Raw genomic sequence first — 80,971 nt, 5'->3', positions numbered from 1 at the left:
ATTGTATTGCTTCCAGTTAGTTGTTTTATAGCGAGGTTTTGACACGATTGATGGGTGAGTTGATAGGCTATGCCGATCAGATCACCAGCTATGGTTTTAGTTCAACTGATTTAGGAAACAAAGCCCTTGATATGCGCAAAAATCTGCGCATTCCGTTAGAAAAAAGATTTTTCTTTTCAAAAGAATCATTTATAGCATTGATTTAGTTTGTTAAATTTAGATTTTTTCGACACTGGTTATCCCGAGTTCAGGTTAACTAGAAGGTGTAGCTAACAGAAAGCATGGGGCCGATAAAACTGTAGTAAATATTGTAATCGGCAATTTGAGTCTCTTTATTTGGGGACTTTTGTGCGATATCGACGTCAACTTTGTAATAGTTATAGGCAACACTCATACGCCAATTGGGAGTAATTTGCGCATCTATGCCTAATTTAATATCAACCAACTCGCCTTTGACATCATTGAGGTTGATATAGAAATACTGGGCGTGAGTGGTTAAATCCCATCCAGAAATAAATTCGTAATTAGCATAGACGCCAAAGTCCGGCAGTGGTGCAGTGATATTCTCATCGACAATTTGCGGTATTGCCTGGCTCGCACAGACATTATTCAGTAACTCAGAGGCTTTACAGACGCCGATAATGCCTTCAAATCCTGTCTTGATAAACATTGTGTGTAAACCAAGAGACAAACCAACATCATAGTTACTGCCTTGAATTGCATCAAAACCGTAACCAACACGTAGAATATCGATATTTAAGGTGGAGCTGAGTTTTCCGCCTGCTTTAATATCGTAAATTGTATCGTTAATTTCAATTTGGAAGGGTTTGGAAAGGGCTTGGGTTTCGGCTGTGCGGTGTAGTTGTTTCCAGTCGAGGTAAAGATGATGGCGTTCGTTGAAGTGATAATTTAGCTCAACAAAGGGCAAAAATTCGTTTTCGGCCAGTTGCAGATCGGACTCATAGTTTAAGGTGAAGTTACTCGCGGTATTCGGGTTAGTCACTTCCATATTGGTATCTGACTGCGAATAAAATCCCCCTAGCTCCAAGCTGAATTCGCCCGCCAGCACAGGAGTGCAAGTGAGAAGGGCGATCACTAAGGGGGTTAGACGAGTGGAAATCAACGCTACTCCAGTATTCTTCTTATTATATCCAGCGATAACATCAGACTTAAGTGCCATAAGTTATGACCATTTGGAGTGTATCAGTAAATCTTTAAATGTGAATAAAATGTTTTGAAAAGTGTGGATTTTCGTGATTTAAAACAAAAGTTGTATGGTTAATCGCTTTGGTATCGCAGGCTTGAGGGAGGGATCACAGTAATTTACATCTTGGTGATTAGGGCGTGTTGAGGTTTCTGCTGCGTTATCGTCCATTTATGTAGAATAACTACACTGTACGGACTTTGCCTTGCATAAAAGCCAGCCACATTACTGCAAAAATAACCCTGAAACGTCAACACGCCCTAGTGACGGGAATATGTCGTAAAGCCTAAAAAAACGGCCCAGTAGAGACTGAGCCGCCGATAAGAGCTTAACGAGACCGCATCAATTGTTATGCGTGTTAGCGGCCGATGTTGGCTCGCTGCTTTTCTCGTCCTTGTTAAACATGCCTAAACGGATGCGGATAAAGTGCAAAATTTGCGCAGCAATATCCACATTTAAGCACGATTCTAATCCTTCAAACCCAGGTGATGAGTTGGCTTCGCAGATTTTGTAATGGCCGTTATCGAACAATAAATCGATACCTGCCACATCTAAATCGAGAATATTGGCGGTTTGCGTCGCGAGCCATTCGATTTCAGGGGTGATTTCAAAGGGCCTCGCCGAGCCACCCGCGCTGACATTAGCTTTAAAGCTATCTTCTTGCCCACGTCGCTCGTAGCAGCCTGCAACGCGTCCGCCAATAGTAAAGACTCGCAAGTCGCGGCCATGACTATTGGCGATGAACTCTTGCAAAATAATGTTGGCGTTTTTATTAGTCGCTTCAATTAGTTGCATTAAGTCATCAAACTCACGGGCTTTGTGTGATAAGAATACACCACTGCCTTGAGAGCCTGAGAGCGTTTTAATCACTACGGGAAAACCTAAATGTCGCTCAACCAGATCAATATCAACCGGGAATTTGACCAACATGGTTTTTGGTGTCGGTAAATTCTTCTCGGCCAACAATTGCTGGGAGAAGAGCTTATCTTTAACAATCTCAATGGCTTTTGAAGGATTTAAACAATAGACCCCTAAGCGTTCTAAATGGCGAATGATTGCCAACGCAAAGTAGGTGGTGCCAGAACCCATGCGCGGAATGATAAAATCCGGCAATTCAACGGGTTGTCCATTTAACAAAATACTTTTGTTATCTTCTCTCGTCACGGTGAGATCAAACTCATCCGGCGCATAAACGGCTAATTCAATATTGTCGGCCTTAGCTGCCGCCAACAGACGTTCGATTTCATACCATTCAGGTTTTAGCTGAGTCGCGGTTTCTTTATATAAAATCCAACCACGCATTTAATCGCAAACCTTCATTTTCATGCTTTGTCCTCGGGTTCAGCTTCATCCTGAACATCATCTTCAATTTCAACATCCACATCTACATCGAATGCCGCTTCTGGCTCAACCTCAGGTTTGGTTGCTGGTAAATGAACCGTGCCAACCACTGCATAAAAGGGCTTACCCCGGGCGAGTTTGCGGTACTTTAACCAGATCTGCTCTAACAAGCTACTCGGAGCGATGTTTCCTTTGATGACTTCGACAAATTGTGCTTCGTCGGCGGTCACTGGGAGTGTTTTGCCTTCAGCAAGGTTTTTCATGGCATGACCATGTAATTCGAGCAGTTCGGCTTCTTTACTTGTGAAGTCGCCACTGCGCTTAAAACCTTTGGGGAAATTAGTATCGTCGTAAAAGCGTTTGTGAGATACAAAACTGGCAGCTGAGCCGTTCAGCGTCTCAGAACCCCTGTTAGCGTTTGAAAAAGACTGTTCAGACATGGCTGTTACCTTCTAGATTTTGGTATACAAAGATTTGCAAGTGGAGTATTGGCTAGTATTATTGATTTATAAATCAAAAAAATTTGCCTATGTTGGTCAAGAATTTTTATGGATACCGATTTACTAAAGACCTTTCTGGAAGTCTCTCGTACCCGCCATTTTGGTAAGGCAGCGGAAAACCTCTACCTTACCCGTAGTGCGGTAAGTTTTAGAGTTAAACAGCTTGAGAGCATTCTTGGTGTTGCCTTGTTTGAGCGCCAACGAAATAATATTCAGCCGACCCCTGCTGGGGAACGGATGTTGGGCCATGCGGAAGCGGTATTGACAGCATGGGAGCGCGCCAAGCAGGATGTTTCGCTTAGTCAGTTACAATCGACTCAATTAGCGATTGGTGCGGGCCCCAATATTTGGGATGCCTATTTACAGCGGTATTTACAGCATCTGCATGTGGGACTTCCTGGGGTTGCATTGCGGACCGAGGTTTTGCCACTCACCGTAATGACACGGCAATTGATGGATAGGACTCTCGATCTGGCGATCTCTTTTGATCCACCCAAACTTGACCAATTTGAATTAATCCAATTAGGCCAAATCAATTTGCTGCTGGTATCTAAATCCCGGGATGTGTCCGTTAATGAGGTGCAAGCTGGACAATATGTCAAAGTCGATTGGGGGACGGCCTTTAATATTATTCATGCGCAGGAATATGCGGCTTTACCTGTGCCAACTTTACATACCAGTTCGGCTCGAATCGCCTTAGATTTTATCTTAAATAACGGCGGCTGCGCATTTTTACCCGAGCATTTGGTGCAGCCTTTGCTTCAAAGAGGCGAACTGAATTTGGTCGCGGGGGCGAGTGCGATTTCACGCAGTGTGTATGTCGCCTATTGGGCTGAAAATGACAGACTAGAGCAAATTAAGCAGGCGATAAGTTTTTTAGCGGATAAGCTCGTAATTGAAGATAACTAAATTTGTTGAGTTGGATAAAAAAACGCCTTTGGGATAATTCCTAAAGGCGTTTTTTATCAGCGAATTTAATGACCTAAATCAGTGTTAATGCGCACAAAGGATTATATCAAGCGCGGTAATAACACCACGAGCCAAGTGATCCCGCAGAGCGCTAAACTCATGAACACCGCAGCAGAGGCGATATCCTTTGCTTGACCACTCAGGGGATGGATCTCACTGCCAACACGGTCAACAACTGCTTCAATAGCAGAATTTAATAGCTCTACAATTAACACGATAAACAGCGTTAAGATCAGCATTAAGCGTTCCATGGTGCTGATATCGACCAATAGGGCGATGGGGAGCATCACCACCGCAAGCATCAATTCTTGTCTAAACGCAGCTTCATGGACCCACGCCGCTTTTAAGCCCTTCATTGAAAATCCCGTCGCTCTAAAGATGCGTTTTATACCGTGGTTATTTGCTGGTTTCATAATTATTCCATCGACTTGGGCGGTTGTTCGTGAGCATTTTCGTTCAAACTGAATGCGACATGTGTGCCGGCTTTTGAACGAGCTTAAAAAAGAGGCCGCAGTATAGCCCGATAATTTATGTGTATAAATAGTTAACTATACAAATTGCTCGCTCTGTTAGGGGGATCATATTGCGGCCGGATTAGCGGCAATCAAGGCTAAATACTAAGCTTGCAGTGGGATGACTTACAGAGAGACAAAGGAATGACTCTGACAATTCGCGTACTTTTTTTAAGAAATGCACTTGCCAAGTGCTTTGGGCTTCTCATTGGTCTTTGCAGCTTATTTATTGCGGTTAGCTATGCAAGTCCTGCACCGAATATTCAATTAGCAACGGAATATGCACTCGACGATCATACTCAAATCGGCGCGTTTCTGGTCAGTGAAAAACTTGATGGTGTGCGTGGTTACTGGGATGGGCAACGTTTGTTTACCCGTCAGGGGAATCCCATTCTGGCCCCAAGTTGGTTTACCGCCGAGTTTCCCACTATCGCAATGGAAGGTGAGTTATGGATCGGGCGAGGGCAGTTTGAGGCGATTTCAGGATTAATACGTCAAACATCGCCAAAGGATACGGACTGGCAAAAGGTACGCTTTATGGTATTTGATTTACCGACAACCAAGGGGAGCTTTGAAGACCGTTATCTGCAAATGCAAACTCTGATCGTGGGAAAATCGGCTTATCTTCAAGTTATTGAGCAATTTAGTGTCGGCAGTGTCGAGGCCCTCTATGACACTTTAAATACCTTAGTTGCCCTTGGCGCTGAAGGATTAATTTTACATCGACGCACTGCGGTATATACGCCGGGACGTAATCCTAATGTAATGAAGTTAAAGCCCTATTTAGATGCTGAAGCGACGGTGATTGGTTATGTTGCTGGCAAAGGGCAATTTGCCGGGAAAATGGGTGCCTTAAGAGTGCAAACACCAGAGGGGCGAATTTTTAGTATTGGCACAGGTTTTAACCTTGCAGAGCGTCAGCATCCCCCTGCTATCGGTACACTTATCACTTACAAGTATCTAGGATTAACGGTGAATGGCTTGCCGCGATTTGCTAGTTATTTACGGATCAGGACAGACATTGTGCCTGAAGATAAAGAAGTTAAAGAATAAGTTGCGAAATTGTTGGATATTGATAAAAATCGAACGCTATCAATAAGGGTTTTGCCGAGTATCATACTGATTATTAATAGGCAATAACACCAAGGAGTAGGTTTTGGTTAATATTCAATTTAGTGAACATTCTTTGAAGCAACGCTTGGCTAAAATCTTAACGGTCCCCAAATGGACTAAGCAGCCCATTGTCACCGCTAAAGCGTTTTTGCAAAGTTTAACCATTGCCCAGCGCTGTTATCTATTAGCATTAATTGCATTATTGCTATTTCAGTCAGATATTTGGCTGGCCGCTATTATCACTGCGGTTGCGTTAATCATTGAATTTTGGCCAAAATTTGCAATAGCGTGGCATTCATTGGCTGGAAAAGCCATTTTCCTACTCTTTTATGCCGTTATTGCCAACTTTGCCTTGGCCGCCAGTGGTAGTGTGGTTAATGAAATCACAGGTGTTTCAGCTTCACATTTGTCTTACACCCACAACTTTGCCATTTTGCTGTATTTACCCATTTGGTTCGTGTGTATTTCTATTCTCGCGTTACTGCTTCTGCAAATTGTGATCCCTTGTTATTTATTGTTCCATATCGGTTTACGGATTTTAGGGTTAGAGACCAACCAACAGGACAATAAAAAACGCTTTGTGGTAACAACGGCATTTTTACGTATGGTGTTATCTGTGGTGTTATTAATGAATCTTGTTGCCATCTCCGATGGTGAAACTTTATTGGAGAACGTTGCGAACAAAATACAAAAAAATGAAAAAGTGAGTCTTGCAAACACTGTTGTTGAAGTCAAAATAACCGAAAAAGCCCAGACTGAAGCAGAGAAAGCGGCTAATGATCTCACCATGCAATCTGCTGATGGCACTATCGAATCCTTAAGAACTTTTGGGCACACATATTACAAGGGGATCCGAGAATTAATCGCGTTATTTGCCTATAAGTTTGAGGCCAATGGCCGTAGTCGTTGTGAAAAATTAGCCAATTCAGTGGTGGTTGAGTTAAACGATTACGAAATACTGGAAATCACCGAGTCTGCTAACGAGAAATACGGTTATCATTTTGAAGTGAAAAAATGTATTTCTCCCGCCTTTGGGCAAATCGCATATCCCCCTAAATAGCGCTGCCAGAGGATGCTAAGTTGTTAGAAGATAAAGCGTTAAAAGCAAAAAATATAAGACGAATTTTAATGGTCTGTATGGGGAATATTTGTCGTTCGCCCACGGCAGAGGCCATTTGCCGTGCAAAAATTCGTGAACGTCGCCTCAATATTGAAGTCGATTCTGCTGGCACCATTGGTTATCACCAAGGAGATAAACCTGACAATCGCGCCATGGCTGCGGGTATAAAACGCGGGTTAAGTTTCGATGGAATGCACGCAAGACAAATTGTTGATGCCGATTTTGAGTATTTTGATCTTATTTTAGCGGCCGATAATCGTAATTTAGTGGATTTACGTAGTCGTTGTCCGCTTGAGTATCAATACAAACTTCAGCTAATGTTGTCTTACGGAAATAGTCAAATTGATGAGGTCCCCGATCCCTATTATGGCGGTACTCAAGGATTTGAATTAGTCCTTGATTTGCTCGAACAGAGTATCGATAGCTTGTTAGATCAATTAGCAAGAAAAACGAATGACACAGATTAATGATTAAGGCGGAGTAGGTGCCTTAGAACCTCGATGAGTCAAAGTATCAACCCCTGCTTACCTATGCAATAGAACGTAAAATCATTGGATTAATTTCATTAAGCGCTAACTAAGCTTTTTTCGGGATACTAAATCTATCTCAAACAGTTCTTACCGCTATAACCTTAAAACGTCAACATGCCCTAGGCGTCAGATAAGCTCAATCGATATTAATTGCTTAACTCTTGCGAGATTTTGACTAGACTCAAAGCTCAGGTAAGTGAGTTTGTTACAGGTAAGTTTGGGGAGATTGCTATGGATTCAATCAAAATACGCGACCATATGGACCGTCAGCCTGTGTTGCTCAGTGCAAATATGTCACTGGCTACTGCGGTTGAGAAACTGTTAGATAATAACAAGATGGGTGCAGCTGTCGTGGATGACAGTGGTAATTTAGTGGGGTTTTTATCCCAGCAAGACTGCTTAGCTGTCATGTTAAAGAGCAGCTATCACTGTGACTTAACCTCAGTGGTGAAGGATTGTATGCGCACTGAAGTCCTGTATGTCGGTCCTGATGAGAGTATTTTACAACTTGCGGAGCAGATGCTGGGCGCTAAACCAAAGACCTATCCGGTGGTGGATAATGGCAAAGTCATCGGCACAATCAATCGCACCAATGTGTTGAAGGCGATGAATGTATACATGCAACAATGTTATCTTGCACCCGCTTAAGCCGTTATTTGGGTGGCTAATTTCCCGCGGTTTACGGTGTGTTTTGAACAATTAGCCATACCAATAAACCAGGTTCCTTGCTAGGATCGCCTTTTTCGATGCTAGCAATGGAATTTGGTTTTGAACTCTGACAAACATCCGCTATCGAGCGCTTTTCTACAGCAGTGCTTTCAAAGTGATGCCTCGCGGATCCGCCGCCGTTTATTTAAGCTCCATAAAGAAGCCGATTCTGACAAAAAAACACAAGAATTAGCCAAACTTGCTGAGCAGGCGCAAGCAGCGTTCGAGAAAGTAGAGCAGCGCCTGAAGGCTCGCCCTAAGATCAATTATCCTGACAATCTGCCCGTCAGTAGCATGCGCGAAGACATCGCCAAAGCCATCAGTGAAAACCAAGTGGTGATCATTGCGGGTGAAACCGGTTCGGGTAAAACCACTCAGTTACCTAAAATCTGTTTAGAACTGGGCTTAGGCAGCCGTGGTTTTATTGGTCATACCCAGCCGCGGCGGTTGGCAGCGCGCAGTGTCGCGTCAAGAGTGGCTGAAGAATTACAAAGCCCGCTCGGCGAAGTGGTGGGCTTTAAGGTGCGTTTTGCCGATGCCTTAAAGAGTGAATCCTATATCAAGCTGATGACTGACGGGATTTTACTGGCGGAGCTCACCTCGGACCGCTATTTAGATCAATACGATACAATCATCATCGACGAGGCGCACGAGCGCAGCCTCAACATCGATTTTATTTTGGGTTACCTCAAGCAAATTCTGAAAAAACGCCCCGATCTCAAGATTATCATCACCTCGGCGACTATCGATGTTGAGCGTTTTTCTAAGCATTTCAATAATGCGCCTATTATCGAAGTCTCTGGCCGGACGTATCCGGTGGAAACCCGTTATCGCCCGCTGGTGCAAGATACCGAAGCGGATCTCGACCAAATCGAAGGGATTTTTGCTGCCGTTGACGAATTAGTTGCCGAAGGCTTGGGCGATATTCTGATCTTTATGAACGGCGAGCGCGAAATTCGTGATACCGCCGAGCAGCTAAATCGTCGCAATTACCGCGATACCGAGATTTTACCGTTATATGCGCGCCTGTCCTACGGCGAGCAGTCCAAGGTATTCAGCAGCCATACTGGGCGTCGCATCGTGCTTGCCACTAACGTGGCGGAAACGTCGCTCACCGTCCCTGGTATTCGTTATGTAATTGACCCAGGCACTGCGCGGATCAGCCGTTACAGTTATCGGACTAAGGTGCAGCGCCTGCCCATCGAGCCCATTTCACAGGCCAGTGCCAATCAGCGGCAAGGCCGCTGCGGCCGTGTTGGCCCAGGTATTTGTATCCGTTTATACGATGAGGCGGATTTTAACAGTCGTCCCGCGTTTACCGATCCCGAAATCCTACGTACAAACTTAGCCTCGGTGATTTTGCAGATGCTCGCTATCGGCCTTGGCGATATCGCTGCTTTCCCGTTTATTGAGCCACCCGATCCGCGCCATATTCGCGATGGCTTCTTACTGCTTGAGGAATTACAAGCCGTTAAGCAGCAGAAGGGCAATATTGTGTTAACGCCGCTTGGGCGTCAGCTATCGCAGATCCCGGTGGATCCGCGTTTAGCGCGTATGGTGGTGGAGAGTCATCAGCTGGGCTGCTTGCAGGAAGTGTTAGTGATTGCTGCGGGCCTGTCGATTCAAGATCCCCGCGAGCGTCCCATGGATAAAAAGCAGGCGTCCGATGAGGCCCATCGCCGTTTTGCCGACCCCCATTCAGATTTTGTCAGTTGGGTGAACCTATGGCAGCACTTAAAAGAGCAGCAAAAGGAGTTATCCGCCAGCCAGTTCCGTAAAAAATGCCGCGACGAGTACTTAGCCTACCTGCGGGTGCGTGAATGGCAGGATTTATATACTCAGTTAAAACAAGCGGTTCACGATTTAAAGTGGCGCTTAAACGAGACGCCTGCGAACTACGATGCGCTGCACCGTGCGCTGTTATCGGGTCTGCTCAGCCATATTGGCTTCAAGGACAATAACAACGAATACTTAGGCGCGCGCAATCGTAAGTTTTTTGTGTTCCCTGGTTCACCGCTGGCGAAAAAAGGCCCGAAATGGATCATGGCGGCGGAGCTGACCGAAACCTCTAAGCTGTTTGCCCGCTGCTGCGCCAAAATTGAGCCTGAGTGGCTCGAGCCGTTAGCGGCGCATCTGATTAAAAAGAATCACTTAGAGCCGCATTTTGAGGCGAAACAGGGCAGTGTAATTGCCTTTGAAAACCAAGTGCTTTACGGTTTGACCGTGGTGCATCGCCGCCGCGTGCAATACGGGCCGATTAATCCTGTTGAAGCGCGGGAGATCTTTATCCGTAGCGCGCTCGCCGAAGGGCAGTTACAGACCAAAGAAGCCTTCTTTATCGCTAACCAAAAGTTATTGGAAGACGTCGAAGCGCTCGAGCACAAGTCCCGTCGCCGCGATATTTTGGTCGATGAACAAGTGTTGATGGACTTTTACGAGCCGCGTATTCCCGAAGGCATCTATAACGCGCCTAAGTTCTTTAGCTGGTGGAAGGAAGCGCGCCGTACTCAGCCCGATTTACTCGATTTTAATAAGTCACTATTGATGCAGCGCAGTGCCGATCACATATCGGCGCTCGATTTCCCCGACACTTGGCACAAGGGCAATATTCGCTTGCAACTGAGTTATCACTTTGATCCTGCGGCGAGTGATGATGGCGTTTCTGTGCATATCCCAGTGGCGCTACTTAATCAAATCGATGATACAGATTTCGATTGGCTCGTGGCGGGGATGCGTGAGGAGAAATGCGTCGCTCTGATTAAGTCTTTGCCGAAGGGGCTAAGACGTAACTTTGTCCCAGCGCCCGATTATGCCCGTGCCTGCGTACAGGCGATGCAGCCCTTTAGCGCCAGTTTACTCGACGCCATGTGCAAACAGCTTTTGCGTATGAGTGGTACGCGCGTCAATCCCGAAGATTTTGATGTCACGCAGATGCCAGCGCACTTGCAGATGAACTTTAAGATTGAGGACGACAAGGGCAAGTTAGTGGCACAGGGGCGGGTACTCGATACCTTAAAGGCCGAGTTACAGGGCGTGGTCGCTAAGGCGATTCGTCAAGTAGCGGATAAGGGCATTGAGAAAGAAGCGCTCACCGAGTGGTCCTTTGGCGACTTACCAAAACAATTTGAGCAGCGTAAGGGCAACTATCAAGTACGGGCTTTCCCCGCGCTGATTGACAATAAAGACTCGGTTGCCATCAAATTATTTGATGATGAATTTGAGGCACAGGCGGCGCATCGTCAAGGTCTTCGTCGTCTGCTGTTACTCAATATTCCATCGCCAGTAAAACACCTGCAACAGGCACTGCCGAACAAGGCAAAACTGGCGATGTATTTCAATCCGTTTGGCCAAGTGCAAATTCTGATTGATGACATCATTGCCGCAGCCGTGCAGCAATTGCTTGATGAAAAGGCGCTGGATGTGCGCGATGCTGCTCAGTTCGAACAGGCCAAGGATTGGGTGCGCCAAGAGCTGAATCCAACGGCTGAGCAAATTGCGCTTAAGGTGGAACAAATCCTGACACTCTACCAAGGCATTAAAAAGCGGACTAAAGGCAAAATCAGCTTAGATATCGCTTTTGCGATGAGTGATATTCAAAGCCAATTGGACCAATTAGTGTTCAAGGGATTCGTCGAAGCCTGTGGTTGGAATCGCTTAACGGATGTGGCGCGTTACTTAAAGGCGATTGAAACCCGTATCGATAAGTTGCCTGTGGATCCGACCCGTGACCGTTTGCATATGCAGAGTATCACGAAAGTGCAGGAGGCTTTAGCGGCGCAACTTGCTAAGGTGCCGCGCGCTCAGCCCGTGCCAGCGGCACTGATTGAAGCCCGTTGGATGATTGAAGAGTACCGGGTGTCTTGCTTTGCACAGGCGCTGGGAACGGCTTATCCGATCTCGGAAAAGCGTATCTTAAACCATATCCTGCTGAGTTAGTGATGTTGATACATTACGGATTGAATCTGTAGATTCAGTGAGTTGAGCGTAACGCGTCATCTTTAGCATTAAAAGCCGAACCTTAGGGTTCGGCTTTTTTATTGCTCATTTTCGCCTAACTACCATTAGCCACGACAGACTTGCCCCTTACTGTATAGATTTTTGCTATTGGATATTACAAGCCACTAACTCCAAAGGGCAAAGTCGGTGGCGAATAAATTGGCCCTAATGGCGATAATAAGAACCTCAAATTTGCGTGGTCAGTTAGCCAATACGGTAGGGGATTTGGCTGTTTCTTGAGTGAGTTAACGCGTTGACGAAGATATTAAGCCGATTTCGCCGTGGATAATCGGTAATTTGAGCCTTCCTTTACCATCCCCTAATACTCCTTAAGGAATATTTTGTTTAAATCTTGTGCGCTTTACTTGCTGAGCGCCTATCTTTTTTCCATGCTTTAGCAATTGGTTAATAAAAAAACATAACCAATCAATCTATTTACAATCTAAAAAAACGCTTAAAAACCATGATCTAACTAAATTTATCGCCAAATTGATGATCTGGATCAAGCATCAAAGGGTTTACCGATTTGGAGGTATACAGTTTGTTAACACCTTAACGCTATGATCATTTCGTGGATCAAAGATGCAATTGAGATACCTATAAATCCTGCATTGGTCAGAGCAATCCATCACAGGAACGAACCTCTTGGAGGACGCATGAGTGCTAACAGCGCAGCAGAAAAATCCTTAGAACTGAAAATTTTTATCTTTTTAACCGTATTTCTCGCCCCCCTCTTATCCGTGTTGTTGGTAAGTGGATTGGGATTTGCCATATGGTTTAGCCAAATCTTCACCGGCCCACCGGGTGCAGGTTGAGTCAATACAAAATAATAACAACAGAATTAAAGCGGAGTGTCGGATGAGCAAAGAGCTGCATATCACAAGTCTCGTGGTGCAAGTCATGCCAAATAAGATGGCGGATGTTAGGCAACACATTATGGCGATTGAGAATGCCGAACTCTCTGTCAATAACGAAGTAAAACTCGTCGTTGTACTTGAAGGTAACTCCCAACGTGCCTTGATGGACGGTATCGAACAGATTAATGCCATTCCTGGCGTCTTGTCCGCCACTATGGTTTACCACCAGAGTGAACAGCTCGAAGAGGGGGAAGAATGAACATGAATAGACGTGACTTTATTAAAGCCAATGCGGTGATTGCAGCAGCGGGCGCCGCAGGCTTAGCGCTGCCGGCATCAGCCAGCAATTTAATTACTAGCTCAGAGCAAACCAAATTAGAGTGGAACAAAGCGCCTTGCCGTTTCTGTGGTACGGGCTGCTCTGTGATTGTTGCGACACGTGATGGCAAAGTGGTTGCGACCCACGGCGATGCAAACAGCGAAGTGAACCGCGGCCTTAACTGTATTAAAGGTTACTTCCTGTCGAAAATTATGTATGGCAGCGATCGTTTGACCACGCCAATGCTCAGAATGACCGATGGCAAGTACGACAAGCACGGTGAATTTACTCCCATTAGCTGGGACAGCGCTTTTGATATCATGGCGCAAAAATGGAAAGAAACCCTCAAGGCCAAAGGCCCTACCGCAGTTGGAATGTTTGGCTCGGGCCAGTGGACCGTCTGGGAAGGCTATGCCGCGGTTAAACTGATGAAGGCGGGCTTTGGCTCTAACAACATTGATCCGAATGCGCGTCACTGTATGGCGTCAGCCGTGGTCGGCTTTATGCGTACCTTCGGTATCGATGAGCCTATGGGCTGTTACGATGATATGGAAGCGGCCGATGCCTTTGTGCTGTGGGGCTCCAACATGGCTGAAATGCACCCGATCCTATGGACTCGAGTGACTGACCGCCGTTTAAGCGCATCCCATGTGAAGGTTGCGGTACTCTCGACGTTTGAGCATCGCTCCTTCGACTTGGCGGATTTACCGATTGTATTTACGCCGCAAACTGACTTAGCCATCCTGAACTTTATCGCCAACTACATCATTCAAAACGATAAAGTAAACTGGGACTTTGTGAAGAAGCACGTTAACTTCCGCCAAGGTACCACGGATATCGGCTATGGTTTACGTCCAACCCATCCGCTGGAGCAGAAAGCCAAAAACGTGAAAACGGCAGGGGATTCGACTCCGATTGATTTCGATACCTTTAAGGCCTTTGTCGCCGAATATACGGTGGAGAAGGTCAGCAAGATGTCGGGCGTGCCTGAGGCTAAACTTATTGAATTGGCGAAGCTTTATGCCGATCCCGATACCAAGGTCACCTCGTTCTGGACCATGGGCTTTAACCAACATACCCGTGGTGTGTGGTGTAACAACCTGATTTATAACATCCACTTACTGACAGGTAAGATTTCGACTCCCGGTAACAGCCCGTTCTCGTTAACCGGTCAGCCTTCTGCCTGTGGTACGGCTCGCGAAGTGGGAACCTTCTCCCACCGTTTACCTGCCGACATGGTGGTAACAAACCCTGAGCATCGAAAACACGCCGAAGAAATTTGGAAAATCCCCAGTGGCATTATTCCGCCAAAACCCGGTTATCACGCCGTAGAGCAAAACCGCCGCTTAAAAGATGGCGACTTGAACTGCTACTGGGTGCAAGTGAACAACAATATGCAGGCGGGGCCTAACATCAACGAGGAAGGCTTACCTGGCTATCGCAATCCGGCCAACTTTATTGTGGTGTCCGATGCGTATCCCACAGTCACGACCCAAGCTGCGGATTTAATTCTGCCAACCGCGATGTGGGTTGAGAAAGAGGGTGCTTATGGTAATGCTGAGCGTCGCACTCAATTTTGGCATCAAATGGTGCAGGCGCCGGGCGAATCACACTCAGATCTGTGGCAGTTGATGGAGTTTTCTAAACGCTTCACCACCGACGAAGTCTGGCCGAAGGAAGTCTTAGCCGCAAACCCGCAATTTAAAGGCAAAACCCTCTTTGAAGTGCTTTACCAAAACGGCAATGTTGATAAGTTCCCGTTGGCAGATACTGATCCTAAGTATCTGAACAATGAAGCGAAACATTTCGGCTTCTATGTTCAAAAAGGGTTGTTTGAAGAATATGCCACCTTTGGTCGTGGTCATGGTCACGATTTGGCCCCGTTTGATGCTTATCACGAAGCCCATGGCCTTCGCTGGCCAGTTGTTAATGGCAAAGAAACCCAATGGCGTTTCCGTGAGGGAACGGATCCCTATGTTAAACCGGGTAAAGGCTTTGAGTTTTATGGACATCCTGATGGCCGTGCGGTGATTTTTGCGCTGCCCTATGAGCCACCAGCAGAGTCTCCTGATGAAGAGTTCGATATTTGGTTATCCACGGGTCGTGTACTTGAACACTGGCATTCGGGCTCGATGACACAACGTGTGCCTGAGCTTTACCGTGCCTTCCCCGATGCTGTGTGTTTTATGCATCCAGAAGATGCCAAAAAACGTGGCTTACGCCGTGGTGATGAAGTTCGAGTCGTGTCTCGCCGTGGTGAAATCAAAACCCGTGTCGAAACCCGTGGTCGTAACAAGCCGCCAGTGGGTCTGGTGTTTGTACCTTGGTTTGATGCCAGTCAGCTCATTAATAAAGTCACCTTGGATGCGACAGATCCGCTGTCGAAACAAACCGACTTTAAGAAATGCGCCGTGAAAATCGTCAAGGTATAAGGAGTACAGGATGAAAACATTCAAATTAGCTTCAGCATTTAGTGCGCTTGTCTTTTCAGCCCTGATGATGACCAGTGTGACTGCAGCCAGTATTCCTGAGGATAAGATCGATACCTTACGTCAGGCGCCGATTAACGTTGAGCCAACACCGCCCGCGATGCAGGCGGTGCTGAATAAAGATATCAAAGAGGTGCGTAACTACCCAATGCAGCCACCGGTGATCCCACATAAGATCGATGGCTATCAGCTCGATCTTAAGGTCAATAAATGTATGGCGTGCCATGCAAGACAACGCACTGGAGATTCGCAAGCACCCATGGTGAGCGTGACCCATTATATGGATAGGGATAACAACTTTTTAGCTGAGCTTTCACCAAGGCGTTATTTCTGTACTCAGTGCCATGTGCCGCAACTGGATGCCAAATTACTGGTCGAGAACGACTTTGTGGATATGGATCATCTGATTAAAGCGAACACTGAGCAGAAAAAACACTAGGAGTCAGCATGTTAGATAAACTTAAAAAGATCTGGCAAGTGCTCAATCGTCCGAGTGTGCACTACAGTTTAGGGTTTTTAACCTTAGGTGGCTTTGTGGCAGGGGTGATCTTTTGGGGGGGCTTTAACACTGCGCTTGAAGCTACGAACAGAGAAGCCTTTTGTATTGGTTGTCATGAAATGGAAAATAACGTCTACCAAGAGTTACAGTCGACTATCCATTTCACTAACCGTAGTGGGGTGCGTGCAACTTGCCCTGACTGCCATGTGCCGCACAACTGGACCGATAAAATTGCCCGTAAGATGCAGGCATCGAAAGAAGTGTGGGGTAAAGTGTTTGGTACCATCAATACCCGCGAAAAGTTTGAGAGTAAACGTCGCGAGCTGGCTGAACATGAATGGGCAAGGTTAAAGGCAAATGACTCGCTCGAGTGTCGAAATTGCCATAACTTTACCTATATGGACTTTACTAGGCAGTCACCACGCGCCGCGCAGATGCACTCCACATCGCTGGCCAGTGGTGAGAAGACCTGTATTGATTGCCACAAAGGTATTGCCCATCATCTTCCCGATATGGCGGGCGTTGAAGGTTTCTAATCGCGTGTAATATTTCATCTCCAGTCAAAGGCCAAGTGCTCTCCACACTTGGCCTTTTATTTTTAGATTGCAATCTATGATTTATCTATCTGAAAAATATATACTATTCAGCATTAAAGATAACGACAATGAGTTGTGATGAACAATACCAAATGGCGTGAATGCATTAGTCTTTTAGCGTCACACTGTGTTTACCTACAATTACGGCTGGTAGGCGAGGCTGATTTTCCATTGGATTATGAAGTATCAAATGAAGTGATATCTCAAATACAGGCAAAAGACTGCGTATTTGTAAGACGGGTGATTGACTATAAGTCCATCGCGGCTATACGGATTGTTAAAATACATTTACCGCCTTCAGCTAAACAGATGGATATGATGAGTAAACTCAAACAAGAATTATCACGCTTAGGCCAATTACCTATTACCGAAAATACTGAATTTATCACTATTAATGGATATTAGGTCGATTAGCTGTCTGAGGTGCTGCTGTTTTTGCTTAGGTTAATGCTGCGAATGTGACCACTGGCAGTGTCAGCAAACTACCAGCGGTATGATTAACGGAGAAACGGGGATTAGCTAAGGTATGGATCTTAAATGGACTGCTAATTAACACTGGATTAATTGTTAAAGTTGCACCGTAAAAATAGGATCTTTGCCCGCAGTGACACTCCCCTGAGCTTTGTCTAAATACTTCACATCTTCCATATTGGCAAGCACCACGGGCGTGAGTAAGCTGTCTACTTGGTCTTTAAGATACTCGATATCAAATGACAAAATCGGATCGCCTACTTTGACCTCTTGACCTTCTTCGGCTAAACGACTAAAACCACGCCCTCTTAGCTCGACAGTGCCAACACCAAAGTGAACAAATAGTTCTAATCCTTGAGGTGATTCAATACTAAAGGCATGATTAGTTTCGAATATTTTACCGATAGTACCATCAATCGGTGCAACAATCGTGTCGCCCTTAGGCGCGATAGCAATGCCATCACCGACAATCTTTTCTGCAAAAACGACATCGGGGACTTTTTCAATCGCGACTATTTCCCCATTGACGGGGGCGTAGACCATAATGCCACCTGCAAGTTGTGGCTGTCCTGATACCAATCGCCTTATGCGGCTTAAAAATCCCATAATGTGGTGCCCCTTTGCTTGTTTTTGTTGTTCTGTGTTGGTCTGTAAAGCAGCATAACCAATTAAATGTACTATTTACAGTTTGTTATACACTGTTGCAGATCTGAAATTCTATTTTGCTGCATCGCAGTGTGCGCTAACGCAGAAAATTTCGCCAGTTCACCTTGGCAAATGGCTGCTTTCACTTCTAGTAATGAGCTTAAGTTAACGCTGAGTTCATCCAGCCCCATTCCCACGAGTAGCGGAGCGATGTGTGGCGAGCTGGCTAATTCACCACAGAGTGATACTGTGACCTCGGCTGCTTTGGCTTGAATGATTGTCATGTTTATCAAGCTTAAAATCGCAGGTGAAAGGGAAGGGTAATCCCGTGTCAGTTGTGGGTTGGTGCGGTCTGCTGCCATGGCATATTGTGTTAAATCATTGGTGCCTATGCTAACAAAATCCAGCCTTGGTAGCATAGAGGCTAAATTCAACACCGCCGCGGGCGTTTCTACCACTATGCCATAACTCACTTCACCATAGCCTTTTTCTTCGTCTTCGAGGGCATCCTGGCATTCGGCGATAAGCGTAAATATCTCATCTAACTCTTCGACTTGATTGACCATAGGAAACATTAAGCGAATCGGACCGTGATTTGCTGCCCGTAAAATGGCACGAAGTTGGGTCTTAAATAATTCTGGGTGCGCTAAGGTGTATCTCACCCCACGTTGTCCTAAGGCGGGATTATCTTCTATGTCTTGGCATAAACACGGGAGTTCTTTATCGGCGCCAATATCTAAGGTTCTGATCGTAAACGTTTTACCACCTAGAGCATGCAGAGCCTCGCAGTAAAGATTGTACTGGGCTTTTTCATCCGGCAGGGTGCTGGTATGCATTAACATAAATTCAGTGCGGAATAAGCCTATTCCATCGGCCCCTTCATCTTTGACATGGGTGATCTCATTCAAATTGCCGACGTTTGCCAGCAGGCGAACCTGATGTCCGTCCTGTGTTTGAGCCGGAACATCGCGATAAGCTTGAAGTGCCTGACGTCTTGCTTGTTCATGGTGCAGGGTCACGGTTAAACGAGCTTGTTGCTCAGGCTCCGGATTGACATAAAGCGCTCCACTTATTGCATCGAGCACTAATGGGGTGCCATTAGGGATGAGCTCTGCATCGAACTGACAACTTAAAATAGCGGGTATACCTGCTGCACGGGCCAAAATAGCGGTATGACTGGTGAGTCCACCGGTTTTAAGCACAATACCGCTGATGTGCTCTTTAGGGAGCAAGGCAAATTCTGCTGGGGTGAGATCCTGTGCTAGCAGTATCGTCGGTTCGCTCAGGTGAGTTAAACCTTGGTCCAAACGGCCATTAATCGCGGTGACTATGCGCTGGCCAAGGCATCGAACGTCTTGGGCACGATTGGCTAAATAGGGATCGTCTAGGGACTCGAGTTCATTGGCTTGATGGGCAAATATTCGCTCAACGGCAACACTGGCGGAAAGTTGTAAGGTGCGAATGGCTTCTTTGACTTGTTCTATCAGTTCTTCATCATCAAGGAGTAATAAATCGGCTTCAATCAGTTGGTAGTTTTCACTGTCAGGATCGAGCTTAGTTTGGCTTAGACTGAGCTGTTGTTTCAGTGTTTGTAACGCCTTAAGAAACTTACTTTGTTGCTGCGGGATCCTAGAGAGCGGAATTGGGCGATAGTCGAGGTGGTTTTCGCAATGATTAAGGTGTAAAGCCTTACCGAAGGCTATACCCGATGACACAATAATCCCCGTTATCGACATAGTCATTCCTAATGATGTTGGGCGGTTCGCTAACTTAAGGTGATTAACAAGGCCGAGACTTTTTCGACGGCTTCCTGCGCCTGCTCTCCCTCGGCGAAAACCCTGACAGTGACACCATGGTATAAACCTAATGTTTGTAGCTTAAATAAGCTCTTAGCACTGGCTTGCTTGCCGTTACATTCAACCAAAACGTCGCAATCGAAGGTCTTTGCTTCTTTCACCAATAGTGCCGCAGGGCGGGTATGAATACCATGTTTTGCGGTGATAGTGACAGATTTTTCGTACATAGTGGTTTAACTCTTTATGGATATTATGGCGCTTCGTTCGACTCTATAATCTTATAACCGGCCTTTTTTAAGGCAGCAATGGCGCCTTGGAGGCAATTTTTCTTCACGAGAATATAGTCAGTATCAAAGGTTGAAAGGGCGAAAATACTGATTTGCACATCGGCTAAGGTGCTGGCAATTTTCGATAAAATACCCGTTAATGAAAATCCTAGAGGGCCTAACACTTCTAGACAGCTCCAGTTAGTTTCTTGCTCTAAGCTATCAAGCGAAAGCTCACTAGGCACAACCAAGGTCAAACCTTCTTCTGTTTTGCAGATAAAATACACTTCTTCAGCAAAAACTTCGGTAGGAATTTGCGCCTTAGGGCTAAAACTGTGAATGGTATATTGCCGGGTATGTACGGCTAAGGTCATACGCATAGGCGGTTCTCCTTTGGCGAGGTGAATGCAAGTTAGGAGTTTACCTTATAACATGGATTCCTGTTTAAAGGACATGGTTCTCAACTTCATCCTCAATCCGCCTGCATTTCGTATGTTCGGGTTGATTGTGTCGTTTCATTAGCTAATTTTAAAGGAAGAGAGGACGTTTTAATACGTCCTCTTGTTTGCTATTGAAAACATCCGCTAGGTTAGATTTTAAATTGTCCTAAGGTATGGGACATATCCTGGCTAATATCCTGTAATGATTGTGCTGCTCGGCTATTACTGTCATTGGCTTTTACAGACACTTCGGTTAGCTCTGAAATATTACAGATATTACGGTTAATTTCCTCTGTCACGAGGGATTGCTCTTCTGTCGCACTCGCTAACTGAGTGTTCATATCGCTGATGTGGGCAATTAGCCCCAGAATTGCGGCCATGGCTTGCCCAGCCTCTTGAGCCTTAGCTTGCAATTCTTCTGATTGATGTTGGGTTTGGCTATTGCTTTGCATCACTGAGCCCACACCGGTTTGAATTTCTGAGATAATTTTTTGGATCTCATTGGTCGAGTCTTGGGTGCGATTGGCTAAGGCTCTTACTTCATCTGCGACAACGGCAAATCCTCGGCCATGACTACCCGCACGAGCAGCTTCAATGGCGGCATTAAGTGCCAACAAATTGGTTTGTTCAGCAATGCCCCGAATCACATCCAAAATACTGCCAATTTGACCAGAGGCTTGTCCCAATTTTTGAGTGATTGCTTCTGATGCTTTCAGCTCTTGGACCAACTTCTCGGTATCGCGCACCGTATTGTCAATCACAGCTTTACTTTGCTGTGCCTGATTTTTCACACTGGTGGCGGCATCGGCGGCCTGCTGGGTATTGCTCGCCATCTCATGGGTCGTAGACAGCATTTGATTAACTGCCGTTGCTACGCTACCGGTTTCACGGTGGATATGTTCCGCACTTTGGTTCGACTCCTCAACGGCAAGCATTAACTGTTTAGCATCGTTGTCGAGCGATTTTCCCAGGGGTTGCAAATGTCCCACCATATCGCCAATTTTTTGGGCGAAAAGGTTAAAGGCTTGGGCGAGATGAGCAACTTCATCTTTGCCTTGAGTGCTTAAACGCTGGCTTAAGTCGCCTTCGCCTTGAGCGATATCTTCAAGGGCTTCAATAGCATCATTCAATGGTGAGGTAATCGAATGATTAAGAACAAGGAAAAATGCAAAAATAGGTACAGAAATCAAAAACATGATAATCAGATAGTCGATCATCACATTATACAGACTCTCTTTGACGTCACTGAGATAAGCCCCTGTGATCACAGTCCAGCCCCATTGTGGGTAGTAGCGGGCTTCGGCCAATTTGTCCTCAACAATTTTTGAAACAGGATTAGCAATCGGATATTCCAGCATGGCTTTGTCATGTTGCCGAGCTTGAGACAGCATCGTAGTCAGCGGATTAGTGCCATCGGGGAGTGTGAAATTTTGTGCAGAGGTACCGATTAGGCTGGCATTTTCACCATGGGCTAGGATTTGGTTGTTGTCATCAATCAGAATAAAGTAACCAACCCCGGCATAACGGGTTTGGTTAATGAGGTTCGCAGCAGCTTTTTGAGCCTCTTGCTCGCTCATTTTTCCGTTAACAGCATCTTGGCGATAAACGTCTATCACACTGAGGATACTGCCAAGTTGACCATCGATTTGTAACCATTTTTGTTCGATCAAATTACTGTATTGTTCTTTAATCGAAAAACTTGCAAAACAAACAGTTCCAATGGCCGCCATCACTAACATCATCATTAGACGTTTTAAAATGGTGAATTGGCGCAAAAAAGTGATCATCTGGAGTCCTCGGGCGCAAAAATAATGTTCAACAATATACCTGCGAATGTTTTTTAATAGAATATTAGCGGGTTAAATTTCATATAAACTGGTAAACAATATGGGGTTTCTTTGATCTTAAGCAGGATCTTTGCAGGCCTTCTCCTGAGTGATGATTTTATGGCTTATTTTGAGGATATTTCATCAGTCTAATCGCATGTGATGAAGTATTTATTAAATTCAACAACTTACCATTTATTAACAAATTCACTCATGATAACTATATCTAATTAGTTGTTTTAATTTTGATTTTTTACCGTTTTACGCGCAAGATTAATCAACTGTTATGTTTGAGAATCAATTATGACTACAAATACGATTGTGACTTCTGACGATATATTGTTGAAGTTATGCCACTCTGTTGCCCATGTATTATCGAGTACCAGCGCAAGCCATGTGAGCCATGCTGGTATGGTACAAAGTATTGCTCGTACCCGCTTAAAACCCGACTTAGGATGTTTTTCGATTTTTGATGGGGGATTTTCAGGGCTTGTTGTTATTAACTTTTCCGCTGCTGCGGCTATCGAAATCTACCGTCGCTATATGCTCAATATGGGCATGCCTGAAGAGGAATTAGCCTTTTCCCATACTTCTGATGAAGTGGGTAATGTGATGGGGGAGTTAATGAACCAAATCTTAGGTGACTTTATTAATAAAGTCTCTAAGGAACTACAAACTTCCATCAGCCAAAGTCAGCCAAAAATGTTAACGATAAACAAAGAGTTGACTATCTCTATTGATGCAAACTTGGATGATGCCGTAGCAAGGCGAGTGTCCTTTAAAACCGAAAATAATCACATTTTCTACCTTGAATTTGCGATGGATAAGACCGAGTTTATCAAACTGGATGAGTTTGAATATGATGAGGAGTTTGACCCTGATAGCTTACTCGAACAGCACGGCGTGAGTGGGACGCAAGCTTCAAATGTTGAAAGCACTCCTTGGAGCCGAATGGCGGACAAGCCCGCGATAAGTCAACATCATACCAATGTGGACGCCGATGATTTACTCGATGAATTAGGGATTTAACTTCTATCTGGTTAAGAGAAAATAAATGCGACTCAGCTAATTATTAGTGAATGCAAAGCTGTGAATAGCGTTAGCGGTTTTTTTGAAGCATTTATTTTCTCTAGTCTGTGTTTTTAGTCACACAATCATAAGTCGCATTATCGTGGTTAAACACCCAGCGTTAAGGTGTGCGGTTAAGTTAGTTTAGCTTTCAATAGGTTAAAGCAGATTAACTCGGTTAACTTGTTAGACAGTTGTAAACCCTTCGGCTATACAAGTCATTAGAACTGTTTTAGTATCCCCCAAAATAATAATTATGGTGACCTCCGTTATGGCATCGAAAGCGACCTCAATTGATATTGCTTATCGTGCTGGTGTATCCCAGTCTACGGTTTCCCGAGCCCTCAGAAATAGCCCGCTTGTCAACTTAGAGACCCGTCAGCGGATCCAAGCAATTGCAAAGGAACTTAACTACAAGGTTGATAAAAACGCCAGTAATTTGCGTACCCAAAATAGCCATACTCTGGCGCTGTTATTGTGTGAAGACCCGACTAATGATGATTCCCTTATCAACCCATTTTTTCTGTCGATGTTAGGCTCAATAACACGGGCAACTGCGCAACAGGGGTATGATTTACTCGTTTCATTTCAACAGCTTTCTAGCGATTGGCATGCCGACTACGAAGACAGTAATAAAGCTGATGGCATTATTTTGCTGGGCTACGGCGATTATATGGATTACGAGCAGAAGCTTGAAAAGTTACTCGCTCAGCATACTCATTTTGTGATTTGGGGCGCCGAGCATAACAATAAATCCGTATTATCCATTGGTTGTGATAATCACCAAGGTGGCCTGATAGCCACTGAACATTTGATTTCCCTTGGCCGTAGCGCTTTTGCCTTCTTAGGTGACGCCTCTAGTCATAGCCCAGAATTTAGGGACAGATATTTAGGTCATGTCAAAGCCTTACAAACCGCAGGATTACCAGTGGTGGCTGAGCGGCAAATTTCAGCCATTAGCACCGAAAGTGCTGGTTATGATGCGGCGATGGCATTAATAGAAAAAAGGCTTACGTTTGATGCGATTTTTGCCGCTAGTGATTTGATTGCTATTGGTGCCATTCGTGCCTTAAAAGAGAAGGGGATATTAGTGCCAGAGCAAGTGGCTGTGGTGGGCTATGATGATATTCCTGTGGCAAGTTTTGCTAATCCACCACTGACGACCATCAAACAAAATACTCAGTTAGCGGGTGAGATTTTAGTCGAGAGTTTGCTCAAGCTTATTCGCGGTCAGGCGGTAGGCCCTCAATTGATCCCAACCACCTTAGTCGTTCGCAGTTCCTGCGGGATTGACCACGCATTGCTAGGCTAAGCTGTCTCTGTCTTGATTTACGCGATTAAGCCAAGTGTTTGCTAGCACTTGGCTTTTTTATGACAAGTTTGGCTGGTGTATGGTGTAAAACTGGTCAACGCTGAGTGGATTAACCTCTGGCATATTGACGCAGAAACTTAGGCACCTCAGCTTTACTCTTGCTCATCACTTTTTGCATTAGACTGAAGGGTGGTTCGGCTATTGCAAAGTCCTGTTTCAGATCCGCTAACATTCGTAGCCATAAGTGTCCCGTCATTTCCGCATCAGCAAGCGCGCGGTGAAAAGTCCCCTCGGTCGGCAGTTGTTTATAGCGTACTAATGTTGCCAGTTGATGATTAATGGCCTCTGGGTACAAGCGCCTTGCCAACAGGAGAGAACAGCCAAACTGGCCGGAATATTGGTGACCAATTTGAGCAAATTCAGCATCAAGAAACCGCTGATCGAATGCGGCATTATGGGCAACCAAATGGTGCTTGCCGATAAACTTGGCAAATCGTGACATTACCTCGGCGCAGGGCGCTGCACGTGACAGCATTTGATTGCTGATCCCGGTGTAATCTTCAATAAAGGTGTTTATCCGAAAACCTGGATTCATTAATTCTGAAAAACGCGCAGTGATTTGGCCTTGTTCAATCAATACCGCGCCAACCTCAATAGCTCGAGCGCCTTGACTGGGCGAAAGACCCGAGGTTTCAAAATCGAGGACCACAAGGGTATTAGCGGGCGAGTGGGCGGGTGTTTTAGGCATAAAAGTGACTACTTATTGGTATGGCAATGTTTGTAATATGCGTTTGTTGCATGGCCTATTTCACAGTTGGTGGCATATTAGACTAAACAAAAGTGGCTATCCATCAGATTGTCAAATTGCGATGCAATTTTTACTGGCATAAAGGGCGCGATAAGCGCATTTAGCACATCAATAACCCTTGCATAACAGGATGCTGCATTGATGGACGTCGACTTATACTCCTGTTGATTTTATTCAAGAAAAGAGACGCAAGTTCGCATCTGTGTATCTAAATCAACATGTAACCACTGAGTGGTAACGCTTCACGAATAGACCTGCTGCTAAGGGTTATTATCGACGATGTTATTTACGGCTTGGTTATGACGTCATTACTTGATGACTTGGGTTTAGAAACATTCAACACGCCCTAGCAACTTCGCATAAAAATACTGGTGAACATTAAGATTGCTGCTATTACTTTATAGGTAATGTATAGGACAAATGTGACACTCGCCTGTTAGCTCGACTTGGTCACCCCATGAGGTGTGTATGAAAGGAATTATTTTTAATGTGCTTGAAGATATGGTCGTGGCTCAGTGCGGTATGTCAGTGTGGAACGATTTGTTGGAAAAACATGCTCCTAAGGATCGCGTGTATGTGTCTGCCAAAAGTTATGCTGAGTCCGAGTTATTTAGCATTGTTCAGGACGTGGCTCAGCGGCTTAATATGCCGATACAGGACGTGGTAAAAGCATTTGGGCAGTTTCTTTTTAATGGGCTAGCCTCCCGTCATGTCGGTGTTGTTGACAAGTTTGACGATTTTACCTCCCTAGTCATGGGGATCCATGATGTGATCCATTTAGAGGTGAATAAGCTATACCATGAGCCTTCATTGCCGCACATTAATGGACAGTTATTACCGAACAATCAAATTGCGTTAAGGTATTCATCCCCCCGTCGGTTATGTTTTTGCGCGGAAGGCTTGTTGTTTGGCGCTGCCGAGCATTTTAAACAAAAGATCCAGATCACCCACGATACTTGCATGCACACTGGTGCCGATCATTGTATGTTAATCATCGAGTTACAAAATGACTGACAGCGAAAATCCTTATTATGTAGCCTATCAGCGGGAAAAAAAGGCTCGGCAAGAGGTTGAGCAACTACTCGAAGACAGTACCCGCCAACTCTATGAAAAAAATGTGTTGTTGCAACAACAAATCGATCTGATTAAGCAGCAACAGCAATCAATGATCCAGCAGGAAAAATTGGCTTCCCTTGGGACTGTTGCTGCTGGTGTTGCCCATGAAATTAACAATCCACTTGCGTATATTCTCTCCAACATCAATAGCTTAACTAACTACGCCCAGGATTTATTGGCGAGTATAGAGGGTGGCGATACACAGCAGATTGACCAGGCTAAGCTGCAATTTATCAAAGAGGATTTGCCTGAACTGGCAAGTGATACTTGCCAAGGCTTAATGCGTATAAAAGATATCGTTAATCATTTGCTCTTTTTTGCACGAACAGACTCGACGGGAAAATCTGTCATTCAATTAGCCGACGCTCTGGATTTCACTCTTAAATTACTGCGGCCAATGTTTAACAATGTATTGATAAAAAAAGAGATTTCGCATGTGCCTATGATTTTGTTTAATGTAGGTGAGCTCAATCAGGTGTTAATGAACATTATCGTAAATGCTTATCAGGCTTGCGATGTGGTGAGCGATAGGTCTTCAGAAATACGGCTTAAGCTGACTCAATCCAATACAAACATTTGCTTAACGGTTGTCGATAATGGTTGCGGAATGGATGAGTATACCTTGGGTAGAATGTTTGATGCTTTCTACACCACTAAGCCTGTTGGGACTGGGACGGGAGTCGGTATGTCGATTGTGTTACAAATTTTGCGCCAGCACGATTGCACGATCGACGTCATATCTGAGTTGGGTAAGGGGACTGCGATAAAGATATTTTTTCCAATCGATTCTCAAGCGATTTCGATGCCGTCTAGCACCAACCCCTAAACGGGATAGCATAGATTAAGATTGATCCTCAGCCCTAATTGATAGGCATGATCTTGCATAAGATGAGTCATTAACTCGATATCCCGCAACTGAGGTAATAATAGTGGCCGGGCTTCCCATCTTGGTGCGTGACCAGCATCATTTAAATGAGCAAGGTACACACGTTGCTGGCTTTGATGCAGGGTAAAAAAACGCATGTTACAGCGTTCAGCAATTGATAAATAAGGCTCAAAATCAAGCTCATACACTTGCATTGCCTCAAATTCAGACCAACGAATATAGCGTGTGCAGTCATAGTATTGCGCGGGTAACTGCGCCTCAGGCTTGATGCTATCAAATAAATTGATGACATCTTGCATCTGTTGCAGTTTTATCATTGTTTGCTCCATCAACTCCTTGCTCCTTTTTTTGCTATTTTTATTTATTAATCAATTTGTTAAATTTTAGCTGATTATCGACTTATCGCGCCAAAGTCTATCCGCTAAACCTGAGGCGCGCTGGGTAGCTTGCAAGCTAGCACGCTCGAAGACTTGCTGTGTGCCTAAACAGCTAAAGTGTTGTTTTGCACGGGTAATAGCAGTGTAAATCAGCTCTTTGGTGAGCAATTGCCACTGAACGAGACTAGGATTTGGCGGGAGCACTAGGGCGACTCGATTAAATTCACTGCCCTGACTTTTATGTACCGTCATGGCGTAACAGGTTTCGTGGCTAGGTAGCCTTGCGGGTAGTACTTTTAGCAGTTTGCCATCGGCTTTGATAAAGTGGGCCATCAGTCGGTCAGCTCTCTCTTCATCCTGCAAAATCAAACCAATATCGCCGTTAAACAGACCTAAGTTATAGTCGTTGCTTTGGATGATAATCGGGCGCCCGAGGTAAAACTCCTGCTGCGGCTGAATAAGTTTGGCCTGTGCTAACGCCTTCGTCACCGCAAGATTAATCCCTTCGACACCATAATCGCCGGTTCGCATGGCGCACAAAATGCGATATTGATTAAATTTGGCAATCGCCTCCATGGCGCTTGGCGGGCAAAATGGCTCACTCGTGTGTATTGTGGTGGCGTGCGTTGGTTGTAATAGGCGCAAATAGTCACCGTATTGCTCACAGGCCTGTGCAAGTAGCGCTTTAAGTCCGGTATTACTGCTAGGTTCACTGATTTTTGCTTGAGTTTGGCTGTGATCTACGCTGTGTTCTAGCCAGGTTAATTCGGCTAGCCCTCTTTGCCATACCGCTAAAATGCCCGCGATATCGGCACGATTGACTGCGCTGGCCAGCAAGCCAATCCCGGCATCGCCTTTAAATCGATGGCTGTGGGTTAACATACACAGGCTATCGCCAATTTTAGGCTCAGCGTGGATAAAGGGGGTTAAATTAAAGCCCGTGAGCGCGGTTAATTGTTCGGCCTGTGCTTGGCTATAACGCATTTTCCATTCGGTATGTTGCATCGAGGCTTGCTTAAGTCCGGCGCAAATATCGGCAAGTACGGCGCCTGCCTCAACTGAAGCGAGTTGGTCCTGATCCCCTAGCAATATTAAGCCTGCGTGTTCCGGCAATGCGCTAAGCAGCTTGTACATCATAGGTAAATCGACCATGGAGGCTTCATCCACAATCAAAAGATCGAGCCGTAATGGGTTGCCTTGATGATGGCGAAAATGTGCTGAGTTGGGGATGACACCCAGCAGGCGATGTAAGGTTGATGCCTCTTCCGGTACTTGCTTAAGCGCGGCTAACAGGGCTTGGGTTTCGTGGTTTTGCGCCAGTTCGTTTGTCGCTTGAGCCTGCTTAAGTTCCTGCTCGAGTCTCGCTTTAGATGCCTTAATGGATTCGCTTAAACGGGCGGCCGCTTTGCCTGTCGGGGCGACAAGTCTTATCTGCTTTGGTGTACCTAATTGTTGTAACAACAGCAATTTAGTCACCGTGGTGGTTTTACCTGTACCGGGGCCACCGGTTATCACCGCTAGCTTTCTACCGAGCGCAGTAGCGGTGGCGACCTTTTGCCAATCGATATTTGCTTCAACGGTTTGGGTTGCGCTTGGAAATAAGCAATCCAGTTGCCTGCGTAGTTGTAAAAGTGACTGATTATCCGATGCTAAAGGCTGCGAGGGCGTTAACGAAAGCGCCGTCGCTGATAACCTTGTTAAGGCGCTGGCGACTTGGGTTTCAAAATGATGATAACGCTCAAGATAGAGTCTACCATCCTCAAAAATCAGTGGTTTATTGCTATTTGGTGCTCCAATGGTGTCAAAGTGTTGCAGTGCGTCAATCAGTTCAGTAAGGCTTAAACGGATTTGACAGCGGTTTATCGATTCCGCCATCGGATTGGTTGGCACTATATATTCGAGCACTAGACAAGTATGTTGGGCCGACAGTTGCTGACTCAACAGGGCGCACAGCAGCATAAACAGTGGCTCTTGGGCGTCATTGGGATGAAGACGGGCCATCTCAAGGGCAAAATGGCGATCAAGTGCAGTGATAAGCCGCTCTTTTTCCCAATATTTGAGCAACTCAGCCAGTGGTGCTTTAAGTCTGAGTGCACCTGCATTGTACCAATTGGCTGCAAGGGCTGTGGCGTTATTCATATCGGTGCTATTCATATCGGTGCTGTGGTTCATGCCATCGCTTCCGTATTATGTTGACTCATATGGCTTTCATCTTGGCTGCGGTTAAACAGCGCATCTAAGGCGAGAATGAGCGCCTTAGGTGGCTTATCGTAGTAAACACCAAAACCGGGATACTGAACCGACATTCCCCGTAAAAACAAGTAATAACAGCCGCCGATATGGGTATCGTAGTCATAGTTTGGCAGTCGCATCGCCAAATAACGATGCAGGGCGAGGGAGTAGAGAATATATTGCAAATCGTACCTATGATCGCTAATCGCCTGCTTAAGCGCACCATAATGGTAAGCCTGAATCGTGTCGCCTAAATGGTTTGATTTATAGTCGGCGATATAAAACTGACCTTGATATTCAAAGGTTAAGTCGATAAAGCCCTTGAGCATGCCCTGTAATTCATCAAAATGCAGCGCGGTATCGTAACCAAATTGCCCGAGGAGTTGATTAAGCTCTGCATCTTTTAATTGATTTAAAGGCAGGTAAAACTCCATCTCCACTAAGGTGTGTTGCGGCGCGAGCGCGGCTAAACACAGCTCGGGATTGATGAGCTGATTATCCTGCGCCATTAATGCCAGCGGAGCCTGCAATATTTCCATATACCAGTCTTGCAATACGGTTTGCCATTCGGGGGCGATACCATATTGCAACATGGCCTTAGGTAGCTCTCGCGGTAAGTCGGTTTTAGCTTGGGTAAAATCAATTAACTCAAGCACTAAGTGCATAAAACTCCCCGCATTGGCACCGCGCTCAAAGCTAAAGCGATTGAGTAGCGGCAGTTGTGGCATATCAGCGGTATCTTGCCATGAGGATTCACTTAGGCTATTGGCTGATTCTGCGCCAAATACCGCGCTAACTTCATCATCAGCGCCCGGGCTGGCTTTGGCGTGGGGTGCATTTTTGACTAAGCCTGAATAACTGCCTACTCGCCATGGGGTGCGATACTGACGGGTGACATTACGGGCAGTTAAGGTGTGGGATTGCATTTCACCCGTGTGCAGCTTGCTATCAGCAATGTTGTCAGCCACACACTCAACGCTGATCGCTTGTGCATTCGACTCGACACCATTAAGCAGCGCCTGCGCCGCATTGTGCAGACGAGCAAAATCACAGTCGGCATCGGTAATGCCTAAAAGGTAACCGATAGCGGTTTCATGCAATTGGCTTTTGATCCCGGCTTTTAACATCCGGCTATGGTTAGCGATGTACAAATAACACAGGTATACGGGGCGGGTGAGCGCCACATAAAGTAGGCGAAGATCTTCGGCTAAGGTTTCTTGCTTTGCCTGCTCCCAGCCTTCGTCTGTGCCTTCAATATCCCATACCAGCTCTTGTGCCCCATCCGCATCGGTTCTGTGATAGAGCATGGGTGTCGGGCGGCGGCGATTATCCCGCGCAAGGCTAACAAAGGGGATAAAACACACTGGGTATTCCAGTCCCTTACTCTTATGGATCGTCACGATTTGCACCAGATTTTGCTCACTCTCAAGGCGAAGCTGCTGCTCATCTGCCCCTGTATTATCAATTAGTTGTTGCTCATACCAATTGAGTAGGGCACTGATGCCATCAATCTCAGTGGCCTTTTGCTGCAACAGCTCGGCTAAGTGGCGAAAATCTGTTAGTCGCCTCTCGCCATTGCTCGCCTCATCGGGCTCTTCGCTATCTTGGCTGGCAGTGGCGGTAACGCTGGGTGTTTGCAGTAGGCGTGCCACCATATGGGTAGCGTTGGCTAAACTCAGCAGCGCCGGCATAATGCCGCGCTTTTGCCAGATCTGATGTAGCGCAAAAAACTGTTCGAGCAGCATTTGGCGCTGCTCTTCATCTTGGTTAAAGGCATGAATTTGCTTGGCGCTATAGCCAAGTAGCGCGGTGGCGAGAGCGCTGCGAAGGGCGCGCTCATCCTTGGGACTGGCTAATGCGCGCAGAATGAGCGCCATTTCCCGCGCTTCCACTGTATCAAATACGCTGTCGCGACTTAAAAAGACCGCGCCAATTTGGCGTTTACTGAGCGCCGTTTTCATGACCGCAGCTTCGTTTCTATCCCGCACTAAGATGGCGATATCTTTGGCAATTAACGGCCCTTTTGGCGTATGGCATTGGCCATTAGCGGCCTCGGTGAGTAAACGGGTGATCTCGGCGGCGGTATCTTCGGCCAAGGTTTGTCTGGCGCTGGCTTTATTCAGCCCCGTTTCGCCCTCGCGTAACAGTTTTAACCGCAGTGCGGCACTATTGGCTGTACTTTCGACTAACTGTTTTGCCGCCGCACTGGCGGGTGTTTTGACCGGATCGAAGGGAATCGATTGGCTAATAAAAGGATTGGGATGCTGGGCAAATAGGTGATTCACTCCCGTCACCAGATTACGACTCGAGCGATAGTTAGTGTCGAGAAAATAGTGTGCTTGGGTTTGCCTGCGCGCCTCGATATAGGTGTAAATATCGGCGCCGCGAAAGGCATAAATCGCCTGTTTGGGGTCACCAATCATCAGCAGGCTTAATTTGCTATCCGTGCGAGCCTTAGGTTCGACAGCCGTCGAATTTTGCGCTTCAATCCCCAAACGGGTTTGATAAATCCCCGAGAAAATCGCAAATTGCAAAGGATCGGTATCTTGGAATTCATCGATTAAGGCCACAGGGAAGCGACTTGCCACCGCTTTTGGCAAAGTATCAGGATTGGCCTGCATCGCTGCGGCTAAGGTGGTCAGCAAATCATCCGGTGTCAGCACATTTTTAAGCTGTTTTTGCTTAGCAAACCGCTCGCTGATCCCTTGCTTAGCACTGAATAAAAACGCGGGTTTAATGGCGTTAATTAGCGTGGCTAATTGCTCCATATGGTCAAGCAGTGGTGCTTCACTGGCACTTGGGAGTACACCGCCTTTATTGAGCTTAAGCTCTGAGAGTGACAAGGCCTCAAGCACTTTGAGCGGCGGTAAGCCATGACCAAAGGCGATAAAGTTGTCCAGTTGGTCGAACATTTCCGCGAGTTTAGGGTAATTGTCGCTCGCCTTACCAAAACGTTGGCCGTTAAGTGGCAGGCTATGTAGTAGCTCTAACAGCGCGTCGCGGCCACGCGGCCAGGCGAGTTTAAAGCGTTGCACACTCTGGCTTAAGGATTCTGCCAAACGAGCAAAGGGCTGCACGGGTTTAAGCGGTTTTGCTTCACTGGCACCGAGCAAGGCCCGAAGCTGCTTGACTAAGCCATCGGGATCGCCAAATTCGCTGGCAATAATCTGGGCTAAATATTCCGGCAGCGGATAGCAGGCTTCACGCCAAAAGTCCCGCACCGCATGGTGCAAAAACTCGCTGTCGTCTAAGGTAAAATCTGACTCGAACAGTAAAGAGGATTCGAAGGCGAGATCGGCTAAGATCCGTTGGCAAAAACCGTGAATGGTAAAAATCGCCGCTTCGTCGAGGGATTTGAGCGCTAAGTCGAAGCGTCTTAGGGCGATAGCGCGCTCGGCTTCAGGGGTCTTATCGTACAGCGCCTGTACAAAGGGATCGTTAATTTCAAGCCCTAAGAAACACTTAAAAGCCACTTGTATACGGCGGCGAATTCTGTCCCGCAGCTCCTCGGTGGCGGCATTGGTGAAGGTTACTACCAGAATTTGTTCGCAACTCAGTGGTTCGCTTAAGCCATCCCCAAGCAGTAGTCGCAGATACAAGCCCGAAATCGTATAGGTTTTACCTGTGCCCGCACTGGCCTCTATCAATCGGCTACCACCAAATGGCAGAGTGAGCGGATCTAATGGCAGCGCCTGTGATGTAGTCGCAAGTATCATATTGTTTGATAGTTCACTCATTGCTGCGCTCCCTCTGATATTGCGGCTTGTGGTTCTACATTGAGTACAAACTCCTCAAGTTGGGCGAGGGTGTCTTTATGGTACAAGCTCAGCATGGGTCGATAGATCTCGTTGGCCAGTTTGCCAAAATTTGCTTCGGTAAAATCCTGCGGAAACCGAAATAGCCGCTGGTAATGGGGATCGGTGCCTTCGCCAAGCTCACCTTGTTCGTCCAGCCATTCGCTTTGCGCCGCCTCTAGCCGCACACTGTGTTGACTATCGTGCTGGCCATCAAGTTGACTGGTTTCATCCTGATTGATCTCTGCACTGGCGTAGGCAAGGGAGGTTTTGGGCATAAAACACAGTGGATGCAACTGTCCCTGATAAAAATGTTGTAACAAGTGAGCCAGTTGAGCATGGGCCTGCTTTGGTGCAATGGGCGAGAGAGCGTGAAAATGCCCCATATCGAGTAGATAGCTAGGTTGTAGATGATCGCTAGGTTGAGTTAGACCAGCGGCCATTAAACATAAATGGCGCAGATACAGCGCTAAAATATCCCGCCCATGGGCACTGCCGGGCCGACAACTGACCAAGCCTTTTGGACTGATATCATCAATGCGACCTTCGAGGATCACGCGCTTGGTTTTTACCTGATTCCCTGCGTTCTGATGAGGTAACTCAAAGGCGAGCCGAATATCCGCATGGCACGGGGGGACATCGCCACGCATAAATAAGGTTCTGCCGACAAGCGGCGCGATATCATGGCTATATTGGCGCAGCAGCAGATCATCAAAGGGCTGCATGGGTAAATTACCACTGGCTTTTAAGCGTTGTAATAGTTCGCTACTGGGCTGCGCCTGTCCTTGTTCGAGAGCTCCTTGCTCGAGCGCATCATCGAGCAACCTTGCCTGTAACAGATAACGCTCAAGCGCATTGAGGCTAAAAGGCTCATCATTATCATCCGCTTGAATATTCAGGTTTAAATCAACCTTTAGTGTGCGGTTAAAGAAATATTGCGCGGGATTACGAAAGAATCGGATAAAAGCGGAGATATCGACATGTTCTTCTTCGCTTAGTGGCTCAACATCTTGTTGAATATCACTATCCCCAATCGTGTCATCTTCGAGCACGATCAGCGTGTTGGCATCAATAAAACGACACTGGAGTGATTGCGTGCTGATGTCCGGTGGGCACCATTGCTGGCTGTAACTTTGTTTTATCGCCTGCGCTTGCGGCTCTGTTGACTGATACAGTTTAGGATCAAAAGGTTGTAGCGGCTGGTGGCTTATGATGGTCTCAAGCAATGCCTGTTGGGCGGCTTCATTACCCACGGCTGGAGTTTCTGCTGTAAGCGATTCTGGCACATAACAGAGCTGGCAATATTCAATCAGCTCGGAGACTAGCATAGAGGGAATGCGCTCCGAGTTATCCCGCTCACTGCGGCCAATATAGCTGATGTAAAGCTGTTCCCGTGCCGAGAGTAGTGCTTCTAAAAACAAGTACCTATCGTCTAATCTGCGGGAGCGATCGCCTTTGCGAGCACCAAAATGTGCCATCAGATCAAAGCCCACAGGATGTTGCATGCGCGGATATATGCCATCATTCATGCCGAGCAGGCACACCACCTTAAATGGAATCGAGCGCATCGGCATTAAGGTACAAAAATTTACACTGCCCGCAAGATAACGCTGGCCAACCCGTGACTCGGTTAAGCGCTGATTAAACCATTGTGCGAGTACTTCGATGCTTAAGTTCAAGGCGTTTGAGTGTAAGCCGCTTTGGTCTAAAAAATTGGGGTTAACGTCGTATGCCGTTGTATAGCTGTCAGCAGGGCTGGCGGCCAGTAACTCTTGCTCTAAGGTGGCAATGGCGTCGCGGATTTCCTGTAACTGCTCACGCTCATCCTCATCGGGGGCGTAAAAAGCATTTAACAGTTCAGTCAGTTCCAATAAACGCTGGCAAGGCACTTGAGGCTGGGCTAATTGCAGTGTGGTTTCATCGAGGACTTCAATAAAGTTCAACAGTTTGCCAAGGGCCTGTGCCGATTGGCCTTCTACCCCTGAAACCACTAAATAGCTTGGTGCCTGTGGGCTTGCTTGATACAAGGGGGCATCGTCCCTTAAGGCATAGCCCAAGATTAACCGTTTGATGCCAAAGGCCCAAGAATTTTGCTCAAAGGCAGGCACGCCCTGTTTAACACGGCTTTGCTCATCGCGCCCCCAACGCACACCGGCTTCATCTAACCAACGGCGGATCAGTGGTAGCTCGTCTTCTTCGAGTTGAAAACGCCGTAAAATCGCTGGCACTTCTAAAATGCTTAAAATATCGGTCAGTCCGAAGCGACTCTGATTAATATTGAGTAAATTCAAAAAGCTATTAATGAGTGGCGATTCCTGCGCCGCGCCGCGGTCGGCAATGGCGTAGGGGATATATTCGAGCCCCTGTTTGGCGGCAAACACCGCATCGATATAGGGCGCGTAGGCGGCGACATCTGGCATCATTACCACAATATCTTTGGGCGTGAGTTGGTTGTCGCGATCCAGCAGGTCGAGTAAATGATCGTGTAAGGTTTCGACTTCGCGCAGTGGGCTGTGACAGCTCTTGATTTGAATCGAATGGTCGCTGTTTTTTAACACTCTTCGATTAGCAACATCTTGATATAGCTCGGCATCTGGCCCGAGTACGCGGTCGAGGGTCTGCATTTCTAAGATATCGTATTGCACCCCGGCCAGCATGTTGGCATTGCTATGCGGATCGTTAGGATCGCCGCAGGGCTCGCAGTACACATCGTCGCCAAAATCGCAGTATTCGGGCGGGAGTTCGAGCAGCATATCGAGTAATTCGCGTCCCATTTTGCCATTGTTGGCAAGCAGCGGATTGCCGACCTCGAGTTTATCCTCCCATTGCTCGGCCAATTGGCGTTTACCAGCATATTGCAGTGCCATTCGCGCTCGATGCCGAGGATCGATAATATCGCCCCAATAATGCTGGCAGGGGCTGAGGTTAAGGATGATGACATCAATTCGGCCCGCGAGCTGGTGGAGCACGTCAATGGTTTGTGGGGCCATAGACGAAATGCCAAACACAAATAAACGCTCAGGCAATTTGGCAATGGAATGGGTGCTATCAGCCAGCGCGGCAATTAAATCCTGATGTAAATTGGCCCTGTGGTAATGGCTTTGACGCAGTTCGTCACGGTTGAAGGCAATCAGCGCCCGCCAAAGAATAGGTTGCCAGCGTTGTTCCTCATTTAATTTGAGTGCATCGAGTGGTTCATTGGCTTCCCATGCGGCAATCCAGTCGGGGCGGTAAACTAAATATTGGTCGAAGATATCGGCGATACGGCCGCAGAGCTGATAAAGCTTAATATTATCGGCGGCGATTGAGTTTGACGCTTCAAGTTGATTATTTGTTGTGCTCGAGTCGGGGCTGCTTGACTCCATATGACCTAAATAATGCCGCAGTGGCCCAAAGGATTCCTCCTCAAGTAGGCGAGGCAGTAGTTGCATTAATTTCCAGGTCATTGCCGCTTTAGTAAAGGCGTTTTCCTTGGGGACATTGGGCAGTAAATCGTGGCACAGTTGCCAAATAAAACTGGAGGGCAAAGGGAACTCAAGCGCGGCGGCAATGCCATTTTGTTTTGCAATTTCAAGGCGTAACCAAGTCGACATCCCAGGGCTTTGCACCAAAATGTGCTCGTTTTGCAATAACGCCGTGCCGGGTAGTGGTTGGCGCAAATACGCAGCGAGATGAGCACAGAGCACTTCCATTTGGTTGGATTGGATTAACTTCAGCATATTCGACTCACGATTTGGGATTGCTGTTATGCATAGCAAAGTGGCTTGGCAATTCTATGTGTTTGATTTATAAGATTCAACAATCTTGTCTGTCCGCGGTCTATCCTATCTATTTTAACTGTTTACTTGGGCCAAATAGCAGCCAGTTGAGGGCTTTGGCCGCGGCATTAAAGCGCTTTAGCGCCACTTGATAGTCGTTATCCGCCAAGTTTTGGTATTTCAATGCGACGTAGCTTTGGGTGAACGTGTCAAACTCACGACAAAACAGAGGGGATTGCTGCTGGTGCGTGTCAATAAGCTGTGCGGCAAAGTCGTTAGGACCTAGATGCTCAGGGCGTGAAATCCCAAATTTACTGAGTCGCTGGCAAATGCGTTGGTACTTAGCGCTGATGGGATCTTGTTCCCTTTTAAAGCGAAATAGCCCTACGCTGTAGGCGATATAGAGGCCAATAAGCCCAATACACATACTCATAAACATCGCGACTTTGGCCTTAGTGACTTCTCCTAAAATACCGCTTAGCACTTTGTTTTGTCGTTCTTGATTAAAACCGAGCACCCACAAACTCCAGTAATAATCAACGCTAGCAAAGCGTTGCCTCAACTCGTTGAGCCAAGGCATAGATTTAAACCGTAAACTGCTAAAAGGGCTTTCTTGCAGGTAACTTTGCTCAGGGGAAAACTCGGCATCAAAGCCTTGTTCAATCCGATTAGGTGCCACCATGGCGGTCGGATCAAAACGCACCCAGCCTTCATTCTCGAGCCATACCTCGGCCCAGGCGTGGGCCATGTATTGATACACGCTGAGGTAATTGGCCTGTGGGTTGTATTCTCCTCCTTGATAGCCTGTCACCATCCGTGCTGGTATGCCGCTGGCGCGCGCCATAAAAATAAAGGCAGAGGCATAATGGGCGCAAAAGCCTGCTTTGTTTTCAAACAGAAAGTCATCGACTTGTTGGCGGCCAATCGGTGGGGGCGTGAGGGTATAGAAGAACGGCTGTTGATTAAAATAGCCCATCATGGCCCAAAGTCGCTTATGGGGTTCTGGATATTTAGCCTTAAATTCAGCGGCGAGTTGGCGCGCTCGGGGATTGCTGTCCGCTGGCAGATTGAGGTTTATTTGTCGCTGTTTGCCACTTAAGGTGAGATCCATTTTCGCCTGAGGCCACGAACTGGCATTGTAGCCCATTCGTTGATCGACATTACGCAGCGCATAGAGCCGATAGTCGGGCAAATTCACCAGCTTATCATCTTGGCTGTAGGCCACATCAAGGCCAAATAGCCAAGGTTGATGACTGGGTTCGGCAATCACTTGGTAACGGTAAACCTTTGGTTGGCTATTGCTGGTACTGTTTTGTGTTTTTGGTGTTAACGAGGGCAACTGCCGCGCAGGGTCTGGCCTTGAGGGCGGAAAGAAAAACGCATCCTTTTGAATTTGTTTGATACCCGCATCTTGGCGCCATGTTAAGCCGTCATAATCTTCCAGCACTAGGGCGCGCCAGTAGAGTTCGGCTTGCGTGGGGCTGGCATCGGTAAAACTCACCCTAAATGCCAAGGCCGATGAGCGAGTGAGTTTACTGATATCGCCCACGGCAAGGGAGTCCGACAGCCCGGTTTGGGCTTCCTTCATATTGGGCACAAGCCAAAGCGGTGCAAAACGGGGCAGCACCAAAAAAAGTAATAACGCTAAGGGCAAACTTTGCAGCAATAACTTAGCGCCAATCCATGCCGTGTGTTGCCAGCGATATTGGTTTTGGTAGAGGGTGACCAGTACGCAGGTATTGATAATCGTGACGCCAATAAGGTGCACAGTATTGAGCATGGATTGGTGGTCAATAAAGGTGAGGGCAATTAAAAAATAGCCGACAATCACGACGGCTCTTACATCCCTAACACTTCGCATCTCAATGTATTTTAATGCATAACCTAAAATGAGCAGGTTGACTAAAGCGTTTAATAGCCCAATTGTGCCCGAGACCAGTGCCAGCGTGATTGCCGCGCCAACAGCAAGGCTTGTGACCAGATAACGGGGAGGTTTAGCGACTTTGCCGACATAGATACCAATGCGCCACAGCAAGCAAATAGCGCAGATCCCAAGGGTCCAAGGGGTGGTTTTATCAAATAACGGGCTGAGCACCGCTAAATTGGTGAGCAATAGCCAAAACAGGGTTTGACGACTGATATTATCCCCAGTTTGAGGTCCATTAGCGCGATAGGCATTTAGCTGAGCTGCACTTTCAGTGGCGATTGCATTGGTCATTGATTTGAGGCTCATCGGCGATCCTCAACATGTGATGCTGTTTGAGTGCTATGCCTGTGGGGAGGAATATGTGGCTTATGACTAAATCCATGATTAACCGATAATTTATCGCTTGTATCGTGCGTTTGTGCATGAGTTCCATAAAGCGCCAGCGCCCTTTGGCAGGCGATTCGGTGCGAGTTACCGAGGGCGGGCGCTAGAATAATATCTTCCCCATTAGGCTGTTGCAGCCAAAGGCCAAAATATTGCTCAAGCTGACTTAAGCGGTTCACCTGCCAGCTTAATTGACTGAGCTGCTGTTCGAGGCGCGTAGGATCAGGGGCTAATTTTAACCAGACCGGATCACCTTGGGGCTGTTCAAACTCCTTGGTTAACATGCCACGCCCTTGGGCCCATTGTTTCCATGCCACTTGCTTTAATGACTCACCGAGCACATGGGGTTTAAGGCCTTTATATTCATCAATGCCAACAATATATTTGCCTGCCCGCTCAAGCGGTTCGTCCTGTCCGGATTCCGTTGCGGCTTCAAGCTGTAAGGGGCTTTCAAGTGGCTGGGCATAGACAATATGGGCGTTATCAAGGTCGATATGCGACCAAGCACGGCAGAGTCCTAAAGGGTAGGTGGATTCAATCTTTAGCCGTCCAGCGGAGACTATTCCACGCTGCTGATTTGCAAACGACACTAGCGCTTGCTCGTCCTGCGTGCCAACGTGTTTGACTAAATAACCTAAATTATTCGGATAATTTAGGCTGATATGATGACTGCTGTGGTTTGAGTTAAGCAAAATAGGAAAAGTGATCGTCTCGCCCGCATACACCTCCGGCGGCGTCAGTGTCCGTAGTCGTAGCCCTGCTAAGTTTTTGTAACTATAGATAATGCAGGTATTGAATAAGCTGAGCAGCAAAATACTCAGGCCAATCACGAGATTGTTCTGATAGTTAGTACCAAACAAGTACAGTAGCAATACCAGCCCCAGCCAAACAAACCCAAAGCCACTGGGCAGAATAAAGATACTGCGGTGGCTTAAGGTGAACTCAGAACTGGGTGGCATGCGCCTTGCCAACCAGCGTTGCCAAAAAGCAGAAAACACGCGTTTCACACTGTCCTCATCTTCTTATCAATATTCACATTTAATGGCTGATTGAGCCGTTACATGATCGGATTCACACCTGCGAGGATCCGCTCCGAGAGCGCTTCTCCCTGTAATTGACTGCTGGTGCGCAGTCGATGTTCTGCCACGCTGCAAAACACCGCCTGCACATCTTCGGGCACTAAATAGTGTCTACCTTCTAAAAATGCCCAAGCCTTGGCTGCTTGTAACAGGGCTTTGGTTGCCCGTGGCGACAGGCCAATGGCGTCCGTTTGGCTGCGAGAATCATGGATTAAGGCCAAAATATAATTAAGCAGCGCATCGGATGCAGTGACCTTATCGCATTGCTCCTGCAATTGGGTTAACGCCAAAGGGGTTAAACATTGCGGCAGATTATCCAGGGTTTGCGGCGTTTGCACTGTTTTGAGCATTGCAAGCTCGGCATCGTGGCTCGGATAACCAATGGAAATCCGCATCATAAAGCGGTCGAGCTGGGATTCGGGCAGTGGGAAGGTGCCTGATTGTTCAGTCGGGTTTTGCGTAGCAATCACAAAAAATGGATTGGGCAATCTGTGGGTTATACCATCGACAGAAATTTGTTGCTCGGCCATGGCCTCGAGTAGTGCGCTTTGCGTCTTAGGACTGGCGCGGTTAATCTCATCGGCCAGCACCATCTGCTTAAAAATCGGGCCGGGATGAAACACAAATTGCGCTTGGTGTTTATCAAAAATCGATACCCCGAGAATATCGGCGGGCAGCATATCACTGGTAAATTGAATGCGTTGATAACTTAAGCCTAGGCTCTGGGCGAGGGCATGGGACAAGCTGGTTTTGCCCATACCGGGTAAATCTTCAATTAATAGGTGGCCACGGGCGAGAATACAGGCGAGGGCTAAGCGAATTTGCCGTGGCTTGCCCAATAATACCTGTTCAAGTTGTTGTAATAGTTGGCTTAAACCAGAATGTGCCACGGGAGACTCCTTGTGCATGGATGAGGTCATTCGCTCTACCACTATGGCGGAATATGTTGCGCTTAGCCAGTCGCTTTTACTGTAAAATCAAACGGCTTAGTGAGATTCCTATTGTCCATAGAGGGGTGAGCCGAAGCATTCGATTATCTGCACACTGTATGATTTGAGGCTGAAAAGCGTTAATAGAGTAGATAAAACTGCCAATTAGATGTTGGGTTTATTCGCTGTTTAATTTCTTTTTTGCTCAGGGCTATCGGCGACCCATGGCATTGACTCGACGACGCGGTGAATCGAAACCTTAGGTTTCTAAGCTTATGAACGAGAGCTATGGTCGTTCTCATGCGTCCCTGCATTGCACGACATTCAGGCGTCCTGCCTATCAGATGGCGAACTGGCCGTTAAACAGGGATGTTGATCAAGTCCATCCGTGGATGCAGGGCCGCCCGTCTGATGTGAATGGGTTCACGAATGCCTCGATGGCATTCCATTATCCATATCCTACTCGGTATTAGTACTTCCTGTATGTATTCCTGGACTTTCGCAACCGCAGTTTGCCCTAACTAAACCCACCAACTAAATATACCAACGGCTTAACGTTGTTGGCAGTCCACGCAAATGATTCTGCACTGTGGTAAACATATCGATCATTCGATGGTGATAAGTGTGATTTTCCATCAGCGTAGCCAAACCGTGTGCTGCAACAGCTTGTCTTTCGGCATCGTGTTCAAGGTAATACTCACATATTTCCATCAAATCTTGCGTATCTCGAAAAATCACTAAGTCCTTACCATTTGAGAACAGTTGATGCAGATCTTGCTTTTCATTGGTGAGCAGAAAACCACCACAACTTATGACATCAAACACTCGCAGTGGCAAGCCGTATTCCACAAAAGAGCGAGCTAAATTGATATTGATTTTGGCATGTTTGAATATTTTTGGCATCAGGCTGTAGTGGTCAGCGTAACCCGCATATCCCTTCGCAAATGCTTGCCATTCGTTGTTACCATAAACTCGAATTGGTAAGCGCTGTTCTAGGGTATGAATTAATTCAATTCGTTCTCGCCACGAATGCTCTCGTCCCAATAAGTAGGCCAACTTTTCTGCGGTCGTGAGATGGTGATCACCAACTAAATGGTAGCCCGATTCCTGTCTAATCGAGGCTATCAAGTCTTCACTAATCTGTTCGGCTAGCTCGAAAGTGTCACTGGGAGTATTCAAGCTTTCAATCAAGCTGTTACAGCTAGCTAATGTCGCTGTGGTTAACTTGGGCATAATGAATGAGTGATATTCAGTTTTGGTTAGATTGCCTACTAGGACAATATCATTGGCCAGAGACGTATCGTCTTCATGTTGCAAAACTTGGTTTATCCGCGCTAAGTTAGCGGCGACTGGCAGGTGATATACCTGCTTCACACCTTGGTCTCTCAGTCGTTGAGCAACGGCAACATCGTACATAAAAGTGAAACTGCAGGAATTATTAATCGCTTTATCGTAAACGGAGTAACAGGGCGTATCGATTACCCAAGCGAGATAAGGAATTTTGAGCAGTTCACACGCTTCAGAAACATACTGGTTAAAGTTGATAGTAAAAACATAATCGGGCCTATCCGTCATGATCCTCATGACGTTTTCTTTTATTGGCATATAACTGACTAAAAAGCCAAGATTGACCAACGCATCGACACAATCCTGTGCCACCACAGGATGCTCAAATACTATGATTCTGGCAGCATTAGTATTGCTTGATGTGTCATCCATGATGTGGTCTCCTGATATTAATCGTTGTTCACCGAAGCGAAATTTACAGCGTTATTCAAGCTAAATCATTCGGTTATTGCGAAGTCACTATACGATTAATTTAGCTATTTTTAAACCGCATTCATCAACTTTCAAACAAACTGCCATTTTAAATCAACAACATAATGCACTTTCGGTTTATCTACAACTTGTGCGAGTTAAAATAGTTTAAACAAGAACCATAAATCGCCGCATGGACAGCATAGAGGCAATAAGTGCGTTAATCCCTTCAAAATGTTGTATTTCAGACGAGGAATATCGTCCCATAATGATTGGGAGGTGTTAGACAATGATTGCTGCCGAAGAGATATTGTCACTGAGTAAATCTAGCCGCCCATTTTAAATCAACAACATAATGCACTTTCTGTTTGCCTACAACCTGCTCGGGCTCAAATGGTTTGAGCGAGAGCTATCAAACGTCGCGAGAACTGAACCTGAGGCAATAAGTTGAACTAATTTATTCAAAAATGGTGTATTTAAGACGTGGCAAGTGAGCCCATAGTGCATGAAAGGTACTAGGCGATAATTATTTTCGAAGTGATATAGATCAGTTGCAATGAAAGTGCTGGCAGCTTGCCGCAAAGTGCCGTCGTCGCTTTTCGAGATGTTCGCAATAATCGGTTAGTGCTTGCAAGGTGCCCACTGGACCATGAAATAGCTTGCCAAACTCGGTGGTCAGCTTGAGCCAATTGTCATGGGGGATATTTAATCTGTTCAGTATCTTGGTACTACTTTCACTGATGTATCCACGTTTATCATTGCGAATAATTCGGCCCGTATCATCTACCAATTGAACGTAATCCATTAATGAAAACGCAATGCCATTGGGTTGGTTGTCGCACTCGCTACCAATAAAAGGCAGGAGATTGCTCGGCTGCTCACCTTTTAATGCGGCCCGAATACGCAATTGAATACTGGTATGGTCGGATTGTTCTGGTGTATCAGCCAGTTGTGCTCTGATGGGACTTCCTTTTAATAAAAAGTAATCAACGTAAGTCATACAGGCTAATACCGCGGCTTCATCGAGTGGGGCTTGAGTCTCCATAAAATAAATAGATAAACCGCCCTTCCCAGAAGCGACCTGTACAGTTATCTTCTTGATTTGCTTGCCTTGCAATCGGTTCGTTGAGGCAGCGCATAAACCAGCTAATGTCGCATAATCGACTGCGATAAAGGGCGATTGAATGCTTTAATCGATTGACCTGATGCGCCTCAACCAACTCACCTTTAACGAATTTTTGCGTTAATTCATCGCCTTTAAACAACTTATGCCATTGTTCAAGCACTTCGCGGTCAGTCCAACGATTTGCCGTCTCGATATCGACTCGCAGCACCAGATGCAGATGATTAGACATCACGGCAAAGGCTGCGATATCAATAGCAAAAACCGCTTCAAGTTCAAACATTAGCGATTCTACCCAATCACGGCGATGGTCATAGTTTTTACCCGAGTAACTATCATCGCCACATAAAAAAGCCCGCCGAACAACGCGGCTACAGCAATGGTAATAGGGAATGATGTTAAGGTGAGAGTTCAAGGCTTATCTGGGTTCTACGAGGGCGCGGCATACAAACCTCCTTGTTCAATGCTTAACCAAAGCATAGTAGGAGTTTTACTACCGCGCGATTGAGGCTGGGTGTCCAGTTTTATTCTGGGTGTCCAGTTTTATTCTTTACCAGAGGTCAAGCGTGCCTTAGCCGTGCGCTATTGCCCTTGTTGCCATCAAGCTATGCATTTTATGGGCGTTCATGTGCGTCATCGACCGACAGGCGCTAACATCACCGCCTAAGGCGAGAAGTATAAGGATAACGGGCTAACCAAACAGAATGAGGACTTGATAACGGCTTGATGAACAAGTGATAAAAATATTAGCTCGTTCGCTAAGGGCGGGTCATGTCTGCATAAAAGTCTCTTTCAAAATAAGACCTTCGCCAGTACAAATTCTCAATCCGCTATTTGCATAATAAAGTGTCAACAACCAGCATCGGGCTTGTTCAACACTTGGGATAAGGTCGCGGCTACGCGCGGCCTATCCTTATTTGTTATGTGCGAATTTCACTCCTCACTCAATCCCTTCTAGCTTAGGAATTACTTCCTCAAAGAAGTGCGCTGTATCGATAATGATTGATAGGTTTCTTGGTAATAAATCAGGACTTGAGTAACCATACCTGGCAGCTTCAAACAACCCGTTTAGATCCCTGAGTAGGCCACCTATCTTAGGGTACTTTTTAGCCATTGAAGTCTTTTGGTACTCTTTCTTAATGATTTTCGATCTTTCTTGAGATAGCTTGCTAAATAAATCAGCTAAATCATGTGTTTTATCTCTATCATCAACATCAGACTTTATATACATAAACCCCGTAGCTAACTCACTTGGGCTATCACTTACTCCAAACTTAAATTCATTATATTCGTCTTCAGCTAAACATGATTTTAGAAATATCTCTATTGAAAACGAAGCATTGGCAATAAATGGATACACCCAATCGAAGTCTTGGGGATTTTCACTAAACAACATTTCTGCTGTTTTCTTGAAACCTACACCAACTCTATAAACGCTGACCGATGGTGATGGTACTTTACTATTCAATTCTCGACTCCCTTCTTTTGCACATAACATTTTATTAGTGCGCATGCGCGTTTACCTCATTAGACCAGTAAAAACGCGCATCATTAACTGTTTGTATTGCAAAGAACTTATCAGCTTTTTATCTAATACACCATTCGGAAAAACGCGCATGCGCGTTTTCCAAACCTATTAACTAATTGGGGAAAAGTTTATGTGTATGATTTTTAAAAGTTTTATAGATTTTAGGCTGGATAAACGCGCAAACTAATGAGTGTAAAAACACTCAAAAGCATCTAAATTTAAATACGACTGTATACCCATACATTGTTAGTCGCTGTGCGGTAGGGCCATACATTAGGTAAATAGATAAGATTTTGTAGGGCAATTCATTCGTCAGTTTGCGACTCACCAAATGAATGCTAGCAAGCTTTGGGGCATTAGCTTTTTTGCCAAATGAACAGTGCAATGGTCGTCAAAATTGCTATTGTTGCAACTGTGACCGTTGGCGGCATGGCCGCTCTTTCACATCCATGTGAACGCGGCATTTACACTTCCATGTGTTGCAGATACCGCCGTCGAGCCTATAGGGACACTGCTTTTTAAACAAAGAGCACGGCGTGTCACTGGGGAAACAATGACAATTCATCCTACACACCTGACGACAAACTTATCTCGTTTTGGGGCAAAAGCCTTTAGCCAGATGAATAGTTCAATGATCGTTAAGAATGGCATTGTTGCAACAGTGTCCGTTGGCAGCATTGCCGCTCTTTCACATCTGACCCATAGGGATATGGGAAATGCCACTATGATGTTGGGAACATCATCGGCCATGTGAACGCGGTATTTACACTTCAATGTGTTGAAGATGCCGCCGTCGAGCCTATAGGGATACTTCTTGTTAAATAAATAGGCGGCGTGTCACTGGGGAAGTAGTGGCAATGTATTAATGCCATATTCGATTCAGCTTTGGCAGCGTTGCTGGAAAAACAATGACAATCAATATCTGCACTATGTGACTATAAAATTCGAAGAACCATTAACATTATTAATGGCGGCAAACCAATATGCACTCTGCCATTTTTGTATAACACTTTATTCTTCCTAACAAATTAACTTTTCGCTTTGCTCTGGGCGGATAAACCAAGGTTTAAATAAAAATCCCTGTACTAGATCGACATTTAGTTCACGGGCTAGCTGGAACTGGGCTTCGGTTTCTATGCCTTCGAGGATGCATTGTTTGCCAGTGCGTTTTCCAAATTCAATCAATGCACTGAGCAGTGCGATACCGTGAGGTTCGGCAACTAAATTTAGCCAGTGACGATCAAACTTCAGATAATCCACATTCATCATTAAATCGACCGACAGCATGGAGTGGGGCGCACCGATATCATCAAGTGCCACGTTAATATTGGCTGCTTTAAATTGATGAAACAGTTGATTGGCAAGCTCTGCGTCATTAATGCAGGTATTTTCAATAATCTCTACTGTTAGTTGCGGGTGACTGGAGAGTAGGTCGAGTAACTTTTGGGTATGCACGCCGTTTGCTGCATGGGGATCGACATTCACAAATAAGCTTTGTTCAGCAGGAGCGTGTTTAAGCTGAAAGGCTTTGGCCTGAAACTCGATCGAAGCAAGTGCATCGCTGTTCTCGTGTAAGTGCTCAAACACCAAATTAGGGGCGATGGCTTGACCTTGCTCAAGGTAGAAACGGGCGAGTGCTTCATAACCATAAATGTGTTTAGTGTGAGGGCAAACGAAGGGTTGGTATTCGCAACTTAAGGATAAACCGCTGAGTTTGAGCATGTAGCAACGCGTGGATAATGACTAATTGCTAATTATTCGCATTTAATAGTGCTAAGTGCAAATAAGTTTGCCTGAGTGATGTGCGTTTGCTGATTTTATATACATAGCTTAACGGTATGAATTTGAAACGGTATTATGTTAGTGAATGCGATAAAGGTGGCCTTGGCCACCTTTATTACATTTAGTCTTGTCCTTAGTAATGGAATTTCAGCTCAGCGTCGTTAAATAAAGGCTGTGGCTGTTGTTTTTGCGCTTCGTAAATCAAGCGATAACTTAACACGGCTTGTACATATTCACGGGTTTCGGTGAAGGGAATAGACTCGATAAAACTCATCGCATCGAGTTGACCATTTGATTCCGATAACCAGCGGCGAACCCTTGATGGGCCTGCGTTATAAGCGGCTGTGGCTAATACGCGGTTTTGATTGAACTCCTTCAATAATTGGGCGTAATAGGCGCTGCCTAAGTTTAAGTTAAGTTCGGCACTGTAGAGATCCTTTGGATCGTTGTACTTAGCACCGTGTTTTTTTGCTGTGGCCTTGGCGGTCGCGGGCATAATCTGCATTAAACCGCGGGCACCAACGCCAGACGTTGCATAGAGGAAAAACGCACTTTCGCGGCGGCTAATGGCGCGGATTTCATCGATATTGACCTTGTGCTTTTTACTGGCGTGTTCGAAGCCTGACTGATGTGCCATCGGGAAGCGCAGGGGAATATCGTCCCAGAGCTTGCCTTGAATACTGGCCTCCACGCCAAAGTCATACCAGCCTTGATCGTGGGCATAACGACCATAGCGGGCGCGCATCTCATTATTGCTGCGCTTTAGTAGGGCGACCCATTCATAACGGGCATCGAAGTAACGATCCAGCGCCATCAACTCCGATACGCGCACAAAACCCAAATCATCTTCGAGTTTTGGACTGTTCCCATTGATAACCGGCTCAGGACTTTGATTTAGCGATACGGGCTTATTCAATAATTGTGAGGCGGCAAAACCGTAAAAACCGCGCTCATTGCTAACGGCCGCTAGGGCTTTGGTGGCGCTTTCTGGGGCATGTTTGGCATTGGTGCGATACAGCCAATATTGCCAGCGTTCTTTGGCTTGAGCTTCAGGTGATAATAAATCTAAGTAGCGAGCAATATGGGTGCTGTCCTGCTCGCGAATCGCCCAACGTAAACGACGTTCGAACATATCGTCGCTTTTCATCTCTGGCAGCAGATTATCGGCCCAGTCTTTAAAATTATCATCCTGCTCAATCAATACTCGGCGCACCAGATACTTTTGCAGCTGTTGATCTTGCGCGGGGCTAAAACGTTTGGCTTTTTGATACCGAGTATATAAATCGATGGCTTGGTCGAGATCCTTACGGGCAAGGCGTTTTAACCCGGCAGCAACGATATCGCCAACAATAGGATTTTTGTCTTTAAATTTTTCAGTATGGCGCAGGCTATTGGGATCTTTAAATACGGCGACTAAGCGCTTGGCTTCGGCGCTATGGACCGTAATTTTTTGCGATAGAAAGCTCAAAAGACTGGTTTGGCCTTCATCGAAGCTCACTAACATCCGTGCCCAAATCACCTCTTGAGTGCGCTTGCCCGCTTTGGTCCAAGCATTGAACAAAGGGTCACATTCTTTCGGACGGGAATCACCATAGACCCATAGCGACTGCGCGGCGGTATAGGCGGTTTGGGTTTCACCTTTAGCAAGTTTAGCCTCATAAAAATAACACTGTAGCCTGACATCGGTTGGCGCATCTTGAGCCAGCGTCAGAAAGTCGTTCCAGCGCTTTTGGCTACCAGCATTCAATAAATATTTCGAACGCAGTCTTTGGTACATTGGTGTTGTTTGATATTTATCTATCAAAAACTTAGCGTCATTACCGCGTAAATCATTGAGCCGACCTATATCGATATCATGGTCTAAGTAGATCGCCAGCGGATATTCACCTAACTTAGCACGCAGGGGCTTATAGGTTGCATAGTCTTGTTTCTTCAAGGCTTTTTCAGCCTCAAGAAAAGTCTTTTGGGTCGACGTTAAAGCAAAAGCCGCAGAGGCATTAAATGCACCTGCGATAATAATTGCGCTGGATAACACCATCTTTGTGAATGGGTTGCACATGCAGAACTTGCCTCCGGGCATCAAGGTTACAATCGATTTTTCCTTATCGATTCAGGATTAATAGTGATTTAGGCGTTTTGCTGCGTTTGGGTGTTGAGTTGTTCGAGTGCGGTGGCATCCTCAATTTTTGTTACCCTGGTTTGGTGTTCAGTTGTTTTAGCTGAGCTATCGTTTTCGAACTCGCTGGTTTCATCAATATCACTGTCGTCTAAGGCTTCATTGAGCGCCTTCTCAAGTAACATCTTATCGAGTTGTTTGCTGGTATCAACACCCAGTTGCTGCATTAAATGCGCTTGACGCACCAAATTGCCTTTGCCTGAGGATAATTTATTCATGGCACTGTGATAGGTTTTCTCGGCGTTATCTAAAGCGCGGCCAAGTTTTTCCATATCGTCGAGGTAGCCGCAGAGTTTGTCGTAGATCCGGCCTGCTTGTTTGGCAATGGTTTGGGCGTGTTGGTTCTGATACTCGTAACGCCAGATATTATTGATGGTACGCAGCGCAACCAAGAGGTTGGTTGGGCTGACCAGCATAATATTTTGCTCAAGGGCAAAGTTAACAAGGCTTGGGTCATGCTCTAAAGCCAGCAAAAATGCGGGTTCAATCGGGATAAACATCAGCACATAATCTAAGCTTTTAAGCCCGTGTAAACGCTGATAATCTTTTTGGCTCAAGCCTTTAATGTGGTTGCGTATGGATAGCACATGCTCATTGATGGCTTGCTCACGCACCAGCGGATCTTCACTGTTAAAATAACGCTCGTAGCTGACAAGCGACATTTTAGCATCGATCACCACGTCTTTATTTTCAGGCAAATGCACGATGACATCGGGCTTAAAGCGTTTGCCGCTGTCATCTTTGAGATCCTGCTGGGTGTGGTACTCGTGGCCTTCGCGCAGGCCACTTTCTTGCAGCACGCGGTCTAAAATCACTTCGCCCCAGTTGCCTTGCTGCTTATTATCGCCTTTTAGGGCTTTTGTCAGGTTAATGGCATCTTGGCTCATTTTTAAGTTGAGCTCACGCAAGTGCTCTAATTGATGTTTGAGTGCACTACGCTCGGATTGCTCATGGTTATAGGATTCGCGGATTTGCTGCCTAAAACCTTCTAACTGTTGCTTTAACGGCCCAAGTACGCCTTCTAATTGATTGGCGTTTTGGTGTTTAAAGTTTTCGCTGCGCTCTTCGAAAATACGGTTGGCAAGATTTTCAAATTGGGTTTGCAGACGTACTTCGGCACTTTCTAGGGTGGCGATCTTTTCCCGCAGTGATTCTTGCTGGGCATCCGCTTTGGCCTGAATGGTTTGTTGTAGGGCATTGGATTTAGACAACGCCAGTTGTAATTCGAGTTGACGGCGATGACTATCGTTTAATTGCTGCTCTAAACTCGGCACGCGCTCGGCTAAGGCCTCGGCTTTGCCTAGATGTTCGATTTTTTGCTCTAGGCGCTGCTGGCATTGACGGAGTTGGCTATCTTTATCGTCCACTAAGATTTGCTGCTGCGCGAGGGAAAGCTCTGCATCTTCGTTCACTTGGCGCATTTCTTGTTCTAACTCGTCCTTAAACTGTTGCCAGCGAGAACGGGTGAGACGTTGATTGAGTAGGGCACCGATTAACAGTCCTAAAAAGGCCACGGCGATTAGGCCGATGATCTGGGCGAGGGAAAAAGATTGAGAAAATGGCATCTTACTAGCACTCCTTTTGCGATGGCGCTTAGGGTCGCATGCCCCTAGAAAGGCTTCAAGTGCTTTAATAAACAATCTGTTTAGCTGATGACTCAAATGAGCAAGACTTAGTCGCTTAGGTTGATATAGTGTGAGGGATGAAATTTTTTTTCGGTTTTCTGTGTCTATATCCCTAAGCTTATCAACACAGGTTAATTTACCTGAGCTTTATGGGTGAGCGCTTAGCGTTAGCAAAAGCCGGTACATAACATTTTATTTCTGCAGAGGTGTCAATTGGCTAATCAATCACGTTTTACACCGGGTATTTTGAAAAAAGCACGCTGGCATATACAAGACAATCAAGTTACTCCTGAGTCGGTCTTTAAGGCACGCCGCCACATAGTGAAAGCCATGGGGTTAGGTGCGATTGGTGCCAGTATCCCAGGTTATGTGCAGGCGGGATTATTCGATCTGTTTGGTGATCAGCCCAAAACCAGCTTTATCACCACGCCACTGACTTTTGAGGCCAATGCGCGCTTTGGTCAGGGTGAGGTGCTTACACCATTTGATAAGGTCACAACCCATAATAACTTTTATGAGTTTGGAACCAGCAAACAAGACCCGTCTGATAATGCTCAGCAGTATAAAGTCGACCCTTGGCAATTGCGTATTGAAGGCGAAGTTGAGCGCCCCATGACGCTTGATTATCAGGATCTGACTAAGCTGTTTCCGCTTGAAGAGCGTACTTATCGACTGCGCTGTGTTGAAGCTTGGTCGATGGTGATCCCTTGGGTTGGGTTTCCTCTTGCGGCGTTATTGAAAAAAGTGGGCGTAACCAGCAAGGGAAAATATGTCGCTTTTGAGACCGCCTTCGATCCCGAGCAAATGCCAGGACAAAAAAGCCGTTTAATGGGCGGTGGCATTCATTATCCCTATGTGGAAGGCTTAACCATTGCCGAGGCGATGAATGAACTGACGCTGATGTCAGTCGGGCTGTATGGTAAAACCCTGCCGCCGCAAAACGGTGCGCCGATCCGCTTAGTGGTGCCGTGGAAATATGGTTTTAAGAGCATTAAATCGATTGTGCGTATTCGGGTGATGGACAAGCAGCCACCCACCAGCTGGAATCAACTCGCACCCCATGAGTATGGGTTTTATGCCAATGTGAACCCAGCTGTCGATCATCCCCGGTGGTCACAGGCGAGTGAGCGGCGCATCGGTGAAGGTGGGTTATTCTCGGCGCAGCGCATCGATACATTGCCTTTTAATGGCTATGGCGAGTTTGTGGCCTCTTTATATGACGGCATGGATTTGAGGCAGTTTTATTAACCCATTCGGCGACCGTATTCTAGGCGCAATCGATTGCGCCAGTTGCAATATCTGTCTAGCGAGATAGTGGTTAGCGCCATTAAAGGGGAAAAGAGTAGGAGTCTTATGTTCAACATCACGGCGTTAAGAGTCACACCAAAACAACTGCTCTGGGTAAAGTTAGTTTTTCATTTGATTGGGCTTATCCCGATTACTTGGTTGGTTTTTACTGTGCTGTCGGGGCGTGCGGGCGGCGACCCTGTGCAGCATATTATCCACTTTACTGGAATTGGCGCACTCAATGCGCTACTGGCAACACTACTGATTTCACCTATTGCCAAGAGATTTAAGTCAGGTTGGTTAATGCAGACTCGCAGGCTTGTCGGCCTGTATGTGTTTGCCTATGCCACACTGCATATTGTGGCGTTTTTCAGTTTAGATCTGCTGTTTGCCTGGGAGTTATTCTTCAGCGAGGTGGCGAAACGGCCTTATATTTTAGTTGGTGCTGTGGCTTATGCGATTGTGAGCGTCTTAGCGATTACCTCATTTAAGGTCTTAATGCGAAAAATGGGCCGCCGTTGGCAAACGCTGCACAATGGGGTGTATGTCGTGGCGATACTAGCACCGATCCATTTTTATTGGTCGGTCAAATCCGAAATCATCGAACCGAGTCTGTATATCCTCGGCTTTGGTTTGTTGCTCGCGTGGCGCTTACCCATTTGGCAGAAGAAGCGTAGCAGTCGTATCGCGATGGCCGCCGAGGGCAAGCGATAATCTGTAGTGTTGGCATTTATCAACGAGCAAAGAAAACGGCGTTTGCATACACTGCAAGCGCCGTTTTTATATCAGACGTTGGAAGAGAAAGGTTTAACCTAAACCTTGGGTTGCCGATTTCATTTGAATAAATTCAATCTTATAGCCGTCAGGGTCTTCCACAAAGGCGATTTCGGTGGTGCCACCCGCAACAGGGCCAGGCGCGCGTGTCACTTTACCGCCTGCGGCGGCAATGGCTTCACAACGAGCATAAATGTCTTCATCACCAATGGCGATATGGCCAAAGCCTGTGCCGAGATCGTATTTTTCAGTGCCCCAGTTATAGGTCAATTCAATCACCGCTTGCCCTGTTGACTCTTCACCGTAGCCCACGAAGGCTAAAGAATATTTGTATTCTGGGTTTTCTGAGGTGCGAAGTAGCTTCATGCCAAGTATTTGAGTGTAAAAATTAATACTGCGCTCTAAGTTACCAACGCGGATCATTGTGTGTAACAGTTGTGACATAGGATTATCTCGGTCAATGAATTATGCCGGCATTATAACAAAAATCACTGTTAATCGAGTCTTAATGTTAATCGAATAAGCGAATTGCTATGCCTTGATTTTTGAATTGATGTGCGCTAGGTGAGGTTGCGTGGTGTGAGCTGTATCACGTCACCATTAAATGCAATGTGAAAAGTACAGGATAATTTAGGTCTTGCTCACAAAATAACTATCTCAATATAGGCATTTATCGCAGGCTTGATAATAATGGGTTCATACCCACTAGGAGAGTGAATATGAACACCGAACTTAAAATGGCGCTAGGTACTACAGTTGTAATTGCTTTATTTTTCAGTGCATTCTTCGTATCTATGTTCTGATACCGCATTCTAATCAAATCCTGTGTTAAGGCGCTTAAATCGGTTGATTTAAGCGCCTTTGTGTTTCTAGACTCCGCCATTTTCCGTATCTGTCCGTTTTAACATCTCGTGATTGTCGGCAATATTTCTGCAAATAGTTTGAAAAATGATTATTTTGATATTTATATATTTTGATTTTCAAACTAAAATGTTGGCAGACATCATCAAACACCACAGGTACTTTTGTCCAAATCGGTCAGATAAGGGCAGGGAACGTAGGAAAGAATAATGAAAATAACCCCTTCAACAATGTCGCAGCCAAGTCATGGCGTTGGACACTCCATTGCCCAATGGCAACATCCCCATGGATTCTCTACACAAAATACTGCTGGCGAAAAAAATACCCGTTATGTGCTGTATTTAACGGTTATCACTATGGTGGCCGAGATTGTGGCGGGCACGATATACGGCTCTATGGCATTGCTGGCCGATGGTTGGCATATGGGCACTCATGCCGCCGCCTTTATGATTACGCTGTTTGCCTATTCCTATGCCCGTAAGCATGCCAATGATCCAACCTTTGCCTTTGGTACCGGTAAAGTGAGTGTCCTTGGCGGTTATACCAGCGCCATCGCCTTAGGACTGGTTGCACTTATCATGCTTATCGAATCAGGGATGCGTTTGATAAACCCTGAGAATATTCACTTTAATGAGGCCATTTTCGTGGCCTTGATTGGATTAAGTGTGAACGTATTAAGCGTGTTTTTGTTGAAAGACCATCACTCCCACGACCATGGACATTCACATGGGCATTCACACGGTCACTCTCATGGCAACACTCACGCACATGATCATGATGATGAGAACGATGACCATAAGGCTCATCAAGATAATCATTGCTGCCATGGGCACGATCATCATGCTGCTGACCATGACCATGACCATGACCATGACCATGACCATGACCATGACCATGACCATGACCATGACCATGACCATGACCATGACCATGACCATGACCATGATAACCATTCACACAACCACGCACATGGACATTCCCATGGGCATTCAGGGCATGATCACAACCTGAGAGCGGCTTATTTTCACGTATTAGCCGATGCATTAACCTCTGTGCTGGCGATTGCCGCACTCTTATTCGGTAAATATATGGGCTTAACCTGGCTCGACCCGATTATGGGGATTGTAGGGGCAATTATTATCAGCCGCTGGTCATGGGGATTGATTCAGCAAACGAGTCCAATTTTGCTCGACGGCGGGGTAAATATCTCGCTACAACGTAAAGTGCGCGAAACCATTGAAGCGGTGCCTGATCACCAAGTCGCCGATTTACATATTTGGCGCGTGAGTGCCGATCACCATGCTATTATGTTATCCATAGTGTCCCACTCACCGAAAGAAGCCAGTTATTTTAATCAGTTACTGACTAAGTTCCCTGAGTTATCCCATATTACTATTGAGCTGCATACTTGTCGTCAACGTGAGTGTGTCGCTAAGGAAGCCTAATGACAGTTGCACCGCAGCATGATGCTCTATCAGCCTCGGCCGTCCATTCCACGGATCAGGCGTTAAACCATGTGATTATTGAGTTTTATGAAAAATTATCATCTTGGGAGCATGCTATCGTGCGTGATAAGGGTTTTAGCCTATCACAGGTTCACACCATTGAATTATTGGGAGTGCACGGCGCGATGCGGATGAAGGAACTTGCTGATAAAATTGGGGTAACGACTGGCACGCTTACGGTGCAAATCGATAAGATGGTCGAATCCCAATGGGTTGTGCGCCGCCCGCACGAAACCGATAGGCGCTCGATTCTGGTCGAGCTTACCGAGAAAGGTCAGGCGCTGTTCCTCGAACATGATGCGCTGCATTTGCAATTAACGACCGATCTCACGGCTAAGATGAGTGCAGAGGAGCGAAGCTTACTGTTGAGTCTGCTGACGCGGATGAACCAAGAGTTTTAATTGCACATTTATGTAGCTCATTAAGTCACGATTAAAGCGCCCCGATGGGCGCTTTTTTTTATGACACAACATCTTGAATATTTTCGATTCATTCTCGATTAATCATCCGTGATTACAATACCTTATCTTTTGTTACATTCTTGTTGGATTAAAAGTTGAACTGAAAATCAATTAAGGTAATGTAGAGCAGAAATTAAGATGGAATCAATTTAAGGGCTCTGTTTAAGGACTATGTTTAAGGGCTCTGTTTAAAAAGGAATAACATGAATCGTAAATTACTGCCTTGGTGCATCGCATGTGTGCTCACTATGACTGCTCAAGTTCACGCGCAAGAAGACCCGTATATGTGGCTTGAAGAGGTTGAAGGCGCCAAGCCTATGGAATGGGTTAAGACCCAAAATGCCGCCTCAGCCGCCGAAATTAAAGCCTTCAAAGGGTTTGATACCTTAGTTGCAAATAGCCTCGCTATCCTCAATGACAAAGAGCGTATTCCTTACGCCACACACATCGGCGACAAGCTGTATAACTTTTGGAAGGACGATACCCATGTCCGGGGTATTTATCGCCGCACGACCATGGAAGAATACACAAAGGCGCAACCCAAGTGGGAAACCGTGCTTGATGTCGATGCTTTAGGTAAGTCGGAATCGGTTAACTGGGTATTTAAGAGCATTGATTGCCAATATCCCGATAATCAACGTTGTTTTGTGTCTTTATCCCGTGGCGGCGCCGATGCGGTGGAAGTGCGTGAATTTGATTTAACCACCAAAGATTTTGTGCCAGCAAAAGATAAGCCATTCTTTTTAAAAGAAGCGAAATCTAGCCTAAGTTGGATAGATAAAGACCAAGCATTTGTCGGCACCGATTTTGGCGATGGCCAAAGTATGACTGACTCAGGTTACCCCCGTGTCGTTAAGTTATGGCAACGTGGTACGCCGCTCGAGCAAGCAAAAACCATTTTCAGTGGCGATAAAACCTCTGTCGCGGTATCGGGTTGGGTGATGTTTGATGATAAAACCCCGCTCAGCCTTGTCACAGAAGCACATACTTTTTATACCGCGACGCAGTATGTTTACCAAGACGGCAAACTGATTAAGCTACCCATCCCACAAGATGCTGAGATTAAAGGTTATTTCCAAGGTAAGTTGTTTCTTGAGCTAAAGAGTGACTTAGCAACGCCTGCAGCGACATTCAGCCAAGGCGCTGTCGTGTACGCTAATGTGGCCGATTTAATTGCCCAAAAAGCCTCCTTCACTGAATTTGTGAGCCCAACCCCAACAGCATCTATTGCACAGCTAAGTTTCAGTAAGAGCGCGATTTTTGTTAATTGGCTCGATAACGTGAAGAGCAAGCTGGTTCGCTACGAGCAAGATGAAAAAGGCGCATGGCAAAGCACGCCAGTTCCCTTTGAGGCCAATGGTGCGCTAACCGTGATGGATATGGAGCGCGACAGTGATGATTTCTTTGTTAATTACACTAGCTTCCTTGAGCCATCGAGCCTGTATACCGTTAATGCTAAGGTGCTTAAACCTCAAAAAATCAAAGGTATGCCTCAGCAGTTTGCGGCGGATAAATTTAAAACCGAGCAATATTTTGCCACCTCAAAGGATGGTACCAAAGTGCCTTATTTTGTGGTGATGGCAAAAAATCTTAAGCTCGATGGCAGCAATCCAACACTGCTTTATGGTTATGGCGGATTTGAAGTGTCTCTTCGCCCAGCGTATTCAGCTACCATTGGTAAAAACTGGTTAGAGCAGGGCGGTGTGTATGTACTGGCCAATATCCGAGGTGGCGGCGAGTATGGTCCTGCGTGGCATCAAGCGGCACTTAAGCAGAATCGTCATAAGGCCTACGAGGACTTTGAGGCCATCGCTGAGGATTTGATCGCCCGTAAGATCACCTCGAGCAAGCATTTAGGTATTCAAGGCGGCAGTAATGGTGGTTTGTTGATGGGCGCCGCCTTTACCCGTCGTCCCGATCTCTACAATGCTGTGGTCTGCCAAGTGCCTTTACTCGACATGTACCGTTTCAATAAGTTACTCGCTGGTGCAAGTTGGATGGGGGAGTACGGTAATCCTGATGTTCCAGAGGAATGGGCCTACATAAAAACTTACTCGCCATACCATAACCTACATAAAGACGTGCATTATCCTAAGGTGTTTTTTACCACCTCAACCCGTGACGACAGGGTACATCCAGGGCACGCCCGTAAGATGGTGGCTAAGATGAAGGATATGGGGATTGATGTGCTTTACTATGAAAATATCGAAGGTGGGCATGCTGGGGCTGCAGATAATAATCAAGCTGCGGAACTAAATTCAATGGCGTTTGCCTACTTATTACAGCAGTTAAAATAATCGCACTTGTTACCGCAGTAAATTAACAAGCTGGGGTTAGTTCCGAGCAAGTCCCTATAGGTTGGGGAGTCAAAAACGGTCGAATGCCTTCAGATTCGGCCGTTTTTTTAATCCGCATTATAACTTGTTAATTATAAAGATTATTTAATTGAGGAGAATCTGACGACTTGCTAAGATGACGCAAATTGTAGGGCATAAGATTGCCTTAAGAAAACTAAGTTAGCTTCGGCCCACTATTGATTTGAGAGACCATAACCAGTGCTGACGAGATTTAAAACCCTAACCGTGAATCGTTTTACTTTTATCACCGCAGTATTTTACGTTTGCGTTTTTAATATCCCACTGTTTGAAATCATCAAAAAAGGCATTGAAAAACAACCTGATGTCGATCCGGTTTTTATCGCCAGTATGCCGTTATTTTTGATCTTTGCGCTGAGTTTTGTGTTTTCGCTGTTTACAGTGAAGTATCTGCTAAAGCCCTTTTTTATCATTCTCACTTTATTATCATCTAGCGTGTTTTTTGCGGCCTTAAAATACAATATCGTGTTTGATTACGGCATGATTGAAAACACCTTTCAAACCAACAGCGCTGAAGCGCTGATGTATGTCAATTTTGCTTCCATACTCAATATGCTGCTTACGGGGATTTTGCCAGCCTATTTGATTTACAAAGCTGATATTCAATACAAGCCATTTTTCAAAGAGTTGCTACATAAAGTTTTGTTTATGCTGGCGATGTTAGCAGGGCTTGGGATTATCGCTTTCTTCTATTTCCAAGACTACGCTTCCTTTGGCCGCAATAATGATGAGATTAAGCGTTATATCGTGCCGACCTATTTTATTGGTGCGGCGGCTAAGTACATCAATGTGCATTACCTACAAACACCAATCAAATATGAACAGCTTGGCTTGGATGCAAAAAATGTCAGTCCCAATGCCAACGGTAAGCCCAATTTATTAGTGCTGGTGGTTGGGGAAACGGCTCGTTCGATGAACTATCAATACTATGGTTATGATAAACCGACTAACACCCATACTCAGGGGCAAGGATTACTGGTCTTTAAGGATACCCATTCTTGTGGTACGGCAACCGCAGTATCGCTGCCTTGCATGTTCTCCCGCATGGGACGTGAGGATTACGATTCTCGCCGTGCCTATGCCCAAGACACGGCCGTTGATGTACTGAATCATGGCGGGATTAAGGTGCAATGGTTTGATAATGACTCGGGTTGTAAAGGCGTGTGCGATCAGGTTGAGAACATCACTATCGATTTAAAGAGCGATCCTGAGTTGTGCTCCGGTCAATATTGCTTTGATCAAGTTTTGTTGAACAAACTTGATGAAGCATTAGCTAACGCCGAGCAAAAAGATACCGTGATTGCGTTACATATTATTGGCAGTCACGGGCCGACCTATTATCTACGTTATCCGCCAGAGCACCGTAAATTTACGCCGGATTGCCCACGTAGTGATATTCAAAATTGCAGTGCTGAAGCGTTAATGAATACCTACGACAACACTATCTTATATACCGATTACATTCTTAGTCAGGTTGTCAATAAACTTAAACAGCAGCAAGAAAAATTTGATACCGCCATGTTTTATCTCTCCGATCATGGCGAGTCTTTGGGTGAGAAAGGCATGTACTTGCATGGCGCCCCTTATAGCATTGCGCCTATTGAGCAAACGAGTATTCCTATGCTGGCTTGGTTTTCTGAGGACTTTAGTCAAGATAATCACTTGAATATGGCTTGTCTTGCTAAAGAAGCTGAAAAGGGGGGATTTTCCCATGACAATTTGTTCGATAGCCTATTGGGATTAATGAATGTTCAAACTCAGGTTTATCAGCCTGAATTGGATATTTTTGCCCGCTGCCGAGGTTGAGCCGCTTTTGGCATAACATAAAAAATTAAAGGAGGATGGCAACATCCTCTTTTTGTTTTTGCGCGCCATCATAATAATCATTTTACCCAGTATCTAAAATGAAGCAGTTGAGTTAACTTAAGTTATACAAAATTATAACAACTCATGGATGCATGATTCATGTCTTTTCCTGCAGCAAATAAAGAGCTCGATTCAGCGGCTCAAATTTTACGTTTAGCTGTACCGCAAATGTCTGCGCTCGATATACCTGTTACGCCAGAAAACTACACCGTTTGGTATGAGTATTTTGCTCAGTCAAACTTAGATCTAAATCGTGCTATTGATGGTTTTCTTGCTAACAATGTCGTATTTACCAAAGAAGTGAATACCAGTCTGTACAAGAATTTTATTCAAGAGAAGTCCCCTGAAGTCATTGAGAATGTCCAGATAGAAACTCAGATACTGATTAACTCTCTCATCAGTAAAATTACTCAGTTAACTCAAGGGACGGAAGCATTTACAAGCACCTTGGCGGATTTTGGATTGCAACTGCAATCAACGCCCGATGTGAATACGTTAAATCAATTAGTCGATGGGGTGCTTGATGAAATGCAGAGCCTATTGGTTAATAACCAAGCCATGGAGCAGAGCCTCAATGCCATGGGACAAGAAGTACAAAACTTAAAAGCTGAAATGGAAAATTTAAGTCTGGCAGCAATGACAGATCAATTGACTTCGTTACATAACCGCCGAGCTTACGAAATTGCCATTCAAGACCATATCCACCGCGCGGAAGAACAACAAACCCGTTGTAGTTTATTACTTGTGGATATTGACAGATTTAAGATATTTAACGACACCTATGGGCATCAAATCGGCGACAAAGTCTTGGCTTATGTTGCGCTGGCTTTAAAACAATGTGTGCGTGGTGATGACTTTGTCGCCCGTTACGGCGGTGAGGAATTTGTGGTGTTGCTGCCTAATACCCATTTTCATGATGCGCTGCAAGTGGCCGAGACTTTGAGGGAGCGGATTTCCGAGCGGCGCCTAGCCATAGGCAAAGATAAAAAACTCTCATTGGGCGCCATTACGGTGTCGATTGGCTTAGCCTCTTTGCAAAAGGGCGATGATGCAGAAACTTTGTTTAGCAGAGCGGATAAAGCCCTGTATGAAGCTAAATCCGATGGCCGTAATTGCGTGCGGGGCTGAGTTGTTGCTTATTATCAGTATAGTTTGAGGGCGTATGTATAATGGTTTAAGTGTTAGTAGTCACAGCATCCTTATGCTTCACTGATGCGAATCTTGGGTTCAGGATTGAGCGCCTTACGCCAATAAATGTTTAAAATGCAGTAAGCGATTGTTGGCGGGCATGGCGATATCTTCGACTAAGGTTAAGTTTTGGGCTTGGGCAAGGGTGACAATCCATTCAACATCTCGAATGCCGCTTTCACTATCTCTTTGTTTTAATAAGTCATCAAATCGCCGATTGCTGTCGCTGGTAAAGTGACCTTGATAGTTAAAAGGCCCGTACAGGCATAGGGTGTTGAGCTGTGGTAAATACTCTCCTAAGCCATTAAAAAATGCTTCCACCTTGGGTTTACTCATAATATGTAAGGTATTGGCGCTGAATACTGCATCGATATGGGGGCCGTTGATAGACCAAGGTAGTGATACATCAAGTGTAATAGGTAAGCCAAGATTATGAACGCCAAGTTGATGACCTTGTTGTAAACATCTTGCACTAATGCCCTCAAGATATTGCGCTTGATCGCTCGTTTGCCAAAAAAGCTGATGGAGATTCGCCGCAAAATAAACGGCGTGTTGTCCCGTGCCGCTGCCGATTTCAAGTACTTGTTTGGTATTGGCAAAAGCGGTTTTTAATACCGCAAGAATAGGCGCTTTATTATTTTCACAGGCTTGAGAAAAGGGCAGAACATCAGTTGTTTGAGGTTGTATATCCTGCGGCATAGTTTCTCCTGATAGGTCATTGTTAAACAAGTTATTGTTAAATAAATCTTTGTGAAATGCGTCTTTCTGATGGCGATTACCCTTGAGACAATAACGCAGGGTCAATTCTATTACCATCCTAGCGGGTGGTGCCTAGCTTAAGTCACTAACCTCGTTAATCCAATGGCTTAAGCTGTTTTGCCAAACTCGCTTATTTCCCTGTCAGGGGGCATTCTTCTGTTGACCATGATAATAGCTTCGTTATACTCAAAAATTCTGAACGTTTGTAAAATATATTAAACGAAAAATCATAATAACATCGTGTAAGGAAACCCTATGTCAGCCAAACGCTGCGCCTCTTATTACAATGCCACTATTAAGCAAGAGTCTGATTATCCAGAACTTGAAGGTGATCTTCGTGTAGATGTTGCCATTATCGGCGGCGGGTTTACTGGGGTTGCAACCGCGGTTGAGTTGTCTGAAAAAGGCTACAAGGTCGCATTACTAGAGGCAAATAAAATTGCTTGGGGCGCGACTGGCCGTAATGGTGGTCAAGTGACCGGAAGCCTATCTGGCGATGCAGCGATGACCAAGCAATTACGGCGTCATCTTGGTCAGGATGCCGAGGATTATGTGTGGGATCTTCGCTGGCGTGGGCACGATATCATCAAAAGTAGAGTGGCGAAGTACAACATTGATTGTGATTTAAAATTTGGTCATATCCAGACGGCCTATCGCCCCGCACATATGGCAGAGTTACAGCAAATGTTCGACGAGGCTAATCGCCGTGGCATGGGGGAGTTTATGACCTTAGTGCCTGAGCAGGAGATGCCCACCTATTTAGCCTCGCCCTTGTACCACGGCGGTTTAGTCAATCGGCGCAATATGCATCTGCATTCGGTAAATCTATGCCTTGGTGAGGCGCGAGCCGCGGCCTCATTAGGCGCGCAGATTTTTGAACATTCGCAGGTGCTGGATATTCAGCAAGGAGAGCTTGCAACCGTGGTCACGCCAAAAGGAACGGTTAAGGCAAACAGCGTGCTCATCGCCGGCAATGCCTACCACAAATTGGGCCGTCCCAAGCTACGGGGCATGTTATTTCCTGCCTCCCTTGGCAATTGTGCGACAGCCCAATTGCCAGCTGAGTTAGCTAAGCAACTTAATCCACAGGATTTGGCCGTGTATGATTGCCGCTTCGTGCTGGATTATTACCGCTTAACTGCCGACAACCGTTTGATGTTTGGCGGTGGCACCAATTACAGCGGCCGCGATCCTAAAAACGTTGCCGCTGAGCTGCGCCCGGCGATTGAACGTACTTTCCCCCAGTTAAAGGGCGTCGATATTGAATTTGCCTGGGCTGGCATGGCGGGGATAGTGATTAACCGTATTCCTCAGCTGGGCAAAATTACTCAGAATATCTTCTATTGTCAGGGATATTCCGGCCATGGCGTGGCAACTTCCCATATCATGGCCGAGATCATGGGGCAGGCGATCGATGGTCAAATGCGAGAGTTCGATCTCTTCGCCGCCATGCGTCATATCCGGATCCCGCTGAATGAATGGTTTGGTAATCAGGCACTGGCACTCGGTATGTTGTATTACACCCTCAGGGAAAACTGGCGCTAAACAGGTGGGGCGTCTGACGAAAGCGAGATGATTGTCACTCATATTGGATTAATTGTTGTGAGTTAACTGCTCGCCAGTTTTTCAGCTAAATAATCCACTAAAACCCGCACTTTGGCGCTCAGATGACGATTTTGGGGGTAGAGCGCCCAAATGCCTTCTTTGGCTTCGCGGTGTGCGTCGAGGAAGGAGATAAGTTTGCCTGCATGAATATCTTCTTCAATATAATAATCAGGGAGTTGTACTATCCCTATGCCCTTTAACGCTGCATCCCGCAGGGCATAGCCGCTGTTGCAGATAAGGTTGCCGCGTACCTTAATATTGCGCTCGCGGCCATGTTCAATAAAGCGCCAGTAATTGTGATTCCCGATCAGACAATTATGTTGATTTAACTCCGAAAGCGTATGGGGCTCACCGTATTTTTCAACATAACTGGGCGAGGCGGCCACATAATGGGTGCGGCTACTCAAGGGTTTGGCCATTAGGCTGGAGTCGGCGAGTTTGCCAAGGCGAATAGCCAAATCGTAACCGCCCTCAATCAAATCCAAGGTTCTGTTAGTCAAGTCAACATTACATTCCACGCTCGGGTACTGCACCATAAAGTCATTGAGTAACGGCATGATAAATTTTTCACCGTAGGCTACGGGCGCGGTGAGTTTTATCAGCCCTTGAGGCGAGTCTTTAAGATCGGTAATCGCTCGCTCAGCTTCCTCGAGGCCTGTCTGCAATTGGCGGCAATGGCGATAATAAATCGTGCCTTCTTCGGTGAGCGATACCTTGCGCGTCGTACGGTAAAACAGCTTAGTGCCGAGGCGATTTTCCAGCGCGCCGACTTGCCGACTCACGTGGGCGGTGGACACATTGAGGCGCTGTGCGGCTAAGGTAAAGTTCTCGGCTTCGGCTACTGCTACAAATTCTGATATGCCATCCCAAAGGTACATTATTGCTTCTCAGTAAAAATGAATTGCCAAAATGCTAGATTATCAATCCTCAGGAAATAAATACAATCGAATGACTGCATTACCGCACACTATTTTTAAGCTTATCCGTCCGCCTCAATCTATGCTTACAAGCGAGTAGGGCTAGGATAAGCCGTAAATTGATAAGCCCATTGATTAAAAGAAGGAAAGACAAGCATGTCGAACGAAAAACCACAGTTTATCAAGTCAAAGGCCGCGGTGGCTTGGGGGCCAGGACAGCCACTCAAGATTGAAGAAGTTGATGTGATGTTACCTAAAGCTGGCGAAGTATTAGTGCGCATCGTGGCGACTGGGGTGTGCCATACCGATGCGTTTACCTTAAGTGGTGACGATCCTGAAGGCGTGTTCCCTGCGATCCTCGGTCATGAGGGCGGTGGTATTGTTGAGCAAGTGGGCGAAGGCGTGACCAGCGTGCAGGTGGGTGACCATGTGATCCCTCTCTACACGCCTGAATGCGGTGAATGTAAATTCTGTTTATCGGGTAAAACAAACCTGTGCCAGAAGATCCGCGCGACTCAAGGCAAAGGTTTAATGCCAGATGGCACCACGCGTTTCTATAAAGATGGTCAGCCAATTTTCCATTACATGGGCTGTTCTACCTTCTCTGAGTACACTGTATTACCTGAAATTTCATTGGCTAAGGTCAATAAAACTGCGCCATTAGAAGAGATCTGTCTGCTAGGTTGTGGTGTGACGACAGGTATGGGCGCCGTAATGAACACCGCTAAGGTGGAAGAAGGCGCGACCGTGGCGATTTTTGGCCTAGGTGGTATCGGTCTTTCGGCCATTATTGGGGCGACCATGGCTAAAGCCAGCCGGATTATTGCCATTGATATCAACGAATCTAAATTCGAACTTGCCCGTAAACTAGGTGCAACCGATTGTATTAACCCTAAAAATTTCGACAAACCCATTCAAGAAGTGATTGTCGAGATGACCGATGGCGGCGTGGATTACTCCTTCGAATGTATCGGTAATGTCAATGTGATGCGCAGCGCGCTCGAGTGTTGCCACAAGGGCTGGGGCGAATCAGTGATCATTGGTGTTGCAGGCGCAGGGCAGGAGATTTCTACCCGTCCGTTCCAACTGGTGACAGGTCGCGTATGGCGAGGCTCAGCCTTCGGTGGCGTGAAAGGACGCTCGCAATTACCTAAAATCGTTGAACAATACCTAGCAGGTGAGTTTAAGCTCGATGACTTTATCACCCACACTATGGGACTTGAGCAAGTCAACGAAGCCTTCGATTTAATGCATGAAGGCAAGAGCATTCGCAGCGTGATCCATTTCGATAAATAATTGCGCTCTTTGTCATCACAGCAGCAGATAACCGCTGACGACTTATCTGCTGCTTATGTGTTTTAAGCTTGTGATAGGGTATTGAACGGCAAGCTAACCGCTAAAAGTGAACAGGAAAGGGATTGACATGACCATAGAAAATATCAGCTGTAACAAGAGCTTTGGTGGTTGGCACAAACAGTATCGCCATCAATCTCAGGCGCTGAACTGCGAGATGCGCTTTGCGATTTACCTGCCACCCGAGGCGGCCAATAAGCCTGTACCTGTACTGTATTGGCTATCGGGACTCACCTGTACCGACGAAAACTTTATGCAGAAGGCTGGCGCGCAGCGTATTGCGGCGCAGTTGGGAATGGCTATCGTCGCTCCCGATACCAGTCCTCGTGGTGATGATGTTGCCGATGCACCGGATAAAGCCTATGACTTGGGCCTCGGCGCAGGGTTTTATGTGAATGCGACCAGAGCACCTTGGAATCGCCACTATAAAATGTACGACTATATCGTGCATGAGCTGCCAGCGCTGATTGAAGCGAATTTCCCCGTAACCGGACAGCGCGCCATCTCTGGCCACTCCATGGGCGGGCATGGCGCGTTAGTCATTGGATTAACCCATCCCCACAGATATAGCTCCATTTCGGCCTTTAGCCCTATCAGCAATCCAAGCAATGCGCCTTGGGGGATTAAAGCTTTTACCGAGTATTTAGGGGAAAATCGTGAGCACTGGCGCCAATATGATGCCTGTGAGTTACTCAAATTGGCGATCAGCGAAGTGCCTATTTTAGTCGACCAAGGCGATGCGGACAGTTTTTTAGAAACACAATTAATGCCACACACGCTCAGTGATATCGCCAAAACGAAAGGCTATCCCTTAGATTTGCGTATGCAGGCGGGCTACGACCATAGCTATTACTTTATTGCGAGCTTTATTGAAGAGCACCTTAAATTCCATAGCTTGTATTTTAAATAAGGTTGCCAATCGTTAACCCCTTTCAGGATTAAACCTCAGAGTTAAAGCCTAGGGTTAAATATTAAAAAGCGCGGTGAACATCAAGTTCGCTGCGCTTTTGTTTTCTACGGATAAATCGTGATGTCATTCAGCATGTCATGTTGGTCCGTTGCGCCTGAATGATTTGAATGCAGCGGCTATATCTGAAATGAAAAAAAACTGTTAAGTTCTCGAAATTAATGATGATTCATTCTCTATATTCTCATCGAACAATATTGGTGAATAAATATACGCAAGGATAGGAGTTCAATATGAAATGGATGTTTGTACTGTTACTGGCGATAACGAGTACCGCCAATGCCATGATTATCAGGCATGATGCGGAAGACGCGAAATATCAAGCGGCGGCGCAAAGCGATAATTCAACAGTCACCTTTTTAGGACTTTATAAAGGTGATGAAATCGTGCTTGGTACAGGCAGCCTTATCGATAAGCAATGGATTGTGACGGCGGCGCATGTGGCTAATGAGCTAACGACTGGCAATAAAGTGCAATTTAAAAAGGATTTTTACTCGATTAAAGACGTGATAAAACATCCACTTTGGAAAGAAAGGCACTTTCCCAATGACATTGCATTGGTCCAATTGGCATCTCCAATTGAAGACGCCACACTCGCTAAATTGAATCCTGCCTCAACCGAAACGGGTAAAATCGCTACCTTCGTCGGACGTGGCGATTTTGGTAATGGGCTAGTGGGCGTTGTGGCGGCCGACAAACAATTGCGCGCGGCACACAATGCCGTAGTTGGGGTGCAGGAGCAATGGCTGCAATTTATCTTTGACCGCGACGCGAATGCCTTACCATTGGAGGGGATCAGTGGCCCAGGAGATTCGGGTGGCCCCGCATATCTCGTCTCGACAAATTCAGTCTGCCTTATCGGTGTCAGCTCATGGCAAAATGCTGAGTCAACCAATTGGGAAGAAGGTAAGTATGGCGTGATTGAGCATTACTCACGCATTTCCTATTTCAGAGATTGGATCGAGAAAACACTTTGGAAGATATCAGGGATATCGCCAGAAATCTGTCCTGATTAAGGTATTAGATTGTACTTTTGCGATAAATTGCCGCTATCTCACTACTCTCTATTGTTTGCTCTCATAAAAACGGATGTGTACATCGGTGAGTTTGGCCTAATTTAACCTGAGCTCGGGATAAGTAGATCCGCTGAATAGACATCTTTTCGGGCCTCTCTGCGTTGCTCTGTCTCACCATAGCTCGCTATGGCATACGACAGAGTGCCTTGATATGCGCAAAAATCTGCGCATTCAGTCAGAAAAAAGATTTTTCTTTCAAAAGAATCATCTATAGCATCGATTTAGTTTGTTAAATTTAGATTTTTTCGACACTCGTTACCCCGAGTTCAGGTTAATTTACTTTTGAAGAGCATCATATTTCGTTTATTTAATTGTTTGGATAAGTGAGCCTGTCGTGTTTTGAGGAATAATTTGAAACAATGTATTTTAGTGATTAGATAGTAAAAATTTATTTTAAACAGTAAGTTATTTTTCTATTCATGGGAATGAAGTGTGTTTAATGGAGGGATAATGAAAAAGATAAAGCTTGTGGCGTTTTTGAGTTTAATGTTATTGGGCGGTTGTGCTTCTTACACTACGCCTGGTGGCAGTGTGGCTATCGGCAGCTTAGCAGATTCGGATATTAATGCGCTGATGTCGGTGCAAGCGGCTGCAACATTCCCTGCACATATTGCCGTGGCACGTATTCAGGCGCCGGGTTATGCATCCTACCGTTTAAGCAGTTTTGGCACAGGCCGTTACAGTGTGGTCACTACCCGTGAAGTCGAAACCGAAGCCGATTTTGCTCAATTAGGTAAAATGCCGCAGGTGGCAGGGATTGCACCGTTAAATCGTATTTTGTTGCCGGAGCAGTTAGATTCCATCAAATCATTGCGGGAAGCTGCGGCAAGACTCAAAGCGGATATCTTACTGATTTATACCTTTGATACCTCTTTCCATGCGGGTGAGCAGCAATTTGCGCCACTGAATGTCATTTCCCTTGGGTTGTTAAAAAATAAAGAAGTGAGCGTGACGACAACCGTCTCGGCGGCTCTGTTTGATGTGCGCACCGAATATTTGTATGGATTAGCGGAGTCGACGGCAAAGGAAAGTCGAAACGCATCGGTATGGAGCACCTCTGATGCAGTCGATGATTTGCGCCGAGAGACTGAAAAACAAGCGTTTTCGCAGCTTATTCCTGAAATTGAAAAAACATGGTCGGGAGTGATTTCGCAATATGTGAATTCATCAATGAAGGCGACGAACTAAACGTTGTACTCGTTTTAAGATAAACAAATGCCGCGCTTAATCGTTTAGGTTGAACGGTTAAGCGCGGCATGACAGTGCTAAAGACTTAAGTTAATTAACAGCTTGAGTGGATTAACACTCAACAATGTTCACCGCAAGGCCGCCTTTGGCGGTTTCTTTGTATTTGCTGCGCATATCTTTACCTGTATCCATCATGGTTTTAATCACTTTATCCAGTGATACCTTGTGGTTACCGTCGCCGCGCAGCGCCATACGTGAGGCGTTAATGGCCTTGATTGCGCCCATTGCATTACGTTCAATACAAGGCACTTGTACTAGGCCACCTACGGGGTCGCAGGTTAGGCCTAGGTTATGTTCCATACCAATTTCAGCTGCGTTCTCAACATGTTCGACTGTGCCGCCCATAATCTCGGTTAAGGCGCCTGCCGCCATTGAGCAGGCTACGCCGACTTCACCTTGACAGCCAACTTCAGCGCCTGAGATCGAGGCATTTTTCTTATACAAGATACCAATTGCAGCGGCGGTTAACAGGTAACGGGCGCAAACGTCGATATCGACTTCTTGCACGAAGGTATCGTAGTAACAAAGCACGGCAGGAATAATACCTGCGGCACCGTTTGTTGGTGCAGTCACAACGCGATCGCCTGCTGCGTTTTGCTCGTTTACCGAGAGGGCGAATAAATCGACCCAATCCATTGCGGTTAATGGATCGACGTTGTTACGGCCTTCGGCTTTGAGGCGACGATAGAGTGCTGGCGCGCGGCGACGCAGCTTTAAGCCGCCAGGCAGAATACCTTCCTTCTGATAACCTCTTTCGATACAGGTTTTCATGGTTTGCCAGATATTCCACAGCTTGGCTTTGACCTCTTCTTCACTGGCAAGGCTAAGTTCGTTGGCCATCATTAAGGATGAAATGCTTAAGCCATGTTCAGTACAAAGTTCGAGTAATTGGGCGCTGCTGTTAAAATCATAAGGTGCTGATTCAATTTGCGATGCTGGTGAGGCATTACGTTGGTTGATTTCATCTTCATCTAAGATAAATCCGCCACCGACAGAGTAGTAAGTGCGCTCAAAAATACATTCGCCTTTGCTGTAGGCATAAAGTGTCATGGCGTTCGCATGGGCGGGAAGGGTTTTACGTCTGTGGTAGGTAATGCCGTCTTCACGGGTAAACTTGACTACTTTGCCGCAGCTGAGGCTGAGGGTTTCATTTTTAGACACTTGCTCAAGAATGCCATCGATGCTGTCGGTATCGACGGTTTCAGGATCTTCACCCATCAAGCCTAAAATGACCGCCTTACCTGTGCCGTGGCCCTTGCCTGTTTGGCCGAGGGAACCAAAGAGTTCGGCTCTTAATTCATCCACTTGGGCAATCTGGCCCGAATCAGCAAGGTGCTGCATAAAAATTTTGCCCGCTTTCATGGGGCCAACAGTGTGTGAACTCGAAGGGCCAATGCCGATCTTGAACATATCGAATACGCTAATCATGATTGAAGTCCTGTTGTGTCTCGATTTTTATTTTAGTGTGTGCGGATGAACTTTGCAGTTATGGTGTTAATACGCTGGTTTTTAGGGCATCAACTCTGGCAAACTGCAGGCACTATCCACGTAAAAATAGGCTTGTGTGATACGCTTATGTTCAGTATCCCATAAATCAGTATCAAGATTCACATTAGTTTTTTTTATTAGAAAGTCTTCGGATAAGCTGAGCTTAATTAGCGGATCATTAATGTCGATTTAATGGCCTACATTATCGGTTTTGGGTAAAATTTGACGGTAAATGGCTCGCTTTTTGGGGATTTTTGTGAACCCCGTAGCCAGTATCGCTATGGTTATTTTTTGAGTATGAATAAGAAATTTTAGGGAGAATTATGAGTTATCTAATGCTGGATCTGCTGTCTTTAGAGGTCAGTGATGCTGAAGCTGAGATGCTGCGCCATCCGCAAGTGGGCGGTTTGATCCTGTTTTCCCGCAACTTTACTAGCCGTGAGCAATTAATTGCCTTGGTGCAGCAGATCCGCCAAATTCGTCCCGAGATTTTGATTGCCGTCGACCATGAGGGCGGACGAGTACAACGTTTTCGCGAAGGTTTTACGCTTATTCCGGCCATGGGGGATATTTTGCCAGCGGCTAAGGGCGAGATGGCATTGGCGAAACGTTGGGCCTGTGAGCTGGGTTTTTTAATGGCCATCGAGTTACTCGCCTGTGACATCGACTTAAGCTTTGCGCCTGTGCTCGATCTTAACGGCATCAGCCAAGTCATTGGCAAACGTAGTTTTAGTGCAAAGCCCGATGAAGTGATTGCGTTAGCGCAGAGTTTTATTGAGGGTATGGCCGAGGCGGGCATGGGGGCTGTGGGTAAGCATTTCCCTGGTCATGGCAGTGTGGCGGCAGATTCCCATATTGCGCAACCTATCGATGAACGTGAGGCTGAGGCGATTTTTAATCAAGATATTCTGCCGTTTAAGGAGTTGATCGCTCAAGGTAAATTATCAGGCATTATGCCTGCCCATGTGATCTACCCTAAAGTTGACCCCAATCCTGCGGGCTTTTCAACCTATTGGTTAAAGCAGATCCTTCGCAAAGATCTGGGTTTTAATGGAGTGATTTTCTCCGACGATCTGGGGATGAAGGGCGCATCTTTTGCGGGAGATTATTTAGGCCGCGCCCAAGCTGCGTTGGATGCGGGTTGCGATATGATTTTGGTTTGTAATGATAATCCAGGTGTTATGTCACTCTTAAACGGTTTTGTATGGCCTTCTGCTGCACCGAAACATCCGGCGAGTTTACTTAAACCTAATGCGGCGCAGACTGCTATCGCATTAGAAAATAGTACTCGTTGGGAAAATGCTAAGCTGCTGGCCGAGCAAATACAGCTCGCACAACAGGCAAAAGTTTGATGTAGCGCAAGGTTCTGCAATGAATATTTGCTAGGGTTAGTGACATGCGCCGTGTTTGGCAGATTGTTAAAAGGTCTCAATATGATTTTTTATCTTCATGGATTCGATGCAACTAGCCCTGGTAATCACGAAAAAATGCGTCAGTTGCAGTTTATTGACCCAGATGTAAGGCTTATCAGCTACAGCACTTTGCATCCCAAGCATGATATGCAGCATTTATTGAAAGAGGTCGCCAAGCAAATGCAGTATAGCGACGATCCCACGCCGTTAATGGTGGGCGTCGGTTTGGGGGCGTATTGGGCTGAGCGAATTGGTTTTTTAAATGGGTTAAAGTCGGTGTTGATCAATCCCAATCTTCATCCAGAAGAGACAATGCAAGGGAAAATTGATCGCCCGGAAGAGTATGCCGACATCGCCAATAAGTGTGTTTCAGAGTTTAGGTTGAAGAATACCCACAAAGCGATGTGCATTCTGTCTCGTCTTGATGAAGTGCTCGACAGTCAAGCAACGTCCAGTGAACTCAGTTGTTTTTACCCTATCGAATGGGATGAAACTCAACCCCATAAATTCCCCCAATTAGCGGCCCATTTGCCTAAAATCAAAGCTTTTAAGCTAAGTTAACGGTTAATACTCGTTTGCAGACTCATCATTAGACCGCGCATCGCTACTCATTTGTAGGGGAATAGGTTTGGTTTTCGTATGATTGCCAGCCTTCGCCTTCGCTCATTTCCATATTTCAGTTCGTTATTTGTACGGGGTTGCTTCTTATGCTACCGAGCGTCATGTATTGGTATATCGATATATTTCATATTTGGAATGGTTGACGGTATATATTGTTGGTTTGGTTGGTTATTTCAGTAAAAAGCATTAAATAAGTACTATAAGAGTGGATTTATCTATCATTTTGTTGAAATTTGTAATTAATTGTGTAAAGTAGCGCGTCTTAATAGTTTGTTACAAAATGCTACAAACTTTTATGCCATTAGTCCATTTATGGACAACCTTTTGCGTATGTCGCCCGACACAGCTAACAGCGGTCTTGTTAGCTGTTTTTTTATGCGTTTCATTTCATTTGTTTCACTCAGTAAATCCATCACTTAACACATTTATAACGTAACTAAGCTCAAATCTCGGCTATGCTTAAACTCGCATGAGAATAACAAGCTAACCTTGTTCAGGAGTCTTAAATGAAACGGGTGCTAATCAAATTAACGGGAACCGTACAGGGTGTGGGCTGTCGGCATGCGACACTGACAAAGGCTCGAGCCTTGGGCGTGACAGGTTATGTGACTAATTGCGTCGATGGAAGTGTCGAAGTGCTCGCACAGGGCAGTAATCCTGCTGTAGATAATCTTATTGCCTGGTGTGAGTTAGGCGTGCCTTGCACCGATGGATTAATGGTGCAGGTGGAAGAAGACCAAGGCGATGATATTTATTTGGATTTTTCAATAGTGCGCTGATTTGCTGCTAAATTCAGTCTCGATGAGTCTTGAATGGTCATGGAGCTAGTGGTGATAAAAAAAGCGGTAATTACACTCGTATTACCGCTTTTTATTTAGCATTGATTGGCTGGCGTTTTATGCGTTAGGTTGTGCCATCTTACGGATCTGGATCACCATGCCCATTTCGGGATGATCGAGATAATGAATTTCATCACTTTTCACCCGGCGATTCTGTTCCAGCGGAATAGACATCAGGTAAGGCGTCATCACTTTAACTGGCGTCGCATTAGTATTTGTGCTGGTTTCATCGGTTGGCACTGGCATTAACTTACGTCCTTCTTTGCGAAGATTTAAGGCCGTTTCGATATAGAGGTAGTGGCTGAGATAAATATTTAACGTGCCATCAAGTTGCCAAACAGGAGAGGGCAGTAATGGTGCCGAACTTTCTAAAGCCATTCCTTGGGAGCCTTGAGTATTTTGCATCGAACTGTTTAACGCTTGTTGCACAATTTGGCGGCCATCGAAGTGGTAGTTGGCGGAGAAATCCTTACCAGCAAATAGGCGAACAGGCACTGAGCCGCTTTTACCCGTCATAGGTTGCTGCCATGTCATGTGCAGTAGACTGCGATTACCACGTTCTCTGGATAAGCTATTAACGATACTTGCAAACTGACCTTGGTTGCTTGCGAGTAATACCGGGCCACTGCCAAGTTTGGCGTAGGTTTGGCTGCTACTGCCGATTTCCGATGGGATCATGCTTGGGTAACGGTACTGGGTGGTCGTTGTGCTTGGGCCTGTGATCCTTAAGCTGCCACTAGTGCTATTATCGGTGTTATTAGTGGCATTCGTATTTGTGTTTTCTGCGCAATGGCTATTGGCATCGGCATCATAAACAAGTGTGCAAGGCGCAGACTCATTACTCATGGAGACCACAGCCTGACCGACAACCGGTGAGATCAGGTCGATTGCACTATTGGTTTTCGTCTCAATTGGGGCCATAGGCCATTGTTCAGTTGACTGGCTTTGGCGTTCGAAAATATAGACTTCAACCTCGAACCACGCCTCAGCACGGGCAAGTGAACTGTGTGAAAGTGCAATAAGTGTAGCGATAGAGACCGCGAGTTGACGTAACACTATTTATCTCCAAGACGATGTTGCGATTGATGTTGAGATAGTTGTTCGAGCAAGAGCTTGACTAACGCGAGCCTCTCTTTTGCCGTTTCGGCGCTGAGCATGAACTTTAACTTATTCGGCCCGTCCATTCGATAGATTTGTGGCTGACTTTGCAGTAATCCAATGATAAAGCCTGGGTCGATATTATGATCTTGGCTAAATTCGATACTGCCACCCTTGGCGTGTACCTCAATTTTAGTAGCCCCTAGCCGAGTTGCCTGATGTTTATACAGAGTCATTTCCATCAAGTTTTTAGTGGCCTCGGGCAGCAAACCAAAGCGGTCGATAAGCTCAACTTTAAGTTCGTCTAAGGCTTCTTCGCTGTCACAACTGGCGATACGCTTGTAGAGCGACAGACGAATATTCACATCACCGACATAGTCTTCAGGTAATAGGGCCGGAATTCTGAGCTCCATTTCACATTGCTGATTGAGCATTTGCGCCAGCGATGGCTCTTTACCTTGCTTAAGCGCTTTGACCGCCGATTCAAGCATTTCCATATAGAGGCTAAAGCCAATTTTTGAGATATGGCCGCTTTGCTCATCACCTAAGAGTTCGCCTGCGCCGCGGATCTCTAAATCTTGGGTGGCGAGCATAAAACCGGCACCTAAATCCTCAAGGGCATCGATGGCTTCGAGACGTTTGCGAGCATCGCTAGTCATACGTTTAGGATGTGGCGTCATCAAATACGCATAGGCTTGATGGTGAGAGCGACCCACACGGCCACGTAGCTGATGCAACTGGGCTAAACCAAAGGTGTCGGCGCGTTCGATAATAATGGTGTTTGCACTCGGGACGTCGATACCGGTTTCGATAATAGTGGTACAGACTAACACGTTGAATCTTTGGTGATAAAAGTCCGACATCACCCGCTCAAGATCCCGCTCACGCATTTGGCCATGGGCGACCACCACCCGCGCTTCGGGTAACAAGGTACTAATGTCTTGGGCACATTTTTCAATGGTTTCGACATTATTGTGCAGGTAATAGACTTGGCCACCACGGAGGATTTCACGCAATATAGCCTCGCGCACCGTCGCGGGATCGGATTCGCGCACAAAGGTCTTCACTGCCAAACGCTTTGCGGGAGGTGTGGCAATAATCGATAAGTCGCGCATTCCCGACATCGCCATATTTAAGGTGCGGGGGATCGGTGTGGCGGTGAGGGTCAAAATATCCACATTGGCCCGCAGTGCTTTGATTTTCTCTTTTTGTCTGACACCGAATCGGTGTTCTTCGTCGATGATAAGTAGGCCTAAATTCTCAAATTTAGCCTCGGATTGCAGCAGCTTATGGGTGCCAATCACGATGTCGACTTTGCCTTCTTCGAGCTGTTTTAGCACTTGGGTCTGCTCTTTGGCGGTTCTAAAGCGTGACATCACTTCAATCACCACCGGCCAGTCGGCAAATCTGTCCTTAAAGTTTTCGTAGTGCTGCTGGGCGAGTAACGTGGTGGGTACCAGCACAACCACTTGTTTACCCGCATTCACCGCCACAAAGGCGGCGCGCATCGCGACTTCGGTTTTCCCAAAGCCCACATCACCACAAACTAATCTGTCCATTGCGGTTGGCGATTGCATATCGGCGAGCACGGCATGTATTGCGCTTTCTTGATCGACGGTTTCTTCAAAGGGGAAACCTTGAGCGAATTGAGCGTATTCTTCGTCATTGATTTCGCAGCTCTCACCCGGACGAGCTTGGCGACGTGCATAGACATCGAGAAGTTCTGCGGCCACATCGCGGATTTTTTCAATGGCTTTATTTTTTGCCTTAGCCCAAGTGTCGTTACCGAGTTTATTAAGATGCGTTTCCCCATCGGCGCCAACACTATAACGGCTAATTAAATGTAAATTGGAAACGGGGACATAGAGCTTATCGCCACCTGAGTACTCAAGTTGCAAATATTCAGCAACAATGCCGCCAGTATCGAGGGTGACTAAACCTTGGTAAAGGGCAACACCGTGCTCTAAGTGTACGATCGGCTGGCCAACTTTCAGCTCGGCTAAGTTTTTGATTAAGGTATCGTTACTGATCTGACGCTGTTTTTCGCGGCGACGCTGCTGTGAAATCCGCTGGCCGAAGAGCTCAGTTTCGCAGATGATGCTGACGGCAGTTTGTGCGCCGAGTCCCAGTACACAACCACGGGATAAGGGCGAAACGATCAAGCCAAGTTTGGTATCAGTTTTAATAAACTCATCAAAATGACTAAATACCGTAGGCTTTAACTGGATTTTACCTAAGAGTTCGAGCAGCGCTTCACGGCGACCTTCAGATTCTGCGCTAAATAATATGCGCGGCGCCTGCTCAGCATAATCCTGCAGTGCGATTAACGGCTGCTTTAATTTGTGATTGGCGCTTACCTCAGGCAAGGCTCTGGCATCAATTTGCGCCGCAGCACCATTGGTGTCAGGATTTGGGGCCACAAATTGATAGCGAGGTAGCGGCTTAAAGGCGGCAAATAATTCTTCTATCAGTAAATACAGTTCTTTAGGGGCAAGCAGTGGTCGTAGCGGATCGACCCGTCGGTCTTCATACCGTGTTTCCACTTCATGCAAATGGGCGCGAGCGGATTTTTCGATATCGCCCAAGGTGACTAACTGAGTGTCCTTCGGCAGGTAATCAAATAGCGTCGCGACCTCATCGAAAAACAGTGGCAGATAGTTTTCAATCCCAGCGGGCATCAAATTTCGGCTCACCAATTGATAAACCGACTCTGGCTCTTTAACGATCACCTCAAAACGGCGGCGATAGCGTTGTCTAAAGCCTTCGATAGCACTGCTATCGGTTGGAAATTCTTTTGCCGGTAATAATCGCACCGCATCGACGGGTGTGGATGAGCGCTGGGTCTCTGGGTCGAAATGGCGAATAGTTTCAACTTCATCATCGAAAAGCTCGATACGCAGCGGCATATTTACGCCGGTGGGGAAGATATCGAGAATTGAGCCCCGAATGGCAAACTCGCCATGTTCGTAAACTTGCTCAACTAAATGATAGCCCGTATCGGTTAATTGCTGGCGCACATCATGGAGCTGATATTTATCGCCCTTTTTAAGCACAAATACATTGGAGCTTAAATAGGATTTCGGCGGCAAGCGCATCATCAGTGTTGTCACCGGCACGATAACCACGCTGTGCTCAGCATGGGATATTTGCGATAGGGTTTCTAAACGCTGGGAGATCAAATCCTGATGGGGTGAAAAACTGTCGTAGGGCAGGGTTTCACGGTCAGGAAACAGCCGCACCTTAATGGTGGTGTTCGCTAATAAATAATTAAGCTCTAACTCGAGACTCAATGCCGTTGGTGTGTCACTGGTGACAATGAGCGTGGTGCCTGGGTGTTGGCGTATCAAGCTGGCGAGGGTGACCACTTGACCCACTCCGGTGATACACGACAGAGTTTGCATTTGAGTGCCATTTTTTACAACGGGCGGTGTTAGGGCTGAAATATGTGTCATTGGCGTGGGATAAACGGATTCATTCACAAAAAGTTGCATTTATTGTAGTGACTTGGGCGCGAGGGTGCTAGTGAAAACTCTCGTCTTTATTGGCGTTCGTCCCTAGCTTGTTTACGCAGTTTAAGTTGTTTTTGTTGAACATTGAGACTCGCTTTGACCAGTTGCTCCACATCCGAATCCAGTATTTGGCTAAATTCGAGGTCGATTAGATAGGGCGACGATGCGTTGTGCTGTTGTGCTTGCTGCGCAGTTGATTGGGCTTCCTGTGAGAGCATACAAGCGGTGACCTTGGCAAAACATAAAATAGCGACCAGTTCGTCATGGATAAATAAGGTCACTTTAAAATGGCGCCCTAGAGGTAATTCGGTCGTGCTGATTATGCGAATACCGCTACCACCAAACTGACAACCATCATATTTATCACCCTCTTGGACTTCTTTTTCGAGCACGTGTTGCAGGACTAAATCCACCTTGCGCGATTGTAGCTTGAGAAAATCCACCACCACCTTGGCTTCATTATCTAAATGCCGCAATTGTAACAAACAGCTCGCTTCGAGGGCTTTTACTTCACTCAATAGCTGGATCCCTAAGGATTGCATTGATCTTAAAGCCATTTCATTGGGTAGAGGTCGGTTTTCGTCCCAGAGGCTTAAGTAAGCGGTAAAGGGATGAGGCACACTAAAATACGGATTGGTGTCAGTGAACAAGGCTTGCCTCTTTATTTATAGAACCTAAACCCCTATTATCGTGCCCATCTTTATGATTTAGCAAGTTCAGCACACAGGACGCAGCCCTCTTTCAATGGATCTTCGATTCCCTCTCTACGTTGGTTACCGTTATTGGCGGGCCAGAAAAGCAAACGCATTTGCTTCTTTTATTACCTTATTTGCCGTTTCGGGCATTTTTTTAGGGGTTGCCGCCTTGATCGTGGTCAGTTCGGTGATGAATGGCCTCGAAGGGCAATTAAAGCAGCGCATCCTTGGCGCTGTACCGCAATTGACTGTTTATACTAAAGCTCCATTAAGCGATTGGACTATTGCGGCAGAAAAGCTAACTAAGCTGCCAGGCGTGCAAGGGGTGACGCCCAGCGTGTCGACGCAAGCCATGGTGCAGTCGGCGGCGAATATCCGCGCCGTGCAAGTGTTTGGGGTGTTTCCAGAGCTTGCCGAAAAACTCTCCGCGGTGGCGCAACATACCTATTCCGGCGCGTTTAACGAGTTAACCAGTGGCCAGTATAAGGTCATATTGGGCAGCGAGCTTGCCCGTCAATTAAAAGTCAGCCCTGGGGATACGGTACGCTTATTAAGTGGCGATGGCGTGGTGTACTCGCCGCTTGGCCCTGTGCCCAGCCAACGTAAGTTTTTAGTGTCTGCAGTGTTCGAAATGGGTTCACAAGTGGATGCGGGCGTTGCATATATCCATTACCAAGATGCAAAGCGGTTAATGCGTCAGCCCAGTGATGAAATCAACCAGCTAAGGCTGTATTTAAACGATCCTTTTAACGCGCCTGCGCTTGCCAAGGATGTGCAGCAAATCTTAACAGAGCAGGGCATCGAGGCGACAACGAGCGATTGGCGTGACACCTATGGACATCTATTTAGCGCAGTGAAGATGGAAAAAAACATGATGTCGCTGATGCTCAGCCTGATTGTGGCGGTGGCGGCATTCAATATTGTCTCGGCGTTGGTAATGATGGTTGTCGATAAAACCACCGATGTCGCAGTGCTTAAAACCCAAGGTTTAAGAACCTCAGCTGTGATGGGCATTTTTGTGGTGCAAGGTTTATTGAATGCGGTGTTAGGTTTAGCGCTGGGCTTAGTGGTGGGTATTCTAATTACCCTTAATTTGAATGGCATTATGGCAACCCTGGGTATTTCGATTTTAGGGACTGGACAAATGTTGCCGGTAAAACTGGCGCTTGGGCAATTGTCGCTGATTATTGTCGGTACCTTAGTGGTGA

The 80,971-nt window shown here is 46.2% G+C and carries 63 protein-coding genes and 2 pseudogenes (1 of these 65 running past the window's edge); 35 read left to right on the top strand and 30 right to left on the bottom strand.

Annotated elements, in window-relative coordinates:
* Window positions 1-50: 50 nt before the first annotated feature.
* Window positions 51-206 carry a hypothetical protein gene (locus IEY09_RS12315; protein ID WP_188871246.1) on the top strand — a complete coding sequence of 52 codons (156 nt, stop codon included), beginning with the start codon at window positions 51-53 and terminating at the stop codon, window positions 204-206.
* 50 nt (window positions 207-256) lie between these two features.
* On the opposite strand, the gene IEY09_RS12310 is transcribed toward IEY09_RS12315, so the two are convergent.
* The 3 genes from IEY09_RS12310 to IEY09_RS12300 form a co-directional block, all read right to left on the bottom strand.
* The gene (locus tag IEY09_RS12310; RefSeq protein WP_037418173.1) at window positions 257-1,120 is read right to left on the bottom strand and encodes a hypothetical protein; all 864 of its coding nucleotides are present in this window, start codon (window positions 1,118-1,120) and stop codon (window positions 257-259) included.
* A 426-nt stretch (window positions 1,121-1,546) separates the two neighbouring features.
* The gene (locus tag IEY09_RS12305; protein ID WP_037418145.1) at window positions 1,547-2,506 is read right to left on the bottom strand and encodes an ATP-grasp domain-containing protein; all 960 of its coding nucleotides are present in this window, start codon (window positions 2,504-2,506) and stop codon (window positions 1,547-1,549) included.
* Between the two features lie 20 nt (window positions 2,507-2,526).
* Window positions 2,527-2,985, bottom strand: a complete 459-nt coding sequence (locus IEY09_RS12300) for a MaoP family protein (RefSeq protein ID WP_037430721.1) — start codon at window positions 2,983-2,985, stop codon at window positions 2,527-2,529.
* A gap of 108 nt (window positions 2,986-3,093) precedes the next feature.
* Between IEY09_RS12300 and hdfR the strand changes: the two genes are divergently transcribed.
* The gene (gene hdfR, locus IEY09_RS12295) at window positions 3,094-3,954 is read left to right on the top strand and encodes an HTH-type transcriptional regulator HdfR (RefSeq protein WP_037418139.1); all 861 of its coding nucleotides are present in this window, start codon (window positions 3,094-3,096) and stop codon (window positions 3,952-3,954) included.
* A 101-nt stretch (window positions 3,955-4,055) separates the two neighbouring features.
* Here the strand turns inward: hdfR and IEY09_RS12290 are convergent, their stop codons facing one another.
* Window positions 4,056-4,427: a diacylglycerol kinase gene (locus IEY09_RS12290; protein ID WP_037430715.1), complete on the bottom strand. Its 372-nt coding sequence runs from the start codon at window positions 4,425-4,427 to the stop codon at window positions 4,056-4,058.
* Between the two features lie 243 nt (window positions 4,428-4,670).
* On the opposite strand from IEY09_RS12290, the gene IEY09_RS12285 reads away from it, so the two are divergent.
* The 11 genes from IEY09_RS12285 to IEY09_RS12235 all read left to right on the top strand — a co-directional run bounded on the left by IEY09_RS12285 (window position 4,671) and on the right by IEY09_RS12235 (window position 17,158).
* Window positions 4,671-5,579: a DNA ligase gene (locus IEY09_RS12285; protein WP_088585508.1), complete on the top strand. Its 909-nt coding sequence runs from the start codon at window positions 4,671-4,673 to the stop codon at window positions 5,577-5,579.
* Between the two features lie 103 nt (window positions 5,580-5,682).
* Window positions 5,683-6,699, top strand: coding sequence for a hypothetical protein (locus tag IEY09_RS12280; protein ID WP_229777889.1), 1,017 nt, complete (start codon window positions 5,683-5,685; stop codon window positions 6,697-6,699).
* A gap of 68 nt (window positions 6,700-6,767) precedes the next feature.
* A complete protein-coding gene (locus IEY09_RS12275; RefSeq protein ID WP_268240584.1) occupies window positions 6,768-7,226 on the top strand; it encodes a low molecular weight protein-tyrosine-phosphatase in 459 nt (152 codons plus the stop codon).
* A gap of 294 nt (window positions 7,227-7,520) precedes the next feature.
* Window positions 7,521-7,937, top strand: a complete 417-nt coding sequence (locus IEY09_RS12270; protein WP_037418282.1) for a CBS domain-containing protein — start codon at window positions 7,521-7,523, stop codon at window positions 7,935-7,937.
* Between the two features lie 114 nt (window positions 7,938-8,051).
* A complete protein-coding gene (gene hrpA, locus IEY09_RS12265; protein ID WP_188871244.1) occupies window positions 8,052-11,933 on the top strand; it encodes an ATP-dependent RNA helicase HrpA in 3,882 nt (1,293 codons plus the stop codon).
* A gap of 716 nt (window positions 11,934-12,649) precedes the next feature.
* Entirely contained in the window at window positions 12,650-12,808 is a 159-nt protein-coding gene (locus IEY09_RS12260; RefSeq protein ID WP_011716898.1) for a periplasmic nitrate reductase, NapE protein, read from the top strand.
* A 43-nt stretch (window positions 12,809-12,851) separates the two neighbouring features.
* Window positions 12,852-13,109: a chaperone NapD gene (locus IEY09_RS12255; RefSeq protein WP_047537299.1), complete on the top strand. Its 258-nt coding sequence runs from the start codon at window positions 12,852-12,854 to the stop codon at window positions 13,107-13,109.
* A gap of 2 nt (window positions 13,110-13,111) precedes the next feature.
* Window positions 13,112-15,601, top strand: coding sequence for a nitrate reductase catalytic subunit NapA (gene napA, locus IEY09_RS12250; RefSeq protein WP_140907067.1), 2,490 nt, complete (start codon window positions 13,112-13,114; stop codon window positions 15,599-15,601).
* Between the two features lie 10 nt (window positions 15,602-15,611).
* Window positions 15,612-16,097, top strand: coding sequence for a nitrate reductase cytochrome c-type subunit (locus IEY09_RS12245; RefSeq protein WP_037418269.1), 486 nt, complete (start codon window positions 15,612-15,614; stop codon window positions 16,095-16,097).
* An 8-nt stretch (window positions 16,098-16,105) separates the two neighbouring features.
* On the top strand, window positions 16,106-16,693 hold the full coding sequence (locus tag IEY09_RS12240; protein WP_037418266.1) for a cytochrome c3 family protein: 588 nt from the start codon (window positions 16,106-16,108) through the stop codon (window positions 16,691-16,693).
* A 138-nt stretch (window positions 16,694-16,831) separates the two neighbouring features.
* On the top strand, window positions 16,832-17,158 hold the full coding sequence (locus IEY09_RS12235) for a hypothetical protein (protein WP_037418264.1): 327 nt from the start codon (window positions 16,832-16,834) through the stop codon (window positions 17,156-17,158).
* A gap of 162 nt (window positions 17,159-17,320) precedes the next feature.
* Here IEY09_RS12235 and crr read toward each other — a convergent pair whose 3' ends face one another.
* The 5 genes from crr to IEY09_RS12210 form a co-directional block, all read right to left on the bottom strand.
* Window positions 17,321-17,830: a PTS glucose transporter subunit IIA gene (gene crr, locus IEY09_RS12230; RefSeq protein WP_037418261.1), complete on the bottom strand. Its 510-nt coding sequence runs from the start codon at window positions 17,828-17,830 to the stop codon at window positions 17,321-17,323.
* 71 nt (window positions 17,831-17,901) lie between these two features.
* Complete coding sequence (ptsP, locus tag IEY09_RS12225; RefSeq protein ID WP_188871242.1) at window positions 17,902-19,605, bottom strand: phosphoenolpyruvate--protein phosphotransferase; 1,704 nt, start codon at window positions 19,603-19,605, stop codon at window positions 17,902-17,904.
* A gap of 29 nt (window positions 19,606-19,634) precedes the next feature.
* A complete protein-coding gene (locus IEY09_RS12220; protein WP_037418255.1) occupies window positions 19,635-19,892 on the bottom strand; it encodes an HPr family phosphocarrier protein in 258 nt (85 codons plus the stop codon).
* A gap of 23 nt (window positions 19,893-19,915) precedes the next feature.
* A complete protein-coding gene (locus tag IEY09_RS12215; RefSeq protein ID WP_172590834.1) occupies window positions 19,916-20,311 on the bottom strand; it encodes an ACT domain-containing protein in 396 nt (131 codons plus the stop codon).
* 209 nt (window positions 20,312-20,520) lie between these two features.
* The gene (locus IEY09_RS12210; protein WP_037431210.1) at window positions 20,521-22,158 is read right to left on the bottom strand and encodes a methyl-accepting chemotaxis protein; all 1,638 of its coding nucleotides are present in this window, start codon (window positions 22,156-22,158) and stop codon (window positions 20,521-20,523) included.
* A 342-nt stretch (window positions 22,159-22,500) separates the two neighbouring features.
* On the opposite strand from IEY09_RS12210, the gene IEY09_RS12205 reads away from it, so the two are divergent.
* A complete protein-coding gene (locus IEY09_RS12205) occupies window positions 22,501-23,226 on the top strand; it encodes a DUF3334 family protein (RefSeq protein ID WP_037418245.1) in 726 nt (241 codons plus the stop codon).
* 310 nt (window positions 23,227-23,536) lie between these two features.
* Entirely contained in the window at window positions 23,537-24,577 is a 1,041-nt protein-coding gene (locus IEY09_RS12200) for a LacI family DNA-binding transcriptional regulator (protein WP_037418242.1), read from the top strand.
* 109 nt (window positions 24,578-24,686) lie between these two features.
* Here IEY09_RS12200 and IEY09_RS12195 read toward each other — a convergent pair whose 3' ends face one another.
* Window positions 24,687-25,325: a 3'-5' exonuclease gene (locus tag IEY09_RS12195; protein ID WP_037418238.1), complete on the bottom strand. Its 639-nt coding sequence runs from the start codon at window positions 25,323-25,325 to the stop codon at window positions 24,687-24,689.
* Window positions 25,326-25,853: 528 nt separating this feature from the next.
* Here IEY09_RS12195 and IEY09_RS12190 point away from each other — a divergent pair.
* Window positions 25,854-26,399: a heme NO-binding domain-containing protein gene (locus IEY09_RS12190; protein WP_037418059.1), complete on the top strand. Its 546-nt coding sequence runs from the start codon at window positions 25,854-25,856 to the stop codon at window positions 26,397-26,399.
* A complete protein-coding gene (locus IEY09_RS12185; protein ID WP_188871240.1) occupies window positions 26,392-27,327 on the top strand; it encodes a sensor histidine kinase in 936 nt (311 codons plus the stop codon). The genes IEY09_RS12190 and IEY09_RS12185 overlap by 8 nt, the downstream gene beginning before the upstream one ends.
* Here IEY09_RS12185 and IEY09_RS12180 read toward each other — a convergent pair.
* The 9 genes and pseudogenes from IEY09_RS12180 to IEY09_RS12140 all read right to left on the bottom strand — a co-directional run bounded on the left by IEY09_RS12180 (window position 27,324) and on the right by IEY09_RS12140 (window position 45,194).
* Window positions 27,324-27,704 (bottom strand): hypothetical protein, encoded by a 381-nt coding sequence (locus tag IEY09_RS12180; RefSeq protein ID WP_188871238.1) that lies wholly within the window; start codon window positions 27,702-27,704, stop codon window positions 27,324-27,326. The genes IEY09_RS12185 and IEY09_RS12180 overlap by 4 nt on opposite strands.
* A gap of 66 nt (window positions 27,705-27,770) precedes the next feature.
* Complete coding sequence (gene recD, locus IEY09_RS12175; protein ID WP_188871236.1) at window positions 27,771-29,936, bottom strand: exodeoxyribonuclease V subunit alpha; 2,166 nt, start codon at window positions 29,934-29,936, stop codon at window positions 27,771-27,773.
* A complete protein-coding gene (gene recB, locus IEY09_RS12170; RefSeq protein ID WP_188871235.1) occupies window positions 29,933-33,733 on the bottom strand; it encodes an exodeoxyribonuclease V subunit beta in 3,801 nt (1,266 codons plus the stop codon). Before recB ends, recD begins: the two co-directional genes overlap by 4 nt.
* Complete coding sequence (gene recC / locus IEY09_RS12165) at window positions 33,730-37,509, bottom strand: exodeoxyribonuclease V subunit gamma (protein ID WP_188871233.1); 3,780 nt, start codon at window positions 37,507-37,509, stop codon at window positions 33,730-33,732. The genes recB and recC overlap by 4 nt, the downstream gene beginning before the upstream one ends.
* Before the next feature lie 109 nt (window positions 37,510-37,618).
* Window positions 37,619-39,766, bottom strand: a complete 2,148-nt coding sequence (locus IEY09_RS12160; RefSeq protein WP_188871253.1) for a transglutaminase TgpA family protein — start codon at window positions 39,764-39,766, stop codon at window positions 37,619-37,621.
* A gap of 11 nt (window positions 39,767-39,777) precedes the next feature.
* Window positions 39,778-40,866 (bottom strand): DUF58 domain-containing protein, encoded by a 1,089-nt coding sequence (locus IEY09_RS12155; protein ID WP_188871231.1) that lies wholly within the window; start codon window positions 40,864-40,866, stop codon window positions 39,778-39,780.
* Window positions 40,867-40,916: 50 nt separating this feature from the next.
* Window positions 40,917-41,828 carry an AAA family ATPase gene (locus tag IEY09_RS12150; protein WP_047539638.1) on the bottom strand — a complete coding sequence of 304 codons (912 nt, stop codon included), beginning with the start codon at window positions 41,826-41,828 and terminating at the stop codon, window positions 40,917-40,919.
* Window positions 41,829-42,401: 573 nt separating this feature from the next.
* Entirely contained in the window at window positions 42,402-43,586 is a 1,185-nt protein-coding gene (locus tag IEY09_RS12145; protein WP_188871229.1) for a CgeB family protein, read from the bottom strand.
* 586 nt (window positions 43,587-44,172) lie between these two features.
* Window positions 44,173-45,194, bottom strand: a pseudogene (locus IEY09_RS12140) (transposase).
* A gap of 95 nt (window positions 45,195-45,289) precedes the next feature.
* On the opposite strand from IEY09_RS12140, the pseudogene IEY09_RS12135 reads away from it, so the two are divergent.
* Window positions 45,290-45,415 (top strand): annotated as a pseudogene (locus IEY09_RS12135) (IS91 family transposase); the annotation flags it as partial.
* A gap of 273 nt (window positions 45,416-45,688) precedes the next feature.
* On the opposite strand, the gene IEY09_RS12130 reads toward IEY09_RS12135, so the two are convergent.
* Window positions 45,689-46,261: a hypothetical protein gene (locus IEY09_RS12130; RefSeq protein WP_188871227.1), complete on the bottom strand. Its 573-nt coding sequence runs from the start codon at window positions 46,259-46,261 to the stop codon at window positions 45,689-45,691.
* Between the two features lie 568 nt (window positions 46,262-46,829).
* Between IEY09_RS12130 and IEY09_RS12125 the strand changes: the two genes are divergently transcribed.
* Window positions 46,830-47,030 (top strand): hypothetical protein, encoded by a 201-nt coding sequence (locus tag IEY09_RS12125; RefSeq protein WP_226871866.1) that lies wholly within the window; start codon window positions 46,830-46,832, stop codon window positions 47,028-47,030.
* 266 nt (window positions 47,031-47,296) lie between these two features.
* Here IEY09_RS12125 and IEY09_RS12120 read toward each other — a convergent pair whose 3' ends face one another.
* The 3 genes from IEY09_RS12120 to rmuC form a co-directional block, all read right to left on the bottom strand.
* The gene (locus IEY09_RS12120; protein WP_188871226.1) at window positions 47,297-47,998 is read right to left on the bottom strand and encodes an EAL domain-containing protein; all 702 of its coding nucleotides are present in this window, start codon (window positions 47,996-47,998) and stop codon (window positions 47,297-47,299) included.
* Window positions 47,999-48,191: 193 nt separating this feature from the next.
* Window positions 48,192-50,117 carry a transglycosylase SLT domain-containing protein gene (locus IEY09_RS12115; protein WP_188871224.1) on the bottom strand — a complete coding sequence of 642 codons (1,926 nt, stop codon included), beginning with the start codon at window positions 50,115-50,117 and terminating at the stop codon, window positions 48,192-48,194.
* A 68-nt stretch (window positions 50,118-50,185) separates the two neighbouring features.
* On the bottom strand, window positions 50,186-51,799 hold the full coding sequence (gene rmuC / locus IEY09_RS12110) for a DNA recombination protein RmuC (RefSeq protein WP_037417844.1): 1,614 nt from the start codon (window positions 51,797-51,799) through the stop codon (window positions 50,186-50,188).
* 273 nt (window positions 51,800-52,072) lie between these two features.
* Between rmuC and msrP the strand changes: the two genes are divergently transcribed.
* Window positions 52,073-53,107 (top strand): protein-methionine-sulfoxide reductase catalytic subunit MsrP, encoded by a 1,035-nt coding sequence (msrP, locus tag IEY09_RS12105; protein ID WP_069454838.1) that lies wholly within the window; start codon window positions 52,073-52,075, stop codon window positions 53,105-53,107.
* A 105-nt stretch (window positions 53,108-53,212) separates the two neighbouring features.
* On the top strand, window positions 53,213-53,860 hold the full coding sequence (gene msrQ / locus IEY09_RS12100; protein WP_188871222.1) for a protein-methionine-sulfoxide reductase heme-binding subunit MsrQ: 648 nt from the start codon (window positions 53,213-53,215) through the stop codon (window positions 53,858-53,860).
* 93 nt (window positions 53,861-53,953) lie between these two features.
* Here msrQ and gloA read toward each other — a convergent pair whose 3' ends face one another.
* Window positions 53,954-54,364, bottom strand: coding sequence for a lactoylglutathione lyase (gene gloA / locus IEY09_RS12095; RefSeq protein WP_037417829.1), 411 nt, complete (start codon window positions 54,362-54,364; stop codon window positions 53,954-53,956).
* A gap of 626 nt (window positions 54,365-54,990) precedes the next feature.
* On the opposite strand from gloA, the gene IEY09_RS12090 reads away from it, so the two are divergent.
* The 5 genes from IEY09_RS12090 to IEY09_RS12070 all read left to right on the top strand — a co-directional run bounded on the left by IEY09_RS12090 (window position 54,991) and on the right by IEY09_RS12070 (window position 62,116).
* Complete coding sequence (locus IEY09_RS12090) at window positions 54,991-56,226, top strand: cation diffusion facilitator family transporter (protein WP_188871220.1); 1,236 nt, start codon at window positions 54,991-54,993, stop codon at window positions 56,224-56,226.
* Window positions 56,226-56,687, top strand: coding sequence for a MarR family winged helix-turn-helix transcriptional regulator (locus IEY09_RS12085; RefSeq protein WP_188871218.1), 462 nt, complete (start codon window positions 56,226-56,228; stop codon window positions 56,685-56,687). Before IEY09_RS12090 ends, IEY09_RS12085 begins: the two co-directional genes overlap by 1 nt.
* A gap of 263 nt (window positions 56,688-56,950) precedes the next feature.
* The gene (locus IEY09_RS12080; RefSeq protein ID WP_188871216.1) at window positions 56,951-59,044 is read left to right on the top strand and encodes a prolyl oligopeptidase family serine peptidase; all 2,094 of its coding nucleotides are present in this window, start codon (window positions 56,951-56,953) and stop codon (window positions 59,042-59,044) included.
* A gap of 258 nt (window positions 59,045-59,302) precedes the next feature.
* Window positions 59,303-60,928, top strand: a complete 1,626-nt coding sequence (locus tag IEY09_RS12075; protein ID WP_188871214.1) for a phosphoethanolamine transferase — start codon at window positions 59,303-59,305, stop codon at window positions 60,926-60,928.
* Window positions 60,929-61,087: 159 nt separating this feature from the next.
* Window positions 61,088-62,116, top strand: coding sequence for a GGDEF domain-containing protein (locus tag IEY09_RS12070; protein WP_047539657.1), 1,029 nt, complete (start codon window positions 61,088-61,090; stop codon window positions 62,114-62,116).
* Between the two features lie 114 nt (window positions 62,117-62,230).
* On the opposite strand, the gene IEY09_RS12065 is transcribed toward IEY09_RS12070, so the two are convergent.
* Window positions 62,231-62,875 (bottom strand): DUF938 domain-containing protein, encoded by a 645-nt coding sequence (locus tag IEY09_RS12065; RefSeq protein WP_188871212.1) that lies wholly within the window; start codon window positions 62,873-62,875, stop codon window positions 62,231-62,233.
* A 315-nt stretch (window positions 62,876-63,190) separates the two neighbouring features.
* On the opposite strand from IEY09_RS12065, the gene IEY09_RS12060 reads away from it, so the two are divergent.
* Entirely contained in the window at window positions 63,191-64,480 is a 1,290-nt protein-coding gene (locus IEY09_RS12060) for an NAD(P)/FAD-dependent oxidoreductase (protein WP_047539659.1), read from the top strand.
* A 62-nt stretch (window positions 64,481-64,542) separates the two neighbouring features.
* Here the strand turns inward: IEY09_RS12060 and IEY09_RS12055 are convergent, their stop codons facing one another.
* Window positions 64,543-65,418, bottom strand: a complete 876-nt coding sequence (locus tag IEY09_RS12055) for a LysR substrate-binding domain-containing protein (protein WP_037417872.1) — start codon at window positions 65,416-65,418, stop codon at window positions 64,543-64,545.
* Between the two features lie 195 nt (window positions 65,419-65,613).
* Between IEY09_RS12055 and IEY09_RS12050 the strand changes: the two genes are divergently transcribed.
* From IEY09_RS12050 to IEY09_RS12035, 4 genes are all read left to right on the top strand, one after another.
* A complete protein-coding gene (locus tag IEY09_RS12050) occupies window positions 65,614-66,753 on the top strand; it encodes an S-(hydroxymethyl)glutathione dehydrogenase/class III alcohol dehydrogenase (RefSeq protein ID WP_126513036.1) in 1,140 nt (379 codons plus the stop codon).
* Between the two features lie 127 nt (window positions 66,754-66,880).
* Window positions 66,881-67,720, top strand: a complete 840-nt coding sequence (gene fghA, locus IEY09_RS12045; protein WP_037429803.1) for an S-formylglutathione hydrolase — start codon at window positions 66,881-66,883, stop codon at window positions 67,718-67,720.
* Between the two features lie 290 nt (window positions 67,721-68,010).
* A complete protein-coding gene (locus IEY09_RS12040; RefSeq protein WP_188871210.1) occupies window positions 68,011-68,793 on the top strand; it encodes a S1 family peptidase in 783 nt (260 codons plus the stop codon).
* Between the two features lie 510 nt (window positions 68,794-69,303).
* Entirely contained in the window at window positions 69,304-70,041 is a 738-nt protein-coding gene (locus tag IEY09_RS12035) for a hypothetical protein (protein WP_069454845.1), read from the top strand.
* 111 nt (window positions 70,042-70,152) lie between these two features.
* On the opposite strand, the gene IEY09_RS12030 is transcribed toward IEY09_RS12035, so the two are convergent.
* Window positions 70,153-71,529, bottom strand: a complete 1,377-nt coding sequence (locus IEY09_RS12030) for an L-serine ammonia-lyase (RefSeq protein ID WP_037418317.1) — start codon at window positions 71,527-71,529, stop codon at window positions 70,153-70,155.
* A gap of 383 nt (window positions 71,530-71,912) precedes the next feature.
* Here IEY09_RS12030 and nagZ point away from each other — a divergent pair, with 383 nt between their 5' ends.
* The 3 genes from nagZ (at window position 71,913) to IEY09_RS12015 (ending at window position 74,401) form a co-directional block, all read left to right on the top strand.
* On the top strand, window positions 71,913-72,941 hold the full coding sequence (gene nagZ, locus IEY09_RS12025; RefSeq protein WP_037418314.1) for a beta-N-acetylhexosaminidase: 1,029 nt from the start codon (window positions 71,913-71,915) through the stop codon (window positions 72,939-72,941).
* A gap of 81 nt (window positions 72,942-73,022) precedes the next feature.
* Entirely contained in the window at window positions 73,023-73,562 is a 540-nt protein-coding gene (gene ycfP, locus IEY09_RS12020; protein WP_037418311.1) for an alpha/beta hydrolase YcfP, read from the top strand.
* A gap of 566 nt (window positions 73,563-74,128) precedes the next feature.
* On the top strand, window positions 74,129-74,401 hold the full coding sequence (locus IEY09_RS12015; RefSeq protein WP_037418308.1) for an acylphosphatase: 273 nt from the start codon (window positions 74,129-74,131) through the stop codon (window positions 74,399-74,401).
* 117 nt (window positions 74,402-74,518) lie between these two features.
* Here the strand turns inward: IEY09_RS12015 and IEY09_RS12010 are convergent, their stop codons facing one another.
* From IEY09_RS12010 to IEY09_RS12000, 3 genes are all read right to left on the bottom strand, one after another.
* A complete protein-coding gene (locus IEY09_RS12010; RefSeq protein WP_037418305.1) occupies window positions 74,519-75,517 on the bottom strand; it encodes a peptidoglycan binding protein CsiV in 999 nt (332 codons plus the stop codon).
* Window positions 75,517-79,011, bottom strand: coding sequence for a transcription-repair coupling factor (gene mfd / locus IEY09_RS12005; protein WP_188871251.1), 3,495 nt, complete (start codon window positions 79,009-79,011; stop codon window positions 75,517-75,519). Before mfd ends, IEY09_RS12010 begins: the two co-directional genes overlap by 1 nt.
* 86 nt (window positions 79,012-79,097) lie before the next feature.
* Window positions 79,098-79,718, bottom strand: coding sequence for a hypothetical protein (locus IEY09_RS12000; protein ID WP_037429792.1), 621 nt, complete (start codon window positions 79,716-79,718; stop codon window positions 79,098-79,100).
* A 94-nt stretch (window positions 79,719-79,812) separates the two neighbouring features.
* On the opposite strand from IEY09_RS12000, the gene IEY09_RS11995 reads away from it, so the two are divergent.
* Window positions 79,813-80,971 carry the 5' portion of a lipoprotein-releasing ABC transporter permease subunit gene (locus tag IEY09_RS11995; protein ID WP_069454850.1) on the top strand. It continues 74 nt past the right edge of the window, so 1,159 of the gene's 1,233 nt are visible here — the first part of the coding sequence; it begins with the start codon at window positions 79,813-79,815; its stop codon lies off the right edge, out of view.

This window comes from Shewanella xiamenensis, assembly GCF_014647135.1.
Classification (GTDB): Bacteria; Pseudomonadota; Gammaproteobacteria; order Enterobacterales; family Shewanellaceae; genus Shewanella; species Shewanella xiamenensis.
This window is presented reverse-complemented; position numbering and strand designations above follow the sequence as displayed.

What these genes read in the sequence shown, in the direction of transcription:
- IEY09_RS12315 (WP_188871246.1), top strand. Translation starts at nt 51, where the DNA reads ATGGGTGAGTTGATAGGCTATGCCGATCAGATCACCAGCTATGGTTTT.
- IEY09_RS12305 (WP_037418145.1), bottom strand. Translation starts at nt 2,506, where the DNA reads ATGCGTGGTTGGATTTTATATAAAGAAACCGCGACTCAGCTAAAACCT.
- IEY09_RS12300 (WP_037430721.1), bottom strand. Translation starts at nt 2,985, where the DNA reads ATGTCTGAACAGTCTTTTTCAAACGCTAACAGGGGTTCTGAGACGCTG.
- hdfR (WP_037418139.1), top strand. Translation starts at nt 3,094, where the DNA reads ATGGATACCGATTTACTAAAGACCTTTCTGGAAGTCTCTCGTACCCGC.
- IEY09_RS12290 (WP_037430715.1), bottom strand. Translation starts at nt 4,427, where the DNA reads ATGAAACCAGCAAATAACCACGGTATAAAACGCATCTTTAGAGCGACG.
- IEY09_RS12285 (WP_088585508.1), top strand. Translation starts at nt 4,671, where the DNA reads ATGACTCTGACAATTCGCGTACTTTTTTTAAGAAATGCACTTGCCAAG.
- IEY09_RS12275 (WP_268240584.1), top strand. Translation starts at nt 6,768, where the DNA reads ATGGTCTGTATGGGGAATATTTGTCGTTCGCCCACGGCAGAGGCCATT.
- IEY09_RS12270 (WP_037418282.1), top strand. Translation starts at nt 7,521, where the DNA reads ATGGATTCAATCAAAATACGCGACCATATGGACCGTCAGCCTGTGTTG.
- IEY09_RS12260 (WP_011716898.1), top strand. Translation starts at nt 12,650, where the DNA reads ATGAGTGCTAACAGCGCAGCAGAAAAATCCTTAGAACTGAAAATTTTT.
- IEY09_RS12255 (WP_047537299.1), top strand. Translation starts at nt 12,852, where the DNA reads ATGAGCAAAGAGCTGCATATCACAAGTCTCGTGGTGCAAGTCATGCCA.
- napA (WP_140907067.1), top strand. Translation starts at nt 13,112, where the DNA reads ATGAATAGACGTGACTTTATTAAAGCCAATGCGGTGATTGCAGCAGCG.
- IEY09_RS12245 (WP_037418269.1), top strand. Translation starts at nt 15,612, where the DNA reads ATGAAAACATTCAAATTAGCTTCAGCATTTAGTGCGCTTGTCTTTTCA.
- IEY09_RS12240 (WP_037418266.1), top strand. Translation starts at nt 16,106, where the DNA reads ATGTTAGATAAACTTAAAAAGATCTGGCAAGTGCTCAATCGTCCGAGT.
- IEY09_RS12235 (WP_037418264.1), top strand. Translation starts at nt 16,832, where the DNA reads ATGAACAATACCAAATGGCGTGAATGCATTAGTCTTTTAGCGTCACAC.
- crr (WP_037418261.1), bottom strand. Translation starts at nt 17,830, where the DNA reads ATGGGATTTTTAAGCCGCATAAGGCGATTGGTATCAGGACAGCCACAA.
- ptsP (WP_188871242.1), bottom strand. Translation starts at nt 19,605, where the DNA reads ATGTCGATAACGGGGATTATTGTGTCATCGGGTATAGCCTTCGGTAAG.
- IEY09_RS12220 (WP_037418255.1), bottom strand. Translation starts at nt 19,892, where the DNA reads ATGTACGAAAAATCTGTCACTATCACCGCAAAACATGGTATTCATACC.
- IEY09_RS12215 (WP_172590834.1), bottom strand. Translation starts at nt 20,311, where the DNA reads ATGCGTATGACCTTAGCCGTACATACCCGGCAATATACCATTCACAGT.
- IEY09_RS12210 (WP_037431210.1), bottom strand. Translation starts at nt 22,158, where the DNA reads ATGATCACTTTTTTGCGCCAATTCACCATTTTAAAACGTCTAATGATG.
- IEY09_RS12205 (WP_037418245.1), top strand. Translation starts at nt 22,501, where the DNA reads ATGACTACAAATACGATTGTGACTTCTGACGATATATTGTTGAAGTTA.
- IEY09_RS12200 (WP_037418242.1), top strand. Translation starts at nt 23,537, where the DNA reads ATGGCATCGAAAGCGACCTCAATTGATATTGCTTATCGTGCTGGTGTA.
- IEY09_RS12195 (WP_037418238.1), bottom strand. Translation starts at nt 25,325, where the DNA reads ATGCCTAAAACACCCGCCCACTCGCCCGCTAATACCCTTGTGGTCCTC.
- IEY09_RS12190 (WP_037418059.1), top strand. Translation starts at nt 25,854, where the DNA reads ATGAAAGGAATTATTTTTAATGTGCTTGAAGATATGGTCGTGGCTCAG.
- IEY09_RS12185 (WP_188871240.1), top strand. Translation starts at nt 26,392, where the DNA reads ATGACTGACAGCGAAAATCCTTATTATGTAGCCTATCAGCGGGAAAAA.
- IEY09_RS12180 (WP_188871238.1), bottom strand. Translation starts at nt 27,704, where the DNA reads ATGATAAAACTGCAACAGATGCAAGATGTCATCAATTTATTTGATAGC.
- recD (WP_188871236.1), bottom strand. Translation starts at nt 29,936, where the DNA reads ATGAACCACAGCACCGATATGAATAGCACCGATATGAATAACGCCACA.
- recB (WP_188871235.1), bottom strand. Translation starts at nt 33,733, where the DNA reads ATGAGTGAACTATCAAACAATATGATACTTGCGACTACATCACAGGCG.
- recC (WP_188871233.1), bottom strand. Translation starts at nt 37,509, where the DNA reads ATGCTGAAGTTAATCCAATCCAACCAAATGGAAGTGCTCTGTGCTCAT.
- IEY09_RS12160 (WP_188871253.1), bottom strand. Translation starts at nt 39,766, where the DNA reads ATGACCAATGCAATCGCCACTGAAAGTGCAGCTCAGCTAAATGCCTAT.
- IEY09_RS12145 (WP_188871229.1), bottom strand. Translation starts at nt 43,586, where the DNA reads ATGGATGACACATCAAGCAATACTAATGCTGCCAGAATCATAGTATTT.
- IEY09_RS12130 (WP_188871227.1), bottom strand. Translation starts at nt 46,261, where the DNA reads ATGCGCACTAATAAAATGTTATGTGCAAAAGAAGGGAGTCGAGAATTG.
- IEY09_RS12125 (WP_226871866.1), top strand. Translation starts at nt 46,830, where the DNA reads ATGACAATTCATCCTACACACCTGACGACAAACTTATCTCGTTTTGGG.
- IEY09_RS12120 (WP_188871226.1), bottom strand. Translation starts at nt 47,998, where the DNA reads ATGCTCAAACTCAGCGGTTTATCCTTAAGTTGCGAATACCAACCCTTC.
- IEY09_RS12115 (WP_188871224.1), bottom strand. Translation starts at nt 50,117, where the DNA reads ATGTGCAACCCATTCACAAAGATGGTGTTATCCAGCGCAATTATTATC.
- rmuC (WP_037417844.1), bottom strand. Translation starts at nt 51,799, where the DNA reads ATGCCATTTTCTCAATCTTTTTCCCTCGCCCAGATCATCGGCCTAATC.
- msrQ (WP_188871222.1), top strand. Translation starts at nt 53,213, where the DNA reads ATGTTCAACATCACGGCGTTAAGAGTCACACCAAAACAACTGCTCTGG.
- gloA (WP_037417829.1), bottom strand. Translation starts at nt 54,364, where the DNA reads ATGTCACAACTGTTACACACAATGATCCGCGTTGGTAACTTAGAGCGC.
- IEY09_RS12090 (WP_188871220.1), top strand. Translation starts at nt 54,991, where the DNA reads ATGAAAATAACCCCTTCAACAATGTCGCAGCCAAGTCATGGCGTTGGA.
- IEY09_RS12085 (WP_188871218.1), top strand. Translation starts at nt 56,226, where the DNA reads ATGACAGTTGCACCGCAGCATGATGCTCTATCAGCCTCGGCCGTCCAT.
- IEY09_RS12080 (WP_188871216.1), top strand. Translation starts at nt 56,951, where the DNA reads ATGAATCGTAAATTACTGCCTTGGTGCATCGCATGTGTGCTCACTATG.
- IEY09_RS12070 (WP_047539657.1), top strand. Translation starts at nt 61,088, where the DNA reads ATGTCTTTTCCTGCAGCAAATAAAGAGCTCGATTCAGCGGCTCAAATT.
- IEY09_RS12065 (WP_188871212.1), bottom strand. Translation starts at nt 62,875, where the DNA reads ATGCCGCAGGATATACAACCTCAAACAACTGATGTTCTGCCCTTTTCT.
- IEY09_RS12060 (WP_047539659.1), top strand. Translation starts at nt 63,191, where the DNA reads ATGTCAGCCAAACGCTGCGCCTCTTATTACAATGCCACTATTAAGCAA.
- IEY09_RS12055 (WP_037417872.1), bottom strand. Translation starts at nt 65,418, where the DNA reads ATGTACCTTTGGGATGGCATATCAGAATTTGTAGCAGTAGCCGAAGCC.
- IEY09_RS12050 (WP_126513036.1), top strand. Translation starts at nt 65,614, where the DNA reads ATGTCGAACGAAAAACCACAGTTTATCAAGTCAAAGGCCGCGGTGGCT.
- fghA (WP_037429803.1), top strand. Translation starts at nt 66,881, where the DNA reads ATGACCATAGAAAATATCAGCTGTAACAAGAGCTTTGGTGGTTGGCAC.
- IEY09_RS12040 (WP_188871210.1), top strand. Translation starts at nt 68,011, where the DNA reads ATGAAATGGATGTTTGTACTGTTACTGGCGATAACGAGTACCGCCAAT.
- IEY09_RS12035 (WP_069454845.1), top strand. Translation starts at nt 69,304, where the DNA reads ATGAAAAAGATAAAGCTTGTGGCGTTTTTGAGTTTAATGTTATTGGGC.
- IEY09_RS12030 (WP_037418317.1), bottom strand. Translation starts at nt 71,529, where the DNA reads ATGATTAGCGTATTCGATATGTTCAAGATCGGCATTGGCCCTTCGAGT.
- nagZ (WP_037418314.1), top strand. Translation starts at nt 71,913, where the DNA reads ATGAGTTATCTAATGCTGGATCTGCTGTCTTTAGAGGTCAGTGATGCT.
- ycfP (WP_037418311.1), top strand. Translation starts at nt 73,023, where the DNA reads ATGATTTTTTATCTTCATGGATTCGATGCAACTAGCCCTGGTAATCAC.
- IEY09_RS12015 (WP_037418308.1), top strand. Translation starts at nt 74,129, where the DNA reads ATGAAACGGGTGCTAATCAAATTAACGGGAACCGTACAGGGTGTGGGC.
- mfd (WP_188871251.1), bottom strand. Translation starts at nt 79,011, where the DNA reads ATGACACATATTTCAGCCCTAACACCGCCCGTTGTAAAAAATGGCACT.